The organism is Massilia orientalis (genome assembly GCF_030411975.2).
Taxonomy (GTDB): Bacteria; Pseudomonadota; Gammaproteobacteria; order Burkholderiales; family Burkholderiaceae_D; genus Telluria; species Telluria orientalis.
In genome coordinates, this window is sequence record NZ_JASNRB020000019.1 from 1 (window position 1) to 115,343 (window position 115,343).

Genomic DNA, 115,343 nt, shown 5'->3' on the forward strand with positions numbered 1-115,343 from the left:
CTCGACGAGGTGGATCGCGAGCTTGAACGACGGGGACATCGCTTCGCCCGCTACGCCGACGACTGCAACGTATATGTGCGCAGCCGGAAAGCTGGTGAGCGGGTGATGGCTCTGCTCCGGCGCCGCTATGACAAACTGCGCTTGAAGATCAATGAATCGAAGAGTGCGGTGACCAGTGCGTTTGGCCGTAAGTTTCTGGGCTTTGAACTCTATAAGACCGGAAAGAATGAGGTGAAACGCGCTGTGTCCCGGAAGGCGCTGGAGACATTCAAGCAGAGGATCAGGCAGCTTACCCGCCGATCTGGCGGACGCAGCATCGAGCAGGTGGTTGAAAGTCTGCGCCCCTAAGTACTGGGTTGGAAAGCGTACTTCGGAATGGTTCAAACGCCGCGACTCTGGCGCACGCTGGACGAGTGGATGCGCCACAGGATGCGAACTATCCAGCTCAAGCACTGGAAGCGTGGCACCACGATCTATCGAGAACTGCTGGCCTTGGGCGCTCCGGTTGCTGTAGCCCATCGAATCGCGGCGAACAGCCGCAGATGGCAACGCAACAGCCGCTACCTGCTCAACAGCATCTTTACCATTGCCTATTTTGATCGCCTGGGCATGCCACGGCTCACATAACCTCAACTTCTCGAACCGCCCGGTGCGGACCCGCATGCCGGGTGGTGTGGGAGGGGATCGGCCAGACTAGCTGGCCGCCCCTATCCCGATCCGGACCAACCATGCCGCCGCTTACCGCCAAGCCTTACCTGCGTTCCGTCCAGGTCGATCCGCAGGCCGACATCGACCTGGAACGCTATCCGTTCACGATTCCGGCCGTGCGCGAGCTGGGCGTGCTCGAGCCGCATCCGGACGTCACTTTTTTCGTCGGCGAGAACGGCGCGGGCAAGTCCACTGTGCTGGAAGCGATCGCCGTGGCGCTGGGGTTGCCTGCGGAGGGCGGGACGAAGAACGTGTATCGGGAGCAGCAGGACGTGTCGCCGCTGCAGCACGTTCTGAAGGTCGCCAGGGGCTGGCGCTGGCCACGCAACAGTTATTTTCTGCGTGCGGAAAGCCTGTTCAACGTGTTCACCTATCTCGACGACCTCGGGCCCGATCCCCGCGGGCGGCCTTCGTTGCACTTGCGCTCGCATGGTGAAGCGTTCATGGCCGTGCTGCAGGATTTCAAAGGCGAAGGCTTTTATCTGCTGGATGAACCGGAAGCCGCGCTGTCCCCGAACCGCCAGCTGGCCGCGCTGACCGTCATCGACCGGCTCGTGAAGGAGGGCGCGCAATTCATCATCGCGACCCATTCGCCGATCCTGCTCGCGTACCCGCGTGCGAAGATCCTCAGTTTCGACGGCACGGGCATCGCCGAGATCAGCTACGAAGATACGGAACACTACGCCGTCACGCGCGACTTCCTGAACCACTACCCGCGCCGCCTGCAACAATTGCTCGACGACTAATGACCAGATTCGGGGTCAGAGCACATTTTTTCTGAAAGTCGGGGGCAGAGCCATTTTTCGTCATATGTGTAAAAGCGACGAGGTTGCATCGTTCCCGTGACGTACGCATCGAGTAGAGCACATCAAGGGGACAATCTTCCCTGCAGACCATGTTTCGAAAAAGTGCTCTGACCCCGAATGAAGCCGGCTAGCTTGCGCGCCGTGCAGGGGCCAAGGTGTCGTATGCTCGTCCCGACGGCCGCCGCCGGGCGCGCGTGGGGAAAGTGAATGATCGATGCTGAACAAGTGAAGGCCGTGGTGCGCTTGCCGGCGCCGCAACGCTATGAATATTTCGTCAAGCGGGTGGCCGCGTCGGGTACCGTGTGGGGCCTGTACCGCAACGGCTGGGCGCTGGCGAAGAAGGACGACGGCACGCTCGTGTTCGCGATGTGGCCGGACGAGGAGTTCGCGCGGCTGTGCGCGGAATTCGAATGGGATGGCTATGAACCGCAAGCCTTTTCGCTGGACGAGCTATTATCCGAGCTGCTGCCCCAGCTGCAGCAGGACGACCTCCTGCCCGGCATCTTCCGCACGCCCGGTTCGAAAGGCGTGATGCCGACGCCGGGCCTGCTGCGCGTCGACCTCGAGGACGAGTTGCGAAGGGAAACACCATGAACGCATTGCCGCACGGCGCGCTGGCCTTGTCCAGCCTCGAAGAACAGATGCTGCAGCCCGGCGTGAAGGGCTTGCCGTTGACGGCGCCGCTGCGCCAGGGCGCGATCGGCGTGCAGGGCTGGAACGTGCTGCATGGCGATACGAGTTTTCCCGTCGCGGTACTGAAAACATCCGCGCTGCGCCACAACCTCGAGTGGATGCGCGATTTCTGCGACCGCCACGGCGTGCGCATCGCGCCGCACGGGAAGACGACGATGTGCCCGCAGCTGTTCGGCGCCCAGCTCGCGAACGGCGCCTGGGGCATCACGCTGGCGAACGCCGTGCAGGTGCGGGTGGCGCACCGCTTCGGCGTGCGCCGCGTGCTCGTCGCGAACCAGCTCGTCGCGCGCAGCGACGTGCGCATGGTGCTGCAGCTGCTGCACGAGGATCCGGGCTTCGAATGCGTCGTGCTGGCCGATTCGCTCGCGGGCGTGGCGCGCCTGGCCGAGGAAGTCGATGCGCATCCGCTCACGCGTCCTTTATCCGTGCTGGTCGAACTGGGCCTGTCCGGCAAGCGCGCGGGCTGCCGCACGCCGGAGGAAGCGCTGACGGTGGCGCGGGCCATCGAGCGCGCGCCGGGTCTCGTGCTGGCCGGCTTCGAAGGTTATGAAGGCTTGCTGGTATCGGACGACCACGATGCCGACCTGCGCGCCGTGTCCAGCTTCGTCGCGCGCCTGTGCGCGCTCGTGCGCGAGGCCGACGACGAAGGCCTGTTCGGCACGCGCGAGATCCTCGTGACGGCGGGCGGCTCGTCGTACTTCGACCTCGTCGCGCGCGGCTTCCAGGAGCTGCACGGCCTGTCGCTGCCGCTCGTGCCCGTGCTGCGCAGCGGCTGCTACCTGACGAGCGACCACGGCATGTACCAGCGCCACATCGCCGCGCTCGACGCACGCGAAGGCGTCGAACCGGATGCGGGCCTGCGGCCGGCGCTGGAGATCTGGAGCGTCGTGCAGTCGCGTCCCGAACCGGGCCTCGCGATCCTCACGATGGGCAAGCGCGACGCGTCGCACGATGCCGGCCTGCCGGTGCCGCTGTGGCACCACCGGCCCGGTCCCGGCGCCGCGCACGCGCTGCCGGACGGCTGCGAGATCGTCAAGATGAACGACCAGCACGCGTACCTGCGCCTGCCGGAAGGCCCGGTGCGCGAGATGCTCGCGGTGGGGGACCTGGTCGGCTGCGGCATCTCGCATCCGTGCACGACGTTCGACCGCTGGCTGCTGCTGCTGGCCGTGGACGACGACTACGCGGTACGCTTCGCGCTCAACACTTTCTTCTAGAATGGCCGGGCGGTAGGCTACAATCGGTTGTCGTTTTTTCGCTGACCGATCATGCCCGCCACGCCGCCGTCGCTGTTCCCGCCCATCCTCCCGAACCGTCATGGCATGCTGGCCGTGGACGACCTGCACACGATCTATTGGGAAGAAGTGGGCAACCCGAACGGCATCCCCGTCGTGTTCCTGCACGGCGGTCCGGGCGCGGGCCTGTCGCCGCAGCACCGCCGCTTCTTCGACCCGAGCACCTACCGCGTGATCCTGTTCGACCAGCGCGGCGCCGGCAAGTCGACGCCGCTGGGCGAGTGGCGCAACAACACGACGCAGCTGCTCATCGAGGACATCGAACGCCTGCGCGCCATGTTCGGCATCGAGCGCTGGCTCGTGTTCGGCGGCTCGTGGGGCTCGACCCTGGCGCTGGCCTACGGACAGGCGCACCCGGAGCGCTGCCTCGGCTTCGTCCTGCGCGGGATCTTCCTGTGCACGCCGGCCGAGATCGAATTCTTCCTGTACGGCGTGCAGTGGTTCTATCCGGAGCTGTACGACGAATTCATCGCGCCGATTCCCGTCGAGGAACGGGGCGATTTGCTGAAGGCGTACACGAAGCGCCTGCTGTGCGACGATCCGCAGCAGTACTGGCCCGCCGCGCGCGCGTGGAGCCGCTTCGAGGGGCGCCGCGTGTTCCTGCTGCCGCAGGAAGAAGAGCACGCGTCCGACACGCTCGACCTGGGCGTGGGCCGGCTCGAATCGCACTACATGGCGCACGGCGGCTTCCTCGAACCCGACCAGCTGCTGCGCGACGTCGGCCGTATCTCCCACCTGCCGGCCGTGATCGTGCAGGGCCGCTACGACGTGATCTGCCCGCCGCTGTCCGCGTACCGCCTGCACCAGGCCTGGGCCGGCTCGCGCCTGCGCATGATCCCGGACGCCGGCCACGGCGCGCTGGAAGCGGGCATCGCCCGCGCCCTCGTCGCCGCCACGGAACAGTTCAAGCGACACGGCCGTTTCGATTGAAACGGCGTCGATTCGGACAGAGGCCACCGCCTGCTACACTGTTCCCAGCTTCTTACAATAACGACAAGCTACCCGCATGAATATCCAGACCAACGACATCGGCCATGTCATTCAGCTGTCGATCGCGCCCGTGTTCCTGCTGACCGGCGTGGCGACCAAGCTGACGGTATTGATGAACCGCCTCGCGCGCATCATCGACCGTACGCGCGACCTCAAGATCGAATTGCGCAAGGGGCCGGATCCGGATTGCAGCGAGGAGCTCGACGTGTTGTACCAGCGCTGGCGGCTGATCAATTATGCGATCACGGCCAGTACCGGCTGCGGCTTCCTGATCTGCGTGATCATCGCCTGCCTGTTCCTCGGCGATACCACCAATCTGCCGCTCGACCGCTACATCGCCGGCATGTTCGTGGTGGCCATGGTCGCCCTGATTGCCAGCTTCATTTTCCTGCTGCGCGAAGTGTCCGTCTCGTTCCGCTACATGCGTATCCACCGTCACGACGCGCCGGTCGGGCCGGACTAGTTTTTACGAATCGAGACCATCATGAACGACTATCAACGTCCCCCCACCCTGCACCGCTACGGCCTGCGCGCCGAGCTGGAACTGGCGCTGTCCACCGGCCAGTTCAAGCTCCAGCCCGAGAACGGTTTCCTGACCCTGTCGTTTTCCACGGCGTGGAACCGGGGCCTGTTCGACGTCCTCGGCCCGGCCGACAGCTGCCTCGTCATCCACAACACGGAAGAATTCGGCGAGCGCCTGCACCGCGCCGTCCAGCGCGCCTTGCCCAACTGGGCCGGCATCGACGGCCAGGTCGAATACGGCATCCGCTCGCGCCTGGGCTCGGCCTTTTCCCGCCCGATTTCCGACGCGCGCGAAAAGGAGTGGAAGTTCGCGTGGCGCTCCCTGGCGCCGCATACGAGCCTGAATCCCGTCACGGTGCGCATCGGCAGCATCGAGCAGTTCGCGGAACTGCGCACGCCGGAGAGTTATCCGGCCTGACGTTCGCGCGTGTTGCGATTAGAACCACGGCTCCAGGAAATCCCGGTGTAATGCCGGGATCATCACTTACGTCGTGCCCATGACCGCCTCGCTCCCCGACACCGCTTATCCGCACCTGCTGTCCCCCCTAGACCTCGGCTTCACGACGCTGAAGAACCGCGTGATCATGGGGTCGATGCACACGGGGCTGGAAGACCGCTTCTGGAACTACGGGAAACTGGCCGCGTTCTACCGCGAGCGGGCGCGCGGCGGCGCGGGCCTGATCGTCACCGGCGGCATCTCGCCGAACCGCCAGGGCTGGCTGCTGCCTTTCGGCGGCACACTGAACTTCCGCGGTGACGTGTTCAATCACCGCCGCGTCACGCGCGCCGTGCACGAAGAGGGTGGCAAGATCCTGCTGCAGATCCTGCACGCGGGCAGATACGGCTACCAGCCGCTCGTCGTGTCGGCCTCGAACGTCAAGTCGCCGATTTCTCCGTTCCGCCCGCGCGCGCTGACGGCACGCGGCATCGAGTCGACCATCGCGGCCTATGTCCGCTGCGCGACGTTGGCACAGAAGGCCGGCTACGACGGCGTCGAGGTGATGGGCAGCGAAGGCTACCTGATCAACCAGTTCCTGTGCGCACGCACGAACCGCCGCACGGACGCGTGGGGCGGCAGCATCGGGAACCGCATGCGCCTGCCGGTGGAGATCGTGCGCCGCATCCGCGCGGCCGTCGGGCGCGAGTTCATCGTGATGGTCCGCCACTCCGTGCTGGACCTCGTCGACGGCGGCAACACGTGGGACGAAGTCGTGCAGGTGGCGCAGGCGCTGGAGAACGCCGGCGCCACGATCCTCAACACGGGCTACGGCTGGCACGAGGCACGCATCCCGACCATCGTCACGTCGGTGCCGCGCGCTGCATTTGCGTCGGTCGCGGCGCGGCTGCGGGATGCGGTCCGCATTCCCGTGGTCGCGTCGAACCGCATCAACATGCCGGCCGACGCGGAGCGCCTGCTGGCCGAGGGCAGCGCGGATATGGTGTCGATGGCGCGGCCGTTCCTGGCCGATCCCGACTGGGTGAACAAGGCCGCGGCGGGCCACGCGGACCGCATCAACACGTGCATCGCCTGCAACCAGGCGTGCCTGGACCACACGTTCGCCAACAAGCGCGCGACCTGTCTCGTGAACCCGCGCGCGTGCCACGAGACGGAACTGGTGTACACGCCGACACGCCAGCGCAAGCGCATCGCCGTCGTCGGCGCCGGGCCGGCCGGATTGTCCGCCGCGACGGTGGCGGCGCAGCGCGGCCATGCCGTCACGTTGTTCGATGCGCTTGAGCGGATCGGCGGCCAGTTCAACATCGCCATGCGCATCCCCGGCAAGGAAGAATTCGCGGAAACCATCCGCTATTTCGGCCGCCAGCTGGAGCTGACGGGCGTGGAACTGCGGCTCGGCCAGCGCGTCACGCGCGAGGAACTCGTCGCGGCCGGCTATGACGACGTGATCGTGGCCACCGGTGTCACGATGCGCCGTCCCCGCATCGACGGCATAGCTCATCCGAAGGTGCTGTCCTACCTGGACGTGCTGCGCGACCGCGCGCCCGTCGGCCCGCGCGTGGCGATCATCGGCGCCGGCGGCATCGGCTTCGACACGGCGGAGTTCCTGGTCCACGACGCCGACGCGCCGCGCCCGCAGCCCGTCGCGGACTGGGCCGGCGAATGGGGCGTCGACCTGGACGTGGCCGCACCGGGAGGCCTCGTGAAGCCGCATGGCGTGACGCCCGCGCGCAGCATCTGGCTCCTGCAGCGCAAGGCGACGCGTCCGGGCGCGGGCCTGGGCAAGACGTCGGGCTGGGTGCACCGCGCCACGCTGGCCCGCAACGGCGTCGCGATGCTGGCGGGCGTGCAGTACGACCGCATCGACGACGCGGGCCTGCACATCACCGTGGGCGGGCAGGCGAAATTGCTGGAAGTGGACAACGTGGTGATCTGCGCCGGCCAGGAAAGCCTGGCGGAACTGATGCCGCCGGAAGGGCAGCAGGGCGGACCGGCGTTCCACAAGATCGGCGGCGCCGCATTGGCGGCCGAGCTCGATGCGAAGCGGGCGATCCGCGAAGGGGCGGAGCTGGCGGCGCGGCTGTAGGACGTAGCGTATTCGCAACTATTGGATAGAATTCAAGTTAACATATTGGCAAATAGATGGTAAGTTGCATAACTGATCCCTCTGTTTCAGCCTGACAATGTCCACATCCCCCAAAACGATTCCGTACCTCGACGGTTGGCGCGGCCTTGCGATCGTGCTCGTCCTGCAATCGCACTTCGGCCTCGGTGGCGGGGGCAGGCTGGGCGTCGCGCTGTTCTTCGCGCTGTCCGGCTACCTGATGGGGGAACTCCTGTTCGTCAAGAACGTGCCGCTGGGCCGCTTCTTTAAACGCCGCATCAGCCGCATCGTTCCGACGTACTGGCTGTATGTCGCCGCGGCGTTCGCACTGGCGGGCGCGGCGTGGTACCAGAAGCCGTACGAGGTGCGGACCGACGAACTGGTCTCGACGCTGCTGTTTGCCCGCACTTATTATCCGGCCGACGTCAGTATCTGGTCGGGCGCCTGGCAGATCGGGCATTTCTGGTCGCTGAACGTCGAAGAGCACAGCTATATCTACCTGGCATTGCTGGCCCTCGTGGCCGGGGCCGCCGGCGTCAAGAGAACCTGGCTGCTGGCGCTCAGCACGCTCGCGTGCCTCGGCCTTAACCTCTACTACACGTTTTATCCACCCGGCGGCGCGTCGCCGTGGTTCGCACGGTCGGAATGCGCGGCGTTGGGCCTGATTGCGTCGGCCACGCTGCGCGCGTGGCGGCACGAGATGCCGGCGCTGCACACGGGCGCGGCCTGGATTGCTCCCGCGACGCTGGCGCTCGGCGCCGTGTGCTTCACCTGGACGGGCCTGCCGATCCTCGCGATCACGCTCGGACCACTGCTGCTGGCCGTGTCCATCAACTATGTCGGGACCGCGCCGGCGCTGCTGCGCAACGCGCTGTCCGTGGGGGTGCTGCGCTGGTTCGGGATCTGCTCGTTTTCGGTGTACGTCTGGCAGCAACTGGCGTACGTGGCGTACCAGAACCATCTGTTGCAGCGCCAGCTGGCTGGTGTGATCGGGATCCTGGTCGGCGTCGTGGCGTTCTACCTGTACGAAGATCCGGTGCGGCGCTGGCTGAACGGCGAGCGCCGCACGAGCGCCGCCGCGGCTGCGCCGCTGCAGGCGGAAGGCCAGGCGTAACGACGCTTATTGCCCCGCGCCGCTGCTGCCTTTTTTACTCTTCTTGCTGCGGGAACCCGACGCCGGCTGCGCCGTCTGGTCACCCTGGCGCGGCGTGGCGAGATCGCTCTGCCGGGAGCCCGCCGCCGATTCCAGCGAGCCGCCTTTCTGCTGCTGTTCCATGCCGCCGTAGCCCGACTGGCGCGATGCGTTCAGGCGGTCTTCCTCGCCGCGCGCCTGCATGCGCTGGGCGCTCTGGCGGGCGCTCCAGCCGGCCTGCTGCGCACCGGCGCCACCGCGCTGGCCGCCCACGTTGTCGTTGAGACTACCCTGCAGCGAGCCGCGCGCGCGCAGCGATGCGCCCAGCTGTTCGATATTGGCCGACTGCACGTTGGCACTGCCCGGCGCCACCCAGCCCGGCGCACGCGGCTGCTGGCTGTCTTGCGCGACGGTGACGGTTTTTTCCTTGGCGATGCCGCGCGAATGCGTGGTGTCCGGTCCTTTTTGTTTCGACATTTGATCCTCCTGTGAGCTGGGCTGACAAGAGGATCATGCGCGCGGGGAACGGGCTATTCCAGAGGAAGAGGGAGCGCACCTTTGTAGGACTGGAACTACCTTTTACGCACGACGACGCAGCCGATCGAATACCCCGCGCCGAACGAGCAGATCACGCCATGGGCGCCGCTGGGCAGGTCGTCCTGGTGCGAGTGGAACGCGATGATCGAGCCGGCCGACGACGTGTTCGCGTAGCGGTCGAGGATCACCGGCGCTTCGTCCGGCGTGGCGTCGCGGCCCAGCAGGGTGCGCACGATCAGCTGGTTCATGCTCAGGTTCGCCTGGTGCAGCCAGAAGCGGGCGATGTCCTCGATCTTCAGGCCCGCGTGCTCGACGGTGTCGCGGATCATCGCGGCCGCCATCGGGCACACTTCCTTGAATACCTTGCGGCCCTGCTGGCGGAACAGTTTATCGGGCTGGCCGATGCCGTCTTCATCGAAACGGTTCATGAAGCCGTAGTTGTTGCGGATATTGTTCGAGAACTTCGTCTTGAGTTTCGAATCGAGGATCTCGAACTGGTGGGCGCTCGTCGCCGTGTCGGCCGCTTCGATGACCATCGCGGTGCACGCGTCGCCGAAGATGAAATGGCTGTCGCGGTCGCGGAAGTTCAGGTGGGCGCTCGTGATTTCCGGGTCGAGCACGAGCACGGCGCGCGCCTGGCCCGTCTGGACGGCGGCGGCCGCGGTCTGGATCGCGAAGGTGGCGGACGAGCAGGCCACGTTCATGTCGAAGCCGTAGCCGTCGATGCCGAGCGCTTCCTGCACCTCGACGGCCATCGCCGGGTAGGCGCGCTGCATGTTGCTGGCGGCGACCAGGACCATGTCGATGTCGGCCGGCGTGCGGCCCGCACGGGCGAGGGCCTGGCGCGCGGCGGCCACGCAGATCTCGGCCTGCAGCGACAGTTCCTCGTCGGCGCGCTCCTTGATGCGCGGCGTCATGTGCGTGGGGTCGAGGATGCCGGCCTTTTCCATCACGTAGCGCGACTTGATGCCCGACGCTTTTTCGATGAAGGCGCTGCTGGACGGTTCCAGTGCGGTAACCTCGCCGGCCGCGATCTTCTCGGCGTGCTCGGCGTTGAACAGCTCGACGTATTGGTTGAACGCCGTCACCAGCTCATCGTTGGAGATCGAATTCGGTGGCGTGAACAGGCCGGTGCCGCTGATGACGACAGGTTTCATGTTTGGCTAGCTTTCATAGACAATAACGGGAGGCAACACTCCCTTGAATCAGGCGATTCTACACAATCGTACTGACGGTGGGAACCGAGGCCCCATTCCACAGGAAGCCCGTCAGTACAGGCGTTGTGCGGAATCAGTGAGCCTGTTGGGCGAGCGAGGCGGGCGGCGTGGCGCGTTTGGATAACTGTACGGGCAGGCCTTGCAGATGGTGCAGCGCCTGGGTCAACTGAAAATCGTCCGCGCTGCCGAATTCCAGCGGCTTGCGGGTGCGTTCGGCGGCGAGGATCCGCATCTGCTCCTCGATGTCGTCGTGGTTCGTCGCTTCCTCGCCCGCGCGGCTGGTGTCGTTCTTGAGGTGGTGCTGCAGGTCGGCTTCGCGCATGCGCAGGGCGTTCAGGCCGTCGCCGTCGGCGTTCTCGTCGACGGGGACGTCGGGCACGATGCCGCGCGCCTGGATCGAACGGCCGCTGGGCGTGTAATAGCGCGCCGTCGTCAGTTTCACCGCGGTGTCGCCGGCCAGCGGGCGGATCGTCTGCACGGACCCCTTGCCGAACGTCTGGCTGCCGACGATGGCGGCGCGTTTATGGTCTTGCAGCGCACCCGCGACGATTTCCGATGCCGATGCCGAACCCGTGTTCACGAGCACGACCATTGGAATCGTTTTATACAGGTCCGGCACCTTGTCGAGCGGATCGTTGCCGCGGCTGAGCAGGTAGTACTCGGGGCTGCCGTAGAAGCGGGCCTTCGAATCGTCCAGCTGGCCGTTCGTCGAGACGATCTCGGCATTCTTCGGCAGGAACGCGGCGGAGACGCCAATCGCGCCCTGCAGCAGGCCGCCCGGGTCGTTGCGCAGGTCGAGCACGAGACCTTTCAGGTTCGGCTCCGCGCGCGCCAGCGCGGCCAGTTTATTGGCGAGATCCTCGACGGTCGGTTCCTGGAACTGCGACACGCGCACCCACGCGTAGCCGGGCGCGACGATCTTGCCCTTCACGCTCTTTTGCACGATCTCGTCGCGCACGATCGTGAACGACAGCGGCGCCGGGGCGTTCTTGCGCAACACCGTGAGCACGACCTTCGTGTGCGGCTCGCCGCGCATGCGCTTGATGGCCTCGTCGAGGTCCATGTCCTTCACCGCCGCGCCGTCGACGTGCGTGATCAGGTCGCCCGCCTGGATGCCGGCGCGGGCGGCCGGGGCATCCTCGATCGGGGTGACGATGCGGACATAGCCTTCTTCGCTCTGGTTGATCTCGATGCCCAGGCCGACGAATTTGCCTTCGGTCCCTTCGCGCAGTTCGCGGTAGGCCTTGCGGTCCAGGTAGGCCGAGTGCGGGTCGAGCGCGCCCACCATGCCGGAAATGGCCTGCGTGAGGAGCTTGCGGTCTTCGACAGGCTCGACGTAGCCGGCCTTGATCGTGTTGTAGGCATGCGCCAGCTGGTGCAGGCCTTCGATGGGCATGCCGTCCACCGGCTTGTGGGCCAGGGCCGAATATTGCATCGTGACGCCGACCCCGAGGATCACACCGAGGGTGACCAGGGCAACGTTCTTGAAGCTGGAGCGCATGGGTGATGAGCGAAAGGGGACTGCGGTCCAGTATAACCCTCCCGCGGCCCGGTGCGACGCCGGGACGCGCGGGAATCTCGTCAGGCGACGGCGCGGTTGCCGGTCGGCAAGGTGCCGCGGCTGTTGATGATGCGCGAAAACAACGTCAGCTGGCCGTTGGTCGTGTCGTCCCAGCTGAAACCCTCGGCATAGCGGCGGGTGGCGGCGTGGTCCGGGTAGTTGCGGCGCAGTTCCGTGACGGCGTCGGCGATGCCTTTCGCCGTGCGCTCCTTCATCAGCACGCCGGCTTCCGGCCTGGCCACGACTTCCGGCGTGCCCCACACGTTGGATGCAACGACCGGCGTGCCGCAGGCCATCGATTCGAGCAGCACGTTGGCCCAGCCTTCGCGGCTGGAGGCGAGGATCATCGCATCGGCCGCGTTGTAGTAATGCTTGAGCTCGGTCTGCGCGACGGCGCCGAGGAATTTGACGCGGTCGGTCACGCCCAGGCTGGCGGCCAGCGCTTCCAGCTTCTTGCGCTCCGGGCCGATGCCGGCAATGAGCAGTTTCACGTCCGGCAGCATCGGCAGCGCGCCGATGGTCAGGTCGTGCGCCTTGCGCGGGTCGAGCACGCCGACGGAAATGACGGTGAAGCCGTCGATGCCCAGCTGGGCGCGCGCGGCCGCGCGGTCCATCGGCACGAAGCGCTGCAGGTCGACGCCGTTGCGCAGCGCGACGATGCGGTCGCCCGGAATGCCCAGACCGATCATCTCTTCGCGCAGCGCCTGGCACACCGTGATCATGCCGGCCGCGTTGTTTGCCGCCCACATGAGTTGTTTTCTCGGCAGCGTGAACTGCGGAATCAGGTTAATGTCGGTACCGCGGGCCGTAATCACGACGGGCTTGTTGAAATACTTGCCCAGCATCGCCGCGGCCACGCCGTCCGGATAAAAATAGTGCGCGTCGATGACGTCGAAGTCATAGCCCTCGTCGATGATGCGCCCGATCTCTTTCTTGCAGGCCTGGGCCATCAGCCACGGCGCCGCCGTCATCCCGACCTTCGGAATGACGAGGTAGCGGGGGTGCGTGACCTCGATGTCGTAGCGGGTTTCACGCGCCGGCACCTTGGAAAAGGCCGCGTAATCGCCGAAACGCGGGTGCTGCGACGGGAACCAGGGCACGGGCGCGACGACTTTCGATTCGACCTGGCCGCTGGCGAGCAGGTAGCGCAATCTTGTTTCGACAAAGATGCCGTGGCTGGGTTTGACCGTGTTCGGGAAGAGGGAACTGAATGTAAGGAGCTTCATCGACGATGTGCGCAGGGCGGAATAGCAGAGCGTAGCATCTATTATGTAATAGATTGCAATTACTTGGCTTTTCTAACGGAACGTGCCCCAGTTTAATAGCAAAAAAGCAAACGTGTAGCGTGCTCGCCAGAAATCTGTGATAAATTCGTCTAGTTATTAACCCGGCGGCATGTCCTCCGGCCCACCCCCTCATGAGGCGAACCGGCATGCAGCGCGGGCGTCCCATGGTCGAAACCTCAATCTGTAGAAGATCATGAAAATTTCAGTTATCGGGACTGGTTACGTCGGACTGGTGTCTGGCGCCTGCTTCGCCGACGTCGGCAACACCGTGCTGTGCCTGGACGTCGATACGCGCAAGATCACGATGTTGAAGGACGGGATCATCCCGATCCACGAACCCGGCCTGGACAACCTGGTCCAGCGCAACGCCGCCGCCGGCCGCCTGCTGTTCTCGTCGAACTACGACGACGCCGTCAGCCACGCCGACATCATCTTCCTGGCCGTCGGTACGCCGCCGGACGAAGACGGCAGCGCCGACCTGACCCACATCCTGTCGGCCGCGCGCAGCATCGGCGAGCGCCTGACGAAGCCGGCCGTGATCGTCGACAAGTCGACCGTGCCCGTCGGCACCGCTGAAAAAGTGAAACGCGCCATCGCGGGCGAACTGGAGAAACGCGGTGTGAACGTCGCGTTCCACGTCGTCAGCAACCCCGAATTCCTGAAAGAAGGCGCCGCCATCGACGACTTCATGAAGCCGGACCGCATCGTGGTCGGCTTCGACGACCTTGAGGCCGGCAAGCAGATGCGCCAGCTGTACGCGCCGTTCAGCCGCAACCACGAGAAATTCGTCGAGATGGACATCCGCAGCGCCGAGCTGACCAAGTACGCGGCGAACGCGATGCTGGCCACCCGCATCAGCTTCATGAACGAGCTGGCCAACCTGTCCGAACTGCTGGGCGCCGACATCGAGGCCGTGCGCCTGGGCATCGGCATGGACCCGCGCATCGGTCCGGACTTCCTGTACGCCGGCATGGGCTATGGCGGTTCCTGCTTCCCGAAAGACGTCAAGGCGTTGATCAAGACCGCGTCCGACCACAAGAAGGAACTGCATCTCCTGACCGCGACCGAGAAGGTCAACGAGGAACAGAAGAACGTGCTGTTCACGAAGCTGGTGCGCTTCTTCGGCGGCGTGAGCAACCTGAACGGCAAGACGATCGCCCTGTGGGGCCTGTCGTTCAAGCCGAATACGGACGACATGCGCGAAGCGCCGAGCCGCATCCTGGTCAAGTCGCTGTTCGACGCGGGCGCCAACGTGGTCGCCTACGACCCGGTCGCCAGCACCGAAGCGAAGCGCGTCCTGGTGGCCGAGCATGGCGAGGACCAGTGCAATACCCGTCTGCGCATCGTCGAGTCGGCCAAACAGGCCGTCGAAGGCGCGGACGTGCTCGTGCTGGTCACGGAATGGAAGGAATTCCGCGCGCCGGACCTGCCGTTCCTGGCCGAGAACCTGAAACTGAAGGCCGTGTTCGACGGTCGTAACATCTACGATCCGGACGCCTTCGCCGCCGCCGGCCTCGTCTACGAAGGCATCGGCCGCCGTTCAGGGAAAGTCGAGCAATGACGGAAGCAGTGAGCAACAAGGGAACGATCCTCGTCACCGGCGCCGCCGGCTTCATCGGCAGCGCGGTGGCGGTGCGCCTGACCGCCATGGGTCACACCGTGGTCGGCTGCGACAACTTCAACGATTACTACGACCCGGCGCTGAAGCAGCATCGCGTCGAGGCGCTGTTGAAGCCGGCCGGCGTGCCGTGCGAGACCGTCGAACTGAGCGACGGGGAGCAGGTGGCCGCGCTGTTCGAGCGCGTGAAGCCGGCGCTCGTCGTGCACCTGGCCGCCCAGGCCGGCGTGCGCTATTCGCTGAAGAACCCGGCCGCGTACGTACAGGCGAACCTCGTCGCGTTCGGCCACATGCTGGAAGCGTGCCGCAACCACAAGGTCGAGCACCTGCTGTACGCGAGCAGCAGCAGCGTCTACGGCGCCAACGCCAAGACGCCGTTCAGCGAGGACGACGTCACCGACGCGCCCGTGTCGCTGTACGCCGCGACGAAAAAGTCGAACGAGCTGATGGCCCATTCGTACAGCCATCTGTACGGCATGCCGACCACCGGCCTGCGCTTCTTCACGGTGTATGGACCGTGGGGCCGCCCGGACATGGCTTACTTCAGCTTCGCGCGCAAGATGCTGGCGGGCGAGGCGATCCCCGTGTTCGCCGAAGGCAAGCTGTACCGCGATTTCACCTATATCGACGACATCGTCGAAGGCGTCGTCCGGTTGCTGTTCAAGCCGACGACTCCGGCAGGCAAGCCGCCGCACGCCATCTTCAACATCGGCAACCAGACGCCAGTGCAGGTGCTGGACTTTATTCGCACGCTGGAAGGCGCGCTCGACGTCAAGGCGACACTGGACTTCCAGCCGATGCAGCCGGGCGACGTGCCGGCCACGCACGCCGATACCAGCAAGCTGCAGGACTGGGTCGGCTACAAACCCACGACGTCACTGGAGACGGGTTTGCGTGAATTTGCGCGGTGGTATAATCGGGCGATACGTGAAAATGTTTCCTACCTGAAATGAAAAAAGTCCTCATCCTCGGCGTCAACGGTTTTATCGGCCACCATCTCTCCAAGCGCATCCTGGAGACGACCGATTGGGAAGTGTATGGCATGGATATGAACTCCGAGCGGATCGCGCATCTGCTGGACCATCCCCGCATGCACTTTTTTGAAGGCGACATCACCATCAACAAGGAGTGGGTCGAGTACCACGTCAAGAAGTGCGACGTGATCCTCCCGCTGGTGGCGATCGCGACGCCGTCGACGTACGTGAAGGAGCCGCTGCGCGTCTTCGAACTGGACTTCGAGGCGAACCTGCCGATCGTTCGCTCGGCCGCCAAGTACAAGAAACATCTTATTTTCCCGTCGACGTCGGAAGTCTACGGCATGAGCCCGGACTCGGAATTCGACCCGGAGAACTCGGAACTGGTCTACGGCCCGATCAACAAGCCGCGCTGGATCTACGCCTGCGCCAAGCAGTTGATGGACCGCGTGATCTGGGGCTACGGCATGGAAGGCCTGAACTTCACGCTGTTCCGTCCGTTCAACTGGATCGGCGCCGGCCTGGATTCGATCCACACGCCGAAAGAAGGCTCCTCGCGCGTGCTGACCCAGTTCCTCGGCCACATCGTGCGCGGCGAACCGATCCAGCTGGTCGACGGCGGCCAGCAGAAGCGTTCGTTCACCTATGTCGACGACGGCATCGACGCGCTGATGCGCATCATCGAGAACAAGGACGGCAAGGCCACCGGCAAGATCTTCAACGTGGGCAACCCGGTCAACAATTATTCGATCCGTGAACTGGCCGGCATGATGCTGGACCTGGCCGCCGAGTACCCGGAATATCGCGAGACGGCCAAGCAGGTGAAGCTGGTCGAAACGAGCTCGGGCGCCTACTACGGCACCGGCTACCAGGACGTGCAGAACCGCGTGCCGAAGATCGAGAACACGGTCTCGGAACTGGGCTGGAAGCCGCAGGTGTCCATGCGCGACGCGCTGGTCAAGATCTTCGATTCGTACAAGGACAAACTGGGCGACGCCGAGCAGCTCAACACCTGATCTGCGTTCGACCCTCGTTGAAAAGGCTGCCGCGGCAGCCTTTTTTATTCACATGCACATAGCCATTCTCGGCGGCGGCGTGGCGGGTGTCGCCAGCGCGATCGCTCTCAAACTGAAAGGCCACGACGTCACCGTCCACGAACGGCGCGCCGGCGACGCGAACATCGGCGCGGGCATCGTCGTGTGGCCGAATGCCGCCTTCGTACTGGCGCAGTTCGGCATCCTGGACGACCTGGCGGCCGTCGCGGGCCACCCGCGCGCGATGCGCCGCCTGTCGCGTGCCGGCGCGGACCTCGGTGCGCTGGACATCGGCCTGATCGAGGCGCGGATGGGCTATCCCAGCCTGTCCGTCCTCAGGAGCGATTTCCAGCGCATCCTGTCGGCACGGCTGCAGGCGCTGGGCGTCGCGGTCCGGTATGGCCGCAACGTCGCGCGCATCGAACCGGGCGCGGTCGTCCACTTCGACGACGGGGCGACCTTGACGGCGGATCTCGTCGTCGGCGCCGACGGCCGCATGGCATCGTGCGCCCGCCGCTACGTCACGGGCGGCAACACGCCCATCTACCAGGGCTTCATCAACTGGATCGGCGTCTGCGAGGGCGAGTTCGACGTGGACACGATCTCGGACTATTGGGGCACGGGCGCACGCTTCGGCATCGTGCCCGTCGCGCGCGACAAGGCGTATTGGGCCGGCGGCGCAGCGCAGGCCACGATCGGCGCGCGCGATCCGGACGCTTATCGGGACGAGCTGCAGCGCCTCTTCGCGGACTGGCCGGAACCGGTACGGCGCATCGTCGCCACCACGCCCGCCGCGCGCATCAACAAGATATACGTGCACGACCACGATCCCGTACCGACCTGGTACCGGGACAACCTGGTCATCATCGGCGACGCGGCCCATGCGGCCCTGCCCACGTCCGGCCAGGGCGCATGCCAGGCGCTGGAAGACGCGTGGCACCTGGCGAACTGCATCGAGGCGCATCCGGGCAATGTGGGCCAGGCCCTGCAAGCCTTCACCGCGCTGCGCTTCCAGAAGACGGCCGGGATCACGATGGCCGGCCGCGGCCTGGCGGCGTCGCTGTTCAACCGCGACGAGGCGTTCTGCCGCGAGCGCGACCGCGCCAGCCGGCACGCGGACTACGCGGATCTCGCACGGGCGATGGCGGATGGGTGGAGCCGGCATCTGCCGCTGTAAGTACGAGATGTCAATACGACCTCGGGGTTCTTGTTAATCCTTGTATCTGCCGGCAAACACGGCGTAAGTATTTGTAAAGTGCCCGGACAGGGTGGGGGGCAGGGCATATAGTCCTTATCAGTTTTTCTCTCTCTCTCCACTCTTGAAGTGGTCTTTGCCCACGGTTCCCCCACCGTGGGCTTTTTTCTGCCCGGAGCCCAAATGATCACGACCCGGTTCGCCCGCGCTGTCCTGTGCGCGCTCGCCATCGGCAGCGCCGTCCCTTCGTTCGCCGTCCCGCTGATGGACATGCGCGCCGACGACCTGCTGTTCATGTCCGCCGACGTAAAGAAATCCCTGAACCTGACCCCGAACCAGCAGACCTTGTGGAACCAGATGGAAGGCCGTTCGCGCTCCATCCTGCGCGAGCGCCAGCGCCGCCGCGAGACGCTGCAGGAACAGGCGAAGACGCTGCTGGCGAAGCCGGAGGTCGAATTGCGCGACCTGAACCGGGCCGTCGAGGCGGAAGCCGCGGCGACCAATACCGAGGACAAGCAGCTGCGCGAAGCGTGGCTGGAAGTGAACGATGCGCTCGACGACAAGCAGCGCGCCCAGGTCGCGACGTTCATCGGCGAGCAGTTGATGCGCGTGGTGCCGGAGGGGCGTTCGGGCACCGAACGCGGCGGCGAACGTGGCGGGGAGCGCGGCGGCGGCCGTCCGGGCGGCATGGGCGGCCACGGGCGTGGCGGGATGGGCGGCCCCGGCGGGGCGTCGATCAATCTCGGCGGCTGAGTCGTACATACAATGTATCGTTAAGTAAAAATCCGCTGCCGTTCGCTGATTCGACTATCCTTCCCCGCTAGAATTGGTGCCGCTGCGCAACCGATAACAACGATAGTCATGAGCATCAGCGAAGTCCTCAAGCGCCGGCTGCTGGCGATGCTCGTGCAGAGCGCGGCGACGGCGGCCCGGTGTATCGGCACACCGGGCCGTGTTACATTCGCGGATGGCCACAAGCCACCCCGCAGCACACAAGGACCCCTCTTGAAACGATACCTTCTCAGTACCCTGACCTTTTCCATGCTGACCACCTTCGTCTCCGCGCCAACCGCGGCGGCGGACCGCGCCGGCATCGACACGCAATACATCGACCCGAGCGTACGCGTGCAGGACGATTTCTTCACTTACCTGAACGGCAAGTGGCTCAAGACGACCGAGATCCCCGCCGACCGCTCGAGCTGGGGCACCTTCATGAAGCTGCGCGAGGACACGCAGCCGCAGCTCCTCGGCATCATCGAAGCGGACCAGAAGGACCCGCACAAGAAAGCCGGCACCGATGCGCAGAAGATCGCCGACCTGTACACGAGCTTCATGGACGAGAAGAAGCTGGAGACGCAGGGCTACAAGCCGCTGACGGGCGAACTGCAGCGCATCCGCACCCTGAAGGACAAGAAGGGCGTGCCGGACCTGATCGCGCACCTGTCGAAGATCGGCGTCGCGACGCCGTACGGCATCGCCGTGGCGCAGGACGCGAAAGCGTCGACGAAGTACGCCACCTACATCCGCCAGGGCGGCCTCGGCATGCCGGACCGCGACTACTACCTGAAGGCGGACGACGCCAGGATGGCCGCGGCCAAGGCGAAGTACGAACAGCACGTCGCGAAGATCCTGGCGCTCGCCGGCGACAAGGACGCCGACGCGAAGGCGAAGGCGATCGTCGCGTTCGAGACGGCACTGGCGAAGGCGCAGTGGACGAAGGTCGAACTGCGCGACCCGAACAAGAGCTACAACAAGATGGACGTGGCGCAGCTCGCCGCGCTGACGCCGGGCTATGACTGGAAGGCCGCGTTGGGCGCCGCCGGCGTGGGCAACCGGATCGACTACGTGATCGTCGGCCAGCCGAGCTACCTGCAAGGCCTCGACAAGCTCCTCGCCGACACCGACCTCGATACCGTCAAGGCGTACTTCCAGTGGCAGCTGCTGCGCGAATACGCGCCTTACCTGTCGAAGGCGTTCGTCGACGCGGACTTCGATTTCTACGGCAAGACGCTGACCGGCGCGGACGTCAACCGCCCGCGCTGGAAGATCGGCGTGTCCGTCGTCGAAGGCGCGCTGGGCGAGGCGCTGGGCCGCGAATACGTGGCGAAATACTTCCCGCCGGAGCGCAAGGCGCGCATGGAGGAACTCGTCAAGAACGTCCTCGCCGCGTACAGGGAATCGATCGACCAGCTCGACTGGATGGGCCCGGAGACCAGGAAGGAAGCCCAGGCCAAGCTGGCGAAGTTCACGCCGAAGATCGGCTATCCAAACAAGTGGCGCGATTACACCCGCCTGAGCGTCAGGAAGGATGACCTGGTCGGCAACGTGATGCGCGCCGCGACCTTCGCCTACAACCGCAACATCGACAAGCTGGGCAAGCCGATCGACCGCGAAGAATGGGGCATGACGCCGCAGACGGTGAATGCGTACTACAACTCGCGCATGAACGAGATCGTGTTCCCGGCCGCGATCCTGCAGCCGCCGTTCTTCGATGCGAGCGCGGACGACGCCGTCAACTACGGCGGCATCGGCGCCGTGATCGGCCACGAGATCGGCCACGGCTTCGACGACAAGGGCAGCCAGTCGGACGGCGAGGGCAATCTGCGCAACTGGTGGACGCAAGAGGACCAGGCGCGCTTCAAGGCCAAGACCGACATGCTGGTCAAGCAGTACGAGGCGTTCGAGCCGCTGCCGGGCTACCACGTCAACGGCGCCCTCACGCTTGGCGAGAACATCGGCGACAACTCGGGCCTCGCCATCGCGTACAAGGCTTATAAAATCTCGCTGCACGGCCAGCAGGCCCCCGTCATCGACGGCCTCACGGGCGACCAGCGCTTCTTCATGGGCTGGGCCCAGGTGTGGCGCTCGAAGATGCGCGAGGCGCAGCAGATCGTGCAGGTGAAGACCGACCCGCACTCGCCGGGCCAGTTCCGCGCCAACGGCACGCTGCGCAACCAGGCCGCGTTCTACGAGGCGTTCGGCGTGAAGGAAGGCGACAAGATGTATTTACCGCCGGAGCAGCGCGTCACCATTTGGTAACAAAAACGGATCGCCATCAGCGATAATCAGGAGCGGCGGTACCCCCGCCGGCCCACCATCCCACCCATAACAACCCGAGGGAGATGAAGAGATGATGAAGAAGCACACCCTGTTGAGCGCCCTGACCCTGGCGCTGCTTGCCAACGCCGGCCACGCGGCGGAAGGCGCCGCCGCCAAGAACACGGCCATGAAGAAGGGCCAGACCCTGGCCGCCGGCGTCGCCACCGAATACATCGATCCGGCGGTCCGCCCGCAGGACGATTTCTATGAATACCTGAACGGCAAGTGGATGAAGACGGTCGAGATCCCGGCCGACAAATCGAGCTGGGGCTCGTTCGCCAAGCTGCGCGACGACACGCTGCCGCAGCTGCGCGGCATCATCGAGAAAGCCGCCGCCGGCAACCCGGCCAAGGGCACCGACGCCCAGCGCATCGGCGATTACTACGCCAGCTTCATGGACGAAGCGAAGCTCGAGCAGCTGGGCATCACGCCGCTGAACGGCGAACTGGCGAAGATCGCGGCGCTGAAGGACAAGTCCGAGCTGCCCGCGCTGCTGGCGCACCTGGGCAAGATCGGCGTGAACGTGCCGTACGATTTCGGCATCCACCAGGACAACAAGGATTCGACCAAGTACGTCGCCGACATCTACCAGAGCGGCCTGGGCATGCCCGACCGCGACTACTACCTGAAGGCGGACGACGCCAAGCTGGCCGACGCGAAGGCCAAGTACCTGACGCACGTCGAGAAGACGCTGGCGCTGGCCGGCGACAAGAACGCCGCCGCCAACGCGAAGGCCATCGTCGACTTCGAGACGGAGCTGGCCAAGGTGCAGTGGACCAAGGTCGAACTGCGCGACCCGATCAAGGCCTACAACAAGGTGCCGCTGGCCGACATGGGCAAGGTCGCGCCGGACTACGACTGGAACGGCTACCTGCAGGCCACCGGCATCGCCGGCAAGACGACCTATGTGATCGTCAGCCAGCCGACCTACCTGAAGGGATTCGCCGAGATCTCCAACAAGACCTCGCTGGACACCTGGAAGGCCTACCTGACGATGCACCTGGTGGACGCGTACGCGAGCTACCTGAACAAGGCCTTCGTCGACGAGCGCTTCGACTTCTACGGCAAGACCCTGTCGGGCGTGAAGGAAATGGAACCGCGCTGGAAGCGTGGCGTGGGCGCGATCGAGCGTTCGCAGGGCGAGTCGCTGGGCAAGCTGTACGTGGCCGAGTACTTCCCGCCGGAGCGCAAGGCGCGCATGGAGGCGCTGGTCAAGAACCTGCTGGTCGCCTACAAGCAGAGCATCGACAAGCTGGACTGGATGTCGCCGGCCACCAAGAAGGAAGCGCAGGCCAAGCTGGCCAAGTTCACGCCGAAGATCGGCTACCCGAACAAGTGGAAGGATTACTCGGCCCTGGTCGTCTCGCGTGACGACCTGGTGGGCAACGTGATGCGTTCGCGCGACGTCGAGTACAACCGCGAACTGAACAAGCTGGGCAAGCCGATCGACCGCGACGAGTGGGGCATGACGCCGCAGACCATCAACGCGTACTACAACCCGGAGATGAACGAGATCGTGTTCCCGGCCGCGATCCTGCAGCCGCCGTTCTTCGACGCCAAGGCGGATGATGCCGTGAACTACGGCGGCATCGGCGCCGTGATCGGCCACGAGATCAGCCACGGTTTCGACGACCAGGGCGCCCAGTACGACGGCGACGGCAACCTGCGCGACTGGTGGACCGCGGCCGACCACAAGAACTTCGAGGCCAAGACGAAGATGCTGGTCAACCAGTACAACCAGTTCGAGCCGATCAAGGGCTACCACGTGAACGGCGAACTGACGCTGGGCGAGAACATCGCCGACAACTCGGGTCTCGCGATCGCTTATAAAGCCTACAAGATCTCGCTGAAGGGCAAGAAGGCGCCCGTGATCGACGGCTTGAGCGGCGAACAGCGCCTGTACATGGGCTGGGCCCAGGTGTGGCGTACCAAGATGCGCGAACAGCAGCAGATCGTGCAGGTGAAGACCGACCCGCACTCGCCGGGCCAGTTCCGCGCCAACGGCACGCTGCGCAACCAGCCGGGCTTCTACGACGCCTTCAAGGTCAAGCAGGGCGACAAGATGTACCTGGCGCCGCAGGAGCGCGTCATCATCTGGTAATCCCGGCCCCAACGCCATCCCGCAGTCCGGGGATGGCGTTGTCGTTGTTAGCGGTCGCAAATACAACACGGTTACAACTTGATGCTCTTAAAGCTTGCAAATATGCTAAAGTTCGCGACGCTGTCCCATCGTTGACCTTTCCCCGACATACATGCAAGCGGTTTTCCAGAAACCCTCGTCCCGGTTCCTTTGCCTGGCTTATTTGTGCGCCGTCCTCGTCGGCGCGCTGGCCGTGTTCATGGCGAAGTCGTACCAGTCCGGTTTTTCCGGGGCGGATGAACCGTCGCACTTCCTCAACGGTTATTTTGTCTCCGATTACATTGCTCGCCATTTCGGCAGCAATCCGATGGGCGCGGCCACCGATTTCTACGTCCATTATCCGAAAATCTCGATCGGGCACTGGCCGCCGGCCTATTACGGCATCCTCGGTCTCGTATTCCTCGTACTGCCGCCGACCTTGCCGGTGATCTTCGCCGTCAACGTCCTGTTCGCCGCACTGCCGGCGATCGGCGTCGCCGCGGCGCTGTCCATGCTGGCCGACCGCCGCGCCGCGCTGGCCGGCGCGCTCGTCTACGCGGTGACGCCGCTGGTGCTCGAAGGTCACGTGATGTTCATGGCGGACCAGCCGCTGACCGCCTGCCTGGTCGCCGCCACCGCCGTCTGGATCGCGTTCAGCGTGCGTCCCGGCTGGGGCAGTGCGCTCGGGTTCGCGCTGCTCGCCGCAACGGCCGTGCTCGTCAAGGGCAACGGCTGGCTCGTCGTGTTCGTTCCCGTCTTCCACATCCTGCTGACGGCCAACTGGAAACTGCTGCTGTCGGTGCGGCTGTACGTCGCCGCCGCGCTGGCGGCCGCCATCGTCGTGCCGTGGTACATGCTGACGGCCAAGATCGCCGCCGACGGTTTCAACTATCAGGCCGGCCTGCCGTATGCGGCGAAGGCGCTGCTGTACAACCTGCAGGCCCTGGGGCGGAACGTGACGCCCGTCGGCGGCCTGCTGGCCCTGTACGCCATCGTGGCCGAGTTCCGCGCACGCCGCGCCGAGCCGCAGCGCTGGACGATCGTCAGCGCCGCGATCAGCCTGCTGCTGGCGACCCTGCTGCTGCAGTCGCTGGTGCCGGTCGACATCGTCGAACGCTACATGGCGCCCGCGCTGCCGGCCGTCGTCGTGCTGGCCGTGCTCGGCGCCGTGCGCCTGCTGGCGCACCTCCGTGCAGGCATGCCCGCACCGGCGCTCGCCGCGTTGGCGGTCGTGATGGCCGTGCCGGGCATCATGCACCTGGTCCAGCGCGCGCCGAAGGCCGATACCGGCATCGCCGCCGTGACCGACCGGCTGGCCGCCGCCAAACCCGTGCTGACCGTCATCGACGGCAGCGCCTCCACCGAAGGCTGGTTCATCGCCGACATGGCCGTGCACGACAGCGCGCTGCGCGGCTACGTCGTGCGGGCGTCGAAGCTGCTGGCCGACTCGAATTTCATGGGCACCACCTATACCCTCAAGTACCACGACACCGCGGACGTGCTGGCCGAACTGCACCGGCTGGGCGTCCAGCACGTCGTCATCGTGCGCGAGGGCGGCAAGGACGCCTATCCGCACAGCGCCCAGGTGCGCGAGGCACTGGCGCGCGCCGATTCCGGCTTCCGGCTCGGCCAGACCCTGCCGCACCAGTACCGGTCGGGCGTCACCGAAGTCTACGACGCCGTCGCCCCGGCCCGGCCCGACATCGCGGCCGTCCGCAACATGGGCCTGCCGGCCAAGGCGACGGCGCTCACCAAATTGCAGTAATCCCAGTTCACCCGTCACACAACAGTATCCGCAGCGAGGACGCAGCATGCCTTCCACACTGAAAACCAACGTATTGCCGATCGAAGCGGCCCGCGCCGCATATGCCGGCCTCGACATCGCAGTGATCCTGCCTTGTTATAACGAGGAGGCCGCCATCGGCGCCGTCGTCGAAGGCTTCCGGCGCGAACTTCCGCAGGCGCGGATTTACGTCTACGACAACAACTCCAAGGACCGCACGTCCGAAGTGGCCGCGGCCGCCGGCGCCATCGTGCGCGCCGAGACCCTGCAGGGCAAGGGCAACGTCGTGCGCCGCATGTTCGCCGACATCGATGCCGACATCTACCTGATGTGCGACGGCGACATCACCTACGACGCCGCGAGCGCGCCGGCGCTGATCGCCAAGCTCGTCGACGAAAACCTGGACATGGTCGTCGGCTGCCGTGTCGACTCGGAGGAAGCCGCCTACCGCGCCGGCCACCGCTTCGGCAATGCCCTGTTCACGGGCTTCGTCGCGCACCTGTTCGGCAACCGCTTCACCGACATCCTGTCGGGCTACCGCGTGTTCTCGCGACGCTACGTGAAATCGTTCCCGGCGCTGTCGAACGGCTTCGAGACCGAGACCGAGCTGACCGTGCACGCGCTGCAGCTGCGCATGCCGATCGGCGAACTGGACACGCCGTACGGCGCGCGCCTGGAAGGCTCCACCAGCAAGCTGTCGACCTACCGCGACGGTTTCCGCATCCTGCTGATGATCACGAAACTGTTCAAGAACGAGCGGCCGCTGCTGTTCTTCACGGTCCTGTTCGCGCTGCTGGCGCTGGTGTCGATCGGCGTGTCGATCCCGGTGCTCGTGACCTACCTCGAGACGGGCCTGGTGCCGCGCCTGCCGACCGCCGTGCTGGCCGCCAGCATGATGCTGCTGGCCTTCCTGGCGCTCACCTGCGGCCTCGTGCTCGACACCGTCACCCATGGCCGGCGCGAGATGAAGCGCCTGGCCTACCTGACCGTGCCGTCGGTCGGGGCCACGCGCGAGAAAAAGGCTTGAAGCAGTTCTTCCGTTTCTGCCTCGTCGGCGCGCTGGGCTTCGTCACCGACTTCGGCGTCCTGTACGCCGTCGTCAAGGGCCTGGGCCTCGGCCCCACGAGCGGGCGCATCGTGTCGTTCCTCGTGGCCGCCACGGTCACGTGGAAGGCCAACCGCCATTTCACGTTCGTGAAGCAGGACGCCGGCTCCGTGCGCGAGTGGCTGCAGTATCTGGCGTTCACCGGCGTGGGCGGCTTCATCAACGTGGCCGTCTACCAGACCTGGCTCTGGTTCACCGACCACAGCACGCTGAACCTGTTCCTCGGCGTCGTGGCCGGGTCGGCGGTGGCGCTGATGTTCAACTTCGTGATCTCCAAGCGCGCGGTGTTCGCCGAGCGGCGCGCGGTGCAATAAAAGAAGGCCGCTCGAAGCGGCCTTCTTTCATGGTGCGGGTATAGCGATTACTGCGTCACGCTCGAGTAGGAGCACGACTTGACCTGGCCGCGTGCCGGGTCGCCGAACACGGCGTTGGTGCAGGCCACCGGACCGGTCACGACCTTCGAGGTGTAGATCGTGCTGGTGCCGTAGCGGACTTCACGCTTGCCGGTGAACGAGCAGGTGCCGTTTTCGGTGGCGCAGGCCGTGAAGGTCGGCGTGCTGGCCACCGGCGCGGCGGCCGTGGTCGTGCCGGCGTAGCTGCACGACTTGACAACGCCGCGGATCGGATCGCCGAACACGGCGGTCGTGCACGGGGTCGACGCGGTGATCATTTTCGACGTGTACACACCGTTCGCGCCGAAGCGGACTTCACGGGTGCCGCTGAACGCGCAGGTCGAGCCTTCGTTGCCGCAAGCGGTCCAGGACGCGGTCGTCGTGGTCGGCGCGGTGAGCGATTCGTACGCGCCGATGTCGATCTGGCCGACCACCGGACGGGCTTCGCCCGCAGCGACAGCCTTGTACTGCGCGACAGCCTTCAGCGACACGCCCTTGGCCGACACGCCCGGGTCCGAACCGGCATCGATCACCAGCGCGCTGCCGACCGGATGCAGGTCGTACGCGGCGCGGTTCGCGAAGCTCGGCGATGCCGAACGGTAGTTCGTCTTGTCGATCGTCGATGCCTGCGTGCTGAACGTGCCCACGCCGGCATAGATGTTGTTCTGGGCCACGGCCGGGGTCGGCACCTTGCCGCTGACGAACATGAACGTACCGCCGCTGCCCATGTCGTTCAGGAACGTGTTGTTGATGACGTACAGGTCGCTGCCGGCGTTGACCGCGCCTTCTTCACCGTAGGCCAGCATCGCGGAGTTCGAGTTCGAGGCCGGTTGCTGGATGATGTTACCGATGACGTAGGACGTACCGGCGTTCGGCAGGTCGATCTCGTACGACGGCTTGCCGGCGGCGGTGCTGCCCGTCTCGCCCGGGTTCAGGCTCGAGAAGCGGTTGTACGCGATCAGGTTGGTGTCCGCACGCGACTTCAGGTTGTGGCCGACGTTGGCGTCGTGCGAGAAGTTGTAGCGGAACGTCAGGCTCTTCACGTGGCCGATGTACAGGTTGTGCGACTGGCCGTCGCCTGCGCCGTTGTGGCCGAATTCGGTGTTCTCGATCACGACGTCGCTGTTCGCGTTGGCGTTCGCCAGGATACCGTTCTGGTTATCGTGGAGGAACGAGTTACGCAGCGTGAAACCGGCCGCTTCGAGGCGGAACGCGGCGCCGTTCGCGTCGGGCACTTTAGCGCCGTACATTTCGACGTTGTCCACGGTCAGGTTGTTGCCGTCGACGACCCAGATGCCTTTGCCACCGGCGTTCTTGCCGGCCGCATCGATCTTCGGACGGCCATTGACGCCGCGGATGGTCAGGTTGTGGCGCATGATGTAGCAGACGTCGCCGCTATACGTGGTGTTGCCGGTGATTTCGATGACGTCGCCATCCTTGGCGGCGGCGATCGCGGCGCACGGCTTGGCGTAGGTCTTGCCCGGGCCAACCGACAGCGTCGCTGCGGATGCAGTGGTCACACCTGCGAACGCCATCAGGACGGCAGCAGCAAGGTGCGATGCGGAGAATTGGGTGGTGCGCGATGCGGTTTGTTGCATGTCGATGTCCTCGTAAGCAGATTGCCTGTCAGCAGTTGTGCCTGCTGGAAAGTTGCAGAATACGAGGTTTGAGATCGACGGTTTGTAACGAAGTGTAACCGAAAATAGCTAAACGGCAAGCCTGAAAAGAGGCTAATTATTGTTCCTTTTAGCCTTATTTAGTAGAGCAAAAGAACATTTTGTGATCGCTTTTTCTAGCATCCACTACAAGAAAAAGGAAGCCTGAAACGACTTTTTACGGTTTTTCCCTATGGAATGTAATTTCCGGTGGAAAATTTATCGACAGAGCCAGAGTGACAATATGCATATCTGACTGGCAAGTGCCGAGCTGTCACCCGTTGTCGGAATGACTATGAAAAAAAATTTTCGAAATCAAGAGGATGTTGCGTTCACGCCGCAGTTTTTTTCGAAAAAATTTGTGTTGGCGACCAGCCCATTCGTGGACTGTACAGAAAAAGTTCAGTCCTGGAAACTATATTATAAGGAAAAGTTGTATCTGGAGTAATTGCGGACTATTAATGAGACTTTGACGCCACAAACGGGCGCGGATCCGAGCGCCACAAAAACAAAAAACGCGGCACGAGGCCGCGTTTTTTCGGAAGGGGACAAGCCCCGCGAATTACTTGTAGCTGCAGGACTTGGCGATCCTGTAAGCCGGGTCACCGAAGACGGCGTTCGTGCAGGCAACCGGACCCGTCACGGTCTTGGTCACATAGTAGCCGTTGGCGCCGTAGCGGACCTGGTGGGTACCCGTGATCGAGCAGGTACCGCCTTCGGCCGCGCACGCCGTCCAGGCGGTGTCGTTGGTGGCCGGCGCGGTCGGGGCCGGGGCCGGGGTCGTGGTGCCCGAGGTGCCCGAGGTCGCGATCGTGTTGCTGGAGTAGCTGCAGGTCTTCAGCTGGCCTTTTGCCGGGTCGCCGAACACGGAATTCGCGCAGTAGATGGAACCCGTGAACGTCTTGGTCGAGAACGAGGTACCGGCGCCGAAGCGGACTTCACGGGTGCCGCTGAACACGCAGGTGCCGCCTTCGCCGGAGCACGGAATCCACGACGGGCCCGTGGCCGCGGTCGCCGTCACGGTCGAGAGTGCGCTGGAATAGCTGCAGGTCTTGGCGACGCCGCGGATCGGATCGCCGAACACGGCGCTCGTGCACGCGGTCGAGCCGGTGACCACTTTCGACGTATAGATGCCGTTGGCACCGAAGCGGACTTCACGCGTACCGCTGAACGAGCAGGTCGAACCTTCGTTGCCGCAGGCAGTCCAGGTCACGGCCGTGGTGTTCGCAGCGTCGCCCGTCACTTCATAGGCGCCGATGTCCAGCTGGCCGGCCACCGGACGTGCTTCACCGGACGCGGTGGCTTTATATTGTGCGACCGGGGTCAGCGACACGCCCTTGGCCGACTTGCCCGGATCCGTACCGGCATTGATCACCAGCGCGCTGGCGGTCGGATGCAGGTCCCATTTGGCACGGTCGACGAAGCCCGGGGAGACCGAACGGTAGTTGTTCTTCACGATGGAGCTCGCCTGGGAGCTGAGGGTACCGATGCCGCCGAAGATATTGTTCTGGATCACCGCCGGGGTCGGGACCTTGCCGCTGACGAACAGGAACGTGCCGTCGCCGTACTCGTTGAGGATCGTGTTGTTGATGACGTACAGGTCGCTGCCGGCGTTGATCGCGCCTTCTTCGCCGTAGGCCACGATGGCCGGGTTCTGGTTGGCGGCCGGCTGGACGATGACGTTACCGATGATGTAGGAGGTACCGGCGTTCGGCAGGTCGATCTCGTACGACGGCTGGCCGGTGGCGGTGCTGCCCGTTTCGCCCGGCGGCGTGCTGGAGAAGCGGCTGTACGCGATCATGTTGGTATCCGCGCGCGACTTCAGGTTGTGGCCGACGTTCGCATCGTGCGAATAGCTGTAGCGGAACGTGAGGCTCTTCACGTGGCCGATGTACAGGTTGTGCGTCTGGCCGTCGCCGCGGCCGTTGTGGCCGAATTCCGTGTATTCGATCAGGATGTCGCTGTTCAGGTTGGCATTCGCCAGGATGCCGTTCTCGTTGTCGTGGATGAACGAATTACGCAGCGTAAAACCCGCGCCCTGCAGGCGGAACGCGGCGCCGTTGCCGTCCATGACCTTCGCGCCGTACATCTCGACGTTGTCGACCGTCAGGTTGTTGCCGTTGACGACCCAGATACCCTTGTCGGCCGCGTTCTTGCCGGCGGCGTCGATCTTCGGACGGCCGTTGACGCCGCGGATGGTCAGGTTGTGGCGGTTGATGCTGCAGGCATCGCCGCTGTACGTGGTATTGCCGGTGATTTCGATGACGTCGCCGTCCTTGGCGACCGCGATGGCGGCGCAGGGTTTGGCATAGGTCTTGCCGGGGCCCACGGACAGCGTGGCTGCGGAAGCGGAGGTCACACCTGCGAAGGCCATCAGAATGGTGGCAGCCAGGAGTGAATGGTTACGCAAAGTGTGCATGAGATTCCTCGTAAAGTTTCTGTGCGGGAAGTAATTCCCGCTGGCAAGATGCAGAATACGAGGTTTCTGTTCCGCTCTTTGTAACGGCGTGTAACAACAGTTGGTCAATTAAAAAGACCTGGAACAAAACGTTCGCCGTACCGTTCAGAATTATGCATGCCAAAAATTCCATCTTGATGACGTCTTGAACATTTTATTCGGTCTTTTGGTGTTTGTGTTTCCTCAACCCAACTTTTATTCTCCCTATGAAACGCGCGAGTTTTGGTAACCAGAGACCAATAGTTAAAAATTTATAAGAGGTCTTAGCGTTTAGGCACAACGCGGCCGTTTTCACTTTTTTGAGAAAAGTCAGCGGAAAAAACGCTTACGGCCGCGAAATGTTGCGTATAAGCGTCAGCGGCGGCCGGTGCCGCTCGTCCACGGATCCGCCGCCGGACCCGCTTTCAGGACGACCTCGTTGACCAGGGGCCGCAGCGTGAAGCCGGCACGGTCGATGAAGCCCGGTTTGTCCATGCGACGGTTGTCTTTCTGCACGGCGTTGCTCTGCGTGCTCACGGTGCCAGGACCGGCGAAGACATTGTTCTGGATTAGGGCAGGGGTCGATACCTTGCCGCTGATGAACAGGAACGTGCCGCTGCTGAAGTCGTTCAGGAAGGTGTTATTGATGACATACAGATCCTGGCCGGGATTCGTCGCTCCTTCTTCGCCATACGCCACGATGTTCGGATTGTCGTTGATGGCCGGCTGCTCGATCACGTTGCCGATGATGTAGGACGTGCCGGCGTTCGGCAGGTCGATTTCGTACGACGGCTTGCCGCTCGCCGTGCTGCCCGGCCGGCCCGGGGGCGTGCTCGAGAAGCGGTTGTACGCGATCATGTTGAACATCGCGCGCGACTTGAGGTTGTGGCCGATGTTGGCGTCGTGCGAATAGTTGTAGCGGAAGGTCAGGCTCTTCGCGTTGCCGATGTACAGGTTGTGCGTCTGGCCGTCGCCGTGGCCGTTGTGGCCGAATTCGCTGTGCTCGATCACGACGTTGCTGTTGCGGTTCGCACCCATCAGGATGCCATTTTCGTTGTCGTGGATAAAAGCCTGGCGCAGCGTGAAATTCGTGCCTTCCAGCCGCAGCGCCGCGCCGTTGCCGTCCATGACTTTCGAGCCCAGCATCTCCACGTTCTCGACCGTGATGTTGCTGCCGGTGACGACCCAGGTCCCCTTGTTGCCGAACTGGCGTCCGGCCGCGTCGATGACCGGCCGGCCCTGCACGCCGCGGATGGTCAGGTTGCTGCGGGCGATCGCACAGGTGTCGCCGCTGTACGTCCAGTCGCCGACGATCTCGATGGTGTCGCCATCCCTGGCGGCGGCGATGGCCGCGCACGGCGCGACATAGGTCTTGCCCGGACCGACCGACAGCGTGGCGGCGCCCGCAGCGCCGGCCGTGGCCAGCAGTGCCGCAGCGAGGGACAGGCGGATGACGGGGGTGTACGACGGTGACACGTTCATTCCTTATCTCATTCATGAAAAAACCGTCCCGCAGGACGGTTTTTCCGGCTTATTTCGCGGCCGCGACCATATAGTCCACCGCGGCTTTCACGTCGGCATCGGGCGCCGTGGAACCGCCTTTCGGCGGCATCACACCGGCCTTGCCCTGAAAGCCCTTGATGGCGTGCTCGTACAGCGTATTCGTGCCTTGCGCGATGCGCGGCGCCCATGCGGCCTTGTCGCCGAACTTGGGCGCGCCGGCGATGCCGGCGGTGTGGCAGGCCGTGCAGGCCGTATTGAACAGGGCCTTGCCCGCTTCGTTGTTGCCGGCCACGGCCGGCGTCGCGATCGCGCCCGCGGTGGGTGGCGTGCCCGGCGTCGCTGCCGGCAGGGCCGGGGCGGGTGCGGCTGCTGCTGCCGGTGCGGCTGCGGCCTGGGCCGGCGCCTGGGCGCCTGCCGCCGGGGCTTCCGGCTCCTTGAACTTGGCGCCCGACTGGTTGGTCATATAGACCACGGCGCGGGCGACTTCGATGTCGTCGAGATCGGGATTGCCGCCCTTGGCCGGCATGGCGCGGATGCCTTGCACGGCGTGTTGGACGAGGGTGTCGTAGCCCTGGGCGATGCGGGCGCTCCAGGCACTTGCGTCACCAGCCTTCGGCGCACCTGCTGCGCCCGAGCCATGGCAGGCGACGCAGGTGGCGCTATACACGGCCTGGCCCGATTGCAGCATCTTGGGCGCGTTCACGTCCTTGAACGCAAACCCTTCCTCGGCCACCGGGCGTACGCGCGTCGCGACGGCTTGCGCACTCTGGCTTTCGGACCCGGCGCCACCCAGGGGCTTGTTGGTGGCAAAGATCACCAGCAGGATGATGCCGATGACGATGACCAGGAAAAAACCAGCCACTGCGATGATCAGTTGCTTGGGAGTCCGGATAAAGGATTGGTGTTCGTTGTGCGCGTCGCTCATGATTTCCTTAATACAAATTAAAAAAACCTGCTTCTGCCCTGCGGAATACGTGGAATACTTATTTATATGCAATGCCGCCGGGCGATTATAGACCCAAAGACACTTGGTGGAAACGCAATTTCCCGCTGGAGCGGACGGTTGCCATAGACGACGCCCGGGAAAGACTGTATCCTTCGCATCGCTTCCTCCAGCGCGGCTGTAGCTCAGTGGATAGAGTATTGGCCTCCGAAGCCAAGGGTCGTGGGTTCGATCCCCGCCAGCCGCGCCATGCCTTCCTGTCCCCCGCACACCGTAGTGCCCGTTTCCTTCCGGATTTGCTGCAAATGTGTCAACATTCGACACTGCAGCCGATTTTCCAGCCATTTCAAAGAGGACGACGATGAGCGCCAAGGTTTTTGTGGTGATAGTGACCTACAACGGATCCAAGTGGGTGACCCCGTGCTTTTCCAGCCTGCGCAAGTCGACCGTGCCGCTGCACACGATCGTCATCGACAACGGATCGAAGGACGACACGCTGGCGCGCATCGCGGCCGAGTATCCGGAAGTGGAGGTCGTCGCTACCGGAACGAACCACGGGTTCGGCAAGGCCAACAACATCGGCATGGAAATGGCGTACCAGCGCGGCGCGGACTATGTCTTTCTGCTCAACCAGGATGCCTGGATCGATCCGGACGCGGTGCAACAACTCGTCGAGGCGCACCAGCGGCATCCCGCCTATGGCGTCATCAGCCCGATGCACCTGAATGGCGCCGGCGACGGCCTCGATTACGGCTTTTCGAACTACATCGCGCCGAACAAATGCCGGGGCTTGTACTCGGATCTCTTCCTCGGCCGCCTGAAGGACGTGTACGACGTCGGCTTCGTGAATGCCGCCGCCTGGCTGGTGACGCGCGCCTGCATGGAAAAGGTGGGCGGCTTCAGTCCGTCGTTCTTCCATTACGGCGAGGATGACAATTACACGCAGCGCCTGCAGTTCCACAAACTGAAACTGGGCGTCCTGCCCGCGTCGCGCATCTATCACGACCGCGAACAGCGCCCGCCCAGCAAATTCTTCGAATCGGGCGAAACCTTCCGGCGCGAAGTCATCGCGCGCAGCTCGAACCCGAACACGCATTTCTCCTTCGGCCGCGAGTGGGTGTCCGTGTTCGCCCACCTCGGCTTTGCGCTCGCGCGCGTGAACATGCAGGACGTCAAACTGCAACTGGCCAAGATCCGCCTGCTGGCCGGCATCGACAAGGCAGCCATCGCCGCCAACCGCGAGCGCAGCAAGACCGGCCGCGCCGCTTTCCTCGCTCTCGACGCCGGCAACGCCGCTGCCTACCCGGAAGACATAACATTACGACAAGTTACGAGCGCTCAATAACCATGCTTACAACACTCCGGGACGTAAGGACAAGGTATTGCTTGCCTGTTTAGACCGCAGCCACTTATTCTGCTGTTCTCGGCGTGTTTCGATTCATGCGCACGGTATGTCTTGTTGCTAACTTGTAATCGATAAAATGTTATTATCTCATCAGCACGGCGGTGAGGATTCGTGAAAATTCGATGGGCTCCCACGATGTGAACGTTGGTCTGCAAACGACGATGGCACAAGGCGCCGTTGTCGGCAAGGCGAGTTGACTCGTCGAACGGGCAGGCGTTTTCCGTGCTGACTCAAAGTTATCGTAATAGCAACCAAGCGGAACGGAATCAATATGAAGCCAGACGAGGTCATCGCAGTAGTGGGATTGGGTTATGTAGGTTTGCCGCTGGCTGTCGAGTTCGGCAAGCTCGGCCCGACGATCGGGTTCGATTTGTCGACGACAAAGGTCGAGAGCTACAAGAAATTTGTCGATCCCGCCGGTGAGGTGTCGACTGAGCAATTGCGTTCGGCGCGCCACCTGAGCGTCACCACCGATCCGGCCGCGCTGGCCCAGGCCGATTACATCCTGATCGGCGTTCCGACCCCCGTCGACATCGCCCACGTGCCCGACTTTGCGCCGCTGATCAGCGCCAGCGAGACCGTCGGCAAGCACATGAAGCGCGGTGCGATCGTCATCTATGAATCGACCGTGTATCCGGGCGCGACCGAGGAAGTCTGCATCCCCGTCCTGGAAAAATTCTCCGGCATGAAGTGGAAGGATGGCTTCCACGTCGGCTTCTCGCCCGAGCGCATCAACCCGGGCGACAAGGAACACACGCTGACCAACGTGATGAAAGTGGTGTCCGGCGACGACGCGGCGACCCTGGAGCGCGTGGCGGCCATGTACGAGACCGTCGTCAAGGCCGGCGTGCATCGCGCGTCCAGCCTGAAGGTCGCGGAAGCGGCCAAGGTCATCGAGAATACGCAGCGCGACCTGAACATCGCGCTGATGAACGAACTGGCGATCATTTTCGACAAGATCGGCATCGATACGCTGGAAGTGCTGAAGGCCGCCGGCACGAAATGGAACTTCCTGCCGTTCCGTCCTGGCCTGGTGGGCGGCCACTGCATCGGCGTCGACCCGTACTACCTGACGCACAAGGCCGAGATGATCGGCTACCACCCGCAGGTGATCCTGGCGGGGCGCCGCATCAACGACGGCATGGCCAAGTTCGTGGCCGAAAAGACCGTCAAGTCGATGATCTCGGCGGGCTTCCACGTCAAGGGTTCGAAAGTCAACGTGATCGGCCTGACGTTCAAGGAAAATTGCCCGGACCTGCGCAATTCCAAAGTCGCGGATATTGTGTACGAGCTACAGTCTTACGGTGTCGAAGTGCACGTGCACGACCCGGTGGCCGAAGCGGACGAAGCGCAGCATGAATACGGCATCGCACTGGAGCGCTGGGAAGACCTGCCGAAGGGGGATGCCCTCATCGTTGCGGTGCCGCACAAGGAAGTGCTGGCGCGTTCGCTGACGGATTTCCAGTCCAAGCTGAACGACGGCGGCTGCTTCGTCGACGTCAAGGCGCAGTTCGATCCGAACGGGATCCGCGAGGCTGGCTACTGCCTCTGGCGTTTGTAATGTATCGCCGGCATCCGCAGCTGCGGATGCCGTGACTATTCGATGGGTCGTGCCGAGGGCAGGCCGCTTGGACCCCGAGCCTTGCCGTTTTGCATGTGATGATGACAATGACAGTTCCAGGCTATTTCCGGCCTTGTTTTATTTCCTTGAGTCAAGAACTTTTGGGAACGCGCACGCGTATCCCGGCTCAACTATTGGTTGTGCAAATCAGCAATAACAGCTACACCGGAGGCAATTGTGCTTAGGATTTCTAATCACTATGTGTCGAAGATCGTATTCGTCCTGCTGTTCGTCGAAGTGTTGGTGCTGCTTGGCGCAGCCTACATCGGCGCGACGGTGCGGTTCATGGAACTGGGACAGAACGCGTCCCTGCCCAACCTCGACCATCACTTCTTTACATCCGCCATCGCATTCACCGCCGCGATCATCTTCAGCATGAGCGCCATGGGCATGTACCAGCTCGACTTCAACGAAGGCCTGCGCCATCCGTTCTTCATGAAGCTGATGCCCTCGTTCCTGATGGGCTTCCTGATCCTGACGCTGGTGTTCTACGTGGCGCCCGACCTGTATTTCGGCCGCGGCATCATGGCGCTCGTGTTCGGCATCGCCGCGGGCGGCATCTTCCTGGCGCGCATGGTGTTCTTCAAGTCGTCCGAGCTGCGCTTCCTGGAAACCCGCATCCTGTTCCTGGGCAGCGGCCCGCTCGCCAAGGAATGCAGCGACCTGGCGATGCAGAGCACCAGCTACCACCGCTACAACATCGCCGGCTTCGTGCCGACGCCGACCGAGGAATTGTGCGTGCCGGGGACCAGCCTGCTGAAGTCGCGCGAGGGCGAATCGCTCGTCGCGCTGGCGCGCCAGTACAACGTCGAGGAAATCGTCGTCTCCGTGCAAAACCGCCGCGGCGGCTTCCCTATCAAGGATTTGCTCGAGTGCAAGCTGCAGGGCTTCAAGGTCACCGACGCCGCCACCTTCTTCGAGCGCGAGACCTGCCAGATCCGCGTCGATTCGCTGCAGCCGTCGTGGCTCGTGTTCGGCGGCGGCTTCGACCAGAGCTTCGTACGCACGTTCATGAAGCGCAGCTTCGACATCATCTGCAGCCTGATCATCATGATGCTGACGCTTCCGCTGATGCTGCTGGCGGCGCTGGCCGTCAAGCTGGAAGACGGCGGTCCCGTGTTCTATTCGCAGGAACGGATCGGCAAGGATGGCGCCGCGTTCTTCGTCCACAAATTCCGCAGCATGCGCACCGACGCGGAAAAGGGCGGCAAGCCGCAATGGGCGCAGCAGAACGATCCGCGCATCACGCGCGTCGGCAATTTCATGCGCAAGACGCGTATCGACGAGCTGCCGCAGGTGCTCAACGTGCTCAAGGGCGACATGTCGTTCGTGGGCCCGCGCCCGGAGCGCCAGTACTTCGTCGACCAGCTGATCGAGGTGGTCCCGTATTACAACGTGCGTCACAGCGTCAAGCCGGGCATCACCGGCTGGGCCCAGGTGCGCTACGGCTACGGCTCCTCGGCCGAGGACGCGCTGCAGAAGCTGCAGTACGATCTGTACTACGTAAAGAACAACAGCCTGTTCCTGGACGTCCTGATCCTGATCGACACCCTGAAGGTCGTCCTGTTCCGCAGCGGACGCTGATGTTCCCTGCGGCCGCATCGTGCCCAGTAACGTGATCAATATCGCTGCTTCCAGCTACGCACTGGCCGCCACCGGCTTCCTCGCACTGGGCCTGTCGGTCCTGTCGGGCTGGCACGGCCGCGTCCAGCGCGGCACGCTGAGCGCCGCCTGCCTGGCGACGGCGGCATGGGCCGCGGCGCTGGGCCTGGATGCGGTCCAGGAGATCCTGTGGAACACGGGCACGGCCGCGCTCGAGGTGCTGCGCGACGGCGCCTGGTCGCTGTTCCTCGTGGCCCTGCTCGGCGACTGGCGCAGCGACGCGGACGGCCAGCCGGCCCGCCTGATCCTCGGCCGCTTCCCCGCGCCGCGCGCGGGACTGCTGGCGGCGGGATGCGTCTATCTGCTGCTGCTGCAGAAGCTGTCGCGCAGCGAGAATGCCGACAAGCCGCAGCCGCTGGCCGTCGACGACGTCGTGCGCCAGGCGCTGGCCCTCAAGAGCGCGTTCGAGCCGCACCCGCAACTGCTCGTCGAGCAGGCGGGCCTCGCGGTGCTGGCCGACCGCGAGCGCCTGGAGCGCGTGCTGGGCCACCTGATCCAGAACGCGATCGAGGCGACGCCGCGCGACGGCAACGTGATGGTCCGCGTGGCCCTGCCGGCCGACGGGCGCGTGGACGCCGTCGAGGTCGAGATCACGGACACCGGCGAAGGCATGACGGAAGAATTCATCCGCGAGCGCCTGTTCAAGCCGTTCGACTCCACCAAGTCGGCCGGCATGGGCATCGGCGTGTTCGAAAGCCGCGAATACATCACCGAGCTGGGCGGGACGCTGGACGTGTCCAGCCAACCCCGGCTCGGTACCACGTTCAAGGTCGTCCTGCCGCTGCACCGCGTCGCGGCCGCCGCGACGATCGCCTGAAAGAAGACACCATGACCCAACAAAAACCCAAGCTGTTGATCATCGAAGACGATCCGGGCCTGCAGAAGCAGCTGCGCTGGAGCCTGGACGCGTACGACGTGGTGGTGGCCGGCGACCGCGAGGCGGCGCTGGCACAGATCCGCCGCCACGAGCCGGCTGTCTGCACGATGGACCTCGGCCTGCCGCCCGATCCGGACGGCTCCACCGAAGGCCTGGCCACCTTGCAGCAGATCCTGGCGCTGGCGCCGGACACGCGCGTGATCGTCCTGACCGGCAACCAGGACCATGCCAATGCCGTCAAGGCGATCGGCATGGGCGCCTACGATTTCCACCAGAAGCCGGTCGATCCGGAAGTGCTGAACCTCGTGATCCAGCGCGCCTTCTTCCTGCATAACCTGCAGCAGGAGAACCGCCGCATGCAGCAGTCGCAGGCCGATTCGCCCATGGCTGGCGTGATTTCGCGCGACCCGGGCATGCTGAAGGTCTGCCGCACCATCGAGAAGGTGGCGCCGACGTCCGCGTCCGTCATGCTGTTGGGCGAATCCGGTACCGGTAAAGAAGTGCTGGCGCGTGCCATCCACGCGCTGTCGCCACGCGCGAAGGAGCGCTTCATGGCGATCAACTGCGCGGCGATTCCGGAAAACCTGCTCGAGAGCGAGTTGTTCGGCTACGAGAAGGGCGCCTTCACGGGCGCCGCCAAGCAGACCAAGGGCAAGGTGGAGCTGGCCCACGGCGGCACGTTCTTCCTCGACGAAGTCGGCGACCTGCCGATGGCGCTGCAGGCCAAGCTGCTGCGCTTCCTGCAGGAGCGCGTGATCGAGCGCATCGGCGGCCACGAAGAGATTCCCGTCGACGTGCGCATCGTCTGCGCGACGCACCAGAAGCTGAAGGACTTGTGCGCGCAGGGCCGCTTCCGCGAAGACCTGTATTACCGCCTGTCCGAAATCGTCGTGACGATCCCGCCGCTGCGCCAGCGCGAGGGCGATGCGGCGCTGCTGGCCCATCACTTCAAGAACAAGTTCTGCGCGCAGGAATCGCGCGCGTCGCTGCACTTCGCGCCGGACGCGCTGGCCGCGATCGAAACCTACCAGTGGCCCGGCAACGTGCGCGAGATGGAAAACTGCATCAAGCGCGCCGTCATCATGGCCGACGCGAGCACCATCGTCGCCGACGATCTCGGCCTGCCCGACACGGGTGTCGAGGAAGAGCCGCTGAACCTGCGCCAGGTGCGCGACGAAGCCGAGTACAAGGCCATCGCCCGCGCGCTCGCGCGCACGGACGGGAACATCGTCAAGGCGTCCGAGATGCTGGGCGTCAGCCGGCCCACCTTGTATGACCTGATGGGACGCCACGGCATCAAGGCCAGCGCGTGACGCCGGCAAAGCTGGCGCGCCGCGGCCTGCTGGCGGCGGGCGTACTTGCCGTCGTGGCGGGCGGCGTGCTGCTGGCCGCCATCGACCACGTCGGGCGCGCGCCGCGCACGCTCGCGCCGTACATCGAAAAACGCAGCAGCGGCCACAATCCGCTCATCGAGAACACGGGCCGCCGCGTCGCCGCCATCCTGACGTCGCTCGACCGCGGCAGCGCCGGCACGCCGCCCGCGCGGCTGGCGCTCGCGGCCGGCGCCCAGCCGCGGCCCGTCGGGCAGGATGGCGCCGGCATCCAGGTCGCCACGCCCGAGGCCTTGCGCGCGGCGCTCCTGCAGGCATCGCCGGGCGACGTCATCACGCTGGCGCCGGGCACCTACCGGTTCCAGGGCAAGAGCATCGACGTACCGCGCCCCGGCCGGGCCGACGCGCCCATCGTCGTGCGCGCGGCGCAGCCGGGCACCGTGCACATCGAACTCGAAACGCTCGAGGGCTTCGTCGTCGGCGCGCCGTACTGGCGCTTCGAAAACCTGAACATCGACGGCGTGTGCCGGGCCGACGACGACTGCGAACACGCCTTCCACGTCATCGGCAACGGCCACCACTTCGCGAGCGTCAACAACACGATCCGCGACTTCAACGCGCACATCAAGATCAACGGCGCCGGCGGCCGCTTTCCGGACGACGGCCTGATCGAACACACGACCCTCACCGCCACGCGCGCCCGCGCGACCGCCAATCCGGTCACGCCCGTCGACCTCGTGGCGGCCAGCGGCTGGACGCTGCGCGCGAACCTGATCACCGACTTCGCCAAGCGCGACGGCAACCAGGTCAGCTACGGCGCGTTCGCCAAAGGCGGCGGCAGGAACAACGTCTTCGAGCGTAACGTCGTGTGGTGCGAACAGATGCTGCGCGGCCTGCCGGGACAGCGCGTGGGCCTGTCGCTGGGCGGCGGCGGCACGGGGCACGAATTCTGCCGCGACGGCCGCTGCATCACGGAACAGGAGGGCAGCACCCTGCGCGCCAACCTGATCGTCGGCTGTTCCGATGCGGGCATCTACCTGAACAAAGCGGCGGGGAGCAAGGTCTTCGACAACACGCTCGTCGACACGTCCGGCATCGACGTGCGCTATCCGGCCAGCAGTGCGCAGGTGGACGGGAACCTCGTCGACGGCCCGATCCGCGCGCGCGACGGCGGCATCGTGCACCTGGGCGACAATCGCGCGACGCCGCTGTGGCGCGCCTACCTGGGCAGCCATCCAGTGCGTGGCCTGTTCCGCGCGCCGGACGCCGGCGATTTCATGTGGCGCGACGACGCGCCGCTGCGCGCCGAGGCGGATGAGGGAGAACGGCCGGCGGACGCGCTCGACCTGTGCGGCACGCGCCGCGCTTCTCCCGTCGTGTATGGCGCCTTCGCCCGCTTTACGGGGTGCCTGGCAACGCCGTGACCCACTCGCGGGTCCACTCGGCGACCTGGTCGCGCCACGCGCGGCGCGAGAACGTGTGGTCGGCCTCATCGAGGTGGCGCCACGTCACGCGCGGCGTGGCCAGGAGGCGTTTCCAGGCCGGCGTCGAGCCGGTCACGTCGCAGAATTCGCGGCCCGTCAGGTCGGCGCCGCCGATCACGAGCAGGGTCTCGCCCTGGAACCCGTGCAGGCCCTGGCGCATGCGCTCGGGCAGCGGCGCCGTCGCACCCTGGTCGGGCGGGCGTCCCGCGAGCGCGGTGCGCACGAGTTTCAGCATCGACGACAGCGAGCCCGCGTAATCGAATTGTCCGCGCGCCAGCTTGCGCCAGAATTCCGGGCTGCGCAGGCGGTCGCGGTAATGGTGTTTCAACGTCGTGCGGGCGACGCCGTCGTCCGTGCGCACCCAAGGGTTCAGCAGCACGAGGCCGCGCACGCGCGCATCGCCCGGCGCATACATCGCGGCCGCCGACGCGCCGTCGCACAAGCCCCACAGCACGACGTCGGTGAGGCTCGGTACGGCTTCGACGAAGGCGTCGAGTGCGGCGCGGATGTCGTCCTGGATCGTTTCGAAATCGCGTTCTTCTCCATCGCTGTCGCCCATGCCGCGGTAATCGAAGCGCATCGCGGCGATGCCGTGGGCGGCGAGATGGCGCGCCAGCAGGGCGAACTGGCGGTGGCTGCCGATGCGGTATTGCGGACCGCCGACGACGATCAACACGCCGCGCTTACATGCCTCCGCGGGGACGGACGCGATCCCGACCAGCGCCGCGTCGCCGCAGCGGAACGACAGGGCGCGTTCGTCATACGACATGGGCGCGCTCCAGGGTGGCGTCGACGGTCGCGTCGAGCAGGGCCGGACAGGTCGAGATGCCGGTCGTGGCCCAGAACGGCGCGCCTGTCACCGTGTGCACGTGCAGTTGCGTGCCGCGCGCTTTCCAGGCCGCCTTGACGCGGGCCGCGGCCGGTCCCGGCGCCTGCCCCGGCGCGCCGAGCACCTCGAACCAGTGCGCGGGCACGGGCGGGATCATCGCATCGGGCGCGGGCAGGGCGTCGATGGCGAGCGCCAGTGCGGGCGTGAGATCGTAGCCCGCGATTTCCAGCGTTTCCCCGGCCTGCAGCGCGGCACGCAGCGCCTTCGTGCCGCTCTGCGCGGCCGCATCTTCTCCCAGCATCGCGTTCGCGGTGCGCAGGCGCAGGAACTGGGTCAGGTACGTGGATCCCGCGGCCACCGGCTGCCACAGCAGCATGGGTGCAAGCGGGACGTCCGATGTGCGCGCATGGTCGAGCGCAAAGTCGAGCGCAAGCAAGGCGCCGAGGCGCAGGCCCCACAGCGTGAGCGGGGCGTCGACGCGCGCGCGCAGCCAGGAGGCGCCCGTGTCCAGGTCCTGCTTCCACAGGTCCCAGCGGGCGTCCGCGAAGTCGCCGGCGCTGTCGCCGGTGCCGAGCAAATCGATCTGCAGCACGCCAACCCCGTGCGCGGCCAGGCGGCGCGCGCCGAGGGCGGCCATGCGGCGGGTGCGGTTGAGTTCTTCGGCGAACGGCGGCACGTACAGGACGGCGCCGCGGCAGGGGCCCGCGGGCCGGTGGAACAGGCAGAAGCGCCGGTCCGCGCCGCTGCCGAGGAAGAACGGTTCCGTGTCCACCTCGGCCCGATCCGGTGTCATTCGGCGCGTTTCGCGGCCACGAAGTCGGCCAGGCTGCCCAGGGTTTCGAAGGTGCTGGCGCTCAGGTCGTCGTCGTCGATGGCGATGCCGAAGCGTTCTTCGAGGGCGCCGATCAGGCTGACGACGGCCATCGAGTCGAGTTCGGGCAGGCTGCCCAGCAGGGGGGAGTCGGCGTTCAGGCGCTGGCCGGCATCGCCCAGGCTCAGCACGTCGATCAGGGTCGCTTTGACTTCGTCGAGATACGTCATGATGGTCATTCGGTTCAGTAAGCGCCACGCCACGAGAGGGCGAGCAGTCGATTATACATTCGGGCGCAACAGGGCCAGCCGGGCTTTCAACGGTGCGGCCAGGCGATGCACTTCGCCCACCAGTTCGTGGCGCGTGGCGCGCAGCAGGAGATACCAGGCCAGGGCCAGCGGCAGCAGCATCACGAGCAGCCGCGCCATGGCCGGGATGGACGCCGGCAGCAGCGCCGCCAGCAGCCAGGCGACCGCGCCGGTGCCCAACGCCACGACGGCGCTGGGCAGCAGGGCGCGGAACATCATCGCGGTCGTGAGGCCGAAATACCGGCTCTGCTGGATCGCGGTGACGGGGGCGCTGGCGACCGTTGCGAAGAACAGCGCCCAGGCGAATCCGTTCAGGCTGCCGTCGAACAGCAGCACGCCGAACAGGATGCGGGTCGCCAGGGTAACGACGACCGGGAAGGCGCTCAGGTAGGGACGGCCGATCGCCGTCACCGCCATCGGGATGTAGTTGAAGGCGAGCGTCACGACGGCGGCCAGCACGAGCGGCAGGATCGCCGGCACGCACTCGATCCATTTGGCGCCGTACAGCGCGACGACGACGTCCTGGCCCAGCACGGCCGTCAGCGCCAGCGCGGTCCAGCCGACGCCCGTCAGCAGCAAGGTGGAACGGGCGAGGATCGGCGCCAGCGATTCGCCCTTGTGATACGTCTGGGCCAGATACGGGACCGCGCCGTAGTTCATCGTCGAACCGGCCACGTAGCTGAAGATCGACACGGTGGAATTCGCCCGGCTCAACAGGCCCACGTGGCGCGCCGAGCCCAGTTTGCCGAGCAGGATATCGGGAATCGAGTTGTTCAGCGTCGTCGCGCAGTTCGTCACGAGCGAGCCGACGCCGAAGTGCGCCACGCTCTTCCAGTGGCGGAAGCCCGGCAGCCACGGCATGCCTTTCGGGCGCAGGGGCACGTAGGCGATGCCGCAGGCGACGATGTTGATCAGGTTACCCCAGGCCATCGACATGGCGCCGTGGCCCATCTCGCCGAGGATCAGCGTGCTGGCGCAGAAGCACACGGTGCCGACGACGTGGACGACGGCCTGTTTCTCGGCCTCGTAGTGACGGGCGAGCAGGGCGCCCGTGACGGTGCCGAACGGGATGAACACGAAGCCGATGGCCAGCACGCGCATCACCGGCACGATGCCCGGTTCCTTGAACCACATGCCGAGCCAGCCGCTGGCCGCGAACAGGGCGGCCGCGATGACCCACGAGGTCGTGAACACGACGCCGGTCGCCGAGCGGATCTTGTCGTTGTCGAGATCCGGTTCGCGCTGCAGGTAATAGCTGACGCCGAAGTCGCGGAACACCTGGGCGAAATTCACGAACACGACCGTCATCGAATAGATGCCGATCTCGCTCGGGCTCAGGATCCGGGCCAGCAGGATGCTGACGATGAACTGCAGGACCTTGGTGCCCGACGTCGCGAAGAAATTAATGACCAGCGAACGACGCAAATCTGCCATGACAACGCAACCGGGGAGAGAAAAACGCGCCGGGTATCAGGCCGGCGCGTTGGAGATCAGGTGGATGGCCTGGCGCGACGTCGTCTTGTACTTGTTATTGATGAAGCGCATCGGCCCGATGAAGTGGAAGAACGCCGTCTCCGCCGTGGCGCAGTCGGGCGTGCCGTATTTCGGGAACGGCAGCGATTTCGCGGCGAACGCGTTCGCCACCAGGTAGTTCGAGGTCACCTGTTCGGTACCCCAGCGTTTCCAGTCCTCGCCCAGCTTGCCCGTCATGCGGCGCGAGAAGTCGAGCAGGTTGTCGCGCATCGTCGTCGACGGCGGGAACCCCGTGAAGCCGGAGCAGCCGCGCACGTAGCGGGCATCGCCCGGCAGCCCGACGTTGGCCATCTCGGCTTCCGACAGGGTCTGGATGTGTGCGCCCGGCTTCACCTTCGGCAGCGCGTGGGCGCGGACCGCGTCCAGCGGGCGGATCGGCGTGTCCGGGATTTCGCCCAGCACGAAGCCGGCGCCGGTCTGGATGGCCTGCAGCACTTCCGGGATCGGCTGCATGGTCAGCGTATCGGCATCGAGCTGGATGACGTAGCTGTCCAGCGCATAGCCGGAAATCGCGAACAGGCGCTCCCAGGTGCCGCCGCGCGGGATGTCCGGATGGGTGAATTCGCCCGCCTCGCGCAGGATCAAGTGCGGCAGGTGGTGCTTCAGCACGGCGCGGTCGTTCTCGTCGATCGACGGATCGCACACGACCACGATGCGCGACGGATTCAGGAAATGGGTAAACGACTTGACCGCGACCAGGTAGGAATGGACGTCGCGCTGGTGCACCATCGACAGCAGCGTGAAGGGCAGGTCGCCGCGCTTGACGGGGCGGGTGTCCAGGATCTGGCGTGCGACTTTCTGGTACTGCCATCGGAAATAGTCTCGCCTGACGCGCTGGACCACCCTCTCGACTAAAGACATTCCTCGGGACTCCCTTTTCTGCTGATCAAATTCAAAGCGGTTGCGTTTGCTGGGCAATCATAGGAACCGCGCAATGTGTGCAGCGAACTCCTTGCTTTGACGCACAACATTATATGCGGTATCGACGTGCGCACGCGCGTAGTTACCATGCATTTTTGTCATTTCCGGATCGTCGACATAGCGCAGCACGGCCTGCGTGAAACCCGCGAAATCGTCCAGGCCGATCACGGCGCCGGTCTTGCCGTCGAGGATCGTTTCCTTCGGGCCCAGTGCGGCGCTGGCGACGACGGGGATGCCGCATGCCATGGCCTCGGCGATCGCATTGCCGAAGCTTTCGCGCTCGGCCGCGTGCACGAGCAGGTCGGCGGCGCGGTAGTACGGCACGAGGTCGTTCTGGCGCCCGGCGAACACGCAGACGTCGGCGAGGCCGAGTTCTTGCGCCTGCTGTTTCCACTGCGCGGCCGGCGGGCCGTCGCCCACGTAGATGAAGCCGATGCGCTTGGCCGGGCGCGCGTCGATGACGTCGCGCACCACTTGCAACAGCCGGTCCACGCGCTTTTCCGGGCGCGCCTGCGAGACGGCCAGGATCCAGAAGCGGTCGGGGTCCAGGCCCAGCTGCGCGCGCGCTTCGTTGCGGTCGCCGGGGTGGAACTTGACCGAATCGACCGAATTGCGCATCAGGACCACTTTGTCGCGCGGAAGCTTCTGGTAATTCAGCAGGAAGTTTTCCTGGGCGACGGAATTGGCGAGGTGCAGGTCGTGCTGCTGCATGCGCAGTACGCGCCGCAGCAGGAATTTCGCCACTTTCTTGATGGCACCGTCCCGCTGGCGCGGGTCGAAACTGTCGTTTTCCGTATTGATCGTGCGCACGCCCAGGCGGCGCAGCAGGTCCAGGCACACGGTGTTCGACAGCGCGCTCATGAAGACCATGACTTTCACGTCATGGGTGCGCACGAATTGTTCGATCGCGGCCCGTCCGGCCGGCGACGTGTCGTAGCAATCCAGTTCGACGGGTTGCAAATTCTTCGGCTGGTAGCTGGGATTGCCGGTCAGCTTGGGAAACGCCATGTACACGTTCGCCCGCTCGCGCAGGTCGGCACTCGCGCGGTCGCGCACGGCGGCGGTGAAATTCCATACATACCCCGTATCGTCGGGATAACGCATGGTGAATACGACTCCTGGCTTGTCCGCTGCGGCCACCCTGTTCTCCGGCAATTTTGTTCAGCCGGCTTTAGTTTCACTTTGACAACAACCGGCGCGAAATTATAGCCTATTGATAAGCTATCTAAAATGCAACACTTGTAACGTGCGCGCCTCGCCGTGCTTCTTTGGCCCCAAGAAGTTCCTCAGCGGCAATTCAAAGAACCGGTAGCTCATGTGCGCCAGCAACAAAATGGCGGCTTCGAACAGCACCAGCGCGGCCACGAAGAACAGGATCGGGTGGTTGTGGAAGAACGGCAGTGCCCGGGCGGCCGCACCCAGGGCTTTTGCAAACACGTGCAGCAGCAGGCTGTGCCACAGATAGATCGAATACGAGATGTCGCCGATCCAGACCAGGACCGGATGATGCAGCCAGTGGCCGCCGCCGGTTCCCATGCTGGCCGCATACACGAGCGCGCAAAAGCCCACGAAGGCGAGCATGTCGGCATACGGCGACGGTACGAACAGCAGGACCAGGAAGACCGCGGCCAGCGCGCCGTTGGCGGCAGCGTCGGCGAACGATGCCATGCGCCGGTGCTGGACGATCGCATACAGGCACGCGCCGGCGCAAAATCCGATCAGGCAGCGGAAGAATGCGAAACCGACCGTCAGATTTGCGCTGCCGAAATGCATGGCCAGGAACGCGAACAGCCCGAGGATGACGGGCAGGGCGAGCACCGCCGCGGTGTTCGAGAAATAACGGCGGGCCAGCGGAATCGCAAACGGGAACACGATATACGTCCACCACTCGACGCTGATCGACCACGAAGGCTGATTCCACGTCGTGTGGTTGAAGAATCCCATCGCGTGCAGGAGCAGCAGGTGGGCGGTAATCGACCAGTCAGGATTTTCCTGGGCCTGCTTGATTCCGATGGCGGCCAGGCCGACATACACGAGCAGCAACAGCAGGTGCAGCGGATAGACGCGCGCGAACCGCGCGCGCAGGAACCGCATGTAGCTGCCGGTCCCGACGGCATCCGCGAAATGCCTGCCGTACGCATGGCTCATCACGAAACCGCTCAGGACGAAAAAGAAATCCACGAAGAGGTAGGTGTGCAGGGCAAAATCGCGGAACAGGGATCCCTGCTGTAAATCGGGGAACACGTCGCCCCAGATGACGATCAGGTGCGCCAGCACCGTGCACAGGGCAGCGATACCCCGGAGGGACGTCAGCGCATCGAATTTGAAATCGGATACCGGATTTTCGTGTTTGGCAGGCACCATGGTTTCCGATTCTTTCATTGATTGTCTGCGCAGCGGGCACGACCGCAAGTGTAGCAGCGTGAACCGCCTGATCTGCCATATTCTTACGCAGGTGTTGTAATGAAATCATCTTGTTCAGCCAGATCCCGATTGCCGCACGGTTGATACTTAACAATAAGCTGTTGTGCTAGGATTGCAACATTTTTAGCGGCATCAACAAGAACGCCCGACGGCCATATTTATCGTGGCAACGTCGGGGGCATGGGACGCAAGAACGCAAGTAATGTTAACAAAAGCTCAGCATGTGCCGGCACAACTGGCACCCGGACAGCGTCCAGTCCTGCTCGTGATCGTCGACACCGAGGGCGAATTCGCCTGGGACCAGCCGTTCAATCGCAGCGCGATCGGGACGACGTCGATCGCCAGCCAGCCGCTGATGCATGCGCGCGTGTTCGACGAGTTCGGCATCCTGCCCACTTACATGGTCGACTGGCCGGTCGCCACGACGCCCGGCGCGGTCGCGACGCTGCGCCGCCTGCTCGATGCGAAGCGCTGCGAGATCGGCGCCCACCTGCACCCGTGGGTCTCGCCCCCGTACGAAGAAGCGCTGTCGGATTTCAATTCGTATGGCGGCAACCTGCCGCGCCAGCTCGAATACGACAAGCTGCGCCTCCTGACCGAAACCATCGCCGACGCGTTCGGCCGCCAGCCGCTCGCATTCAAGGCTGGCCGCTACGGCCTCGGTCCGCACACGGCCGAGTCGATCGCCTCGCTCGGCTACGAGATCGATGCGAGCGTCGTCCCCTACAGCGCGTTCACGGAAGACGGCGGGCCGGATTTCCGCACGTTCGACGAGCACCCGTTCTGGTTCCAGGCGGGGCGGCGCGAACTGCTCGAATTGCCCGTCACGACCGGCTACTGCGGCTGGCTGCGCCACGTCGGGCCGCGCCTGTACGACCTCGCCCAGCGCCGCTGGGCACGGCGCCTGCGCCTGGGCGGCGTGCTGGCGCGCTCGCGCGCGCTGGAGCGCGTGCGCCTGAGCCCCGAAGTGGCGTCCGGCGCCGAGATGCGCCGCTTGAGCGAGGCGTTGCTGGCCGGCGGCTGCCAGGTCTTTTCGCTGACGTACCACAGCCCGTCGATGATGCCGGGCCACACGCCGTACGTGCGCTGCGAGGCCGACCTCGAGCGCCTGATCACGACGGTGCACGATTACTGCGCGTGGTTCCGCGACCGCGTCGGCGGCGAGTTCATGAGCCTGTCGCAGCTGCGGCAGGCGCTGGCGGCGCAGCGCTGACGTCACCCGCGCGGCGTGCCGCCAGCGCATGCAGGCGGCCCAGCCATGGCCAGCGGTAGCCGTTCAAGTGGTACATCGTGCGGATCTCGTCGGTCCAGCGGGTGTGCCATTCCATCACCCGTCCATAGAATTCGATGCGCTCGAACCGGCCTTCGCCGAACAGGCCGCGCGTCGCTTCCTCGCGCATCAGCAGGGCCGGCGACAGCTGCGGACCGAGCGCTTCGTCATAGGCCGTCTTGAGGATCACGATGCAGCCGCCGCCTTCGACGCACAGGTCCATTGCGGCCAGGCGCGGGCCGTTCGCGTCGTCGAACCAGTAGCGGTAGATGCTGGCCGCACCGCGCCGCGCGAACGCTTCCAGCATCGCGCGGTAGAAGCGGCCCTGGTCGTTGTCGGCGGCGACGGCGGTGCCTTCGGACGCCTTCCAGCCGCTCGTCTCCAGCCGGCCGTAGTCGGCGACGGCAGCGGCCATCAACGCGGGATCGCGCACGATTTCCAGGCGCGGCGCGATGCCGTCCTGGCGCAGGCGGTTCCGCTGCTTTTTCAGGTTGTTGCGCAGGTTCTTGCCGCGCGCGTTCCAGTAGTCGTCGAAGGATCCCTGCAACGTGATGCGCGCCGTGTCGATGTAGTCGAAGCTGTGCGGCCCGGCCGGGCGTGCCGTCAGCATCGGGTCGCACTGCGTGAGGCCCAGCATCAGCGCGGGACCGGGCAGCGCGCGCAGCAGATCCGCGAGCAGGCCGTCGGCGGGACGGGTATCGCGCTGCAGCCACAGGCCGACGGGCGCCTGCGCGGGCTGGAACGTGTTCCACACGCCGGGGCGGCCCGGGGCCACGATCGTCATCGCGTCCGTATCATCGCCCCGGCCGTGCCAGGCGAGCAGCTCGCGGCCCGTGCCGAACACGTCGAGCAGCGGCCGCACGAAATCGGCAGCGAGCAGCGGCGATGCGGCGCCGGCCGCGTGCAGGCGCTGCCAGCGGCCTGCGTGCTGCGCGAAGTCGCGCGCACGGACGACAGTCCAGTTCATGCCGGCACCGCCGCGCACGTTTCCAGGGCCTGGCGCACCTGCGCGTGCAGCCATGCGCGTTCGCCGTCGTCGAGCGCCTGGTGGCACGGGAAGGCGATCAGGCGCCGGCCCAGGTCCGCGCTGTTGGCGCACACGCTCGCATCGACGCCCGCCCACAGGGTCGCGCCGAAGCGCGTCATCGGCACGCCGGCGCGCAGCAAGGCGTCGAACACGGCCTGCGGCCGGTCGACGAGCAGCGGGAACATCCATGGACAGGCACCGTCGGGCAGGGTCGAATAAAGCGGGCGGCAGCCGGGCACGCCGTCCAGCGCGCGCTGCAGGTCGAGGTAGTTGCGCCGCCGCCGCGCGACGATGCGCGCGGGCGACACCGCGCGCAGCACCGTGCGCGAAAACCAGGACGAACGCTTGTCGGCCCAGCGCGGATCGAACTCGAAGCTGCTGTCCGACGATGACGGCGCCAGCGCGGGCGCCGTCGTGCCGCCGCTCTTGTTGCCGCTCTTGCCGCCGCTCTTGCCGCCGCGTGATTTCAATGCGCCCCACAGCGCGCTTTTCGCGCGCAGCGGCAGCGCGAGCAGCATCCGCAGCACGGGCAGGCGGCCGTAGGCGAACGCCGCTTCGAGCGCGTTCAGCGCGGCCTTCATTTCGAAGCCGGCGCCGGCGCCGTGCAGGGCCACGTCCAGCCGGTGCCGGCGCGAGACCAGGCAGCCGCCTTCGTAGATCGGGAAGAATTTCATCGTGCTGCCGATCGCGTAGTCGCCCACGCTCCCCACCGCGACACCGTCGCGCGCACCGAAGAAGCAATGGGCGCAATCCTCGACGAGGCCGATGCCGTGCCGGTCGCACAGCGCGCGCAGCAGCGTGAGGTCGTGCGGGATGCCGAAGAAGTGCGTGGCGAGGATCGCCTTGACCCGCCCCCTGGCGACGTGCGCTTCGATGTCGGCCAGGTCGGGCGCCGTGTCCGGCCGCACGCGGTAGAACGCGACCTCTGCGCCGCACCAGTGCGCGGGCGGGACCATCGACGGGCTGTGATAGGCGGGCACCAGCACGACGTCGCCGTCACCCACGCCGAGCGCGCGCAAGGCGAGACCGATGGCGACGCGGCCGCTCGTGACGAGGCGCGCGTCGGCCCCGTCCAGCAGCGACGGCAGCGCGGCACGGCGCCCGCCCGAGAATGCGGCAAGCGACAGCACGGGAACGGGTGGAATGGCGCGGCGGACGGGAGCTGTTGACGTCATGCATTTAATATAACATGCGTCCCCGCTTCCGTGCCCCCGGCACGGCCCTGGAATCTCAGGCGCAGGCCTCGACGTCGACCGCGGTGCCGGCCTCCTGGTGCTTCAGGCGCCACATGGCGTAGTTGTCGTAGACGGCCTGCTCGACCATGCGCGGCACGGCCTTCAGCAGGCTTCCCTTGAGCAGGACGTTGCGCGACGATTCGGCGCGCATCGGCATGGCGGCGGCGGCGGACAGGCCATCCGTCGCGAACCGGTCGGTGTTCTCGCTCAGGAATTCGCAAAGCCGGGCCAGGCGGCGCTGGTTGACGCAGTGCCGGCGCGTCCTGGACATCTGCTGGTCCGAGGTGTGCACGTACTCGAACGGATGGGTGAGGATCACGACCTGCTCGACGCCTTCGCGGTACGCCTGCTCCAGCAGCATGCGCGTCTCGGCAAAATTGCTGCCCGTGATGGTCAGGCTTTTGAGGTGGGTCTTTCCGGGCACCTTCCAGTCGCGGAAGGTCAGGATCGGGCATTCGATCACGCCATGGCGTTCGTGGCGGCCGCTGTACAGACGATAGTTCTCGTCGCCGCTGTCGAACACGGCCACGCCGACATGGGAACTGTAAGGAATCCCCGCGCGGGCCTGGGCGCGATACAGCGCGTCGTCATGGTGCAGGCTCCCGCTGCGGAACACCGTCGGCGCCGGCAATCCCCACGTGTGGAACGTCTCGAGCCCGTACTCCATCAGTTTGAGCGACGCGTCTTCGGCGCGGCCATAAAAGGCGTCGATGCCGGGCTTCGTGCGCACGCGCGCGCGTTCGCGCCAGTCCTCGTGCTGGAAGATGGTCCAGCATGGGTGCAGGTGCAACTGCACGTCGTGCCCTGCCGTATGCAGTCTTTCGGCGATGTCGCGCATGGGGTCGCGATGGAAGTAATGCCGGTTCAGGACCTCGACGAAAAAGGTTGCCGTGATCCCGTACTGCGCGAAGCAGTCGAGCATATAGCCCAGGCCCTGCGATTTGCAACCGCTCACGCACCAGACCCGCTGCTCGCCGACCGGGCACACCGTTTGATCGCGAAACGCGCCCGCGATGCTGAACTCGGTGTCAACGGTAATGGACACTTGGGTACGCATATTGACACCAGGGAAATTTGCTTAAATTCAGCATATATACACTGGCGTAAATACACAAGTTACGGTTATGAAATGAAGAGATTGCGGTATGAAAACAACAAATTTGCTGAAATGTATTTAAAAGCGAAATATCGACACATGCGGGGTGCATGCAGATGCATGCCCGATACAGGTCGATGAAGTGGGTGAAAGAAGGCCGACCTGTCAGATGTCGAGGCGTCGCTCGTGGTCGTTGGTCGCCAGCGGTGCGGCCATGGGATAGTCCGGGACGATGGGGACGTCCTTGCCGTGTGCCGACTGTGCCTTATCCCTTTTGAATAACGTTTTCAGGATCCTGGACAAGACAAACTTCAGGGGTTCGCATTTCAGGGACAACCATGTCGCCGCAACGAATGGAGCGATATAGATGGCCAGAACGTAGAACGTGCCTTGGGGGACCTGGGCGACGGCCAGGATGGCCTTGCAGAAGTACATCAAAGGATAATGGAAGAGGTACAGGCCGAAGCTCGTTTCTGCCATCGTACGAACGAGGCGTACCGTTGGTTCGGAAGGGCTCCTGAAAACCCGTTGCATGCGGGCGAAGCCGTAGATGTTCAGTGCAATGAGGAAGCCCACGACATAGCTCTGCGGCCAGAAATTGATTCCCCATGACTTCAGATTGACCAGCGGGTAAGCGATCGGGAGAGCGGTAAAGATCTTCGATCCACCCATCATGACATAAAGGGTGAGGCATACGATGGAGACAAGCAGAGCACCAAGGCCCAGCCGTGTCCTGTCCGCTGAAACGTGTTTGCGCAGTAAATGGAACAGACCTACGCCGAGGAGCCATACCGGGAAGGCGATGATGATGCCGGGCCCGGCAATACACATCACGAGACCTGCCATGGCAACGCGCTGCCATCCACGAAAATAGATCAACGTCGCAAAAATTGCGTAGTACCAGAATTCATACGACAAAGACCAAAACGGCCCGTTCGTTCCCAGCCAGATATCCAGGAACCATATCTCGTTGAGGAACAGCGCCGTGATGCCGGAAGCCGCAATCCATTTGTAGGCCGGATACGGCTGCATCGGCGCATACGCCGACAACGCAAGCCATTGACCCACCGTATCGAGGACGAGCGTCAGGAGAATTGCCGGCAGAGCGACCGACCACAGGCGGGCGAAGCGTGCAATGAAATAATCGACGATGTCCCGGCGCTTGCCCGTCGACGAAAACGCGATCACGAAACCGGACAGTACGAAAAACACGGCAACGCCCAGGCCGCCATAGGTGCCGAAGAGCGGGAGCCTGTAGTGCGAAAAGTGGCCAGCGTGGAAGAGATAGACCATCAACGCGGCGAAATACCTGAGCAGGTCCAGATACACCGACAGATTCGGCTGCAACACGTTCGATGAGTGAGAAAAAGTTGCTTTGTTTTCCATTATTCTGCCGTAGCGGGGTCAATGTGACCGGCACCGCCGGCTGGTCAAGACCGCTTACGATAACCGGTTTTGCCAGAGGAATGTCATTGTTTGTTAAATTTGCAACATAAACGTTCTTGTTGTGTCAATTTGCGACATCATGCCTTCCTGATGCCTTTATGGGTTTTTTCCGTATCGTTCGAGATAATCGGACTCCATTCTCTCGCATGTTCGCAATGCGTTGTCGCCAGGCCTGAATGATGGCTTGAGTTGCTCCACCCAGCAGTGTTCGATGGCCTGTCGGTCTGCTTGCATGGCCTCTTCCGGTCGTGAAGCGCTCGTCGTAAGCCACGCGGCGGCGATGAGCATGCAAAACGATGCCGCGCCGCCAAGCCAGCACGCTGGTTTGATCACCGCGGGTTTTAGCGCCGGAAATACATCCGTGCTCATGAGACGTGGGCGCGCTGTCGGGCGAATCGCGCCACGGCAACCGACGCTTGCTCGAGCATCACCGCGGCCAGCACGCACACCACCGGCATGATGGGCTCGCGATAGCGGAAAATCACATAGAACAGCATGTGCACGGCGCTATACAACGCTACCGCAGTCCACAGGACTGCCAGCGAAGGCCGACTACGTACATATGGCAAGGTTGCTACCGCTGCACAAACAAGGACGGCGTATTCGATCAGCCAAACCAAACGAACTAATTTCTCTGCTCCCACAGGGGCATCGCGTCCGTTATGAATAGGTGGCATCCAGAAGAGTCCGAGCTTTTTAACCGAGAGCGCGAAAAACTCGCCTGGGTGGGACTTGATCCACGCCAGGGCTTCATGTTTGAGTGTTTCCGAGGCCTGGACCTCGCCTACTTCCTCCCGCAAAGCATGCCAGGTCGGTCCGCGGGGGGTTTTGGCGATGGAAACGAACATGCCGTCAGCGGCTGGGTTATTCCCAAGATATAAATTGAATCCGCCGTTCGTATTCAACACTGGGGCACCCAGCAACGTGGCGTTTCTTACCAGCCAGGGTGACGCGACCAAAATAGCGACCACGAGCATGACTGGAACGCTCAGGATGCGGATACGGAGCGCGGACTTCGACACCAAGAGCGCGACGCCGACTGCTCCCGCCAGTGACAGCGCTGCATTGCCGGTCAGTGCCAGCAATCCGAACAGACCGCCGCACAGTACGGCAATACGAAGTTGAAACGTCCGCATCATCCGTAATGCGCACCACAAGATCCCCAGCATTAACGGGATCATGAAATTTTCTTTTGCAAGATAAACACCATACACACCGCACGGCAGGTAAAGTGCCCACATAGCGCCGCTGAGCAGGCGCGCGTTGCGATTTGCTCCCGCTTCGCGAGCGACCATGTATACCAAGGCAATGGAAACCGCACCGCAAATCAGGTTAGCAAGACGCAATCCCAAAAGGCTGTGGTCGGACAACCAAAGTGCTGGCGCAAGAACGAAGAAGGAATAGCCCATGTTGAAGAATGCGTAACCACCCGCGTTCATCGTTTTTCCCGCAACAAGATCTTCGGCCATTTTCAAATATGCCAGCTCATCGCTCTCCGGCGCGTGCGGATACACCAGGATGGCCGCGAGCCTCAGCAAGATACCGGCGACGATAATGGCGGACAACCAGCGCCATTCCTGGGAACTGGAATGTTTTTGGTTTGGAGTTGAAGCTTCACGGTTCAATGTTTTCATTGGAAAATGAATTTAAGACGTTGTGTAATTGGCGTGGCGCATATCGCGCCAGCTGATGAAGATTAACATGACTGATATCAGCAGGATCACGATGGTCGAAAAAAGATAGCGAGAATAAATAATCTGGTACACCAGATCCGGGATATGGGAACTGAGTGGAAATACTCGATAAGCCGGGACGAGCAGGATCAGGTATGTCACGCCGATAAGGATAAGCGTCAGCCTTGACTGAATTTCGCGCCCCATCAGCCATGCGGAACAAGCCAGCGGGAGCACGTATACATAGGTATGCCCCCACCCTAACGGCGCAACGACGGCAAGTATCGAAAAAATCATGGCGAGGAGCGGAATTGTGAAGCCTTTGATGAGTCTGGTTGCGATCGATATGCCTGTCGCAACTGCAACGGCGCCAGCAGTAATCAGTAATCGAATCGAAGCTGGTACCGCGAAGACCTGAAATGAACTAATACTTGTGCTAAGAGGCAAGTTGAGTCGGGCATAGAATGCTGCCAGGGACTGGTTGTATATGTTGACGATCGTATTCCCCGAAAATTTCGGTAGCAGATCGAGGAAATAGACCCGGTAAAGCCAAAAAGGCAGGGCTGGTGCCAGGGCAAGCGGCACAATGATCAGGCCGAAAGCAAATCCGGCCAGAATGCGGAGGGCATCCCGGCGAGAAAGTGCATAGGCAAGCAAAACGATCGGGTAGATTTTGATCCAGAACCCGGCAGCGAGAACCAGTCCACCCAATACAGGGCATCCGCGCATGATTAAAACAATGTGCGCGACGCATAGAAGCAGGACCAGTATATCCACCTGCCCGGAAGCAACCGCGGCAAAGAATGGACCGGAAACACCCGACAGCAACACCAGGTTAATTTTTCCTGATTTCGAGACGGTGACGGCTTTATCGTTCGCCTCGCTGAGATTGATCCAGACTGCCATGGTTGCAAATCCGGATAGATACAGGAGTATCACGAAAACTCTGTAACTCCAGTCCAGGGGCAACAGGGAAAACGGTACGAACAATATCACCGCAGGCGGCGGATACAGGAAGCCTTGAAGCGTCCTTACAGAATTGGACTGGTAAAGCTCATTGACGTTGCTGCCGAATCGAAGCGCCGCGTTGTAAAAAATGCGGTAATCGGACCCAATGCGACCGGAAATGCTGTGTAATTCAAGGGCCAGCAAAAGAAGGCCAAGCGCGAAGCAGATGTATGTCCAGAAATAACGTGTATTGAAGCTCATGTTGGGGGCCATGATTCAATGTCTCAATTCCTGATTTGGGCGCAAGAGAATTTGAGGCGGTAACTCAGCTTCGGCTCACCACAAAAACGCCAGTACAGATCAGCAGCGCGCCGAATACGCGCGGGACGCTGACTTGTTCTCCAAGAAAGACGCCGATGATCAGCGAGAGCGCGAACCCAAGTCCAACGAGGGGATACGCTTTGCTGACTTCCCAGCTGGAGAGAACCGCCAGCCATACGACCGCACCGACGCCATACAAAAGGAACCCCAACAGGACGAATTTATTGGTCGAGATGGCAATGGCGGACTGGGCATAGTCGTCAGTCGATAAGGCTGCACGAACAGCTGCGCTCGACATCCCCGCCTTCAGCGAAAACTGCGCCATTACCGACAAGGCGATGCTGCCAATGGCGATCAGAAGGATATTCATGACAATTCCGACATCGTTCTATTAATCCGGCAAAATCTCGACAAAATGTCCGAACACCATTGCGCCGACGCAGATCGCGATGGTCAGACAACTGCCGCGGTTCTTGAGCGCGTAGACGATGGGATCGTCATGCATTTCGCCGCGCGCCGTCTTTATCCACAGGCGTGTCAGCCAGTAAATCAGACCCAGCGCGACAACCCACAACACTTCCGGCGTGGCGTAGCGTTCCCGCGTTACCGACGCCGAAACGAACAGGCAGAAAATGACGACGGACGACATTGCTGCGGCAACGCCCAGCGGCCACAGTACGACGAGATCGGTGGTCCGGTAATCGCGCCCCTTGGCAGCTTCGATGTCCGCTGAGAGAAGCGAAACGAGTTCCGAACAGCGCTTGACCAACGCCAGGCTGAAGAATATGAATACGGAAAAGGCGAGCAGCCATGGGCTCATCGGGGCCCCGATGGCCAACGCACCGGCAACGATGCGTACGGTATATAAAACGGCCAATGTCAGGACATCGAGCAAAACGTACTCTTTCAGGCGCCATGTATAGGCCGTCGTAATGACCACATACGTCAGCAGGACGAGCGAAAAACTTGGCGATACGAATGCCGAGAGCAAGAATGCGCCGCTCATCAGCGCAATGGCGGCTCCGATGCCGTCGACGATTTTGATCGCGCAGGAGGCAAACGGGCGTGCGCGCTTGCGGACGTGAGCGCGGTCGCTGCCCAGGTCAGAAAGATCGTTGACGATATAGGTCGCGGATGCAGCGAACGAAAACGACAGAAAAGCCAACAGAACCGTCAGCACGGCCGCGGTGCTGGAGAACGAAAATGCGGTCAGCAGCGGCACGAAGATGAGCAGATTTTTCAGCCATTGATGCACGCGCAAAGCCTTGGCCCACGTTTTCAGTAGCGATTTCGCCGTGCGGAATTCCCGTTCCGTCGGAACGGATTGTCTGACTGCGCGCGACACGCTGTCGCCGACGTCGACCAGTATGGCGGCATGGGCGCTACGCCAGATCGGCAAATCGACCTTGCTATCGCCGGCGTACACAAAAGCGTGACCCACCTGTTCGCGTATCGCCGCCAGTTTACGCTCGCCCTTGAGATTGCAATTGGCGTCCGAAGCGATCACCAGATCGAACAGCCCGATATGGGTAGCGACCGCGTGGGCAATCGATTGATGGGCTGCCGTGGCCAGCACAAGCCGGCGCCCATCAGCCTTTTGCTCGGTAAGAAAGCGCAAAAGGTCTTCACGATATGGCAGACTTCGCGCAGAAAAAGTGGTCGCACCAGCGACTTTTGCCTTGAAATAGGCTATTCCTCGCAACAACCAGAAGGGCAGCAGGAAGAGGTTCAACGGAGCCTGTTTGATCAGCTGAAGGACACTCTCGACAAGTGTGTCCGTCGGCGTCAACGTGCCGTCCAGATCGACCACCAACGGTGCAGCCTGTGCAATCATTGCATTGGTGTCGGGTGTAGCGAGCTCGGAGTTTCTTTGCATTTTCATATGCAGTTCGTCTTGAGTTATCGACGTCAAAGTTTTTCGAAATTTTCCACACAACCGATTGCGTGATGATGACTTGCTGATTCAGCGATATTCAGTTCGTGTTTGGAATCGCAGGGTCTTGGGCCCTGCTTGTCTACTGCACTGCGGACGAAGACAGCAGACATCGCCGATTTTTTACGGTACGTCGATCAATCCGGTCAGCCCGTGCAGGCAAAGTGATCGGATTCCCGGTACCAACCAGGCGCAGAACACCTCGCCGGAACGTAGCAGGCGTTTTTCGACGGTCAGGAAGTTCGTCAGGACAGGAGACGCTGCGACGTGGGCATATCGGTCCGAGCTCGTTCTTTGCAATCTGTCAATGACGAATATAAATATGCTAACAGCAGAAAAAATGTAAGTCTAGTCCTATAGGATAATGGCGCATATTCCTAACAACATATCAGGCGCGTGCGGTAGACAAGGCGTGCAGGATGAGGCTCTGCAACAACACACCTGGGTCTGCAGGGCGGTGCTGGTGCGGGTTCAAACGACGATCGGGCACTAGACTGCACGGCTGTTCCCGCTGACGCTGCCTCACCGTGACGCGCCGGTTCATGCGAGCGCTTCCTCTACGGTTCGATGGGTTGAACTGGTAAGATTGGCATTTGCCCGATCACGCCCGCTGGCAGACCCCATGGCATTGATGAACCATTTGATCCACGACTCCCTGTTCGAGACCGCGGCGCGCACGCCCGCCGCCGAAGCGCTCGCGTACGGCGACAGGCGCTGCAGCTATGCGCAGTTGGCCGACGACGTGCGCGCCGTCGCCGCGCTGCTGCTGGACGCACGCCTGGAAGCGGGCGCGCGCGTGGCCGTGTACATGGAAAAGCGCATCGAGAACGTGGCCGCCATGTTCGGCGCCGCAGCCGCCGGCTGCGTCTTCGTACCCGTCAATCCGCTGCTCAAGCCCGAGCAGGTTGCGTACATCCTCGCCGACTGCAACGTGCGCCTGCTGGCCACGACGGCCGAACGCCTCGCGCAGCTGGCGCCCGTGCTGGAACGCTGCCCGGACCTGCGTGCCGTGCTGCTGGCCGACGGCGACGCCGCGTCCGTACCCGCCGCCGTGCCGGTGCTGGCGTGGCCCGAACCGCAGACCGGCGACCCGGCGCCGCACCGCCGTATCGACACCGACGTCGCCGCGATCCTGTACACGTCCGGCAGCACGGGCCAGCCGAAGGGCGTCGTGCTGTCGCACCGGAACATGGTCGCGGGCGCGCACAGCGTGGCCAGCTACCTGGACCTGCGCAGCGACGACCGCCTGCTCGCCGTGCTGCCGCTCAGTTTCGACTACGGCCTGTCGCAACTGACGACGGCCTTCCTGCGCGGCGCCTGTGTCGTGCTGATGAACTACCTGTTCCCGAAGGACATCGTGACGATGGTCGCGCGCGAGCGCATCACGGGCCTCGCCGCCGTGCCGCCGCTGTGGATCGCGCTGGCGCGCCTCGCATGGCCCGCCGCTTGCACGCTGCGCTTCATCACGAATTCCGGCGGCGCCATGCCGGTGCCGACGGTGCAGGCATTGCGCGAGATCCTGCCGGACACGCGGATCTTCCTGATGTACGGCCTGACGGAAGCGTTCCGTTCCACGTACCTGCCGCCGGAGGAAGTCGCGCGCCGGCCCGATTCGATTGGCCGCGCGATCCCGAACGCCGAGATCCTCGTCGTGCGCCCGGACGGCACGCCGTGCGATGCCGACGAGCCGGGTGAACTCGTGCACCGCGGCGCGCTCGTCGCGCTGGGCTACTGGAACGACCCGGCGCGCACGGCGCAGCGGTTCCGCCCCACGCCCGGCCAGGATCCGGGCCTGCCCGTGCCGGAACTCGCGGTGTGGTCGGGCGACACGGTGCGCCGCGACGCCGACGGTTACCTGTATTTCATCGGCCGCAGCGACGACATGATCAAGGTGTCCGGCTACCGCATCAGCCCCACCGAGATCGAATCCGTGCTGCACGCGACCGGCCTCGTCGCCGAGGTGGCGGCCTTCGGCATCGAGCATCCGCAACTGGGCCAGGCGATCGCCGTGATCGCCGTGCCGGTGGCGGAGGGGGCCATCGACGGCGCCGCCCTGCTGGCCGAATGCAAGCGCCGCCTGCCGGCCTACATGGTCCCGGCCCGCATCGACCTGCGCGCCGGTTCGCTGCCGCGCAACCCGAACGGCAAGATCGACCGCAATTTGCTGCGCCAAACCCTGCACACGAACGAAGCACAATGAACAAGCCGCGCCACGCACCGCAGATCCACTTTCCCGTCGTCGACGACGTCCTGCAGGTCGGCGGCATCCCGCTGAACCGGCTCGCGCAGCGCGTGGGCCGCACGCCCTTCTTCGCCTACGACCGCGCCCTGTGCACGCAGCGCGTGCGCGACCTGCGCGCCCAGCTGCCGCAAGGCGTCCTGCTGCACTACTCGATCAAGGCCAATCCGATGCCGGCGCTCGTGCAGCACATGGCGGGCCTCGTCGACGGTCTCGACGTCGCGTCCGGCGGCGAGCTGAAAACGGCGCTGGATGCCGGCATGGCGCCGGCGCGCATCAGCTTCGCGGGTCCGGCCAAGCAGGAGGACGAGCTGGCGCAAGCCGTCGCGGCCGGCGTCTGCGTGAACGTGGAATCGGAGCGCGAACTGATCGCCCTCGCGCGCATCGGCGACGCGTTCGGCATCGCGCCGCGCATAGCCCTGCGCGTGAACCCGGACTTCGAACTGAAATCCTCCGGCATGAAGATGGGCGGCGGCGCCAAGCCGTTCGGCATCGACGCCGAAGAGGTGCCGCGCGTGCTGCGCCTGGCGGGGACGCTGAACGTCGACTTCCAGGGCTTTCACATCTTCGCCGGTTCTCAGAGCCTGCGTGCCGACGCCATCATCGACGCGCAGGCGCGCAGCATCGCGCTCGCGCTGCGCCTGGCCGAGGCGGCGCCCGTGCCCGTGCGCCAGGTGAACATCGGCGGCGGTTTCGGCATTCCGTATTTTCCGGGCGAGGAAAGACTCGATGTGGCGCCGATCGCCGCGCGGCTGGCGCCCGAGGTGGAGAGCCTGACGGCGGCGCTGCCGCAGGCGCGGCTGGCGCTCGAATTGGGACGCTACCTTGTCGGCGAATGCGGCGTGTACGTGGCACGCGTTGTCGACCGCAAGGTCTCGCGCGGCGAAGTCTTCCTCGTGACGGACGGCGGCATGCACCACCACCTGGCCGCGTCCGGCAACCTGGGCCAGGTCATCCGCAAGAATTATCCGGTCGCCGTGGGCAACCGCATGTCGGCCGTGGACAGCGGCCCGGCCAGCGTGACGGGGCCGCTGTGCACCCCACTCGACATCCTGGCCGACCGCATGGAGCTGGCGCATGCGCAGGTCGGCGACCTGATCGTCGTGTTCCAATCCGGCGCCTACGGCCCCACGGCAAGTCCGGGCGCCTTCCTGGGACACCCGGCGCCGCTGGAAGTGCTGGTCTAGCGCTTGCGGGGCGTCGCCACTGGCGCCGCCTGCTTCCAGGCGTCCGTCCGTGCCTTGCGGCGCGACAGGAAGGGCAGGCGCAGCGGCGGCGTGTTGTCCGGCTGCGGTGCGATGAACAACACCTTCTCGAGGCACACGAGGATCGCCAGGACATAGTACGGCAGGTCGTAATAGGCCATCGCCAGGAACGCGCCCGCCGTCATGTAGCCGATGATGCTGACCTGGCACATGCGGGCCGTCGTCGCGGCCCAGGTGAGCTCCGGATCCTTGCCGCACTTCTTCACGATGCGCGAACCGGTGCGCCATGCGAAGAAGAACATCAGCAGGTACAGGATCAGGCCGAAGTAGCCGTGCTCCCCCAGTACCTGGAAGTAGATACTGTGGGCGACAAAGAACACAGTGGGATCGGGTGCGTACAGCTGGAAGATCTGCGGCGTGAACGTCGCAAAGCCGCCGCCGAGCGGCAGGTGGTTGGCGACGTTGATCGCGAAGCCCCAGGAGTTGATGCGGCCCAGCGCCGAGGGATCTTCCTTGTAGTTGTCGATGGAATGCATCCGGTCCATCCAGGCGGACGGCATCGCGACGAGGAGCAGCGGAATCGCCAGCGCGAACAGCATGCCGGTCTTGACTTTCGAACTCGATTTCAGCCACAGGAACAAGGCCATGCACGTGCCGCCCAGCAGGGCGCCGCGCGAATAGGAGCCGATGACCGATACGCCGGTGAGCAGTGCCACGACGATGGCCGCGCGCTTCGTCCATTTGGTGGGCGCGAACGATGATACGGCCATGATCAGCGGGACGCTCATCACCATGGCCAGTGCCAGGGTGTTGTTGTCGCCGATATAGGTGCCTTGCGGGCCGATCACACCGTTATGGCCGCCTGTCATGATGGTCCAGAGACCGCCCTTGAAGCCCCAGAATCCCAGCGACGCGGCGACGGTCAGCACCAGGGCCTTCACGTCGTTGACGGTGCGCGTGACCGCGATCGTCAGGACGACGATCAGCATCGTCTTCATGACGGTGCTCCACTGCTCCCAGGCGCCGGCCTGGTTGAGCGCGAACACGGCCGTCAGCGTGACCCAGAAGATCACGATCATCAGCTGGATGACGACCGGCGTGAACGGGAGCTTTTTCTGTTCTTTCGAAAACAGGGCGGACAGCAGTGTGACCGCCGCCATGATCATCGCGAACGGGAAGAAACTGGCGAAGCCATAGGTCAGCCTGTGCGGATTCATCAGGCTGAAGACTGCATACACCAGCACGCCCACGATGGGGCGCTTGAGCGCGAACGGGATGCTGGCCAGCATCGCCATGAGAAGGATGATGTCACGCATGTTGCGTCCTCATGCCCCGGCGCTGACCCGCAGGAACGCGTCGAACATCATCAGCGACCACAACGCCACGCTGTGATCGGCCGTGCCGGCGTGGTGCTCGGCCACCAGCTTTTCCAGGTAGCGCCGGTTGAAGATGCCGGTATCGACCAGGCGCGCGCCCAGCACTGCCTCGCGCACGGCGTCGCGCAGCGGGCCGCGCAGCCAGGCCGCCAGCGGGATCGAGAAGCCCTTCTTGGCGCGGTACATGATGTCGTGCGGCAGGTGCGGTTCCAGCGATTTTTTCAGGATGTACTTGCCCTCGCCGCCGCGCAGTTTCAGGCTCGGGGGCAGCGTCGCCGCGTATTCGCAGAATTCGTGGTCGAGCAGCGGCACGCGCACTTCCAGCGAGTGGGCCATGCTGGCGCGGTCGACCTTCGTCAGGATGTCGCCCGGCAGCCAGGTCTTGAAGTCGAGGTACTGGATCAGCGACAGCGGATCGTCGGTCGGCGCCTCCTTGGCGTGCGCGCGCATCACGTCGATCGCGCGGTAGCCTTGCAGGTCGCTCCGGAACGTATCCGAGAACAGCAGGTCGCGCTGGCGGTCCGGCAGGCGCGACACGCCGTGGAAGTAGCCCTCCACCAGGTCGCGCGCAATGGACTCGAACGTCGTCTTGGCGCGGAACACGCGCGGTGCCCAGTCGGCCTTCGGGTACAGGCTGCCCAGGGTGCCGAACAAGGGCTTCCTGATCGCTTCCGGCACCTTCGAGCGCACGCTGTGCTCGGCCATCGCGAAGCGGTAGCGGCGGTAGCCGGCGAAGTTCTCGTCGCCGCCGTCGCCCGACAGCGCCACCGTCACGTGGCGGCGCGCCAGCTGGCACACGCGGTAGGTCGGGATCGCGGAACTGTCGGCGAACGGCTCGTCGTACAAATGCGCCAGCGTGTCGATCAGGCCGTAATCGTCCTTGTCGACGATCTGCGCGTGGTGGTGCGTGCGGTAGCGCTGCGCCACCTGCATCGCGTACTGGGTCTCGTCGAATTCCGGATCGTCGAAGCCGATCGAGCATGTCGTCACGCCCTCGCTGACGGTGCCGTCACGCTCGCCCGCCATCATCGCGACGACGGCGCTGGAATCGACGCCGCCGGACAGGAAGGCGCCCAGCGGCACCTCCGCTTCCATCTGGCTCTTCACCGCTTCGCGCACGCGCTCGATCAGCTCCGCCTCGACGTCCGCTTCCGGCCGCGCCGGCGCGACGTTGAACGACAGATCCCACCAGCGCTTCGGCTGCACGGCACGGTCGCCGACCTTCAGCAGGATAGCGTGGCCGGGGCTGAGTTTATAGGCGTTGTGGAAGATCGTGTTCGGCTCCGGCACGTAGCCGTAGGCGAAGTAATCCTCGACGGCGCACGGGTTCAGCTTGCGCGACAGTTCGGGGAAGGTCATGATCGACTTCAGTTCCGAGCCGAACACGAACAGGCCGCTGGGCAGCAGCGAATAGAACATCGGCTTCACGCCCACGTGGTCGCGCGCGAGGAACAGCGTCTGCTTCCGGCGGTCCCATACGCCGAACGCGAACATGCCGCGCAGCCGGCGCACGCAGTCCTCGCCCCACGCGATCCAGGCGTTCATGACGACTTCCGTGTCCGACTTCGTGCGGAACACGTGGCCCAGCGCGACCAGTTCGTCGCGGAGCAGCCGGTAGTTGTAGATCTCGCCGTTGAACACGAGGGCCACGTCGCGCGCGGCGTTCAGGAACGGCTGCTGGCCCGTGGCCACGTCGATCACGGACAGGCGGCGGTGGCCCATGCCCAGGGCTTTTTCCAGATACAGCTCGCCTTCGTCGGGACCGCGATGGTGCTGGCTTTCGTTCATGCGCCGCAGCGCTTCGCGGTCGATCTCCCGGTTGCCCTGGGTGTCAAAGATTCCGACTATTCCGCACATGGTGTTGGCTTTCTTGCTTGTGTTGGGTGAAACGGTAACGCGTCAGTGTGCCTTGTTTCGGCAAAGTCCGTCGTACAGCGCGCCGTACGCGGCCACCATGGCGCGCAGGCTGAAACGGTCTTCCACGCGCGCGCGGGCAGCAACGCCGTGGGTGGTACGCAGGCCGGCATCCTGCGCGTAGCGCGCCAGCGCGGCCGCCAATGCGTCGACGTCGCCGACCGGCACGAGCAGGCCCTGCACCCCTTCGTCGACGACTTCCGGAATGCCGCCGACGCGCGAGGCGACGACGGGCAGGCCGCATGCCATCGCTTCCAGCATCGAGACGGGCGTGCCTTCCGCCAGCGAGGGCAGGGCGAAGATCGAGAACGTGTGCAGCACCGCGGCGATGTCGGCGCGTGCGCCGGGCAGCCACACGGCGCCGTCGAGACCGAGCTGCGCGACCTGTTCGCGCACGGCCGGCAGCAGCGGGCCGTCGCCGACGATCGCCAGCTTCAGGCGCGGCGCGAGTCGAGGCAGCTGATTGCGCAGCCGCGCGAACGCGTCGACGAGGGCGCGGTGGTTCTTGACGTCCTGCACGCGGGCCACGGTGCCGATCACGATGTCGTCCGCATCGAAGGGCGCGTCCGCCGCGGACGTGCCGCCGGGCGCATATTTGTCCGTGTCGACGCCGTTCTTGATGAACAGCGTCTTCGCGGTGGGGATGCGCACGACGTCGCCGAGCCAGCGGTTCAGGTCTTCCGAGACGGGAATGAAGCGGTCGACGAACGGCACCAGGCGGCGGCGCAGGAAGTTGTGCTTCGGGTTCAGGCCGTGCGGATCGCTCGCGTCGCGGCCGTGCTCCGCGTGGATGCGCACGGGGACGCCGGCCAGTGTCGCCGTGAACGCGTATTCCAGCGCAGCCAGGTTGTACGTGTGCAGCACGGTGGGGCGCAGGCGCCGCATCAGGCGCCAGAACGTCAGGTGCGTGCCGAGGCCGAGACCCGGCGGCTTGCCGAGCGCGTGCAGTTCGACGTCGCGGCGGGCGATGCGGTCGGCGAACGACGTGTAGGTCGTCAGGCAGACGACGGCGTGGCGCCACGCCGGCATGCGGTTGATGCAGTCGACGAGCAGCGTCTCCAGGCCGCCTACGCCGAGCGAATACACGAGGTGCACGACCAGCGGCCGGGTGTCGACGCCGGCCGGGGTGAGTGCAGGAGCAGGTGCATTCATCGTCGCGCCTTCATGATCATGCCGCCAGCGCCTTCTTCGTCAATCGGCCGTAGATGGCCGGGTAGCGGCCCACGCTGACCTTCCAGTTGCGTTCCGTCTCGACGTAGTGGCGGCCGGCCTGGCGCAGCTGCGGCCACGTCTCCTGCGCGGCGAGCAGCGCACCGACCTTGTCGGCCAGCGAGTCCGGATCGTCGGCGCGGAACAGCACGCCGGTCTTGCCGTCGGCGATCAGTTCCAGGTGGCCGCCGACGTCGGACGCGGCCAGGATGCGGCCCTGCGCCATCGCTTCCAGCGGCTTGAGCGGCGTGACGAGGTCCGTCAGGCGCATCGACAGGCGCGGGTACACGAGCACGTCGAGCAGGTCGTAGTACTTGTTGACCTGGTCGTGCGGCACGCGGCCCGTGAACACGATTTTGTCGGCGATGTTCAGGTCTTTCGCCATCTGGCGCAATTGCGCGTCCTGCGGGCCGCCGCCGACGAGCAGCACGCGCAGGTCCGGCATGCGCGCGACGAGCGTCGGCACGGCGCGCAGCAGCACGTCCAGGCCTTCGTACGCGTAGAACGAGCCGATGAACCCGATCAGGCGCGAGCCGGCGAGGCCCAGTTGTTCCTTCAGTCCGAAGTCGGGCGTGCCGCCCATCGAGAATTTTTCGATGTCGACCGCGTTCGGGATCACCGTGACCTTGTCGGCCGGGACGCCGCGCGCGACGATATCCTTGCGCAGGCCTTCGCAGATCGTGGTGACGGCGTCGGCCTGCTTCAGCGCATAGGTCTCGAGCGCGCGCGTGAGGCGGTAGCGCAGGCCGTTCTCCGTGCTGGTGCCGTGGTCGACGGCGGCGTCTTCCCAGAACGCGCGCACTTCGTACACGACGGGGATGTTGAAGCGCTTGCCGGCGCGCAGCGCGGCGATCGCGTTCAGCGACGGCGAGTGCGCGTGCAGGACGTCCGGTTTCACGAGCGGGATGATCTCGGCCAGGCGCTTGGCCAAGCCGTCGATCACGTTCACCTGGTTCAGCACGGGCATCTTCGCCAGCGCACCCTTCGATTCGGGCGTGCGGTAGAAGTGCAGGCCGTCGACGGTTTCTTCCAGCATGTCGCCGGAATTCTGCTTGGCGCCGGTGACGTGGAAGGTTTCCCAGCCGAGCGCGCGTTGTTCGCGCAGGATCGAACGGGTGCGGAAGGTATAACCGCTGTGCAGCGGGATCGAGTGGTCGAGGACGTGCAGTACACGCATGGTCGTTTTCCGTTCTGGTTGTCGCGTTGTGTTATTGACGGGTGCGGGTCGCGTTCAGCGCCTGGTCCAGTGCCGGGCCCTGTTCGGCCAGGAAGCGGTGCAGCGCGGCGCGCGCCCGTTCCTTGTCGTTGTCGTACGGGACGGCGAGCATCACGGCGGCGCCGTCGTCGCCGCGCAGCAGCGCCTTGTTCGCGGCCTGCCACAGCTTGCCGACGGCGTCGTTGCCGGTGTAATGACCGCCGACCCATTTGAAGGACCAGACCATGATCGCGCTCTGCGGCGTGCGCAGGATGCCTTCGTGCAGCGTGACCGGCGTGCCGGCGACGGTCTCGGCACGCGACGTTCCTTCGACCTCGTGCCAGGCATCCTCGTAGCCGTTCAGGCGGTTCATGGAGCTGATCAGGTTTTTGTCCGGGTTCTGGTTGCGGTAGTACAGGACGGTCAGGCTGACGGGCACGCCGCCGGCCTGGTAGGCGCGGTGGAAGCGCGCATCCGGTTGCATGTAGAAGGGCTTCCAGTCCGCGAAGTCGGCCGCGGCCGGCGCCGTCACGGCGACGTCGGCCAGGCGTACGGGGGCCGGATTATGGTTGGCACGCTCGCCCACCAGCGCCAGCGCGGGCCAGAACGCGCACACGAGCAGCACGCCGATCACCATCGCCGGCAGGCGGCGTGGCGTGCCGGCGGCGCGCGGCGCGGATGCGGACGTGGCCGCAGTCGCGGAGGCGGAAGCCGGCGCGGCGACGGTGTCTTCGCGCCAGAAGCTGCCGATCCAGAACATGACGAACATGACGAGACCGAAGAACAGCCAGCCGTAGATGATGTGGTCGACGCCGGTCGCCAGCTCCATGCCGGACAGGTGGCCGATCATCACGATCATGTAGGCGCGCAGGCCGTTGGCGATGATGGGGACGATGACCGACAGGCCGATGAACAGCGCGCGCCGGAGCATGGACCGGTAGGTCAGGTAGGCGTACAGGCAGCCCAGCGTGATCGAGGAAATCAGGTAGCGCACGCCGCTGCAGGCTTCCACCACGGACCAGCTGCCGGTCGGCAGCTCGAAGCGGGTGCCGCTGCGCAGCACGGGGATGCCGGTGGCGCGCACGGCCCACACCGTGAAGTCGGCCGTGAACTGGATCAGCGGTGCCACGAAGATTTCGCCGAATGGCACCGCGAACAGCAGGAACAGCAGGGGGAAGGCGAGCGAGCCGGCCAGGCGCGGGCCGAACAGGGCCAGCGCGGCGACGGGGAACATCGCGACGAACGAGTATTGCGACACGACCTGCACCTCGCCCAGCTGGGCCGCGAGCCAGCCGGCGCCGAGGACGCCCAGCAGGAGCAGCGCGGGCGGCCAGGGCTGCGGCGGGTACAGGCTGAAATTCTCGCGCCGGCGCCAGATGAGCCACAGGCTGATCGGCAGGATCACGTAGCCGTGGGCGAAGGTTTCGGAACTGTTCCACACCGAGACGATCGAGCGCACGGTGCCCAGGTACAGCAGGAACGGCGCGAGCAGGGCCAGCACGATCAGCGCCGTGCCCTGGCGCGAGATGGGAGCGGAAGTGGCGTTGATCACGCCGGGCGGCGGTTTCAGGAACATTCGAGACTCTCCCCAATACAGGCCAGGTTGCTGGACCAGCTGTAGCGGCGCTGGACCTTGGCGCGGGCCGCGGCGCCGATCGCGGCGGCCGCGCTGTCCTGGCCGGCCAGCAGCGTGCTCACGGCGTCGACGAAGGCGCCGGCATCCTCGGCCAGTACCAGTTCGCTGCCCGGCACGGCGTCGATGCCTTCCAGCGCCTGCGGCGACACGACGACCGGCGTCGCCATCGCCATCGCTTCCAGCACCTTGTTCTGGATGCCGCGCGCGATGCGCAGCGGTGCCACCGACACGGCGGCATGCGCGATGTAAGGCCGCACGTCCGGCACGGTGCCCGTCACGACGACGCCCGGCAGCCTGGCCAGTTCCTGCACGGCCGGCGCCGGGCGCGAGCCGACGATGTAGAACTTCACGTCGCCGAAGCGCTCGCGCAGTCGCGGGAAGACGTCGGCCGCGAACCACTGCACGGCATCCACGTTCGGCCAGTAATCCATCGCACCCGTGAACACGAGGGCGCGCTCGTCCGGCGCATACGGATTCGCATGCGGGTGCTCGGGCGAGAAGTAGTCGGTGTCGACGCCGTTGCTGAAGTGGCCGATCTTGGCCGTGCTTTCCGGCGCCAGCTGGCGGAACAGGTCCGCCTCCGGCGCCGAGACGAACAGCGACGCGTCGTAGTCGCGCGCCACGCGGCGTTCGTACGCCAGCAGCTGGCGCGCCTCGTAGCGGTACAGCCAGTTCATCGGCCACGATTTCTGTTCGGCGTACTGTCTCCACTTGTCCGAGTCGACGTCGCAGAAGTCGACGACGCGGCGCGCCGAGCGGTACGGGTCGGCGTACTGCGCCATCGCCGACGAGAACACGAGCACGCGCTCGATCTTGTGTTTCGCCACGGTGGCGTCGACCCAGCGCGCGAGCGAGGCGTCGCGGTAGTACTCGAGCGACAGCGAGCGGTTCTTCAGCAGGGCCTGCAGGCTGCGCACGCGCGCCAGCATGGGCTTCATGCCGGCGAAATGGCTGCTGGCGCACAGCGCCTCGACATGCGGCACGTACTGCCAGTCGTCGGGGTCGTCCACGAACGTGGCCAGGTGCACGCGGTAGTGCCGGGCCAGGTGCTTGAGCAGGTGGTACGAGCGGATCTTGTCGCCCTTGTTGGGCGGATACGGGATCCGGTGGATCAGCAGCAGCAGGTCTTCCATCGCTTATCCCAGGTTACGGACGATGTAGGGGCCCATGAAATTCGCCACCGGCAGCGGCAGCTTCTTCCACATCTTGATGAACAGCTGGTATTTCGGGTTCAGCGGATTGTTGTCCGGCAGCGCGGTCGCGCCGTACAGCTTGTACTCGTACGGCAGGTGCTGCGCCGTGAAGCCCCAGTTCTTTTTAAAATCGTAGGCGCCGGTGCCCAGCTTGCTGCGGCCGAAGTCGAACAGCCGGCAGCCGCGCGCGCTTGCTGCCTGCATCAGGTTCCAGTACATGAAGTCGTTGCCGGCCACTTCGCGCGCGAGGTCCATGCCGCCGCCGTAATAGGGCACGACTTCGTCGCGCCAGTAGAACGACAGCACGGCGGCCACGAGGCGGTTGTCGTCCGTGACGATGGTGCGCACTTCGCACTCGTCGCCGAAGACTTCCTGCAGCATGGCGAAGTATTTTTTCGGGAACACCGGCGTGCCCAGGCGGTGCACGCTGCGGGCATAGGCTTCGAACATGCGGTCGACGTTGTTGTCGACCTCGCCGCGCAGGCCCAGCTTGATGCCCTTGCGGACCATCGCGCGCTGCTTGCGCGGGATGGCGTTCAGGTTGGCCTCGTCGTCGCCCGTGATCTCCTTGCGGAACGTGACGTACAACTCCTTGGTGTGCCAGCTGGCGTCGTCCGGGTGGAAGCGCTGCATGCCGCGGTATTCCAGGTGGCCGACGCCGAGCTTTTGTGCGAGTTCGTGCGCGGCCTGGTCGAGCATGGCGCGCGCCGCATCGTTCGTTGCGGCCGGGCCGCCGTACACGCAGAACGGCATCGCACCCAGCGAGTGGCCGAACAGGCGGCTCCTGATTTCCGCGAGGGGGAGGACGCCGAGGATCTGGCCGTCCTGCTGCACGTAATAAAACCAGGTCTTGATGCCGAACGAGCCTTCGATGACCTTCTGCCAGCCGGACAGGTGGAAGAAGGTGGCGTCCGGGCAGGCGCGCACGAACGCATCCCAGCGGGCGTTTTCGTGCGCCTGCAGCGTGTGCAGCGTCATTGGTGAGGTTGCCACGACGGGGGCGGCCCGCTTGGCGGCTGCTGCTTCGATGATGGAGTTCATGGGCGGTTCAGGAAGATGTTGTCCATGCGGTCCCACGCGAAGTCGCGCGCGAGGGATTCGATGCGGCGTTCCATCCGGTCGATGTTGATGTAGTGGCGGAAGCGCGCCTTGGCGCCGAGGCCTTCGGGACGCGGCTGGCCGGGGTCCACTTCCCACGGGTGGAAGTAGAACAGGGCGGGCTGGCCATCCTCGCGGTTGACCTTGGCCATCATCCAGCGCGACAGCGCGTACGGCAGCAGGCGGAAGTAGCCGCCGCCGCCGGCCGGCAGGTTACGGCCCATCAGCTGCACGGTCGTGATCGGGATTTCCAGCAGGCCGTCGGTGCCGTTCGGGTAGAACGCGAAGCGCGGCGCTTCCGGCATGCCGTAGTGGTCGTGCACGACCGGGTAGATGCTGGAGCTGTAGCGGTAGCCGGCGTCGAGCAGCTCGTCGAGCGCCCACAGGTTGTCGCGGCCGATCGAGAAGCTGGGCGCGCGGTAGCCCAGCACGGCCTGCCCGCCGATGTCTTCCAGCAGCGCCTTGGCGGAGCGGATGTCGTTGGCGAATTCGGCGCGGGTCTGGTCCGAGGCGCGCAGGTGACCGTAGCCGTGGCTGGCCAGTTCGTGGCCGGCGGCGACGATGCGTTTCACCACCTGCGGATAGCGTTCGGCGATCCAGCCCAGCGTGAAGAAGGTGGCGCGCACGCCGTGGCGTTCGAACAGTCCAAGGATGCGATCCATGTTGGCTTCGACGCGGCATTCGCGCGCCGGCCAGCTGGCGCGATCGATGTAGGGGGCGAATGCCGAGACCTGGAAGTAATCCTCGACGTCGCAGGTCATCGCATTGCGGATGCGTTGCCCCGGGGCCGGCACGGGCCGCGGAGCGAGTTCGACCATGTTCATTCTTGATTATCCATAGGGTGGGTTACCGCCCCGTGGGGCGTGGCGACGATCTTCTTCAGGATCGACAGCACGGAAACGATCGATTTCTCCAGGCGCATCATGCGTTCGTCGAGCACTTCGACGCTGCTGACGCGGCGCTCGCCGATGCGCTGGTCGATGGTGCGCAGGCCGGTCTTGTAGTCCGCGTCCCCATCGTCATCGGACAGGTGGCCCGGCAGCGTGTCCGGTGCCGGCGTGCCGACCGCCGGAGCGCCGGCCGGATCTGGCACCTGGAATTCTTCGCTGATGTCCTTGACGACGGTATTGATGTCCTGCTCGCCGAACGCGTGCATCTCTTCCAGGAAGCCCATCAGCAGCACGCGGTCCATCAGCGTGTTGACCTTGCGCGGGATGCCGCCGCTGTAGGCATAGATCGCGTCGTGCGCGCCGTCGTCGAACGCCGGGTCGCTCTTCCAGCCGACGGTGGTCAGGCGGTGCTCGACGTAGGCGCGGGTTTCCTGCGCATCCATCGGGCCCAGGTGGTAGCTGGCGATCACGCGCTGGCGCAGCTGCTGCATGCCGGGGCTGTGCAGGGTGGCGCGGAATTCGGGCTGGCCGAGCAGGAAGGTCTGCAGCAGCGACTTGTCGTCGGTCTGGAAGTTCGACAGCATGCGCAGCTCTTCGACCGTGCGCGCGGACAGGTTCTGGGCTTCGTCGATCACGAGCAGGGCGCGCTTGCCCTGGTGGTCGACGTCGCACAGGAATTTTTCCAGGCGCGTGAGCAGGTCCGTCTTGCTGGCGCCCTCGTACGGCAGGCCGAAGGCCGAGACGACCATGCGCAGGGTGTCGTCCGGATCGAGGTGCGTGTTGACGATGTGGGCGGCCACGATCTGGTCCGAGGGCAGCCGGTTGAACAGGTTGCGCACGAGCGTGGTCTTGCCCGCGCCGACTTCACCGGTGATGACGATGAAGCCCTCGCCCTGCGACAGGCCGTACTCGAGGTAGGCCATGGCGCGCTTGTGGCCTTTGCTGCCGAAGAAGAAATGCGGGTCCGGGCGCAGCTGGAAAGGTTTGGCGGATAATCCGTAAAAAGACTCGTACATCGTATGCCTCCGCGGGCTCAATACTGGACGGTAAGCGTCGCCACGATCGCGTTCTCGTGGTAGTCGCGGTTGTCGAATACGCCGGCGCGGCCTTTCGAGTGGCGCAGGTCGAGCGATCCGGTGGTCTTGGTGTCGAAGCGGCTGCTCAGTCCCATGCTCAGCTGGCGGACGTCGTTGGTGACGCCGGTGCGCAGCGACTTGACGTTCACGCCGTACAGGCTCGCGTGGGCCGAGGTGCGCGAGGACAGCTTGTAGTCGGCACTCGCGCTGGCGCCTTTCTGGTCCGTGTCCTCGTTCAGGGAGCTCAGCTGCGATGGCAGCAGGGTGCTGTCTTCCTGCTGCAGCGACAGGGCGTTCATGCGTTCCTTGAACACGGTGAACAGCAGCGTGCTACGCGCCCCGCGGAGCGTGGCGCCGCCCTGCAGGCGCTTGTTGCGCATGTAGCGGTTGCTCAGGTAGGGGATGGCGCTGGGCAGCGTGGGCGGCAGGCCCGCTTGCGCGATATAGGCCTGCACGATCTGCTGGCGCTGCACCGGATCGGGATAGCGGCTGACGAGCATCTGGTCCAGCATGGCGGCCGTATCGACCGCGGCCGGCAGCAGGAATTGCTGGCGCGACGTCGTGACGATGTCGGCATAGGTCACCGTCCACACGGTGTGCGGCGTGCGGTAGCTGGCGTCGAGCGAACCCGTGTTGCCGAAGTAACGGTGGCCGACCGTGGCCGCGATGCGGGTGCGGGTCGACGGTTGCCAGATGAAACCGGCGGACCAGCTGCGGCCGCTCGTCTTTTCGGAGAGCGCACTGTATTCGTACTTGTCGTAGCCGACGCTGGAGGTCAGGCTCAGGTGCGACGTGGCGCGGTACTGCAGGCCGGCGAGGCTGTTCTCGTTCGTCGTCTTGCCCGTGCGCTGGGCGCTCATGTCCTGGTGCGAATAATGCACGTTCCAGCCGAGGTCGGGGAATGCGGGACCGCTGGCCACGTCGAACGCACCCGTGCTGGCCAGGCTGTTGCCGAAACCGCTGCCGGTGCCGCCTTCGACCGAATCGCGCTGGTAGCGGGCGTTCAGGGTGGCCGTCGTGCCGAACTGGTGGCGCACGTAAGGGCTGATGCTCCAGGTGCGGATGTCCGTGCCGTTGTTGGCCGTGTACGAATTGTTCGGCAGCGGGCCGAACGCCGACACGGCCTGGCGCGAACCGCTCGCGCTGGTGTCCACGTACAGCCAGTCCCTGACGGCGATGGCATTGGCCACGGCCTGGTAGCGGCGGTCGCTGTTGCGCGTGTTGCCGATGTCGTCGTTGCTATAGGCGAACTTGCGCCATTCCGCGCTCGCCGCGACCTTCAGGCGCGGACCGGTGCCGGTGATGCTCAGGCTGGGCGCCGCTTCGCTGATGAAGCTGCCGTGGGCCTGATCGTCCGCCTGGTTGCTCGCGTTGTCGGAATACGTTTCGCGCAACTGGATCGTGGGGATGACCCGCCATTGTGCCCACGCCTGGTTCGACAGCAATAGTGCCGCCACTGCAAGCGGCGTGAGCCGGAGGGCGGCGCTGCGCGGCCATTTGACCGGCCGGTGGACGGACAAATTAGCCGTAGTGATAGTCATACGTTTCTTCGATGCCGGGGAACTCCCTGGTCTTGTTATAGATGAGATTGACGTTTTGATAGCCTTCCAGCTGGTGCAGTGCTTCCTTGACCGCATGCTGGGTCGTCGTCTGGGCTTCGACCACCATGACAATCTGGCCCATGTGCGAGGCCAGCACGCGCGATTCGCTCGTCAGCAGCAGTGGCGGCGAGTCGAAGATCACGATGCGGTCCGGATAGCGGTGGGCGATCTCGTCCACCAGCGAGCTCATGGACGAGCTGGCCAGCAACTCGGTCGCGCGCGGGGTGCTGGTGCCGGCCGGGAGGATCGACAGCGTGTCGACGTTGGTGCGCAGCATGACGTCGGCCATGTCGATCTTGTCGTCCAGCAGGATGTCCATCAGGCCGCGGTGCGCCGGCAGGCCGAGCGAGCGCAGCACCGACGGGCGCGCGACGTCGGCGTCGACGAGCAGCACCGTATGGTCGAGTTCCATCGCGATGCTCATCGCCAGGTTGATCGCGCAATAGGTCTTGCCTTCGCCCGGCAGCGAGCTCGTCACCATGATCAGGTTGCCCGGCTTCGCGCCTTCCGCCCGTTCGGCGAAGGCGCGCTGCAGCAGCGGACGCTTGATGACTCGGAAGTCTTCCAGCAGGCGCGTGCGGCCGCCGGCGGCGGTGACCATGCCCAGGTCGCGCATGCGGTTCAGGTCCAGTTCCACGCGGCGGGTCGAGAATTTTTGCGCCGGAGGCGCTTCGGCGGCGGCGGCGCTTGCCTGGGCCGCGGCGGCTTCTGCTGCCGGTGCTGCGTGCGCCGGCACAGTGGGCGCTACGACAGGCGCGTCCGCCTCGACGACGTCGACGGTGGCCGTTTCCGGCGTCTTGGCGACGGCGGGCGCGTTGCGCTGCAGGTCGATCCGGCTGGCCGCTTTTTCGATGATGCTCACGGTGTACTCCTTAATCTTAAAGCGTGGGACGGACCAGGATGGCAGCCATCCCGACGCCGTAAGCGCAAAACAGCAGCACGACGGACCCGCCGAGCGCGGCCAGGCGGCGCTTGCGCTTGACGGTCTGTTCCGGCGTCCAGTTCATGCCGATCGAACCCAGCACCGGCAGGCCGGTCACGTCGCGCAGCGTGCTCTGGCTCAGGAAGGTCGGACGCAGTTGGCTCATCAGGAACGCGACGGCCAGGCCGGCGACGAGGGCGCCGACGAACACCAGCGAGAACAGGCGCAGGCGGTTCGGGCCGCTCGGGTGGTTCGGCACGGTCGGCGGATCGATCACGCGGAACTGCAGCATGTCGGTGGCGGACGACAGGTCGCCCGACAGGCGCGCCGACTCGCGGCGTTCGACCAGCTTCTGGTAGTTTTCGCGGTTGACGTTGTAGTCGCGGTTCAGCTGGGCGAACTGCGCTTCGATTTCCGGCGCCGTCGTGCTCTGGTTACGCAGGCGTGCCACGCGATTCTCGTATTCCGCGACGCGGGCGCGCATCGACGCCACGCGGGCCTCGGCCTGCGACAGCGACACGTTCAGCTGCTGCAGCATCGGGCTGTAGCTGGCGCCCGGGTCGAGGCTGCGCTTCTTGTTCTTGGCGAGATCGGCCTTCTGCGCCATCAGCTGATCGAGCAGGCGGCGGTTGGCGATCACGTCCGGATGCTGTTCCGTGTATTGCAGGCGCAGGTTGTCCAGGTTCTTCTGGGCCAGTGCGATGCGCGATTCCAGTTCCGGATCCACGAGGGCCGGGTCGACCGTCACGGTGCCCGGCTTGGCCGGTTCGCCGTCGATCTGGCGGCGGATCGCATTGCGCGCCTGTTCCGCTTCGGCCAGTTCCAGCCGGGCCTGGCTCAACTGGTCGGTCGCCGTTTGCAGCTGCCCGCCAAAGTCGCCGGTACCGCTGCCGCCGCCCGGCAGCATGCCGAGGTTCTTGAGCTTGAACTCTTTCAGCGAGTTTTCGGCCGCGGCCAGTTTTTCCTCGTACGTCTTGATTTGGTCGTCGATGAACTGGACCGCCTTTTCGGAATCCTGTTTCTTGCCGCTGAAGCTGCCCTCGACGAAGATCGTGAGCAGGGACGACACGACGTCCTTGCCCAGTTTCGGATTGTCGGACATATACGTCAGCGTATAAATGTCGTCGCGCTCCGTGCCGGTGATCTTGATCTGCGATATCAGTTCATCGACGATCTTGTCGTGTTCCTTGCTGTCCTTGGCCTTGACGTCGAGGTCGACCATGCGCATCAAGCGCTCGACGTTCGGGCGGCTGATCAGCGTGCGGCGCATGAACGTGACCTGTTGCTCCAGGTTGGGCACGGTCGTCATATTCGAAAGCAGTGGCTTCAGAATACTTTGCGTGTCGACATACACGCGTGCCGACGCTTCGTACTGATTGGGCAGGCGCAATACCACCGCCCAGCCGATCAATGCGACAACCCAGGTGATGACGACGGCATGCCAACGGTATTTGCCAATCGCCTTGAGGAAGTTTAGAAGTACGGCTGTGATCTCTGCCATCTCGTCAGTCTCGCCATGAACGACCCGTTACCCGTGGGGAAGAGGGGCCTAAAAAATAATCAAATATCTCGCATGATCGCTTGTACCCCGAGCAATTGCAATTACACGCGAGAAAAATATGGTGAGCTCATTCGGGAGTGCCTCATCTGCAACGCAAATGCCACCGAGCAAGCTGAGGACCGTGGGGTTTTTTGCTTAATATCCGTGAATTATTAGCATGGATTTAATAAAAAATCGTTAAACCGTTGTACGCCTTCAACGCTCACAGCGGACGGTGAGCGATCGCATCGCGTAGACTTACGTTTCAGCAATTTTTTAAATTCTAACGCTTTATTGTAATGTCTAAATTGCAAAAGGGGGTGCACGGTTGATGCCGTTTCGTAATAGATTCTGGTCACGTCGTCGCGGATTGACGGCCTTGCTGGCGGCAGGCGCGCTGGCGGCAGGCGTCTTGCCTGGCCAGTCGATGGCGACCGACCTGCGGCCCATCGTGCCTGTCATCAAGCGCTCGGTCGTCGGTATCGGCACGTTCGAGCGGACCCGCAGCCCGTCGATCGTCTTCAACGGTACCGGTTTCGTCGTCGGTGACGGCCTGGACGTCATTACCAATGCCCACGTCGTCCCGGCCACGCCAGCCGACGGCAAAATGGTACAGCTCGGTATCGTCTTGCCGGATGGAGAAGGCGTGCGCTTCCGCCCGGCCGAACTGGTGGCGCGTGACAACGAACACGACCTGGCCCACCTGCGCCTGTCCGGCACACCGCTGCCCGCGCTCGAGCTGGGCGATTCGGATACGGTCCAGGAAGGCCAGGAACTGGCATTGACGGGTTTTCCGTTGGCCATGGCGTTGGGCCTGCATGCAGCCACGCACCGGGCGACACTCGCGGCGATCACGCCCATCGTCCGTCCGTCGCTCGGCGCACGCAGCCTCGACCCGCGCCAGATCGCCGCACTGCAACGCGAACCCTTCAATATCTTCCAGCTTGACGGGACGGCGTATCCGGGCAACAGCGGCAGTCCCGTCTACGATCCCGCCACCGGCAAGGTGCTCGGCGTGATCAATGCCGTGTTCGTCAAAGGATTGAAGGAGACGGCGATCTCGGCGCCGAGCGGGATCACGTATGCGATCCCGGTGAACCATGTCCGGGACTTGTTGCGAAAAAAATAGGCAGAAGAGCCGCAAGCGCGTCATGACCAGGAACAATTTGTATTGTGCGGCGTCTGTTCTCTTGGCACTATGCTATACAATAACAAGCTGTTAATGGCTTTATAACAACGGCTTTACCGAAAGGGATCTGACGTGGGCAAGTACAAGGCGAACCTGGGGAAATATTCGGCGATCGTGCTCGCCGCGGCATGCGTGCTGGCGCTGGGCGGTTGCGCGACGCGCGGTGGCCAACAGCCGATCGAGACGCAGGTGACCGATTCCCAATATCTGATCGGGCCGGGCGATGCCGTCAACATCATCGTCTGGCGCAACCCGGAAGTGTCCATGTCGGTGCCGGTTCGTCCGGACGGCAAGATCACGACGCCGCTCGTCGAGGACCTGCCGGCCGCGGGCAAGACGTCGACCGCGCTCGCGCGTGACATCGAAAAAGCCCTGGCCAAGTACATCCAGCAACCGGTCGTCACCGTCGTCGTCACGAACTTCATCGGTAATTACTCCGAACAGATCCGTGTGATCGGCCAGGCGACCAAGCCGCAGGCGCTGCCATATCGCCGCGACATGAGCCTGATGGACGTGATGATCGCCGTCGGCGGCACCACCGAATTCGCGGCGGGCAATCGCGCCAGCCTGATCCGAAACGTGGACGGCAAACAACAACGCTTCAACGTCCGCCTGGACGACCTGATCAAGGATGGCGACATCTCGGCCAACGTACCGATGCGCCCGGGCGACGTCCTCGTCATCCCGGAAAGCTTCTTCTGATAACATCAGTCGTCGATATTTTTTACACCACCCAGTGTTCCAACATACAATAGTAGTTGCTGGGTGATACGGCACCAAAATAAGCACCTGATTTAATGTAAGTTTTTCTTCCAGGAACCATGCTGGCGTAAAACTTGCTTGTCCAGGTACTGGTCGCCCTCAGTGAGCGACAACATTTTGGGGAACGCACGTGGCTACCGAACATCAAGATAACGACAAGATCGAACCGGCGCCGTCCTTGACCAAACGGGGCGCGGCACGCCGTCGCCTGGCCAAAGCCGGCATGGGCGCGGGGGTACTCGCGACGCTGGAAAGCAAATCCGCCATGGCGTCGATGGTTTGCCGATCGCCTTCGGGCTCGCTGTCGGACGGCTTGTCGACGAGCCATTATGGGCCGAAGGCGCCGGCCTGCGGCGGCCTGTCGCCGGGTTACTGGAAACAGCCCCAGCACGCCTGGCCGGTGTCGCGCGACCTCAAGTTCACCGATGTCTTTTATGCGGCCAGCCCCGGCACGGCCTGCCCGGTACGGGCTGCCTCGTACGACAATGGCAAGTGCTACGAGCCGGGCTCATACTTCTGCGCCAAGCTGGAAGACATGCTGAACCCGCAGCCGTTCGACACGAACAAGGTCGGCATGCACCTGGTGGCGGCTTACCTGAACCTCGAGCAGAAACTCATCGACTTCATCGACCTGAACGACCTGAAGACGATGTGGAGCGAGCTGCAGACCACGGGCCGCTACAGCCCGACTGCCGGCGTGTACTGGGACAATGCGCAGGTCGCCAACTACCTCGCCTCGATCCACGACTGAAGACAGGCGGCGAAACGCATGTGGCGTCTGATGCCTGGCCAGGCGCTGGCCTGCCGGGAATGGGATGGGGAAGCCGTGCTGTACAACGACTTGTCGGGTAATACCCACCTGCTGGATGGCGCCGCGCTCGACTTGTTGTTCGCCCTGCGTGACGAGCCCGCCGATGCGGCCGGGCTGGCCGGCCGCCTGGCCGAGCGCTTCGATGCCGGCGACGACGACCTCGTTTCCCTGATCGACGAGATGCTGGCAGCGCTTGCCGGGCTGGACCTGATCGAGCCATGCTGACGGTCGGTTCGCTGTCGCGCGCCGAACTGGCGGCACGCCTGTCCGGTGACGGCCTCGTGTTGCGCACCGGCCCCTTCATAAACCGCATCCGCAGCGACGTGGCGCCCTTGATCGACAGCGTCGCGCTGATGTATGCGGATTACCCCGTCGAGCCTGTGGGCGGCTTCGTCGACTTCCACCTCGAACTGCGGCGCTCGGGCGGCTTGCGCCGCTGGTACAAGTCACAGGTACATTTCGCCTACGACGGCACCACGCCGTTCCAGCCCCTGCCGCTGGCGCAGGCGTATCCGATGCTGGAATGGACCATGAACTGGTGCGTCTCGCACCGTGCCCACGGCTACCTGATCGTCCACGCGGCCGTGCTCGAGAAACACGGCCGCGCCATCATCCTGCCCGCACCGCCCGGCTCCGGCAAGAGCACGCTGACGGCTGCCCTGCTGGGCCACGGCTGGCGGCTGCTGTCGGACGAGATGACGCTCGTGCGCCTCGACGACGGCGTTGTCGTGCCGCTGCCGCGCCCGGTCAGCCTCAAGAATACGTCGATCGACATCATCCGTGCGTTCCGTCCGGACGCCATACTGAGCCGGCCCGTGGAAGAAACGACCAAGGGGACGATCGCCCACCTGAAGGCGCCGGGAGCAAGCATCGCCCGCGCCCTCGAACCCGCGCGCCCGGTCTGCATCGTGTTCCCGCGCTGGGAAGCCGGCGCCGCCATCGCATTGGAGCCGCTGCCGAAGGCGCGCGCCTTCATGCAGGTGGCCGACAACTGTTTCAACTACCAGGTGCTGGGTGCGCGCGGCTTTACGGCGCTCGGCGGGCTGATCGACGCCAGCGACGCCTACACGTTCCGCTACAGCAGCCTGCCCGAGGCGATGGCGCTGTTCGAACGCCTGGTGCTGGGGGACGCATGATGCCGCTCTTGATACGCGTGTTGCGCGATCCGGGCACCGTGCAAGGACTGGACGACGCCGGCTGGGACCTGCTGCTGCGCCAGGCCGACGCCGCCAACCTCGACGCGTACCTGCTCGTCCTGCTGGAAGATGCCGGCCTGCTCGATGCCGTTCCCGCCGCGCCGCGCGCGCACCTGGAGTGGACGCGCGTGGGCGCCGCCGCACATGCCAGGGCGGCCCGCTACGAAGTCCGCCAGATCGGCCGGGCGCTCGACGGGCTGGGATTGCCGCTGATCCTGCTCAAGGGCGCCGCGTACGCAATGGCGGGCCTGGACGCCGGCCGCGGCCGCCTGTTTTCCGACATCGACATCCTGGTGCCGAAGGCGCGGCTGCCCGAGGTCGAGGCGGCGCTCATGATGCATGGCTGGATCACCACGCACCACGATGCCTACGACCAGCGCTACTACCGGGAATGGATGCACGAGTTGCCGCCGATGCAGCACGCCCGGCGCGGCAACTCGATCGACGTGCACCACGCGATCTTGCCGGAAACGGCTCCTGTACGCCCGGATCCGGCCAGGCTGCGCGCGAACGCTCGTCCGATCCCGGGCGAGCCGCATCTGGCCACGTTGTCGCCAGCGGACATGGTCCTGCACAGCGCCGTACACCTGTTCTTCGACGGCGAATTCGACAAGGGCTTGCGCGACCTCGTCGACCTGCACCGGCTGCTGACGCAATTCGGCCAGGCGCCCGGGTTCTGGGAGACGTTGCCGGCGCGAGCCCGCGAGCTCGAACTTGGGCGGCCGCTGTTCTATGCGCTGCGCTATTGTCCGCGCCTGCTCGGTACCGTCGTCCCGCCGGCCGTGCAGGCGGCGGTGGCGTCCGAGGGACCGAACGCGGCCCTGCTGTGGCTGATGGACCGGTTGTTCGCACGCGCGCTGCTGCCGCTGCATGCAAGTTGCGCGGACGCAGCCAGCGGCGCGGCGCGCTTTGCCTTGTACGTGCGCGGGAACTGGCTGCGCATGCCGCCGCTGCTGCTGGCCCGGCATCTGTTTCATAAAGCGTTCCTCAGCGGGAAGAGCGACACACAGGCAGCCTGACCGTCCGCGCAAAAAAAAACCGCGGCCGAGGCCGCGGTTTTACATGGTGCCGATGCCTGTCCGGATCAGGCCTTCGGAGCGCGGCGGCGCTTGGCGCCGACCAGGCCCAGCATGCCCATACCCAGCAGCATGATGCTTGCCGGTTCCGGCACGCGGCCGTTCTCGACCGAGAAGGCACCGTCGACCTTGAACACCAGGTCGCTCGGCGTCACGGTGTAGTCCGGGAACAGCGCGTCGCCACCTTTGTGGAAGCCGCTGGTCAGCGAGTCGCCGGCCGGCAGGTTCAGGTTCGAGTCGTACTTGAAGGTCACGTTCGTCAGGCCAGCCAGGTAGTTCTGGTCGATGAAGTCGCCCGATTCCATGATCGAAGCGCTCAGCTTGGTCGAGCCGATGCCGACACCCGTAGCGCTGTCGGTGGTGAACGTCGACAGCGTCACGTTCGGATCCACGGTCAGCAGGGCAACCATGATGCCATCATCGAAACCGGTGCCGGTGCTGGTGAAGGCGTTGGCTTTGGTGTCGTAGTAGATGGCGACTTTATTCGCGCCCGGGGTGTTGTTCAGGCCAAAGCTGGCGTTCAGGGTGGTGCCCGACGTGCTGGACGTTTTCACGAATTCGCTCAGCTTTGCGACGATGGTGAATTCGAAAGCCGAGGAGTCGTTCGCGGCGCCGTCCGCGGTCGAGTCAAGGTTGCCGCGGAAATTGGCGGTCGTGCTGCCGTTCACGGCGGACAGGTTGGCTTGGTAGAGGAAGTCGAACTGTTTGCCTACGGTCAGTTGCTGAGCACTCGGGATGCCCTTGGCGACGCCGCTGCCGGTCGAGTTCCAGTCCAGGCTGGTCACGTTGGTAGCGTAGACACCGCCGCTACCGTCTTGCAGGGTGAATGCTTGTGCCGACGATGCAGCGAATGCGAAACCGAGTGCGGCTGCAACCGGAATCAATTTGCGGAACGAAATCTTCATGTTGGCTCCAAGTGGATGCTTATTAAGTTGTTCGGTATAGGCTCCGCGTTCTGCGGGCTTGTTCCTACTTAATGCAAACGCCGTGCCAGTATTTCCTTTTCCTTATAAATCAAAAACTTACGTCACAAACTTGCGTCCGGGGTAGGCCGACTGTAAAAAATTCCGATTTTTTATGTGTCCTTGCGTAAAGTTTTTAGATGTTTTTGGGAAAGAATTCGCAAAGGAAATCAGTCATATCACAAAGAAAGTTGCGCAAAATAAAAAACCGCGGCCGAAGCCGCGGTTTTCGTGATGCCGATGCCTATCCGGATCAGGCCTTCGGAGCGCGGCGGCGCTTGGCGCCGACCAGGCCCAGCATGCCCATACCCAGCAGCATGATGCTTGCCGGTTCCGGCACGCGGCCGTTCTCGACGGCGGTCGCGCCGTCGACCTTGAACACCAGGTCGTTCGGCGTTACACCGTACGCCGGGAACAGGTCCGTGTTGCCGCCCGCGCCAGAGTGGAACGAGCTGGTCATCGAGTCGAGTGCCGGCAGGTTCAGGTTCGAGTCGAACTTGAAGCTCACGTTCGTCAGACCCTTCAGATAATTCTGGTTGATGAAGTCGCCGCTTTCGATGATCGAGGCGGTCATCTTGGTCGAGCCCAGGCCGCTGCCGGTGATGACGTTAGTGGTGAACGTGGACAGCGTGGTGGCCGGATCGACGGTCAGCAGGGCGACCATGACGCCGTCGTCGAAGCCGGTGCCGGCGCTGGTGAAGGCGTTGGCTTTGGTGTCGTAGAAAATCGCCACTTTATTGGCGCCGACGGTGTTGTTCAGGCCGAAGGTTGCGCTGACGGTGTGGTTGACCGGATCGACCGACGACGTTTTCACGAATTCGCTCAGCTTTGCCACGATCGTGAATTCGAAAGCCGACGAGTCGTTCGGGGCGCCGTCCGCGGTCGAATCCAGGTTGCCGCGGAAGTTGCCGGTGGTCTGGCCGTTCACGGACGACAGGTTCGCCTGATACAGGAAGTTAAAAGGGTTGCCTTGCGTCAGTGCCACGCCGTTGGCGATGCCTTTGGCAACGCCGCTGCCGGTGGAGTTCCAGTCCAGGCTGTTCACGTTGGTTGCGTACGTAACGCCAGCACCATTTTGCAGGGTGAATGCTTGTGCCGACGATGCGGCGAAGACCAGACCGAGGGCGGCTGCGACCGGGATCAGTTTGCGGAACGAATTCTTCATGTAGGCTCCAAAAGTGGATGCGTGTTAGGTTTGTTCGGTTGAACCGCATGCTCGTTGATGCGGCTCATACCAACCCTAATGCAAATGCCGTGCCAGGAATCGTTCTGCTGTTCTAAATCAACGACTTATGAAAAAATGCAAGAAATTACCCGATTCGGGGGAATAGTTGCTGTAAAAAATTCCGACAGTTACTGAGCAGCATTCGTTAACGCATTTTTTTGATTCTCGGTTGCAACGGAGTTGGCCTCCACGTAGGCGGTCGGTGCATGGCGATGGAATGCCTGTACGCCTTCCAGGAACGCCGTCATGCGTTGCGCCGCCGGATAGTTGGAAAAGGCGTCGGCCACGCGGCGGGCGCCTGCCCTCAGCGCCGGATCGTCGAGCATGGCGCGCACCTGGCGCGTCAGCTTCTTGGCGCGGAAGCGGTCGGCGCGCAGCAGGGCGCCTGCACCGGCCTTGATGACGCCGCTCATGTTCAGGAACTGGTCGAGATTGCTGGCGACGCCCAGCACCGGCACGCCGGCGGCCAACGCCTGCTGGCTGGTCGGGCTGCCGCCGTTGCAGACGACGAGGCTGGCGCGCTGGGCCGCCAGGTCGCCCGGCAGATAAGGGGCAACGAACGCGTTCGCCGGCGCACTGGCCACGTCGATCGTGCCGGCCGTGGCGGCGATGACCGTCACCGGCAGCGGCGCCAGCGCTTCCAGCACCAGCGGCAGGAGGCGGCCCTGGCCGGAACTGCCGAGCGTGACATAGACGATCGGCTTATCTTCCGGCAATTTATCCCACCAGTCCGGCTTGGCCAGCGGCGGCGCCCAGATGATGGGGCCGATGTAGGCATGCTGCTGGGGCAGGCTCTTCGGCGGGAAGAGATCGGGGACGTCGGCATACATGCTGTAGTCGGCGTCCGTATAAACCTTGCGCAGGTCGGTACCCAGCGACGGCAGGCCGTACTGGCGGCGTACGCGGTTCAGCGGCACGGAATGCGAGGCGAACGCGACCGGACGCGCCATGCGGAAGATCGCATTCGCGATGCGGATCGGCAGCAGGCGCGTCAGCGGGATGTGCGGCACGGCGTAATGCTGCACGACGTACGGGCTCCAGTAGGCGTTCATCAGCGACACGTACGGAATCCGGCGCAGCCGTGCACTGACCGAGAGCGACAGGCGGAAATCGCCGACGACGATGTCGGGACGGACCGCGTCGAGCACGCGCAGGTCGTCTTCGACGTAGCTGGTGAGCGTCGCCGTGCTGTACACCGGCTTGCCGCCCGCGAGCGCGTCGAGGAATTGCTGGCTCGGAATGCTGTGGATGGTCCAGCGGGTGAACTGCGTCCCGTTGAAGCAGAATTCGTAGCCGTCCGCGCACGCGACGTGCACGTCGAAACGTGCGGGATCGAGGGATTGCGCGAGCGCGATGGGGCGGCCGACGTGGGCGAGCGTCACGGCTTCCGCAAAGAACAGGATTTTGATACGTTCCATAGGGGTATCGATAGAAAGAGGGTTGCGGGAACGTGCCAGGCGGACGGCGCCGGCGGCGCGGACATCCCGCGCCGCCGGTTTACTTCATCAGTTCTTCGAGCGGCTTGCGCAACGAACGGGCCTGGGGCGCCGGACCGGCGCCGAGCCGGCCCATGAAGACCGGATGGCCGTTGCCGGTGCCGATCAGCTTGTGCAGACGCTGCTGCAATTGCCGCGCCGAACCGTGCAATTTGTCGACGGTCGAGAACGGCTCGCCGTGCTGCACGTAGGCGGAAAAGATCAGGGGCGTCATCTCCGGTTGCATCGCCAGGCCCAGGTGGGTCAGAGTGAGCCAGAAACGCTGCACGGCGCGGCCGGCGGCGACGTGATCCTCGACGGTTTCCGGCGCGTCTCTGGCCATGATGACGAAGTGGGCAGCGCAGCGCAGGCCCGGCACGAGGTCCATCTGCAGGCGCGGCGCCCAGGTGCCCATCAGGCGGTTCATCGTCGACAGGCGGCCCCAGCTGACCATCGCCCATTTCATCAGGCGCAGGGTGGCGGCATCGACGCCCAGGGCCTGGTCGGGCACGCGGTCGGGGCTGTGGCGTGCGTTCCAGTGGATGATGCGGCGGTGTACCTCGTAGGCTTCCGGCATCGTCAGGCGCAGCTTGGCGTTCGAAAACATCAGGCGCGCCGCAGCCAGTTTGCCGCTGAAGCCTTCGATCCAGCGCACTTCGTAGCCGGGGCCGACGCTGTCCTCGAGGGCACGTTTTTCCTCGGGCAGCAGGGGGCGCGTGCTCATCGCGCGGCGCTGCACGCTGCGGGTCGTGATGGCGTCCAGCAGCGGACTCGGCTTCACAGCGGAATCGGGCACGAAGCGTACGTCGAACACGGGCAGGTGGTCCTGGTCGTCCGGACGCCGGGTAATCTCGGCGCGCAGCCCGTGGGCGGTGGCGGCGATCACCATCGTTTCCAGCAGGGTGCCGTGCGAAATCTGGCTCGGGCGGCCGCGGAAGTCGTACACCGTATCCTCGCGCGTATCGTGGAAGTGCACGGCCACGTGGTCGGGACCGAGCACTTCGAAACGCCACACCTGCGTGTTGTCGCCGCTCGGCGCCCAGCGCGCCAGGTCGAGGATGTCGCGGAGCGTCTGGTTCATGCCTGTACCGCTTTCCCGGCGAGCTGGCGCGTCATCTGGCGCTTGGCGACGGCGATCATCAGGCGGTGGAACGGGTTGCCGTTGCCGCCCGGGCGCCAGGTGTGGGCCAGCTTGTTGCGATAGGCGTCGAACTGCATGCCGTGCGGGGCGGCCAGGACCTTGCCGCGTCCCAGCAGGATCTTCAGCGCCTCGGTGGCGACGATGCCGGCGCACAGCTGGCAGGCCATGAACGTGGAGGGACCGCGGCGCTCGGCGAAATTGACGGCATCCGGCACGACGAGGTACGGGCGGTGCAGGCCGGCCGGCGCCAGGCCGACGACGAAGCGAATGGCCTTGTCCAGTTCGGGCAGGTCGCCCCATTGGAAATATTCTTCGAACGTCATCTGGCCCGGAATGAAATTCAGCAGGGCGGCACCCATGCCCAGCGGCGCGGCCGTCGTGGCCGGGATGCCGAGGCGGGCGCAGGCGGCGAACGTCTGCTGGCGGGCGTCGAAGGCAAAGAAGTCGAGTGCGTCGACGTAGAGGTCGACGCCGTCCAGGAACTGGTCGAGATTGCCCTGGTTGACGCCGTCAGGAAAGATCTTGACGTCGATTTCGGGATTGATGTCCTTGGCCATGCGGGCCAGGACTTCGGCCTTGGGCTGGCCGACCGTCGACATCATGGCGCCGACCTGGCGGTTGAAGTTGACGATGTCGAAGGTGTCGAAGTCGGCGATATGAAACTTCGTCACGCCCAGGCGTGCGAGGGTGAGCAGGTGTACGCCGCCGACCCCGCCGCCGCCGGCAATGGCGACACGCTTGCCGCGCAGGGCCTGCTGTTCTGCAGGCGTTACCCAGCCGATATTGCGCGAAAACGCCTGTTCATAGCGGAACGGATTTGTCATTGATGAGGAAAAACGGTTTTGTCGATAAAACGGCCGAAAGCACCGATATCTGCTACGCACAGCGCATTTTATGCGTGTTGTTCGTCCATGCGCAGGAGGCGGTTGATGATGCCTCGTTCTTCACGCGGCGAGAAGAAATAGGGATAAAACGAACGTTCGGACACGTTGTTATCGGCGCTGAATGTGCCACCGTATTTCTGGATTTGTTCCGTCACGAATTCCAGATTCACACGCAGCAGGTAGGCCGGGGCCTCGACGCGCGGATTGATTTTCAGCTGGCCCTCTTGCTGGAAGCCGAGCATGCGTTCGTAGAAACGCCGGTGGCGCGGATTCACCTCGATGACGATATCCGTGCACTGGTGGATGTCGCGGGCATAGATCACGGCCAGGTGAAACAGGTTGGCCAGTGACGTTTTAGAGCGGACCGACGGGTCGAACGCCAGCTTCGTGAACTCGCACAGGCGCGCACCCTTGTTGCGGTGCGCGTCCAGCTCTTCCTTGAAGATCTGGTCCGCCATCAGGCCGATCGGCGAATCGATACCAATCGTGAGCGTACCGACCACGTCACCCTTGTCGGTGGCGGTGAGGGTAATGCGATTCGGGTCGTCGCTGAATTGATGGGTGCCGGCATAACCGCGCCAGGCATACATCTTGTTGATCAGCATACTTGCCGAATTTCGCCCGTCCGCAGTATCGGTAAGCCGGATTCCATACGAATCGTGGTTCACGATAACATCCTCATATTGCGAGGGCGTCATATTATCGCGATCACCAAAATCATGAGCGTCCGATAGGGATGCGGCCGAACCACCCTCTGGATCCTTGAAATCGTCGAAAGTCGTCATCGCAGGATTCCCCAATTGTTTAAAAACGTTCGCGTACTGCGAACGGAGTTCTGGTCGCCCAACGCCCTGGCAGTGCCGGGCGTGGATTATTATTTATTTATTAATGTATATTAGCTTCTTACAAAGCCTTTAGCAATGCGCGCGCTTCATCGGCCTGGGCGAACGATTTATCGTCCGCCAGAAGCTTGTCGAGCTCCTTGCGCGCACCCGCCTTGTCGCCCGATTTGCTCAAGCCCACTGCGAGGTGGTAGCGCACTTCCGACGACTTCGGCACCAGGGTGCTGGCTTTCTGCAGCAGCGGCAGGCCGCGGCCCGTATTGCCCTGTTCCACCAGCAGCCAGCCCAGCGTGTCCATGATGCCGGCGTTGTTCTCGGCAAGTTTATATGCCTGCTCGGCCGTTGCAAGTGCGCGCGGATCTTTCACTTGCTGATAAGCATACGCCAGGTTGTTCAGCGCGGCAGCATTGTTCGGCGTGCGCTTGACGATGTCTTCCAGGCGTGCGATCGCGGCCTTGTAATCCTTGGCAACCAGGTGGTTCTCGGCGACGTACATGCCGACCAGGACGTCGTTCGGGTTGTCCTTCAGGAATTGGGCGGCACGGGCCTGTGCTTCCTTGCCCTTGCCGGTCAGCGTCATGGCCTGCAGGGATTTCATGAGGATTTCCGGCGCCTTGGCGATCGCGAACGCCTTGTCGTAGGCGGGCAATGCCTGTGCCGGCTTCCTTTGCGACATCAGCACGTCGCCTTCGGTGGCGTAGCCGACGGGCGACTTGTCGTCCATCTTCTGGATCTGGCGAGCCATGGCCAGCGCTTCGTCCCCGTGACCCATGCGCACGGCCAGCTCGACCTGGGCGAGACGGGCGGCGATCAGGTTCGGTTGCAGGTCGACGGCGCGCTTCAGGTCGTCGGCCGCAGCGCTATTGTTCTGCATCAGCATGTGCACACCGGCCAGGCGCAGGTGCGGCGCGGCCGATTTCGGGGCCAGGTTGACGAGCTTGCTGTACGTTTCCAGCGCCCCAGCCGTGTCCTTGTTGGCGATCTGGGCCTGGCCCAGCAGTTCCACCAGTTCGGGATTGGTCGGGTTGGCGGTCTGGACCTTGCGTGCCAGCGTAAGCGCTTTTTGTGCCTGTCCCGTACGCAGGTAGTGCCGGCCGAGGTTGAGTGCCGGGCCGACGGCCTCCGGCTTCACATTGCTGGCCTTCTCGAACCACGACGTCGCTTCTTCGGGATGATTCTGCATCGTCGCCAGTTCGCCCAGGGCGCGCATCGCGTCGACGTTGTTCGGTTCCTTCTGCAGGACTTTTTCGTAGCGCTGCTTGGCGGCGTCGGGTTTCTTCTCGACGAGGTCCAGGCGTGCCAGGTTCTGGACGGCCGGGATGAAGGTCGGTTGCAGGGCCACGGCCTTGTCCAGCGCGGCACGGGCGGCAGGCACGTCGCCCTTGACCATGTTGACGGCGCCGCGCAGGGTCAGCACTTGCGGATTGTCGGGCTGTTGCTTTTCGAGCGCGTCGATGGCGGCCAGCGCCTTGTCGTAATGCTTGAGGCTGATTTCCGTCTGGACCAGCGCCATCGTCGCCTGCGCCGACTTCGGGTCGAGCTCCGTGGCCTTCTGCAGTTCGGACAGGCCGCGTGCCTGGTCGCCCTGGGCCAGCTTGGACAGGCCGAGCGAGGTACGCAGGCCGGCCGCCTTCGGTGCCAGCGTCGCGGCTTTTTCCAGGTAGACGCTGGCTTTGTTGAAGTCACGCACCTGCATATAGGTTTCGCCGGCCAGCGCGAGTACCTGCGGATCGTCCGCCGCGTTCTTCAGTGCCGGCGCGAGCGTGGCGGCGGCGTCGTTCGGTTGCGCGCTCTTGAGCTGGGCCTGGGCCAGCAGCTTGCGGGCGTACACGTCGTCCGGATTGAATTCCAGGTATTTGCGCAGGTGCTGGTCGGCTTGTTGCAAGGCACCGAGGTTCAGTTCGGACGCACCGGCCAGCAGCACGCTGGGCATGTGGTCGGGCGCGACTTTCAGTACGCGCTGCAGGGCATCCTGGGCAGCCGAATACTTACCTTGCGAGAATTCGTACAGGGCGCGGGTATAGGTCACGAGCAGATTGCCGGGCGCATTCTTCTCGGCCGCGTCGATTTCCGCTTTTGCGTCCGCGAACTTGCCGCGGGTGATGTTGACGTAGGCTTTCTCGATATGCGCCGTGCGATGGTGCGGATTCAGTGCCAGCGCCTGGTCGAAGGCGGCGAGCGCCTCGTCGGACTTGCCCTGCGTGCGCAGCAGCGAGCCGCGCGCCATGAAGACATCCGCATTCTTCGGATCCTTGGCCACGGCCTCGTCGATGTAACGCGCGGCCGCGTCCTTGTCCTGCTTGGCGACGGCGTAGCGCGCCAGGCCGAGCAGGGCGTCGCCGGCATTGGCGTTCAGCGCCAGGGCTTGTTCGAACGCCTGCTTGGCTTCGTCGAGCTTGCCGGTGGCCAGCAGGGCGTCGCCGCGCAGCGTCAGCAACGGTGCCGATTTGGCGGCCACTTCCGGCGTGACTTCGTCGAGGATTTCCTTGAACTTGCCTTGCTGCGACATCGCCCTGGCCAGCTGGGGCAACACGCGGTCGGCGGCGATCCCGTTCGAGCGGGCCTTGCGGAATTCCTTCTCGGCCGAGGGGAAATCGCCCATGTTGAGTTGGAGGTTGCCCAGCTCCATGCGCGCCTCGCCGTTTTCCGGGCTCTTTTCGACCGCATTCTTAAGCTGAATCATTGCCGACTTCAGGTCACCTTTTTGCTGATACTGCTTGGCTTCAGTCAGCAGCTGCTCGGTCGACTGCGTGGAGCGGCCGCAGGCGGACAGCCCGGCGACCATGAACGCGCCGGACAGGATGGCAGCGGTAAGTTTCAGCTTGTTGGGGTGACGCGGCATCTGGCATTCCTCGAGATATGTATCGTAACCGCAATCGTGTGCGGATTCCTCTTCAACAATAATACCTGAAGGAATACTAACAAAGACGCACAAGTTTGCCGTCGTGTTGCAAATCCCCCCACCAAAGTGGTGGAAGTCAATCACATTTGACGTCATATCTCGACAATATGACGACTATATTACGATTCCGGGCCGTTTTCCCCCTTGCGCAGGCGGCTCAGCAGGGCTTCGACGTTGTCGCCGACGGGCAAGCCATGGCGACGTAACAATTGCACGTGCAATACAAGGTTTTCGAGCACGAGCTTGGCCGACACGGCCAGCAGGGTCATCAAACGGTCTTCGGTACTGAAGTTTTCCATCGAGGCGGCCATCTCGCACAGGTGGCTGGCGACGAGTTCGCGCAAGTCGTCCTCGGGAAAGGGCAGGTCCGCGAAGTCGATCGGGTCTTCCTGTTCGACTTCGCGCATGAGGTCGGCGAGTTGTTGCGGCTGGATCGGCATGCATGGCTCCGGTGATGGTCCCCGGAGCCATTCTAGGGCAGGACTACATATTGCGGCGATACTGTCCGCCCACCTCGAACAACGCCGTCGTGATCTGGCCCAATGAGCACACGCGTACGGCGTCCATCAGGCGGGCAAACACGTTCTCGTTGTCGATGGCGGCCTGTTGCAGCGCGGCCAGCGCGGCCGGTGCCTCGTCCGCATGACGGCGGTGGAAGTCGTCCAGGCGCGTGAGCTGCGACTGCTTTTCGTCGTCCGTGGAGCGGGCCAGTTCGATCGTCGCCGGAGCTTCCGCGGCCTTCGGATTGCGGAAGGTGTTGACGCCGATGATAGGCAGGCTGCCGTCGTGCTTGCGGTGCTCGTACAGCATCGACTCTTCCTGGATCTTGCCGCGCTGGTAGCCCGTCTCCATCGCACCGAGCACGCCCCCGCGCTCGGCGATGCGCTCGAATTCCTGCAACACGGCTTCCTCGACGAGGTCCGTCAATTCCTCGAGGATGAACGAGCCCTGGTTCGGGTTCTCGTTCTTGGCCAGGCCCCATTCGCGGTTGATGATCAGCTGGATCGCGAGCGCGCGGCGGACGGATTCGTCGGTCGGCGTCGTGATCGCCTCGTCGTATGCGTTCGTGTGCAGCGAGTTGCAGTTGTCGTAGATCGCGATCAGCGCCTGCAAGGTCGTCCGGATATCGTTGAAGTCGATCTCCTGCGCGTGCAGCGAGCGGCCCGACGTCTGGATGTGGTACTTCAGCTTTTGCGAGCGGTCGTTCGCGCCGTACTTGTCGCGCATCGCGACGGCCCAGATGCGGCGTGCCACGCGGCCCAGCACCGTGTATTCCGGGTCCATGCCGTTCGAGAAGAAGAATGACAGGTTCGGCGCGAAGTCGTCGATGTGCATGCCGCGCGCGAGGTAGGCTTCGACAAAGGTGAAGCCGTTCGACAGGGTGAAGGCCAGCTGCGAGATCGGGTTCGCGCCCGCTTCCGCGATGTGGTAGCCCGAGATCGACACCGAGTAGAAATTGCGCACCTGGCTCTGGACGAAGTATTCCTGGATGTCGCCCATGACCTTCAGCGAGAATTCCGTCGAGAAGATGCAGGTGTTCTGGCCCTGGTCTTCCTTCAGGATGTCCGCCTGCACGGTGCCGCGCACGTTCGCGAGCACCCACGCGCGGATCTTTGCCATTTCATCGGCCGCGGGCTTGCGCCCATTCTCGCGCTCGAACTTGTCCAGCTGCTGGTCGATCGCGGTGTTCATGAACATCGCGAGGATGGTCGGGGCGGGGCCGTTGATCGTCATCGAGACCGACGTGTCCGGGCTGCACAGGTCGAACCCGTCGTACAGCACCTTCATGTCGTCCAGCGTCGCGATCGACACGCCGGAGTTGCCGACCTTGCCGTAGATGTCCGGCCGCAATGCCGGGTCGGCGCCGTACAGGGTGACGGAGTCGAACGCCGTCGACAGGCGCTTCGCGTCCATGCCCTGCGAGACCAGTTTGAAGCGCCGGTTCGTGCGGAACGCGTCGCCTTCGCCGGCGAACATGCGCGTCGGATCCTCGCCCTCGCGTTTGAAGGGGAACACGCCGGCCGTGTACGGGAAGGCGCCCGGCACGTTTTCCAGCATCAGGAAGCGCAGGATCTCGCCGTGGTCTTCGAAGCGGGGCAGGGCGACCTTGCGCACCTTGTTGCCGGACAGCGTCGTGTAGGTGAGGTTCGTGCGGATTTCCTTGTCGCGGATTTTCACGACGTGCTCGTCGCCAGCGTAGGTCTCGCGCAACTGCGGCCAGGACGCGAGCAGCTTCTTCGCCTCGCCTTCCATCGCGTTGTCGCGCTCCGTGATCAGGTCGTCGAGGACCACTTCACGGTTCGCGGCCGCCAGCATGCGCTGCGTCTCCGTGAGCTGCTGGCGCTCCCGCGCGAGTTTCACCTGCTTGCCCACGTTGCGGTGGTAGCCACGGACGGTGTCCGCGATCTCGGCCAGGTAGCGCGAGCGCGCGGGCGGCACGATCACGTTCTTCCCGCTCGAGTATCTGGTGGCCGGTTGCGGCAGCTTCGGTGTGTCGATCTTCAGGCCGAGGTCCGCCAGCGCCGGCAGCAGGCCGAGGTACAGCGCGGTGACGCCGTCATCGTTGAAGCGCGACGCCTGCGTGCCGTAGACGGGCATCTCGTCCGGCGACGTGCTCCACAATTCCTTGTTGCGCTGGACTTGCTTCGCCACGTCGCGCAACGCGTCCTGGGCGCCCTTGCGGTCGAACTTGTTGATGGCGATGAAGTCGGCGAAGTCCAGCATGTCGATCTTCTCGAGCTGCGACGCGGCGCCGAATTCCGGCGTCATCACGTACATCGACACGTCGACGTGCGGCACGATGGCGGCGTCGCCCTGGCCGATGCCCGACGTCTCGACGATGACGAGATCGAAGCCCGCGACCTTGCACGCGGCGATCACGCTAGGGAGCGCCTGCGAGATTTCCGAACCCGCTTCGCGCGTCGCGAGCGAGCGCATGAACACGCGTGCCTGCCCGTTCCACGGGTTGATCGCATTCATGCGGATGCGGTCGCCGAGCAAGGCGCCGCCGGACTTGCGGCGCGACGGGTCGATGGAAATCACGGCGATGTTCAGGCGGTCGCCCTGGTCGAGGCGGATGCGGCGGATGAGTTCATCCGTCAGCGACGATTTGCCGGCGCCGCCCGTGCCCGTGATGCCCAGCACGGGAACTTGCAGGCCTTCGGCCGTGTCCATGATGCGCTTGCGCAGGTCGCTGGACGCCTTGCCGTTTTCCAGTGCCGTGATCAGTTGCGCGAGCGGGCGATGGCGCTGCTCGATCGAACCCGTTTGCAGCGGCTCGAGGGTGGTCGGCGCATAGCTCGACAGGTCGACGTCGCACGCTTCCAGCATCGAGCGGATCATGCCGACGAGGCCCATGCGCTGGCCGTCTTCCGGCGAAAAGATGCGCGTGACGCCATACGCGTGCAGCTCCTCGATCTCGTGCGGGACGATGACGCCGCCGCCGCCGCCGAACACCTTGATGTGAGCGCCGCCGCGCTGGCGCAGCAGGTCGATCATGTACTTGAAGTACTCGACGTGGCCGCCCTGGTAGCTGGAGATGGCGATGCCTTGCACGTCCTCGGCCAGCGCTGCGGTGACGACTTCGTCGACCGAGCGGTTATGGCCCAGGTGCACGACTTCGGCGCCGTTCGTCTGCAGGATGCGGCGCATGATGTTGATCGAGGCGTCGTGGCCGTCGAACAGCGAGGCGGCGGTGACGAAGCGGACTTTGTTGGACAGCTTGGCGTGCTCCGGCAGGTTGAGCTTGGCGGCAGGCGTGATGTCGTTCATGGTGTTCCCTGGAAAACGGAAGCGAACTGTGGGTTCTTTGTACGGTATATGACGTTAACGTAAACGTCAAGATTGCGAACGTCGTCCCCGCGAAAGCGGGAACCCATTCTGAAGCAGCGTCAATGCAATCGCCGCATGGATTCCCGCTTGCGCGGGAATGACGGTCGGTTGGATCAAGCAGCGCGTTTCTTGATGCTGCCCGAGAGCAGCTCCTGCTTGCGCACGCGGTACTCGGCCACGGCCTGTTCCTTGACGTGCCCGAAGCCGCGGATCTGCTCCGGCAGCCCCGCCAGCTCGACGGCGACGGCGTGATTCGATGCATCCAGCGACGGCAGCAGTGCCCCGATCATGTCACGGTATTCGGTGACGAGGGCGCGCTCCATCCTGCGCTCGGCCGTGTAGCCGAACACGTCGAACGCCGTGCCGCGCAGGCCTTTCAGCTTGGCCAGCAGCTTGAACGCACTCCACATCCACGAGCCGAATTCGGCTTTCACGAGGTGGCCCTTGGCATCCTTCTTCGCGAACAGCGGCGGGGCCAGGTTGAATTTCACGCTGAACTTGCCGTCGAACTGGCTTTGCAGTTGCTCCACGAAGCGGCCATCCGTGTACAGGCGCGCCACTTCGTACTCGTCCTTGTAGGCCATCAGCTTTGCATACGACTTCGCCACGGCCATCGACAGCTTGTTGCCCAGCCCGAGCGCCGCCTCGCGTTCGCGCACGCGCGCGACCAGCGTTTCGTACTGCGCCGCGTAGGCCGCGTCCTGGTAACCGGTCAGGAACTCGACGCGCTTCTTGATCACGCTGTCGAGGCTCTGCGGCATCTGGATCAGGACCGGCTGCGCCGGGATCGCGGTGCGTTCCACGCGCTTCAGGTCGACGGCGGCGCGGCGGCCCCACAGGAAGCTGCGCTGGTTCGATGCGACGGCCACGCCGTTCAGTTCGATGGCGCGCAGCAGCGAGGCTTCCGACAGCGGCACGAGACCCTTCTGCCACGCATAGCCCAGCATGAACAGGTTGGCGGCGATCGAGTCGCCCATCAGCGCGGTTGCCAGTTTCGTCGCATCGAGGAAATCGGCGCCGGCCTCGCCGCCGACCGCTTCCACGATCAGCGAGCGGACTTGCTCTGCCGGGAACTCCCAGTCTCTCTGCTGGGCGAAGGTGCCGGTCGGCTGCTCGTGCAGGTTGACGACGACCATCGTGCGGCCCGGACGCATCTTCGAGATGGCGTCGGCGGCGCCGGCCGTCAGCATGTCGCAGCCCAGCACGAGGTCGGCCTCGCCGGTGGCGATGCGCTGCGCGCGCAGGCGCTCGGGCGTCTCGGCGATCTTCACGTGCGACGTGACGGAGCCGTTCTTCTGGCTCATGCCCGTCATGTCCAGCACGGACGCGCCCTTGCCTTCGAGGTGGGCCGCCATGCCCATCAGCGCACCGACGGTGATGACGCCGGTGCCGCCGATGCCGTTGATCAGGATGTTGTACGGTGCCGCGATCGAGGGCAGGGCGGGCGTCGGCAGCGGACCCCAGCCATCATCGCCATCCTTCTTGCTGGCGCCGGCCTTGTTCTTCTTCAGCGTGCCCCCTTCGACCGTGGCGAAGCTCGGGCAGAAGCCCTTGGCGCACGAATAATCCTTGTTGCACGCCGACTGGTCGATGGCGCGCTTGCGGCCGAATTCCGTTTCCTTCGGCAGGATAGCCACACAATTCGACTGCACGCCGCAATCGCCGCAGCCTTCGCACACCGCTTCATTGATCACCATGCGTTTCGCCACGTCCGGGAATTCTCCCTTCTTGCGGCGCCGGCGCTTCTCGGCCGCGCAGGTCTGGTCGTAGATCAGCACAGTGACGCCCGGGATCTCGCGCAGTTCGCGCTGCACGTCGTCCATCCTGCTGCGGTCATACAGCGTCACTTCGGCCGGCAAGGCGGAACGGTCTTCATAACGCGACAGGTCTTCGGTGACGAGCGCGATGCGCTGGGCGCCTTCGGCCGCCATCTGGCGCGCGATCAGCGGCACGGACGTGATGCCGTCGACCGGCTGGCCGCCCGTCATCGCGACGGCGTCGTTGTACAGGATTTTATAAGTGATGTTGACCTTGGCCGCGATGGCGGCGCGCACGGCGAGATACCCCGAGTGGAAATAGGTGCCGTCGCCCAGGTTCTGGAACACGTGCGGCACCTTGGAGAACGCGGCCTGGCCGATCCACGGCGCGCCTTCGCCGCCCATGTGCGTCGTCAGCTTGTTCATCTCCGGGTAGATCGACGTGGCCATCACGTGGCAGCCGATGCCGGCCAGCGCGAACGACCCTTCCGGCACCTTCGTCGACGTGTTGTGCGGGCAGCCGGAGCAGTAGAACGCGGGACGGAACGGCGTCGTCACGGCCTTCATCAGCACCGCATCCTTCGCTTCCAGGAACGCCAGTCTCGCCTTGATCAGGTCGCGCGTGCGGTCGTCGAGGTTCAGGCGCGTGATGCGGCCGGCGATCACGCGCGCAACCTGGGCGACGGAGAAATCGGCCTTCGGCGGCAGCAGCCATTCGCCGCGCGGCGCGACCCATTCTCCCTTTTCGTCGAACTTGCCGATCACGCGCGGGCGCACGTCGTCGCGCCAGTTATAGAGCTGTTCCTTGAGCTGGTATTCGACGACCTGGCGCTTTTCTTCCACGACGAGGATCTCGTCCAGGCCTTGCGCGAATTCGCGCACCCCTTCCGGCTCCAGTGGCCAGATCATCGCGACCTTGAACAGGCGCAGGCCGACTTGTGCCGCCATCGCTTCGTCGACGCCCAGTTCTTCCAGCGCTTCCAGCACGTCCACGTACGATTTACCCGACGCGATGATGCCGAGCTTCGCATCCGGGCTGTCGATCGTCGTGCGATTCAGCTTGTTTTCACGCGCATAGGCGAGGGCCGCATAGATCTTGTAGTCCTGCATCAGGGCTTCCTGATTGCGCGCCTGCTGGCCCAGCGGGATGGACGAGAGTGTCGTATTCAGGCCGCCTTCCGGCATCGCGAAGTCGTGCGGGATTTTCACGTTGACGCGGAACGGATCGGCGTCGACCGAGGCGCTCGATTCCACCGTGTCGGCCAACGCCTTGAACGCGACAGCCAGGCCGGAAAAGCGCGACATCGCCCAGCCGTGCACGCCCAGGTCCAGGTATTCCTGCACGTTGGACGGATACAGCACGGGGATCATGCAGGCGGCGAAAATATGGTCGGACTGGTGCGGCAGGGTCGACGAATACGCGCCGTGGTCGTCGCCCGCGACGAGCAGCACGCCGCCGTTCTTTGCCGTGCCGGCATGGTTCATGTGCTTGAAGACGTCGCCGCAGCGGTCCACGCCCGGACCTTTCGCGTACCACATCGCGAACACGCCGTCGTACTTCGCCGGGCCGATCAGGTCCACGGTCTGCGTGCCCCAGACGGCTGTCGCGGCCAGGTCCTCGTTCACGCCCGGCACGAACTGGATAGCTTTCGCTTCCAGGTGACCCTTGGCCTTCCACAGGTTCTCGTCCAGGCCGCCCAGTGGCGAGCCGCGGTAGCCGGAGACGAAGCCCGCGGTGTTCAGGCCGGCCTGCTCGTCGCGCAGTTTCTGGATCATCGGCAGGCGCACGAGGGCCTGGATGCCGGACAGGAAGATCTTGCCGGAGGTGGCGGTGTACTTGTCGTCGAGGCTGACGTCTTTGAGGGGAGCGGGAACGGCGGGCGCGGCAGGGATGGACGCGGATGCGCCCTGGCCCAGGACGGTGTCAGGCATGGTGTCTCCAAACTTTGTGTTTTCAGATGGACCCGTGCCGGAGGCGCGCCGGGTAGGCGCTGGCCGGAATGGGTCCCGGTGCCGCTTTGGCGGCTGTTACACCAAGTGTAGAGACAAGTTGACGTATACGGAAATACGGATTGGGGATGGAGCCATAAGAAAAAATGATGGCCCGGGACTACACTTTCCGTGCGCCGATCCAGTGGCCCGCGGCGCACAGATCGTGCGCCACCTGGACCACGAGACGGCTGACGGCCGCCGCCGCATTCGTGAGCGGGATATTGCGCGAGGTGCACAGGACGACGGTGCGCGCGATGGCCGGATCGTGGATAGCCAGCGCGCGCATGGCGCCGCGCTCGACCTCCGCCTGCACCGGCGCCACGGGCAGGATGGTGGCGCCCATGCCGGCGAGGATGGCCGATTTCAGAATCGCGATCGAGTTGATTTCGATGACACCGTGTGTGGCCAGGCCTGCGGCGCGCGCCGTGCTTTCGATGCGCGGCCGCACGCCATGCTGCAGGCCCGGCAGGATCAGGGTGGTGTCCAACGCATCGCGCAGGGTCAGGCTGTCATGGCCGTCCGCGGCGGGCGCGTCGGCGCGGCAGATGAAGCGCAGTTCTTCCTCGACGAGTGGAGTGGCGGCAAAGCTGCCGAGCTGGCCGTCGTCGAACAGCACGGCCAGGTTGATGCGGCCGGCGCGCAGCTGCTCGGCGAGGCTGCCGGTGATTTCCTCGGTCAGCTGCAGCGTGATTTCCGGGTAGCGCTGGCGGATGGCCGTCAACAGCGGCAGCGCGAGGGCGTCCGAAATACTGTGCGGCAGGCCGAGCGTGACGCTGCCCGATGGCCGTTCGGCCGATTGCACGACGGCGGCATGCGCATCCGCCACCTGTTTGAGGATCGCTTGCGCGTGCTCGTAAAACACCTTGCCGGCGTCGGTGTTGAGTACGCCCTGGGCCGAGCGATGCAGCAGTTGCACGCCCAGTTCCTCTTCCAGTTGGCGCAATTGCTGGGTCAGCGCCGGCTGCGCCACGTGCAGGACCAGTGCGGCCCGCGACAGCGACCCGTGGTCCACGATGGCAACGAAATAGCGCAGCTGACGGAGTTCCATCTTGTAAATACTTGTATCTTTGTGGCTACAAAGAGCAACCAAAAGTTTATTATTGAAAAGTTTCTTGTCATCAAGTTGTTATACTTGAACGACGCCGGTCGCGGCGAGATTAACACACACCTTCTGGACGCCCATGCTCAAGAAAGTCGCTTCTTCCCGGTTGCGGGTAGGGATGTTCATCCATGACCTCGATTGCGGCTGGATGGAGCATCCTTTCCTCCGCAACCGCTTCAGCATCACGACCGAGGACGAGATCCGCAAGATCATGGCGTCGGGCATCCGTTCCGTGACGATCGATTGCACGCGCGGCCTGGACGTGGCCGATGCTCCGACGGTGGCGGAAGCGGAAGCCGCGACGGAGGCCGAGGTTGCCGCGATCGCCGCCAAACCGGTGGCGCCGCTGCGCACGACGCTGGCCGAGGAATTCGACCGTGCCCTGGCGGTCCGGCGCCAGGCCGCCGGTCTCGTCAAGACCGTGATGCAGGATGCGCGCCTGGGCAAGGCGGTGGAAATGGACAAGGTGTCGCCGGTGGTCGAGAACATCACTGCCTCGATCCTGCGCAATTCATCCGCGTTGCTGGGGCTGTCCGCCATCAAGACCAAGGACGATTACACGTTCCTGCACTCGGTCAGCGTCTGCACCCTGCTGGTCGCCTTCTGCCGTTCGCGCAAGCTGGATGCCGCGACCACGTACCAGGCCGGCATCGGCGGCCTGCTGCACGATACGGGCAAGGCCCTGGTGCCGGACGCCATCCTGAACAAGCCGGGCCGCCTGACCGACGAGGAATTCGAGATCGTGCGCCGCCACCCCAGGGACGGCTACGACATCCTGCGCCGCTCCTCCGAGATCGGCCCGATCCCGCTCGACATCACCTTGCACCACCACGAGCGGCGCGACGGCACGGGTTATCCGGACCGCCAGGGCGAACACGAGATCAGCGAGCTGGCGCAGATGGCCGCGATCGTCGACGTCTACGACGCCATCACGGCCGACCGCTGCTACCACAAGGGCATCCCGGCGGCCGAGGCGCTGCGCAAGATGTACGAGTGGAGCAAATTCCATTTCAATCCGGCCCTGACGCAGGAATTCATGCGTTGCGTCGGCATCTATCCGATCGGGACGCTCGTCCTGCTGGAATCGGGCCGGCTGGCCGTGGTCGTCGAGCCGCACGAAACGAGTCTGCTCACGCCCAAGGTCAACGTGTTCTACAGCACGAAGAGCCAGACCTATATCAAGCCGGAGACGGTGGACCTGGCGCGTGGCGTGGGCTTCGGCGGTGCCGACAAGATCGTGCGTCACGAATCGCCCGACAAATGGCAGGTCGACCCGCTGCGTTTCCTGCAGGTGGCCTGAGCCTCAAAAGAATTCGGCGGTGTCGTTGGAGGCGACGGTCTGCAGCAGGCCGTGCGCGACGAGGTCGTCGTAATGGCAGGCGCGGTTGCGCCCATTGCTTTTCGCATAGTACAGCGCCTGGTCGGCGTGGCCCAGCGTGACGACGGGCGAATCGTACGCGCTGATGCTGACGAAGCCGACGCTGACCGTCACCCGTCCCACCTGCGGGAAGACATGGCTCTCGACGTTGATGCGGAAGCGCTCGATGATCTTCCAGGCATTGTCCAGCGTGGTCGAGCGCAACAGCACGACGAATTCCTCGCCGCCGAAGCGGAACACGCGGTCCTGGGCGCGGAACGACGAATGCAGCAGGTTCGCGATCAGGATCAGCACTTCGTCGCCGTACAGGTGGCCGAACTTGTCGTTGACGGCCTTGAAATGGTCGACGTCGACGACGGCGAGCCACTGCTTTTCCTGGGCATGGTGCTGGCGCCGTTCCGGCAGGCCCGGCAGGCGCGGATCCCGTTCGTGGGCATTCTGCAACATGCGCGCCAGCTGGTCGTCGAACGTCTTGCGGTTGAGCAGGCCGGTGAGCGAATCGCGCTCGCTGTAGTCGAGCAGGTTCTGGAAATTCCGGTAGACGCCGACGATGCCGCCGATCACATATACGGTCTCGCGCGAAAACGCCTTGTCGTCGCGGATTTCCAGGCAGGTCGTGGCCTTGTCGCCGAACCAGATCGGCAGCCACAGCACGCGCATACCGTCGGCCGTCACAGCTTCGGCACTGGACTGGTGCTCGGCCAGGCAACGCTTGAGTTCGGGGAAAGCGGTCACGGGATCGCCCAACATGCCGTCCTGCGATTCTTCCAGGCGCGCCGCGCCACCTCTCACGATGCTCGCACGTGCGCGCAGGTATTGCTGTCCCGACACGGTCGTGATGGCCAATATGCGCGTCTGCGCCGCACCCGCCAGCTCCTGCACTGCCGAGATCACGGAAATATCGAGCATCGCGTGATCGCGGTGGCCGGTCATGTCCACCATGTGTTTCAGAAGCGAATCCATGTCGTTCTCAGCAATGTAATCAACCGACCTGCAGGCTGGGCACAGCCGCCGTCGCGTTCGCAGGTATCAGGCGTTTCACAAAGAGCAAGCGAAACAGGATATAGCGTTTTTGCATTCTAAGCAATTATGCAAATGCAATTTTTTTAGCCTGAGTGAATTTTCTTAAAGCCAAACTACAACGTGCTCCCCCAGATTGGGCGGATGTTGATTCTTTCGAGTAAAGAATAGTTCTATGAGGAAAAGTTGTTGGTGCTCAACTTGCCGTACGGCATCAAAACTTATAGTGAACTCACTGGCACGGAACGCAACAAGTCAGCTGGAAGTGGTGACTTGACCAGCGTCGCCGGCCGGTAGCAGTTCTTATTAACCCACCATATGGGAGTTTGTCATGAGCAACTTCATCTCCGCAGTCAAAACCTTCGCTGCCGACGAAAACGGTGTGACGGCCATCGAGTATGGCTTGATCGCCGCCCTGATCGGCGTGGCGATGGCTGCCGCGGCAACAACCGTCGGTGAGAAAGTGGAAGGTGTATTCACCTACGTCGCAGGCAAGCTGGTTACCCCGTAATCGTCATGCCGTGGTAGCCCTCCGGGTCCCCGAGCCCGGGGGGCTTTTTTTTGGGAGCCGTCATGCAAATCGACCAATACCGCGATGCGCTGCTGCTGCTCATGGTCAGTATTGCCGCCGTCAACGACCTGGCCACGCGGCGTATCCCGAACCGTCTTCTGTTCGCCGGCATGAGCGGTGCGCTGTTCCTCCACCTGCTGTCCCCCGAACCGGGCGCGGCCCTGCTGTCCGCCGTCGGCGGCATGCTGCTGGGCCTGGTCATCTTCCTGCCGTTCTACCTGGTGCGAGGAATGGCGGCCGGCGACGTCAAGATGATGGCCGTGATCGGCTTCTTCACCGGTCCGGCCGAAGCATTCCAGATCGCCGTTTTTACATGGTGTGCCGGGGGGGTGATTGCGCTCTTGCTGATACTGCTGCGCAGTCGCCTGCGACTGGCCCTCGTCAACATCGGCCACCTGCTGTCCGGACTCATCGTGCCGGGCACGAAATTAGCCGACATGACGCTCCCGCAAAGTGCCGGGTCGATGCCCTACGGACTGGCCATCGCGGCCGGTACGATCGTCGTTCTGGTCACTCAATATGGATGAGCCCGCTCTTGGCAAAGCTCAAGGGTGGCCAAAAGACCGGTCGTTAGAATCATTCTGACCTGTTTCGGAAAACAAGCAAGGCAAGGGGGTTCCGATGTTTGAAACGCTATCGACAGGCAATACCGCGGCGGGATTCTGTGCCGCGCAGCCCGCGCCTGGGGGCGGTCCGGAGATCGCGCCAGTCCTGCCGCGCCAGGCAAAGACCGTGCGCGATACCGGACTCGAACCGCGCTTCGTGACGGATCTGGTGCTCAAGGCAATCCAGGCCGGCGGCAAGACCCCGTTGACCCATCTGGCCGGCAAGCTGCGACTGTCGATCAGCGTGCTGCGCGAGGTCCTCAATCCGCTGATCGCGGAACAGCAGGTGGAAGTGGCCTGGTGCGGCGAGTCGGACATCGACATGCAATACCAGCTGACCGCGTATGGCCAGCGCGGCGCCGCCGACGCGATGGCGCGCTGCGGCTATGTCGGCCCGGCTCCTGTCACGCTCGCGTCGTATCGCGCCGTGGTCGAACGCCAGGCGTTGCGCCATGCGGATGTGGAGCGCATCACACCCGCGCAACTGGCGGGTGCGCTGGGCGAGGAGGGCCTGTCGCAGGCGGCGCGCGACGTGCTGGGCGCGGCGCTGTACGCGCGCCGTTCGCTGCTGTTGTACGGACCGTCCGGCGGCGGCAAGACGACGCTGGCGCGCAAGCTCGGACGCCTGCTGCCGGGCTCCATCGCGGTGCCGTATGCACTGATGGCCGGGCGCCAGGTGATCCGCCTGTACGATCCCGCCGTCCACGTGGCGCCGCCGCCGGTCGCGCGCCAGCAGGAAGAACGGCGCAGTTGCGATGCGCGCTGGATCGTGTGCCAGCGTCCGCTCGTCCACGTCGGCGCCGAACTGGGGCGCGCCATGCTCGACCTGCGCTATGACGCGGAGCAGGGCGTGTACCACGCGCCGCCGCACCTGCAGGCGAACAACGGGATGCTGGTGCTCGACGACGTCGGCCGCCAGCGCATCGCCGCGGCCGAGCTGCTGAACCGCTTCATCGGTCCGCTGGATGCGGGGACCGACCAATTGTCGCTGCAGGGCGGCCAGGCGGAACTGGTGCCGTTCGATGCCGCCGTGGTGTTCGCAACCAACCTCGCCCCGACCAGTGTTTTCGATGACGCCGCGCTGCGCCGCATCGGCTACAAGGCCGACATCGGCGCCTTGTCGCCGAATGCCTACCGCGCCCTGTTGTGCCGCCAGTGCCGGCTGCGCCGCATCGATGTCGAGGACACCGCAGTCGACCACCTGATCGAGCGGCTGCACCCGCAATCCGGGCGCGCGCTGCTGGCCTGCTACCCGGGCGAGCTGCTCGACCGGGTCGCCGATTTCGCCGGTTTCGCCGGGACCGAACCGCGTCTCACGGTCGCTGCGGTCGAGCAAGCCTGGCGCAGCATGTTCATCGCTTGCGCGACGGAGATTCAAAAATGAAGAACAAGCGTGCCATCCTCGTCATGACCGTCGCGATCCTGTTCGGATTCGCGGCCGTCGTGTTCGCATCGCGCTGGCTGCTGAAGCAGCCGGGCAGCAGCAGCGGCCGCATCGTCGTGGCCGCCGCCGACATCAGTCTCGGCCAGCGCCTGACGCCCGAGATGTTCAAGCTGGCCGACTGGCCCGCCAACAGCGTGCCGAAAGGCGCCTTCACGGATCCGCAGAAACTCGGCGGCCGCGTTCTCAAGACGAACCTGTTGATGGGCGAGCCGGTCAGCGAGACCAAGCTGGCGCCGGCCGGCACGCTCGGCGGCTTGTCGGCACTGATCACGGAAGGCAAGCGTGCGATCACGGTGCGCGTGAACGACGTGATCGGCGTGGCCGGCTTCGCGCTGCCGGGCAACTACGTCGACATCATCGTCAGCACCCAGAAGGACGTGCCGCCCGGGACCGACGCCCGCCAGCAGAACATCTCGAAAATCGTGCTGGAGCGGATCCTCGTGCTGGCGGTCGCCCAGGAAGTCAACCGCGACGAGACCAAGCCGAAGGTCGTCAACGCGGTCACGCTGGAAGTGACGCCGGAGCAGGCGGAGAAGCTCGACCTGGCGCGCAGCGTGGGCACGCTGTCGCTGGCCCTGCGCAACCAGGTCGATCCACAGGCGGCCAGTACCGAAGGCGCGACCAAGCTCACCCTGCTGCCCGAGGCGCCGCCGCCCGCGCCGCGCAAGCCCGCGCCCAAGCCGGCACCGGCCGTGCGTCCCGTGCCGGTGGTGGTCAAGGTGGCGGCACCGGTGCGGCGTGACTGCGTCACCGTGCTCAACGGCCTGCGCATGTCGCAGGAGTGCTTCTGAACTTCATCCAGGGTAAAGCCATGAACGGATGCTTGACGCCATCACCGCTGTTTCGCTGCCTGTTCGCCGCCGGCCTGGCGCTGGCGGCCGCCGGACCTGCAGCCGCGGCCGCCAAATCGAAAGCCCAGGCCGCAGACAACCCGACCGGCGCCGCGCCGCTGCGTGCCGAGGCCGGACCCAACTGCAAGGGCGAGGCCGCGAAGCCGGCCCAACTGGCCCTGCAGATCGGCAAGTCCAGCCTGATGCGCCTGCCGGAACCGGTCCAGCACCGGAGCGTCGGCAACCCGCTCGTCGTGCAGGCGCTGATGGTGGCGCCCGACACGCTGTACATCGCCGGCGTCGACGTGGGTACGACCAACATGATCATCCAGGGCAAGAGCGGCCTGTGCAGCGTACTCGACATCACCGTGGCCATGGACCCGTCGGCCCTGCAGGCGATGCTGGCCACCGCCATGCCGGACGAGCACGACATCAAGGTGCTGGCCGCATCCGACGCGCTGGTGCTGACCGGCACCGTGAGCGATGCGAGTGCCGCGGCACGCGCCGTCGAACTGGCCTCCGCCTACGTGCGGCGTCCGCTGCGCGCACTGACGGTGCCCGACAAGGAAGACGCCGCGAGCCAGAACCAGCGCGAAAGCCAGAACCAGGGCGGCGCGGCGGCGGCCACCGCGCGGGTGGTCAATATGCTGGGCGTGCGCGCGCCCCAGCAGGTGCAACTGGAAGTCAAGATCGCCGAAGTGTCGAAGAGCCTGCTCGACCGCCTGGAAGGCGGCGCCAGATGGACCTTCAGTTCCGGCAGTTGGGGCGCCATGCTGCTGTCGAATTTCATCACCGGCACGGCGCATGGGGCGTTCGTGGCAGGTAAAAGTGCCGACCGCAGCTTGAGTGCCGCCGCCGAGAAGCAGGATGGCCTGGTGCGTGTATTGGCCGAGCCGAACGTGATGGCGATCAGCGGCCAGGAGGGCACGTTCCTCGTCGGCGGCAAGTTTTATATCCCGGTCGCGCAGGACAACAACCGAGTGACGCTGGAAGAGAAGGAATTCGGCGTCGGCCTGCGCTTCACCCCGACGGTGCTGGGTGGCGGACGGATCAACCTGCGCGTCGCGCCCGAGGTGTCGGAACTGTCGCGCGAAGGTATCGGCCTGTCTGCGACGGGGTTCAACGGCACTGCGATCCTGCCGGTCGTGACGACGCGCCGCGCCACCACCACGGTCCAGCTGTACGACGGCCAGAGCTTCGCGATCGGTGGTCTGATCAAGAGCAACCTGGTCGCCAACCTGAAAGGACTGCCGGTGCTGGGCGAACTGCCCGTGCTGGGCGCCCTGTTCCGCAGCGCGGATTATCAGCAGGACCGCACGGAACTCGTGTTCGTGATCACCGCGCACCTCGTCAAGCCCCTGTCCGGCAACGGCTACTCGCTCCCGACCGACAAGGTGGGCGAGCCGTCGCGCGCGGGGTTGATGCTGGGCGGTCGCCTGGAAGGCAAGCCGGCAAAGGCGACGACAGCCGACGTGTCGACGCCGGCCCCGGCATCACCGTCCGCGCAAAGTTCCGGCGGTTTCGAATTGAAATAGGAGAGAGCGATGACCATCAGATGCAAGCGAATCGCGTGTGCAGCACTGTCGGGCATGCTGTTGTACGGATGCAGCACGACCCCACGCTTCAACGCGCAGTTCGGCACGTCCGTGCGTGCCAACGTGGCGGCGCAGGTACTCGATCCGACCGCTTCCGCCAATACGAATCCCGCCGCCGGCATGGAAGGCAAGGCCGCCGTCATCGCCCAGGAACGCTACGAGAATTCGTTCAAGGAACCGGAGAAACCGATCAGGGCACTGGTCGTCAACGGGGTGGGCAGCAAGTGAGTCGTCCGCGCTTTTTCAATGACATGATTTTGACCGAACGCCGTCCCAAGGACCACGATGAAAGCCTTTCTGATCAGCCGCGACACCCAGCTTTACGCGGAGATCGCCTCCCAGGGTGCCGCACGCGTACCGCCGCTGCATGTCGCCGCCAGCCGCGCCAGCCTGCGCGATGCGCTCGAGCGTCCGCTGCCTGATGGTCCGAGCCTGATCATCGTCGACATCAGCGATGCGGATGCCGCCGACGGCGACCTGCTGGAGCGCCTGACCCGCCACTACTCGGCAGCGCATTTCATGCTGCTGACCGACAATCACCATCCCGACCTCCTGATCCGCGCCATGCGCGCCGGCGTGCGCGAAGTGCTGCAACTGCCGTTGGTGCACCGCGCGCTGCATGAGGCGATCGACCGCATTGCAGCCAGCGCCGGCGTGGCCGCGACGCGCGACGGGAAGATACTCGCCTTCATCGCCTGCAAGGGCGGCAGCGGCGCCACGTTCATCTCCACCAATTTCGGCTATGCGCTGGCCACGCTGGCGGACAAGAAGGTGCTGCTGATCGACCTGCATCGCCAGTTCGGCGACGCCACGCTGTACGTGTCGGACCAGAGACCGGCCATGACGCTGTCCGACGTGTGCCGGCAGATTGCGCGCATCGACGGGCCGTTCCTGGAATCGTGCCTCGTCCACGTGGCGCCCGGCTTCGGCGTGCTGGCGGCCGCCGACGACCCGGGCCAGACGACCGAGGCGAAACCCGAACACATCGACACGATCCTGCGCGTCGCGCGCCAGCATTACGACTACATCCTGCTCGACGTCGGGCGCCAGATCGACGCGGTGTCGCTGCGCGCGCTCGACAGCACCGACGCGATCTACCCGGTGCTGCAGCTGGCCCTGCCGGACATCCGCGACGCCCGGCGCCTGCTCGACATCTTCCGCTCGCTCGGCTATCTGACGGACCACATCCGCCTGATCGTCAACCGCTACGAAAAGGGCGGCAAGCTGCGCCTGGCGGACCTGCACGCGGCGCTGGGCGCGGAAGTGCTGCACACCGTCCCCAACGATTACATCGCCGTCACCGACTCCGTCAACCAGGGCATTCCGGTGCTGCAGCTGTCGCGCGGCAGCGCCGCCGCGCGCAGCCTGGCCGACCTGGTCGAAGTGGTGACCGCACGCCGCATCCCCGAGGCGAAGGGTCTGTTCGACCGCCTGTTCGGGCGCGGCGAAGACGATTGATCTTTTCAAGGAGCCGTCCATGTCCCTGCGCGAACGCCTGTCCGTGACGGACGAGGAGCGTCAGCATCAGCCCGTAGCGGCTGCGGCGCAACAAGCCTATGCGGAACTGAAGAAAACAATGCACCAGATGATCCTCGACCGGATCGACCTGGAGCGCCTGAAGCGCCTGACGAGCGAGCAGTTCAAGCACGAGCTGGCGCTGCTGGTCCAGCGCATCATCGAGGAAGAGCGCATCGTGCTGAACCAGCAGGAGCGCCACCACCTCGTGCTCGACATCCAGCACGAGATGCTCGGCTTCGGCCCGCTCGAGCCGCTCCTGAACGATCCGACCGTCTCGGACATCCTCGTCAACACCTACGACAAGGTGTACGTCGAACGGCGCGGCCGCCTGGAACTGACCGACGTGTCGTTCCACGACAACGCGCACCTCATGAAGATCATCGAGAAGATCGTCTCGCGCGTCGGCCGCCGCGTGGACGAATCGAGTCCGATGGTCGATGCGCGCCTGCCGGACGGTTCGCGCGTCAACGCGATAATCCCGCCGCTCGCGGTCGACGGGCCGCTGGTGTCGATCCGGCGCTTCGGCGCGACGCCGCTTACGGTGCAGAACCTGCTCGACTATAAAAGCGTCACGCCGCCGATGATCAAGGTGCTCGAGAGCCTCGGCCTCGCCAAGGTGAATATCCTGATCTCCGGCGGTACCGGCAGCGGCAAGACGACGATGCTGAACCTGATCTCCGGCTTCATCCCAAGCAACGAGCGCATCGTGACGATCGAGGATGCGGCCGAACTCCAGCTGCGCCAGCCGCACGTCGTGCGCCTCGAGACGCGCCCACCCAACATCGAAGGGAAGGGCGAAGTGACGCAGCGCGCGCTCGTGCGCAACTCGTTGCGCATGCGCCCGGACCGCATCATCCTGGGCGAGGTGCGCGGACCGGAAGCGCTGGACATGCTGCAGGCCATGAACACGGGCCACGAAGGCTCGCTCGCGACCATCCACGCGAACACGCCGCGCGACGCCCTGGCACGCCTGGAAAACATGGTCGGCATGGCCGGCGTGAGCCTGACGCCGCGCGCCATCCGCCAGCAGATCGCTTCCGCCATCACCGTGATCCTGCAGGCCTCGCGCCTGGCCGATGGCACGCGCAAGGTCGTCAGCATGCAGGAAATCACCGGCATGGAAGGCGATATCATCTCGATGCAGGAAATCTTCCGCTTCGAGCAGACGGGCATCGACGCCGACGGCAAGGTGCAGGGCCATTTCTGCGCCACGGGCGTGCGGCCGCGCTTTGCCGACCGGCTGCGGATGTTCGGCGCTGCGGTGCCCGAGGACACCTTCGATCCCGACCGCGTGTTTGCCTGAACCGCATCGCCGCGAAAGTCACGCATGGACATCCTCTTCTACGGATTCATCGTCTTCCTGTTCGCCGCCGTCATCCTCGGTATCGAAGGCGTCTATCTATGGTGGGTGAGCACGCATGGCGCCAGCGCCCAGCGGATCGCACGCCGGCTGCAGCTGATGTCGGGGAACCAGGGCCGCAGCGCCGAACGCATCTCGATCCTGAAGTCGCGCCGCTTCGGCCGGCACGACCTCGTCGACCGCCTGCTGCAGCGCTTCCGCTTCGCGCACCGCCTCGACAGGCTCCTCGTGCAGTCCGGCATCGCGTGGTCGGTCGAGCGCTTCCTGCTGTGCTCCGTCGCGACGATGCTGGTGGCCACCTACCTCGTGATGCAGTGGCCGATGCCGCTGCCGGTGCGCCTCGCGATCGTCTTGCTGTGCGTCCACGTGCCGCTGCTGCTGGTGCGGCGCGCGCGCTTGCGCCGCCTCGTGCGCATCGAGGAGCAACTGCCTGACGCCGCCGACTTCATCGCGCGCGCGCTGCGTGCGGGGCACTCGTTTTCGAACGTGCTGCAAATCGTCGGCAACGAGTTGCCGGAACCGCTCAGCGGCGAGTTCCGCATCGCGCGCGAGGAAATCAACTACGGCGTGCCGCTGGGCGAAGCGTTGCACAACATGGCGGCGCGCATTCCGCTGACCGACCTGCGTTACCTCGTCATCGCCATCCTGATCCAGCGCGAGACCGGCGGCAACCTGGCCGAGATCCTCAGCAACATCAGCCACATCATCCGTGGCCGGCTGCGGCTGGCGGCGCAAGTCCGCGTGCTGTCGGCCGAAGGGCGCATGTCGGCCTGGATCCTCGGGCTGCTGCCGTTTGCCGTGGGAGGCATGCTGGTACTGGTCAATCCCACGTACGTCAAGGTGCTGTGGACCGATCCGCTGGGCGTGAATATGCTTTGGACGGCGCTGGTCATGATCATCGTCGGCGTGATCTGGCTGAAGAAGGTGATCCGCATCCATATCTGAGGAGACATCGATGACTCGCGCGCAGTTGCTGTTCCTGTTGATCGTCTTCGTGGTCGTCTGCTGCCTCGCGTGGCTTGCGGCGGTGCTGTTCGCGCCCGCCGCACTGCGTGCCCGGCTGGCGAGCTTCATGGGCCGTGCGAACGAGGACCAGGCCGAACAGAGCGGCTGGATCGAACGCGTGGCGCGCGCCGCCAAGCCGCTCACCAGACTGTCGGTGCCGGAGGAGGGCTGGGAAAAGTCGGCGCTGCGCACGCGTTTCATGAACGCCGGCTGGCGCAACCCGGCGGCGCCGACGCTGTACTTCGCATCGAAGACGGCCCTCGCGCTGGGCCTGCCCGCGCTGGTCGGCATCGTACTGGCCTTCGTGCCCGCCACCATCGCCGAGCTCGGCATGCTGTTCCTGCTGCTGCTCGCGGCGACGTGCGGCTACTACCTGCCGAACACGATTCTCGACCGCGTCATCAAGCGCCGCAAGCGCGACATCTTCGAGAACATTCCCGACGCGCTCGACCTGCTCACCGTGTGCGTGGAGGCGGGCCTGAGCCTCGAGCGTGCGTTTGTCAAGGTCGCCGCCGAGATCCACATCAAGAGCGTCACGCTGGGCCAGGAATTGCAACTGGTGCTGATGGAGATGCGCGCCGGCTTCAGCAAGGAAAAAGCGTTGCGCAATTTCGCGCTGCGCGTGGGGCTGGACGACGTCGACTCGCTCGTCGCCATGCTGATCCAGTCCGAGCGCTTCGGCACCAGCATCGGCGACGCCTTGCGCGTGTATTCGGAAACGCTGCGCGGCAAGCGCCGCATCGTGGCGGAAGAGGCGGCCGCCAAGATCGGGCTGAAACTGTTGTTTCCCCTCATCTTCTGCATCTTCCCGACCCTGTTGCTGGTACTGCTGGGGCCTGCCGGCATCCAGATTACCAAGCTCTTCGGCAGCGCCCTCGGTCATTCCAACTGAACGAACGGAGATTGTCATGCGCGCGCGTACCCGCCTCTACAGCCTGCCACTGTTGTGCAGCGGCGTGCTGCTGCTGGCCTGCAGCAGCACGCCGCCGCAGCCGTACGCCGGCCCGCCCGCATCCCCGGCGGCGGACGACAGTTATCTGCACGGCCGCAACCTGTACCTCGCGCGCCGCTACGGCGACGCGATCGCCGCCTACCAGGCCGCGCTGCGCGTCGACGCCAGGCACGTCAATGCGCGCAACGGGCTGGCGATCGCCTACGCCGAGCAGCGCGATTTCGCGCGCGCGATCCCGATCTGGCGCGATCTGACCCGTGACGTCACCATGGCATCCGGCCCCGCATCTGCTTTCCTGTTTTCCAACCTGGGCTATGCCTACCTGCTCAGCGGCGACCTCGACGCGGCCCAGGTCGCGCTCGAAAAAGCCTGCCTGCTCGATCCGCTCAACCACCGCGCCTGGCAATACCTGGGCGAGACGCTGCTCAAGGTGGGCCAGGAAGAGCGCGGCCAGCAGATGCTGCGCCAGGCCGAAGCCTTGCGCGAGCACGACTTCCGCGCCGATTATGCGACGGCGAACGGCGGCACGCGCCTGCCGGCCATCGAGCAGGCGGTCAGGACCGACCGGCGCCCCGACGACGACGCATGGGCGTCCGTCGAAGTGATCCGCAGGGACGACGGCATCCTCGAATTACGCCGCATGCCGGCAAAAGCCGCCGCGCTGCACAGCGCGCCCGTCGACGGCGCGGCCGCCCAGCCGCTCGCGCCGGAAGCGGTCGCCAGGCTCGAGATCAGTAACGGCAACGGCCGCCAGGGCCTCGCGCGGCTCGTATCGCGCCAACTGAGCGATCCGGGACTGAAAGTGGTGCGCCTGACGAATGAAAAACGATTCGACGTGCGCCAGACGCGCGTCGAGTACCAGCCGGCGTTCCGGATGGCGGCGGAACGCCTGGCCCGGCATGTCGGCACGGGCGAGCCGGTCGAGGTCGGCCTGACAGGGCACGCCGACGTGCGCCTCGTCATCGGCCACGATTTGCCGCTGCAGCGCGTCGTCGCAAGACCACCGACGGGTCCGCTCATGGCGCAGGCGGGCCGGGACGATGCCCCTTGAACGTGACAGTGCCGTTTTCACAACAGTAGCGGGCGACAGACTCCACCGAAATTCGGAATAATAAAATTCTTGATAACTCGGGAGAATCGCCATGAAGCTCACTCGTTTTCAGTCCGCCATTGCCCAGTCAGTTCTCGCAACCTCGCTGCTGGTCTCGCTCGCAGCCTGCGCGCCGACGCCAACCCGCGAAGGCACGGGCGAATACATCGACGATTCCGTAATCACCGGCAAGGTGAAAGCGGCGTTTGCCGCCGATCCGACGGTCAAGGCGACCCAGGTACAGGTGGAAACGTTCAAGGGCACGGTGCAACTGAGCGGCTTCGTCGATTCGCGCGAATCCGCCCAAAAAGCCGTGGAAATCGCGCGTGGCGTGAAGGGCGTGAAGTCCGTCAAGAACGACACGGTCATCCGCTGACTTATTGCCAGCTCACCTTGCCGAAGCCATTCGTCGTC

At 64.5% G+C, this 115,343-nt stretch carries 94 protein-coding genes, 1 tRNA gene and 1 pseudogene (1 of these 96 running past the window's edge); 48 read left to right on the top strand and 48 right to left on the bottom strand.

All coding sequences use genetic code 11. The features are described from left to right. The 9 genes and pseudogenes from QPK29_RS25385 to QPK29_RS25425 form a co-directional block, all read left to right on the top strand. Positions 1-627, top strand: a pseudogene (locus QPK29_RS25385) (group II intron maturase-specific domain-containing protein); the annotation flags it as partial. A 101-nt stretch (positions 628-728) separates the two neighbouring features. Further along, positions 729-1,454 carry an AAA family ATPase gene (locus QPK29_RS25390; protein ID WP_371770459.1) on the top strand — a complete coding sequence of 242 codons (726 nt, stop codon included), beginning with the start codon at positions 729-731 and terminating at the stop codon, positions 1,452-1,454. Between the two features lie 267 nt (positions 1,455-1,721). Continuing rightward, positions 1,722-2,108, top strand: coding sequence for a DUF2750 domain-containing protein (locus QPK29_RS25395; RefSeq protein ID WP_056134013.1), 387 nt, complete (start codon positions 1,722-1,724; stop codon positions 2,106-2,108). Beyond that, positions 2,105-3,424, top strand: coding sequence for an amino acid deaminase (locus QPK29_RS25400; protein ID WP_371770458.1), 1,320 nt, complete (start codon positions 2,105-2,107; stop codon positions 3,422-3,424). The genes QPK29_RS25395 and QPK29_RS25400 overlap by 4 nt, the downstream gene beginning before the upstream one ends. 51 nt (positions 3,425-3,475) lie before the next feature. Further along, a complete protein-coding gene (pip, locus tag QPK29_RS25405) occupies positions 3,476-4,432 on the top strand; it encodes a prolyl aminopeptidase (RefSeq protein ID WP_056134018.1) in 957 nt (318 codons plus the stop codon). Positions 4,433-4,508: 76 nt separating this feature from the next. Further along, complete coding sequence (locus QPK29_RS25410) at positions 4,509-4,955, top strand: DUF2721 domain-containing protein (protein ID WP_056134022.1); 447 nt, start codon at positions 4,509-4,511, stop codon at positions 4,953-4,955. 21 nt (positions 4,956-4,976) lie between these two features. Continuing rightward, positions 4,977-5,432, top strand: coding sequence for a hypothetical protein (locus QPK29_RS25415; protein WP_056134025.1), 456 nt, complete (start codon positions 4,977-4,979; stop codon positions 5,430-5,432). 79 nt (positions 5,433-5,511) lie between these two features. Continuing rightward, positions 5,512-7,557 carry an oxidoreductase gene (locus tag QPK29_RS25420; protein ID WP_371770457.1) on the top strand — a complete coding sequence of 682 codons (2,046 nt, stop codon included), beginning with the start codon at positions 5,512-5,514 and terminating at the stop codon, positions 7,555-7,557. Between the two features lie 97 nt (positions 7,558-7,654). After that, positions 7,655-8,689 (top strand): acyltransferase family protein, encoded by a 1,035-nt coding sequence (locus QPK29_RS25425; RefSeq protein ID WP_056330266.1) that lies wholly within the window; start codon positions 7,655-7,657, stop codon positions 8,687-8,689. A gap of 6 nt (positions 8,690-8,695) precedes the next feature. Here QPK29_RS25425 and QPK29_RS25430 read toward each other — a convergent pair whose 3' ends face one another. The 4 genes from QPK29_RS25430 to QPK29_RS25445 form a co-directional block, all read right to left on the bottom strand. Continuing rightward, on the bottom strand, positions 8,696-9,184 hold the full coding sequence (locus QPK29_RS25430) for a hypothetical protein (protein WP_056330262.1): 489 nt from the start codon (positions 9,182-9,184) through the stop codon (positions 8,696-8,698). Positions 9,185-9,279: 95 nt separating this feature from the next. After that, positions 9,280-10,401, bottom strand: a complete 1,122-nt coding sequence (locus tag QPK29_RS25435; protein WP_160407020.1) for a beta-ketoacyl-ACP synthase III — start codon at positions 10,399-10,401, stop codon at positions 9,280-9,282. Between the two features lie 133 nt (positions 10,402-10,534). Next, positions 10,535-11,962, bottom strand: a complete 1,428-nt coding sequence (locus tag QPK29_RS25440) for a S41 family peptidase (RefSeq protein WP_160407018.1) — start codon at positions 11,960-11,962, stop codon at positions 10,535-10,537. An 80-nt stretch (positions 11,963-12,042) separates the two neighbouring features. Beyond that, positions 12,043-13,248: a glycosyltransferase family 4 protein gene (locus tag QPK29_RS25445; RefSeq protein ID WP_160407015.1), complete on the bottom strand. Its 1,206-nt coding sequence runs from the start codon at positions 13,246-13,248 to the stop codon at positions 12,043-12,045. A gap of 253 nt (positions 13,249-13,501) precedes the next feature. Here QPK29_RS25445 and QPK29_RS25450 point away from each other — a divergent pair, with 253 nt between their 5' ends. The 10 genes from QPK29_RS25450 (at position 13,502) to QPK29_RS25495 (ending at position 26,549) form a co-directional block, all read left to right on the top strand. After that, positions 13,502-14,869 carry a UDP-glucose dehydrogenase family protein gene (locus QPK29_RS25450; protein ID WP_371770456.1) on the top strand — a complete coding sequence of 456 codons (1,368 nt, stop codon included), beginning with the start codon at positions 13,502-13,504 and terminating at the stop codon, positions 14,867-14,869. Beyond that, entirely contained in the window at positions 14,866-15,879 is a 1,014-nt protein-coding gene (locus QPK29_RS25455; RefSeq protein ID WP_371770455.1) for an NAD-dependent epimerase/dehydratase family protein, read from the top strand. Before QPK29_RS25450 ends, QPK29_RS25455 begins: the two co-directional genes overlap by 4 nt. Then, positions 15,876-16,916: a bifunctional UDP-4-keto-pentose/UDP-xylose synthase gene (locus tag QPK29_RS25460; RefSeq protein WP_056134049.1), complete on the top strand. Its 1,041-nt coding sequence runs from the start codon at positions 15,876-15,878 to the stop codon at positions 16,914-16,916. Before QPK29_RS25455 ends, QPK29_RS25460 begins: the two co-directional genes overlap by 4 nt. A gap of 52 nt (positions 16,917-16,968) precedes the next feature. Then, positions 16,969-18,111 (top strand): FAD-dependent monooxygenase, encoded by a 1,143-nt coding sequence (locus QPK29_RS25465; RefSeq protein ID WP_371770454.1) that lies wholly within the window; start codon positions 16,969-16,971, stop codon positions 18,109-18,111. 201 nt (positions 18,112-18,312) lie between these two features. Further along, positions 18,313-18,882, top strand: a complete 570-nt coding sequence (locus QPK29_RS25470) for a Spy/CpxP family protein refolding chaperone (protein WP_371770453.1) — start codon at positions 18,313-18,315, stop codon at positions 18,880-18,882. A gap of 288 nt (positions 18,883-19,170) precedes the next feature. Further along, complete coding sequence (locus tag QPK29_RS25475) at positions 19,171-21,168, top strand: M13 family metallopeptidase (protein ID WP_371770516.1); 1,998 nt, start codon at positions 19,171-19,173, stop codon at positions 21,166-21,168. 94 nt (positions 21,169-21,262) lie between these two features. Further along, on the top strand, positions 21,263-23,329 hold the full coding sequence (locus tag QPK29_RS25480; protein ID WP_371770515.1) for a M13 family metallopeptidase: 2,067 nt from the start codon (positions 21,263-21,265) through the stop codon (positions 23,327-23,329). A 151-nt stretch (positions 23,330-23,480) separates the two neighbouring features. Further along, the gene (locus tag QPK29_RS25485; RefSeq protein WP_371770452.1) at positions 23,481-25,112 is read left to right on the top strand and encodes an ArnT family glycosyltransferase; all 1,632 of its coding nucleotides are present in this window, start codon (positions 23,481-23,483) and stop codon (positions 25,110-25,112) included. 46 nt (positions 25,113-25,158) lie between these two features. Continuing rightward, positions 25,159-26,157 (top strand): glycosyltransferase family 2 protein, encoded by a 999-nt coding sequence (locus tag QPK29_RS25490; protein WP_082577621.1) that lies wholly within the window; start codon positions 25,159-25,161, stop codon positions 26,155-26,157. Then, a complete protein-coding gene (locus QPK29_RS25495; RefSeq protein WP_371770451.1) occupies positions 26,154-26,549 on the top strand; it encodes a GtrA family protein in 396 nt (131 codons plus the stop codon). Before QPK29_RS25490 ends, QPK29_RS25495 begins: the two co-directional genes overlap by 4 nt. A gap of 47 nt (positions 26,550-26,596) precedes the next feature. Here the strand turns inward: QPK29_RS25495 and QPK29_RS25500 are convergent, their stop codons facing one another. The 4 genes from QPK29_RS25500 to QPK29_RS25515 form a co-directional block, all read right to left on the bottom strand. Continuing rightward, positions 26,597-28,225 (bottom strand): hypothetical protein, encoded by a 1,629-nt coding sequence (locus tag QPK29_RS25500; RefSeq protein WP_229412299.1) that lies wholly within the window; start codon positions 28,223-28,225, stop codon positions 26,597-26,599. A 619-nt stretch (positions 28,226-28,844) separates the two neighbouring features. After that, the gene (locus tag QPK29_RS25505; RefSeq protein WP_400189856.1) at positions 28,845-30,641 is read right to left on the bottom strand and encodes a right-handed parallel beta-helix repeat-containing protein; all 1,797 of its coding nucleotides are present in this window, start codon (positions 30,639-30,641) and stop codon (positions 28,845-28,847) included. A gap of 453 nt (positions 30,642-31,094) precedes the next feature. Continuing rightward, on the bottom strand, positions 31,095-32,201 hold the full coding sequence (locus QPK29_RS25510; RefSeq protein WP_371770450.1) for a right-handed parallel beta-helix repeat-containing protein: 1,107 nt from the start codon (positions 32,199-32,201) through the stop codon (positions 31,095-31,097). Positions 32,202-32,250: 49 nt separating this feature from the next. After that, entirely contained in the window at positions 32,251-33,147 is an 897-nt protein-coding gene (locus QPK29_RS25515; RefSeq protein WP_160407003.1) for a c-type cytochrome, read from the bottom strand. A gap of 192 nt (positions 33,148-33,339) precedes the next feature. Here QPK29_RS25515 and QPK29_RS25520 point away from each other — a divergent pair. The 7 genes from QPK29_RS25520 (at position 33,340) to QPK29_RS25550 (ending at position 41,485) form a co-directional block, all read left to right on the top strand. Then, positions 33,340-33,415: transfer RNA gene (locus tag QPK29_RS25520), tRNA-Arg, on the top strand. A 132-nt stretch (positions 33,416-33,547) separates the two neighbouring features. Continuing rightward, entirely contained in the window at positions 33,548-34,510 is a 963-nt protein-coding gene (locus QPK29_RS25525) for a glycosyltransferase family 2 protein (RefSeq protein ID WP_400189857.1), read from the top strand. Positions 34,511-34,841: 331 nt separating this feature from the next. Next, entirely contained in the window at positions 34,842-36,131 is a 1,290-nt protein-coding gene (locus tag QPK29_RS25530) for a nucleotide sugar dehydrogenase (protein WP_056134137.1), read from the top strand. Positions 36,132-36,392: 261 nt separating this feature from the next. Beyond that, positions 36,393-37,775 (top strand): TIGR03013 family XrtA/PEP-CTERM system glycosyltransferase, encoded by a 1,383-nt coding sequence (locus tag QPK29_RS25535; RefSeq protein WP_229412297.1) that lies wholly within the window; start codon positions 36,393-36,395, stop codon positions 37,773-37,775. 31 nt (positions 37,776-37,806) lie between these two features. Next, the gene (locus tag QPK29_RS25540) at positions 37,807-38,670 is read left to right on the top strand and encodes an ATP-binding protein (protein ID WP_400189858.1); all 864 of its coding nucleotides are present in this window, start codon (positions 37,807-37,809) and stop codon (positions 38,668-38,670) included. 11 nt (positions 38,671-38,681) lie between these two features. After that, a complete protein-coding gene (gene prsR, locus QPK29_RS25545; protein ID WP_371770447.1) occupies positions 38,682-40,043 on the top strand; it encodes a PEP-CTERM-box response regulator transcription factor in 1,362 nt (453 codons plus the stop codon). Continuing rightward, a complete protein-coding gene (locus QPK29_RS25550; RefSeq protein WP_229412295.1) occupies positions 40,040-41,485 on the top strand; it encodes a right-handed parallel beta-helix repeat-containing protein in 1,446 nt (481 codons plus the stop codon). The genes prsR and QPK29_RS25550 overlap by 4 nt, the downstream gene beginning before the upstream one ends. Here the strand turns inward: QPK29_RS25550 and QPK29_RS25555 are convergent. The 7 genes from QPK29_RS25555 to QPK29_RS25585 form a co-directional block, all read right to left on the bottom strand. Beyond that, positions 41,460-42,314, bottom strand: coding sequence for a hydrolase 1, exosortase A system-associated (locus QPK29_RS25555; RefSeq protein ID WP_371770446.1), 855 nt, complete (start codon positions 42,312-42,314; stop codon positions 41,460-41,462). The genes QPK29_RS25550 and QPK29_RS25555 overlap by 26 nt on opposite strands. After that, positions 42,304-43,167, bottom strand: a complete 864-nt coding sequence (locus tag QPK29_RS25560) for a hydrolase 2, exosortase A system-associated (RefSeq protein ID WP_371770445.1) — start codon at positions 43,165-43,167, stop codon at positions 42,304-42,306. Before QPK29_RS25560 ends, QPK29_RS25555 begins: the two co-directional genes overlap by 11 nt. After that, complete coding sequence (locus QPK29_RS25565; RefSeq protein ID WP_036231460.1) at positions 43,164-43,415, bottom strand: acyl carrier protein; 252 nt, start codon at positions 43,413-43,415, stop codon at positions 43,164-43,166. The genes QPK29_RS25560 and QPK29_RS25565 overlap by 4 nt, the downstream gene beginning before the upstream one ends. A gap of 51 nt (positions 43,416-43,466) precedes the next feature. Continuing rightward, the gene (locus QPK29_RS25570) at positions 43,467-44,927 is read right to left on the bottom strand and encodes an oligosaccharide flippase family protein (RefSeq protein WP_082577619.1); all 1,461 of its coding nucleotides are present in this window, start codon (positions 44,925-44,927) and stop codon (positions 43,467-43,469) included. Between the two features lie 36 nt (positions 44,928-44,963). Continuing rightward, positions 44,964-45,887: a hypothetical protein gene (locus tag QPK29_RS25575; RefSeq protein WP_156403979.1), complete on the bottom strand. Its 924-nt coding sequence runs from the start codon at positions 45,885-45,887 to the stop codon at positions 44,964-44,966. Positions 45,888-45,944: 57 nt separating this feature from the next. Continuing rightward, entirely contained in the window at positions 45,945-47,051 is a 1,107-nt protein-coding gene (locus tag QPK29_RS25580) for a glycosyltransferase family 4 protein (RefSeq protein ID WP_371770444.1), read from the bottom strand. A 117-nt stretch (positions 47,052-47,168) separates the two neighbouring features. Next, entirely contained in the window at positions 47,169-48,359 is a 1,191-nt protein-coding gene (locus tag QPK29_RS25585; RefSeq protein ID WP_371770443.1) for an acyltransferase family protein, read from the bottom strand. A 235-nt stretch (positions 48,360-48,594) separates the two neighbouring features. On the opposite strand from QPK29_RS25585, the gene QPK29_RS25590 reads away from it, so the two are divergent. Further along, positions 48,595-49,584, top strand: a complete 990-nt coding sequence (locus QPK29_RS25590; RefSeq protein ID WP_400189859.1) for a polysaccharide deacetylase family protein — start codon at positions 48,595-48,597, stop codon at positions 49,582-49,584. Here the strand turns inward: QPK29_RS25590 and QPK29_RS25595 are convergent. The 8 genes from QPK29_RS25595 to QPK29_RS25630 form a co-directional block, all read right to left on the bottom strand. Further along, a complete protein-coding gene (locus QPK29_RS25595) occupies positions 49,538-50,608 on the bottom strand; it encodes a GNAT family N-acetyltransferase (RefSeq protein WP_371770441.1) in 1,071 nt (356 codons plus the stop codon). The genes QPK29_RS25590 and QPK29_RS25595 overlap by 47 nt on opposite strands. Continuing rightward, on the bottom strand, positions 50,605-51,843 hold the full coding sequence (locus tag QPK29_RS25600; RefSeq protein ID WP_371770440.1) for an aminotransferase class I/II-fold pyridoxal phosphate-dependent enzyme: 1,239 nt from the start codon (positions 51,841-51,843) through the stop codon (positions 50,605-50,607). Before QPK29_RS25600 ends, QPK29_RS25595 begins: the two co-directional genes overlap by 4 nt. A 55-nt stretch (positions 51,844-51,898) precedes the next feature. Further along, positions 51,899-52,960, bottom strand: coding sequence for a polysaccharide deacetylase family protein (locus QPK29_RS25605; protein ID WP_400189860.1), 1,062 nt, complete (start codon positions 52,958-52,960; stop codon positions 51,899-51,901). A 204-nt stretch (positions 52,961-53,164) separates the two neighbouring features. Next, positions 53,165-54,385: an acyltransferase family protein gene (locus QPK29_RS25610; RefSeq protein ID WP_371770438.1), complete on the bottom strand. Its 1,221-nt coding sequence runs from the start codon at positions 54,383-54,385 to the stop codon at positions 53,165-53,167. A gap of 425 nt (positions 54,386-54,810) precedes the next feature. Next, on the bottom strand, positions 54,811-56,079 hold the full coding sequence (locus tag QPK29_RS25615) for an ArnT family glycosyltransferase (protein ID WP_082577616.1): 1,269 nt from the start codon (positions 56,077-56,079) through the stop codon (positions 54,811-54,813). A gap of 12 nt (positions 56,080-56,091) precedes the next feature. Beyond that, positions 56,092-57,327 carry a glycosyltransferase family 87 protein gene (locus QPK29_RS25620; RefSeq protein ID WP_400189861.1) on the bottom strand — a complete coding sequence of 412 codons (1,236 nt, stop codon included), beginning with the start codon at positions 57,325-57,327 and terminating at the stop codon, positions 56,092-56,094. A gap of 64 nt (positions 57,328-57,391) precedes the next feature. Next, complete coding sequence (locus QPK29_RS25625) at positions 57,392-57,757, bottom strand: DMT family transporter (protein ID WP_056134182.1); 366 nt, start codon at positions 57,755-57,757, stop codon at positions 57,392-57,394. A 21-nt stretch (positions 57,758-57,778) separates the two neighbouring features. Beyond that, entirely contained in the window at positions 57,779-59,263 is a 1,485-nt protein-coding gene (locus QPK29_RS25630; protein WP_400189862.1) for a UbiA family prenyltransferase, read from the bottom strand. 688 nt (positions 59,264-59,951) lie between these two features. Between QPK29_RS25630 and QPK29_RS25635 the strand changes: the two genes are divergently transcribed. Beyond that, a complete protein-coding gene (locus QPK29_RS25635) occupies positions 59,952-61,520 on the top strand; it encodes an acyl-CoA ligase (AMP-forming), exosortase A system-associated (RefSeq protein ID WP_371770514.1) in 1,569 nt (522 codons plus the stop codon). Next, positions 61,517-62,746: a pyridoxal-dependent decarboxylase, exosortase A system-associated gene (locus tag QPK29_RS25640; protein WP_371764189.1), complete on the top strand. Its 1,230-nt coding sequence runs from the start codon at positions 61,517-61,519 to the stop codon at positions 62,744-62,746. The genes QPK29_RS25635 and QPK29_RS25640 overlap by 4 nt, the downstream gene beginning before the upstream one ends. Here QPK29_RS25640 and QPK29_RS25645 read toward each other — a convergent pair. From QPK29_RS25645 to QPK29_RS25700, 12 genes are read right to left on the bottom strand one after another with little or no spacing between them, the layout of a single operon-like run. After that, on the bottom strand, positions 62,743-64,080 hold the full coding sequence (locus QPK29_RS25645; protein ID WP_371770435.1) for a putative O-glycosylation ligase, exosortase A system-associated: 1,338 nt from the start codon (positions 64,078-64,080) through the stop codon (positions 62,743-62,745). The genes QPK29_RS25640 and QPK29_RS25645 overlap by 4 nt on opposite strands. A 9-nt stretch (positions 64,081-64,089) precedes the next feature. Next, the gene (locus QPK29_RS25650) at positions 64,090-65,997 is read right to left on the bottom strand and encodes an XrtA/PEP-CTERM system amidotransferase (protein ID WP_371770434.1); all 1,908 of its coding nucleotides are present in this window, start codon (positions 65,995-65,997) and stop codon (positions 64,090-64,092) included. A gap of 42 nt (positions 65,998-66,039) precedes the next feature. Next, positions 66,040-67,206 (bottom strand): TIGR03088 family PEP-CTERM/XrtA system glycosyltransferase, encoded by a 1,167-nt coding sequence (locus tag QPK29_RS25655; RefSeq protein ID WP_371770433.1) that lies wholly within the window; start codon positions 67,204-67,206, stop codon positions 66,040-66,042. Between the two features lie 16 nt (positions 67,207-67,222). Further along, positions 67,223-68,440: a TIGR04063 family PEP-CTERM/XrtA system glycosyltransferase gene (locus QPK29_RS25660; protein WP_056134197.1), complete on the bottom strand. Its 1,218-nt coding sequence runs from the start codon at positions 68,438-68,440 to the stop codon at positions 67,223-67,225. Positions 68,441-68,471: 31 nt separating this feature from the next. Next, on the bottom strand, positions 68,472-70,034 hold the full coding sequence (gene xrtA / locus QPK29_RS25665) for an exosortase A (RefSeq protein ID WP_056134199.1): 1,563 nt from the start codon (positions 70,032-70,034) through the stop codon (positions 68,472-68,474). Beyond that, positions 70,025-71,227 (bottom strand): TIGR03087 family PEP-CTERM/XrtA system glycosyltransferase, encoded by a 1,203-nt coding sequence (locus QPK29_RS25670; RefSeq protein WP_056134203.1) that lies wholly within the window; start codon positions 71,225-71,227, stop codon positions 70,025-70,027. The genes xrtA and QPK29_RS25670 overlap by 10 nt, the downstream gene beginning before the upstream one ends. A 3-nt stretch (positions 71,228-71,230) precedes the next feature. Then, the gene (locus tag QPK29_RS25675; protein WP_056134206.1) at positions 71,231-72,328 is read right to left on the bottom strand and encodes a FemAB family XrtA/PEP-CTERM system-associated protein; all 1,098 of its coding nucleotides are present in this window, start codon (positions 72,326-72,328) and stop codon (positions 71,231-71,233) included. Continuing rightward, entirely contained in the window at positions 72,325-73,209 is an 885-nt protein-coding gene (locus tag QPK29_RS25680; RefSeq protein ID WP_229412417.1) for an XrtA system polysaccharide deacetylase, read from the bottom strand. The genes QPK29_RS25675 and QPK29_RS25680 overlap by 4 nt, the downstream gene beginning before the upstream one ends. After that, on the bottom strand, positions 73,206-74,291 hold the full coding sequence (locus QPK29_RS25685) for an XrtA/PEP-CTERM system-associated ATPase (protein WP_056134210.1): 1,086 nt from the start codon (positions 74,289-74,291) through the stop codon (positions 73,206-73,208). The genes QPK29_RS25680 and QPK29_RS25685 overlap by 4 nt, the downstream gene beginning before the upstream one ends. 17 nt (positions 74,292-74,308) lie before the next feature. Continuing rightward, the gene (locus QPK29_RS25690; RefSeq protein WP_160406952.1) at positions 74,309-75,892 is read right to left on the bottom strand and encodes a TIGR03016 family PEP-CTERM system-associated outer membrane protein; all 1,584 of its coding nucleotides are present in this window, start codon (positions 75,890-75,892) and stop codon (positions 74,309-74,311) included. Next, positions 75,873-76,814, bottom strand: coding sequence for an XrtA-associated tyrosine autokinase (locus tag QPK29_RS25695; protein ID WP_056134216.1), 942 nt, complete (start codon positions 76,812-76,814; stop codon positions 75,873-75,875). Before QPK29_RS25695 ends, QPK29_RS25690 begins: the two co-directional genes overlap by 20 nt. Positions 76,815-76,830: 16 nt before the next feature. Beyond that, positions 76,831-78,375 carry an XrtA system polysaccharide chain length determinant gene (locus QPK29_RS25700; RefSeq protein WP_056134219.1) on the bottom strand — a complete coding sequence of 515 codons (1,545 nt, stop codon included), beginning with the start codon at positions 78,373-78,375 and terminating at the stop codon, positions 76,831-76,833. Between the two features lie 409 nt (positions 78,376-78,784). On the opposite strand from QPK29_RS25700, the gene QPK29_RS25705 reads away from it, so the two are divergent. The 6 genes from QPK29_RS25705 (at position 78,785) to QPK29_RS25730 (ending at position 83,391) form a co-directional block, all read left to right on the top strand. Next, a complete protein-coding gene (locus QPK29_RS25705; protein ID WP_400189863.1) occupies positions 78,785-79,543 on the top strand; it encodes a S1 family peptidase in 759 nt (252 codons plus the stop codon). A 132-nt stretch (positions 79,544-79,675) separates the two neighbouring features. Further along, positions 79,676-80,305 (top strand): XrtA/PEP-CTERM system exopolysaccharide export protein, encoded by a 630-nt coding sequence (locus QPK29_RS25710; protein WP_056134225.1) that lies wholly within the window; start codon positions 79,676-79,678, stop codon positions 80,303-80,305. 190 nt (positions 80,306-80,495) lie between these two features. Beyond that, complete coding sequence (locus QPK29_RS25715) at positions 80,496-81,116, top strand: hypothetical protein (RefSeq protein ID WP_371770432.1); 621 nt, start codon at positions 80,496-80,498, stop codon at positions 81,114-81,116. A gap of 18 nt (positions 81,117-81,134) precedes the next feature. Further along, complete coding sequence (locus QPK29_RS25720; RefSeq protein ID WP_160406946.1) at positions 81,135-81,401, top strand: HPr-rel-A system PqqD family peptide chaperone; 267 nt, start codon at positions 81,135-81,137, stop codon at positions 81,399-81,401. After that, positions 81,395-82,312: an HprK-related kinase A gene (locus QPK29_RS25725; RefSeq protein ID WP_056134234.1), complete on the top strand. Its 918-nt coding sequence runs from the start codon at positions 81,395-81,397 to the stop codon at positions 82,310-82,312. The genes QPK29_RS25720 and QPK29_RS25725 overlap by 7 nt, the downstream gene beginning before the upstream one ends. Next, positions 82,309-83,391: a nucleotidyltransferase domain-containing protein gene (locus tag QPK29_RS25730; protein ID WP_371770431.1), complete on the top strand. Its 1,083-nt coding sequence runs from the start codon at positions 82,309-82,311 to the stop codon at positions 83,389-83,391. The genes QPK29_RS25725 and QPK29_RS25730 overlap by 4 nt, the downstream gene beginning before the upstream one ends. A gap of 65 nt (positions 83,392-83,456) precedes the next feature. On the opposite strand, the gene QPK29_RS25735 is transcribed toward QPK29_RS25730, so the two are convergent. The 11 genes from QPK29_RS25735 to QPK29_RS25785 form a co-directional block, all read right to left on the bottom strand. Beyond that, positions 83,457-84,353, bottom strand: coding sequence for a PEP-CTERM sorting domain-containing protein (locus QPK29_RS25735; protein ID WP_160406940.1), 897 nt, complete (start codon positions 84,351-84,353; stop codon positions 83,457-83,459). A 310-nt stretch (positions 84,354-84,663) separates the two neighbouring features. Then, a complete protein-coding gene (locus tag QPK29_RS25740) occupies positions 84,664-85,575 on the bottom strand; it encodes a PEP-CTERM sorting domain-containing protein (RefSeq protein WP_160406938.1) in 912 nt (303 codons plus the stop codon). Positions 85,576-85,763: 188 nt separating this feature from the next. Next, positions 85,764-87,053 (bottom strand): glycosyltransferase, encoded by a 1,290-nt coding sequence (locus QPK29_RS25745; RefSeq protein WP_371770430.1) that lies wholly within the window; start codon positions 87,051-87,053, stop codon positions 85,764-85,766. Positions 87,054-87,132: 79 nt separating this feature from the next. Continuing rightward, the gene (locus tag QPK29_RS25750; RefSeq protein WP_371770429.1) at positions 87,133-88,191 is read right to left on the bottom strand and encodes a nitroreductase family protein; all 1,059 of its coding nucleotides are present in this window, start codon (positions 88,189-88,191) and stop codon (positions 87,133-87,135) included. Beyond that, positions 88,188-89,075 carry a ThiF family adenylyltransferase gene (locus QPK29_RS25755; RefSeq protein WP_056134248.1) on the bottom strand — a complete coding sequence of 296 codons (888 nt, stop codon included), beginning with the start codon at positions 89,073-89,075 and terminating at the stop codon, positions 88,188-88,190. The genes QPK29_RS25750 and QPK29_RS25755 overlap by 4 nt, the downstream gene beginning before the upstream one ends. Before the next feature lie 68 nt (positions 89,076-89,143). Next, positions 89,144-89,920, bottom strand: a complete 777-nt coding sequence (locus QPK29_RS25760; RefSeq protein ID WP_229412290.1) for an N-acyl amino acid synthase FeeM domain-containing protein — start codon at positions 89,918-89,920, stop codon at positions 89,144-89,146. 118 nt (positions 89,921-90,038) lie between these two features. Further along, entirely contained in the window at positions 90,039-92,819 is a 2,781-nt protein-coding gene (gene prsT / locus QPK29_RS25765; protein ID WP_371770428.1) for an XrtA/PEP-CTERM system TPR-repeat protein PrsT, read from the bottom strand. Positions 92,820-92,998: 179 nt separating this feature from the next. Further along, complete coding sequence (locus QPK29_RS25770; RefSeq protein ID WP_056134254.1) at positions 92,999-93,319, bottom strand: hypothetical protein; 321 nt, start codon at positions 93,317-93,319, stop codon at positions 92,999-93,001. A gap of 43 nt (positions 93,320-93,362) precedes the next feature. Further along, complete coding sequence (icmF, locus tag QPK29_RS25775; RefSeq protein ID WP_371770427.1) at positions 93,363-96,650, bottom strand: fused isobutyryl-CoA mutase/GTPase IcmF; 3,288 nt, start codon at positions 96,648-96,650, stop codon at positions 93,363-93,365. Between the two features lie 173 nt (positions 96,651-96,823). Next, the gene (locus tag QPK29_RS25780) at positions 96,824-100,399 is read right to left on the bottom strand and encodes an indolepyruvate ferredoxin oxidoreductase family protein (protein WP_371770426.1); all 3,576 of its coding nucleotides are present in this window, start codon (positions 100,397-100,399) and stop codon (positions 96,824-96,826) included. A 178-nt stretch (positions 100,400-100,577) separates the two neighbouring features. Beyond that, on the bottom strand, positions 100,578-101,507 hold the full coding sequence (locus QPK29_RS25785) for a LysR substrate-binding domain-containing protein (protein ID WP_371770425.1): 930 nt from the start codon (positions 101,505-101,507) through the stop codon (positions 100,578-100,580). A gap of 133 nt (positions 101,508-101,640) precedes the next feature. On the opposite strand from QPK29_RS25785, the gene QPK29_RS25790 reads away from it, so the two are divergent. Beyond that, positions 101,641-102,861, top strand: coding sequence for an HD-GYP domain-containing protein (locus QPK29_RS25790; protein WP_371770424.1), 1,221 nt, complete (start codon positions 101,641-101,643; stop codon positions 102,859-102,861). Positions 102,862-102,864: 3 nt separating this feature from the next. Here QPK29_RS25790 and QPK29_RS25795 read toward each other — a convergent pair whose 3' ends face one another. Then, positions 102,865-103,902 carry a GGDEF domain-containing protein gene (locus QPK29_RS25795; RefSeq protein ID WP_371770423.1) on the bottom strand — a complete coding sequence of 346 codons (1,038 nt, stop codon included), beginning with the start codon at positions 103,900-103,902 and terminating at the stop codon, positions 102,865-102,867. A 388-nt stretch (positions 103,903-104,290) separates the two neighbouring features. Here QPK29_RS25795 and QPK29_RS25800 point away from each other — a divergent pair, with 388 nt between their 5' ends. The 12 genes from QPK29_RS25800 (at position 104,291) to QPK29_RS25855 (ending at position 115,305) form a co-directional block, all read left to right on the top strand. Continuing rightward, on the top strand, positions 104,291-104,470 hold the full coding sequence (locus tag QPK29_RS25800) for a Flp family type IVb pilin (RefSeq protein WP_056134270.1): 180 nt from the start codon (positions 104,291-104,293) through the stop codon (positions 104,468-104,470). 62 nt (positions 104,471-104,532) lie between these two features. Then, complete coding sequence (locus QPK29_RS25805) at positions 104,533-105,057, top strand: A24 family peptidase (RefSeq protein ID WP_371770422.1); 525 nt, start codon at positions 104,533-104,535, stop codon at positions 105,055-105,057. Between the two features lie 94 nt (positions 105,058-105,151). After that, on the top strand, positions 105,152-106,519 hold the full coding sequence (locus QPK29_RS25810; RefSeq protein WP_371770421.1) for an ATP-binding protein: 1,368 nt from the start codon (positions 105,152-105,154) through the stop codon (positions 106,517-106,519). Further along, a complete protein-coding gene (gene cpaB, locus QPK29_RS25815; protein ID WP_371770420.1) occupies positions 106,516-107,370 on the top strand; it encodes a Flp pilus assembly protein CpaB in 855 nt (284 codons plus the stop codon). The genes QPK29_RS25810 and cpaB overlap by 4 nt, the downstream gene beginning before the upstream one ends. A gap of 20 nt (positions 107,371-107,390) precedes the next feature. Then, positions 107,391-108,944, top strand: a complete 1,554-nt coding sequence (locus QPK29_RS25820) for a type II and III secretion system protein family protein (protein WP_371770419.1) — start codon at positions 107,391-107,393, stop codon at positions 108,942-108,944. Positions 108,945-108,953: 9 nt separating this feature from the next. Next, complete coding sequence (locus tag QPK29_RS25825; RefSeq protein ID WP_156403977.1) at positions 108,954-109,232, top strand: hypothetical protein; 279 nt, start codon at positions 108,954-108,956, stop codon at positions 109,230-109,232. Between the two features lie 57 nt (positions 109,233-109,289). Then, positions 109,290-110,462, top strand: a complete 1,173-nt coding sequence (locus tag QPK29_RS25830) for an AAA family ATPase (RefSeq protein ID WP_371770418.1) — start codon at positions 109,290-109,292, stop codon at positions 110,460-110,462. Between the two features lie 19 nt (positions 110,463-110,481). Next, the gene (locus QPK29_RS25835; protein WP_371770417.1) at positions 110,482-111,825 is read left to right on the top strand and encodes a CpaF family protein; all 1,344 of its coding nucleotides are present in this window, start codon (positions 110,482-110,484) and stop codon (positions 111,823-111,825) included. A gap of 24 nt (positions 111,826-111,849) precedes the next feature. After that, positions 111,850-112,827, top strand: coding sequence for a type II secretion system F family protein (locus tag QPK29_RS25840; protein ID WP_371770416.1), 978 nt, complete (start codon positions 111,850-111,852; stop codon positions 112,825-112,827). A gap of 10 nt (positions 112,828-112,837) precedes the next feature. Further along, entirely contained in the window at positions 112,838-113,779 is a 942-nt protein-coding gene (locus QPK29_RS25845; protein WP_371770415.1) for a type II secretion system F family protein, read from the top strand. Positions 113,780-113,795: 16 nt separating this feature from the next. Next, on the top strand, positions 113,796-114,890 hold the full coding sequence (locus QPK29_RS25850; protein ID WP_371770414.1) for a LytR C-terminal domain-containing protein: 1,095 nt from the start codon (positions 113,796-113,798) through the stop codon (positions 114,888-114,890). 91 nt (positions 114,891-114,981) lie between these two features. Beyond that, positions 114,982-115,305: a BON domain-containing protein gene (locus QPK29_RS25855; protein WP_056134300.1), complete on the top strand. Its 324-nt coding sequence runs from the start codon at positions 114,982-114,984 to the stop codon at positions 115,303-115,305. A gap of 1 nt (position 115,306) precedes the next feature. On the opposite strand, the gene QPK29_RS25860 is transcribed toward QPK29_RS25855, so the two are convergent. Continuing rightward, on the bottom strand, positions 115,307-115,343 hold the 3' portion of the coding sequence (locus tag QPK29_RS25860) for a GIN domain-containing protein (protein ID WP_056134303.1). The gene runs 728 nt beyond the window's last position; the window shows 37 of its 765 coding nt (coding positions 729-765); the start codon falls outside the window, past its right edge; its stop codon occupies positions 115,307-115,309.

Excerpts from the sequence above, each read along its gene's own strand:
- QPK29_RS25645 (WP_371770435.1), bottom strand. The coding sequence starts at position 64,080 with ATGCGTGACATCATCCTTCTCATGGCGATGCTGGCCAGCATCCCGTTC.
- QPK29_RS25430 (WP_056330262.1), bottom strand. The coding sequence starts at position 9,184 with ATGTCGAAACAAAAAGGACCGGACACCACGCATTCGCGCGGCATCGCC.
- QPK29_RS25845 (WP_371770415.1), top strand. The coding sequence starts at position 112,838 with ATGACTCGCGCGCAGTTGCTGTTCCTGTTGATCGTCTTCGTGGTCGTC.
- QPK29_RS25740 (WP_160406938.1), bottom strand. The coding sequence starts at position 85,575 with ATGAAGAATTCGTTCCGCAAACTGATCCCGGTCGCAGCCGCCCTCGGT.
- QPK29_RS25735 (WP_160406940.1), bottom strand. The coding sequence starts at position 84,353 with ATGAAGATTTCGTTCCGCAAATTGATTCCGGTTGCAGCCGCACTCGGT.
- QPK29_RS25470 (WP_371770453.1), top strand. The coding sequence starts at position 18,313 with ATGATCACGACCCGGTTCGCCCGCGCTGTCCTGTGCGCGCTCGCCATC.
- QPK29_RS25595 (WP_371770441.1), bottom strand. The coding sequence starts at position 50,608 with ATGAACTGGACTGTCGTCCGTGCGCGCGACTTCGCGCAGCACGCAGGC.
- QPK29_RS25805 (WP_371770422.1), top strand. The coding sequence starts at position 104,533 with ATGCAAATCGACCAATACCGCGATGCGCTGCTGCTGCTCATGGTCAGT.
- QPK29_RS25635 (WP_371770514.1), top strand. The coding sequence starts at position 59,952 with ATGAACCATTTGATCCACGACTCCCTGTTCGAGACCGCGGCGCGCACG.
- cpaB (WP_371770420.1), top strand. The coding sequence starts at position 106,516 with ATGAAGAACAAGCGTGCCATCCTCGTCATGACCGTCGCGATCCTGTTC.
- QPK29_RS25770 (WP_056134254.1), bottom strand. The coding sequence starts at position 93,319 with ATGCCGATCCAGCCGCAACAACTCGCCGACCTCATGCGCGAAGTCGAA.
- QPK29_RS25420 (WP_371770457.1), top strand. The coding sequence starts at position 5,512 with ATGACCGCCTCGCTCCCCGACACCGCTTATCCGCACCTGCTGTCCCCC.
- QPK29_RS25670 (WP_056134203.1), bottom strand. The coding sequence starts at position 71,227 with ATGGAAGACCTGCTGCTGCTGATCCACCGGATCCCGTATCCGCCCAAC.
- QPK29_RS25600 (WP_371770440.1), bottom strand. The coding sequence starts at position 51,843 with ATGACGTCAACAGCTCCCGTCCGCCGCGCCATTCCACCCGTTCCCGTG.
- QPK29_RS25460 (WP_056134049.1), top strand. The coding sequence starts at position 15,876 with ATGAAAAAAGTCCTCATCCTCGGCGTCAACGGTTTTATCGGCCACCAT.
- QPK29_RS25395 (WP_056134013.1), top strand. The coding sequence starts at position 1,722 with ATGATCGATGCTGAACAAGTGAAGGCCGTGGTGCGCTTGCCGGCGCCG.
- QPK29_RS25660 (WP_056134197.1), bottom strand. The coding sequence starts at position 68,440 with ATGCGTGTACTGCACGTCCTCGACCACTCGATCCCGCTGCACAGCGGT.
- QPK29_RS25450 (WP_371770456.1), top strand. The coding sequence starts at position 13,502 with ATGAAAATTTCAGTTATCGGGACTGGTTACGTCGGACTGGTGTCTGGC.
- QPK29_RS25440 (WP_160407018.1), bottom strand. The coding sequence starts at position 11,962 with ATGCGCTCCAGCTTCAAGAACGTTGCCCTGGTCACCCTCGGTGTGATC.
- QPK29_RS25840 (WP_371770416.1), top strand. The coding sequence starts at position 111,850 with ATGGACATCCTCTTCTACGGATTCATCGTCTTCCTGTTCGCCGCCGTC.
- QPK29_RS25650 (WP_371770434.1), bottom strand. The coding sequence starts at position 65,997 with ATGTGCGGAATAGTCGGAATCTTTGACACCCAGGGCAACCGGGAGATC.
- QPK29_RS25530 (WP_056134137.1), top strand. The coding sequence starts at position 34,842 with ATGAAGCCAGACGAGGTCATCGCAGTAGTGGGATTGGGTTATGTAGGT.
- QPK29_RS25575 (WP_156403979.1), bottom strand. The coding sequence starts at position 45,887 with ATGTCTTTAGTCGAGAGGGTGGTCCAGCGCGTCAGGCGAGACTATTTC.
- QPK29_RS25855 (WP_056134300.1), top strand. The coding sequence starts at position 114,982 with ATGAAGCTCACTCGTTTTCAGTCCGCCATTGCCCAGTCAGTTCTCGCA.
- QPK29_RS25730 (WP_371770431.1), top strand. The coding sequence starts at position 82,309 with ATGATGCCGCTCTTGATACGCGTGTTGCGCGATCCGGGCACCGTGCAA.
- QPK29_RS25485 (WP_371770452.1), top strand. The coding sequence starts at position 23,481 with ATGCAAGCGGTTTTCCAGAAACCCTCGTCCCGGTTCCTTTGCCTGGCT.
- QPK29_RS25640 (WP_371764189.1), top strand. The coding sequence starts at position 61,517 with ATGAACAAGCCGCGCCACGCACCGCAGATCCACTTTCCCGTCGTCGAC.
- QPK29_RS25435 (WP_160407020.1), bottom strand. The coding sequence starts at position 10,401 with ATGAAACCTGTCGTCATCAGCGGCACCGGCCTGTTCACGCCACCGAAT.
- prsR (WP_371770447.1), top strand. The coding sequence starts at position 38,682 with ATGACCCAACAAAAACCCAAGCTGTTGATCATCGAAGACGATCCGGGC.
- QPK29_RS25720 (WP_160406946.1), top strand. The coding sequence starts at position 81,135 with ATGTGGCGTCTGATGCCTGGCCAGGCGCTGGCCTGCCGGGAATGGGAT.
- pip (WP_056134018.1), top strand. The coding sequence starts at position 3,476 with ATGCCCGCCACGCCGCCGTCGCTGTTCCCGCCCATCCTCCCGAACCGT.
- QPK29_RS25800 (WP_056134270.1), top strand. The coding sequence starts at position 104,291 with ATGAGCAACTTCATCTCCGCAGTCAAAACCTTCGCTGCCGACGAAAAC.
- QPK29_RS25475 (WP_371770516.1), top strand. The coding sequence starts at position 19,171 with ATGCTGACCACCTTCGTCTCCGCGCCAACCGCGGCGGCGGACCGCGCC.
- QPK29_RS25565 (WP_036231460.1), bottom strand. The coding sequence starts at position 43,415 with ATGACGTATCTCGACGAAGTCAAAGCGACCCTGATCGACGTGCTGAGC.
- QPK29_RS25425 (WP_056330266.1), top strand. The coding sequence starts at position 7,655 with ATGTCCACATCCCCCAAAACGATTCCGTACCTCGACGGTTGGCGCGGC.
- QPK29_RS25785 (WP_371770425.1), bottom strand. The coding sequence starts at position 101,507 with ATGGAACTCCGTCAGCTGCGCTATTTCGTTGCCATCGTGGACCACGGG.
- QPK29_RS25760 (WP_229412290.1), bottom strand. The coding sequence starts at position 89,920 with ATGACGACTTTCGACGATTTCAAGGATCCAGAGGGTGGTTCGGCCGCA.
- QPK29_RS25745 (WP_371770430.1), bottom strand. The coding sequence starts at position 87,053 with ATGGAACGTATCAAAATCCTGTTCTTTGCGGAAGCCGTGACGCTCGCC.
- QPK29_RS25835 (WP_371770417.1), top strand. The coding sequence starts at position 110,482 with ATGTCCCTGCGCGAACGCCTGTCCGTGACGGACGAGGAGCGTCAGCAT.
- QPK29_RS25625 (WP_056134182.1), bottom strand. The coding sequence starts at position 57,757 with ATGAATATCCTTCTGATCGCCATTGGCAGCATCGCCTTGTCGGTAATG.
- QPK29_RS25675 (WP_056134206.1), bottom strand. The coding sequence starts at position 72,328 with ATGAACTCCATCATCGAAGCAGCAGCCGCCAAGCGGGCCGCCCCCGTC.
- QPK29_RS25500 (WP_229412299.1), bottom strand. The coding sequence starts at position 28,225 with ATGCAACAAACCGCATCGCGCACCACCCAATTCTCCGCATCGCACCTT.
- QPK29_RS25555 (WP_371770446.1), bottom strand. The coding sequence starts at position 42,314 with ATGTCGTATGACGAACGCGCCCTGTCGTTCCGCTGCGGCGACGCGGCG.
- QPK29_RS25830 (WP_371770418.1), top strand. The coding sequence starts at position 109,290 with ATGAAAGCCTTTCTGATCAGCCGCGACACCCAGCTTTACGCGGAGATC.
- QPK29_RS25465 (WP_371770454.1), top strand. The coding sequence starts at position 16,969 with ATGCACATAGCCATTCTCGGCGGCGGCGTGGCGGGTGTCGCCAGCGCG.
- QPK29_RS25690 (WP_160406952.1), bottom strand. The coding sequence starts at position 75,892 with ATGACTATCACTACGGCTAATTTGTCCGTCCACCGGCCGGTCAAATGG.
- QPK29_RS25700 (WP_056134219.1), bottom strand. The coding sequence starts at position 78,375 with ATGGCAGAGATCACAGCCGTACTTCTAAACTTCCTCAAGGCGATTGGC.
- QPK29_RS25580 (WP_371770444.1), bottom strand. The coding sequence starts at position 47,051 with ATGCGTTATCCCGACGATACGGGGTATGTATGGAATTTCACCGCCGCC.
- QPK29_RS25820 (WP_371770419.1), top strand. The coding sequence starts at position 107,391 with ATGAACGGATGCTTGACGCCATCACCGCTGTTTCGCTGCCTGTTCGCC.
- QPK29_RS25410 (WP_056134022.1), top strand. The coding sequence starts at position 4,509 with ATGAATATCCAGACCAACGACATCGGCCATGTCATTCAGCTGTCGATC.
- QPK29_RS25570 (WP_082577619.1), bottom strand. The coding sequence starts at position 44,927 with ATGGCAGATTTGCGTCGTTCGCTGGTCATTAATTTCTTCGCGACGTCG.
- QPK29_RS25810 (WP_371770421.1), top strand. The coding sequence starts at position 105,152 with ATGTTTGAAACGCTATCGACAGGCAATACCGCGGCGGGATTCTGTGCC.
- QPK29_RS25480 (WP_371770515.1), top strand. The coding sequence starts at position 21,263 with ATGAAGAAGCACACCCTGTTGAGCGCCCTGACCCTGGCGCTGCTTGCC.
- QPK29_RS25615 (WP_082577616.1), bottom strand. The coding sequence starts at position 56,079 with ATGAAAACATTGAACCGTGAAGCTTCAACTCCAAACCAAAAACATTCC.
- QPK29_RS25605 (WP_400189860.1), bottom strand. The coding sequence starts at position 52,960 with ATGCGTACCCAAGTGTCCATTACCGTTGACACCGAGTTCAGCATCGCG.
- QPK29_RS25455 (WP_371770455.1), top strand. The coding sequence starts at position 14,866 with ATGACGGAAGCAGTGAGCAACAAGGGAACGATCCTCGTCACCGGCGCC.
- QPK29_RS25490 (WP_082577621.1), top strand. The coding sequence starts at position 25,159 with ATGCCTTCCACACTGAAAACCAACGTATTGCCGATCGAAGCGGCCCGC.
- QPK29_RS25445 (WP_160407015.1), bottom strand. The coding sequence starts at position 13,248 with ATGAAGCTCCTTACATTCAGTTCCCTCTTCCCGAACACGGTCAAACCC.
- prsT (WP_371770428.1), bottom strand. The coding sequence starts at position 92,819 with ATGCCGCGTCACCCCAACAAGCTGAAACTTACCGCTGCCATCCTGTCC.
- icmF (WP_371770427.1), bottom strand. The coding sequence starts at position 96,650 with ATGAACGACATCACGCCTGCCGCCAAGCTCAACCTGCCGGAGCACGCC.
- QPK29_RS25680 (WP_229412417.1), bottom strand. The coding sequence starts at position 73,209 with ATGAACATGGTCGAACTCGCTCCGCGGCCCGTGCCGGCCCCGGGGCAA.
- QPK29_RS25750 (WP_371770429.1), bottom strand. The coding sequence starts at position 88,191 with ATGAACCAGACGCTCCGCGACATCCTCGACCTGGCGCGCTGGGCGCCG.
- QPK29_RS25400 (WP_371770458.1), top strand. The coding sequence starts at position 2,105 with ATGAACGCATTGCCGCACGGCGCGCTGGCCTTGTCCAGCCTCGAAGAA.
- QPK29_RS25780 (WP_371770426.1), bottom strand. The coding sequence starts at position 100,399 with ATGCCTGACACCGTCCTGGGCCAGGGCGCATCCGCGTCCATCCCTGCC.
- QPK29_RS25610 (WP_371770438.1), bottom strand. The coding sequence starts at position 54,385 with ATGGAAAACAAAGCAACTTTTTCTCACTCATCGAACGTGTTGCAGCCG.
- QPK29_RS25560 (WP_371770445.1), bottom strand. The coding sequence starts at position 43,167 with ATGACACCGGATCGGGCCGAGGTGGACACGGAACCGTTCTTCCTCGGC.
- QPK29_RS25630 (WP_400189862.1), bottom strand. The coding sequence starts at position 59,263 with ATGCAAAGAAACTCCGAGCTCGCTACACCCGACACCAATGCAATGATT.
- QPK29_RS25655 (WP_371770433.1), bottom strand. The coding sequence starts at position 67,206 with ATGAATGCACCTGCTCCTGCACTCACCCCGGCCGGCGTCGACACCCGG.
- QPK29_RS25795 (WP_371770423.1), bottom strand. The coding sequence starts at position 103,902 with ATGGATTCGCTTCTGAAACACATGGTGGACATGACCGGCCACCGCGAT.
- QPK29_RS25725 (WP_056134234.1), top strand. The coding sequence starts at position 81,395 with ATGCTGACGGTCGGTTCGCTGTCGCGCGCCGAACTGGCGGCACGCCTG.
- QPK29_RS25685 (WP_056134210.1), bottom strand. The coding sequence starts at position 74,291 with ATGTACGAGTCTTTTTACGGATTATCCGCCAAACCTTTCCAGCTGCGC.
- QPK29_RS25620 (WP_400189861.1), bottom strand. The coding sequence starts at position 57,327 with ATGAGCTTCAATACACGTTATTTCTGGACATACATCTGCTTCGCGCTT.
- QPK29_RS25755 (WP_056134248.1), bottom strand. The coding sequence starts at position 89,075 with ATGACAAATCCGTTCCGCTATGAACAGGCGTTTTCGCGCAATATCGGC.
- QPK29_RS25390 (WP_371770459.1), top strand. The coding sequence starts at position 729 with ATGCCGCCGCTTACCGCCAAGCCTTACCTGCGTTCCGTCCAGGTCGAT.
- xrtA (WP_056134199.1), bottom strand. The coding sequence starts at position 70,034 with ATGTTCCTGAAACCGCCGCCCGGCGTGATCAACGCCACTTCCGCTCCC.
- QPK29_RS25415 (WP_056134025.1), top strand. The coding sequence starts at position 4,977 with ATGAACGACTATCAACGTCCCCCCACCCTGCACCGCTACGGCCTGCGC.
- QPK29_RS25850 (WP_371770414.1), top strand. The coding sequence starts at position 113,796 with ATGCGCGCGCGTACCCGCCTCTACAGCCTGCCACTGTTGTGCAGCGGC.
- QPK29_RS25510 (WP_371770450.1), bottom strand. The coding sequence starts at position 32,201 with ATGAACGTGTCACCGTCGTACACCCCCGTCATCCGCCTGTCCCTCGCT.
- QPK29_RS25790 (WP_371770424.1), top strand. The coding sequence starts at position 101,641 with ATGCTCAAGAAAGTCGCTTCTTCCCGGTTGCGGGTAGGGATGTTCATC.
- QPK29_RS25515 (WP_160407003.1), bottom strand. The coding sequence starts at position 33,147 with ATGAGCGACGCGCACAACGAACACCAATCCTTTATCCGGACTCCCAAG.
- QPK29_RS25825 (WP_156403977.1), top strand. The coding sequence starts at position 108,954 with ATGACCATCAGATGCAAGCGAATCGCGTGTGCAGCACTGTCGGGCATG.